The sequence below is a fragment of the Xenorhabdus sp. XBWT genome (assembly GCF_059072735.1).
Window position 1 is genome coordinate 2,595,218 of record NZ_CM180990.1, and the last position, 115,343, is coordinate 2,710,560.

The 115,343-nt window shown below is 41.5% G+C and carries 107 protein-coding genes, 5 pseudogenes and 1 riboswitch (2 of these 113 running past the window's edge); of the genes and pseudogenes, 67 read left to right on the forward strand and 45 right to left on the reverse strand.

Annotated elements, in window-relative coordinates; translation table 11 throughout:
• Both bepA and arsC read left to right on the forward strand, forming a co-directional pair.
• Window positions 1-152: the final stretch of a beta-barrel assembly-enhancing protease gene (bepA, locus tag AC5JQI_RS11280; protein WP_493912227.1), read on the forward strand. Its footprint begins 1,315 nt before the window's first position; only the last 152 of its 1,467 coding nucleotides appear in the window; the start codon falls outside the window, past its left edge; its stop codon occupies window positions 150-152.
• A 10-nt stretch (window positions 153-162) separates the two neighbouring features.
• Window positions 163-519, forward strand: a complete 357-nt coding sequence (gene arsC, locus AC5JQI_RS11285; RefSeq protein ID WP_493912228.1) for an arsenate reductase (glutaredoxin) — start codon at window positions 163-165, stop codon at window positions 517-519.
• A 110-nt stretch (window positions 520-629) separates the two neighbouring features.
• Here arsC and hda read toward each other — a convergent pair whose 3' ends face one another.
• Window positions 630-1,337 carry a DnaA inactivator Hda gene (gene hda / locus AC5JQI_RS11290; RefSeq protein WP_237385124.1) on the reverse strand — a complete coding sequence of 236 codons (708 nt, stop codon included), beginning with the start codon at window positions 1,335-1,337 and terminating at the stop codon, window positions 630-632.
• Window positions 1,338-2,002: 665 nt separating this feature from the next.
• Between hda and AC5JQI_RS11295 the strand changes: the two genes are divergently transcribed.
• A complete protein-coding gene (locus AC5JQI_RS11295; protein ID WP_493912229.1) occupies window positions 2,003-2,479 on the forward strand; it encodes a hypothetical protein in 477 nt (158 codons plus the stop codon).
• Between the two features lie 221 nt (window positions 2,480-2,700).
• Window positions 2,701-3,555 (forward strand): hypothetical protein, encoded by an 855-nt coding sequence (locus AC5JQI_RS11300; protein ID WP_493912230.1) that lies wholly within the window; start codon window positions 2,701-2,703, stop codon window positions 3,553-3,555.
• Between the two features lie 181 nt (window positions 3,556-3,736).
• On the opposite strand, the gene uraA is transcribed toward AC5JQI_RS11300, so the two are convergent.
• Together uraA and upp are read right to left on the reverse strand one after the other, a co-directional pair.
• Complete coding sequence (uraA, locus tag AC5JQI_RS11305) at window positions 3,737-5,050, reverse strand: uracil permease (RefSeq protein WP_493912231.1); 1,314 nt, start codon at window positions 5,048-5,050, stop codon at window positions 3,737-3,739.
• Window positions 5,051-5,179: 129 nt separating this feature from the next.
• Window positions 5,180-5,806 (reverse strand): uracil phosphoribosyltransferase, encoded by a 627-nt coding sequence (gene upp, locus AC5JQI_RS11310; protein WP_493912232.1) that lies wholly within the window; start codon window positions 5,804-5,806, stop codon window positions 5,180-5,182.
• A 226-nt stretch (window positions 5,807-6,032) separates the two neighbouring features.
• Between upp and purM the strand changes: the two genes are divergently transcribed.
• From purM to baeR, 12 genes are all read left to right on the forward strand, one after another.
• Window positions 6,033-7,076: a phosphoribosylformylglycinamidine cyclo-ligase gene (purM, locus tag AC5JQI_RS11315; protein ID WP_493912233.1), complete on the forward strand. Its 1,044-nt coding sequence runs from the start codon at window positions 6,033-6,035 to the stop codon at window positions 7,074-7,076.
• A 97-nt stretch (window positions 7,077-7,173) separates the two neighbouring features.
• Window positions 7,174-7,812: a phosphoribosylglycinamide formyltransferase gene (purN, locus tag AC5JQI_RS11320; RefSeq protein WP_493912234.1), complete on the forward strand. Its 639-nt coding sequence runs from the start codon at window positions 7,174-7,176 to the stop codon at window positions 7,810-7,812.
• Window positions 7,813-8,238: 426 nt separating this feature from the next.
• Complete coding sequence (gene speG, locus AC5JQI_RS11325) at window positions 8,239-8,781, forward strand: spermidine N1-acetyltransferase (protein WP_323855067.1); 543 nt, start codon at window positions 8,239-8,241, stop codon at window positions 8,779-8,781.
• Window positions 8,782-8,830: 49 nt separating this feature from the next.
• Window positions 8,831-10,900 (forward strand): polyphosphate kinase 1, encoded by a 2,070-nt coding sequence (gene ppk1, locus AC5JQI_RS11330; RefSeq protein ID WP_493912235.1) that lies wholly within the window; start codon window positions 8,831-8,833, stop codon window positions 10,898-10,900.
• A 3-nt stretch (window positions 10,901-10,903) separates the two neighbouring features.
• Window positions 10,904-12,436: an exopolyphosphatase gene (gene ppx / locus AC5JQI_RS11335; protein WP_493912236.1), complete on the forward strand. Its 1,533-nt coding sequence runs from the start codon at window positions 10,904-10,906 to the stop codon at window positions 12,434-12,436.
• Between the two features lie 12 nt (window positions 12,437-12,448).
• Window positions 12,449-12,613 carry a YfgG family protein gene (locus AC5JQI_RS11340; RefSeq protein ID WP_237385133.1) on the forward strand — a complete coding sequence of 55 codons (165 nt, stop codon included), beginning with the start codon at window positions 12,449-12,451 and terminating at the stop codon, window positions 12,611-12,613.
• Window positions 12,614-12,702: 89 nt separating this feature from the next.
• The gene (gene mgtE, locus AC5JQI_RS11345; protein ID WP_493912237.1) at window positions 12,703-14,169 is read left to right on the forward strand and encodes a magnesium transporter; all 1,467 of its coding nucleotides are present in this window, start codon (window positions 12,703-12,705) and stop codon (window positions 14,167-14,169) included.
• A gap of 865 nt (window positions 14,170-15,034) precedes the next feature.
• On the forward strand, window positions 15,035-16,285 hold the full coding sequence (locus AC5JQI_RS11350; RefSeq protein ID WP_493912238.1) for an MdtA/MuxA family multidrug efflux RND transporter periplasmic adaptor subunit: 1,251 nt from the start codon (window positions 15,035-15,037) through the stop codon (window positions 16,283-16,285).
• On the forward strand, window positions 16,285-19,458 hold the full coding sequence (locus AC5JQI_RS11355; RefSeq protein WP_493912239.1) for an MdtB/MuxB family multidrug efflux RND transporter permease subunit: 3,174 nt from the start codon (window positions 16,285-16,287) through the stop codon (window positions 19,456-19,458). The genes AC5JQI_RS11350 and AC5JQI_RS11355 overlap by 1 nt, the downstream gene beginning before the upstream one ends.
• On the forward strand, window positions 19,455-22,550 hold the full coding sequence (gene mdtC, locus AC5JQI_RS11360; protein ID WP_493912240.1) for a multidrug efflux RND transporter permease subunit MdtC: 3,096 nt from the start codon (window positions 19,455-19,457) through the stop codon (window positions 22,548-22,550). The genes AC5JQI_RS11355 and mdtC overlap by 4 nt, the downstream gene beginning before the upstream one ends.
• 8 nt (window positions 22,551-22,558) lie before the next feature.
• The gene (gene baeS, locus AC5JQI_RS11365) at window positions 22,559-23,947 is read left to right on the forward strand and encodes an envelope stress sensor histidine kinase BaeS (RefSeq protein ID WP_493914666.1); all 1,389 of its coding nucleotides are present in this window, start codon (window positions 22,559-22,561) and stop codon (window positions 23,945-23,947) included.
• On the forward strand, window positions 23,944-24,651 hold the full coding sequence (gene baeR / locus AC5JQI_RS11370; protein ID WP_323855058.1) for an envelope stress response regulator BaeR: 708 nt from the start codon (window positions 23,944-23,946) through the stop codon (window positions 24,649-24,651). The genes baeS and baeR overlap by 4 nt, the downstream gene beginning before the upstream one ends.
• Before the next feature lie 36 nt (window positions 24,652-24,687).
• Here the strand turns inward: baeR and AC5JQI_RS11375 are convergent, their stop codons facing one another.
• On the reverse strand, window positions 24,688-25,836 hold the full coding sequence (locus AC5JQI_RS11375; RefSeq protein WP_493912241.1) for an MFS transporter: 1,149 nt from the start codon (window positions 25,834-25,836) through the stop codon (window positions 24,688-24,690).
• Between the two features lie 400 nt (window positions 25,837-26,236).
• Between AC5JQI_RS11375 and trhP the strand changes: the two genes are divergently transcribed.
• Window positions 26,237-27,595 (forward strand): prephenate-dependent tRNA uridine(34) hydroxylase TrhP, encoded by a 1,359-nt coding sequence (trhP, locus tag AC5JQI_RS11380; protein WP_493912242.1) that lies wholly within the window; start codon window positions 26,237-26,239, stop codon window positions 27,593-27,595.
• 616 nt (window positions 27,596-28,211) lie between these two features.
• Window positions 28,212-29,261, forward strand: a complete 1,050-nt coding sequence (fbaB, locus tag AC5JQI_RS11385) for a class I fructose-bisphosphate aldolase (protein ID WP_493912243.1) — start codon at window positions 28,212-28,214, stop codon at window positions 29,259-29,261.
• A gap of 98 nt (window positions 29,262-29,359) precedes the next feature.
• On the opposite strand, the gene thiD is transcribed toward fbaB, so the two are convergent.
• From thiD to mgrB, 4 genes are all read right to left on the reverse strand, one after another.
• Window positions 29,360-30,160, reverse strand: coding sequence for a bifunctional hydroxymethylpyrimidine kinase/phosphomethylpyrimidine kinase (gene thiD / locus AC5JQI_RS11390; RefSeq protein WP_493914667.1), 801 nt, complete (start codon window positions 30,158-30,160; stop codon window positions 29,360-29,362).
• Window positions 30,161-30,202: 42 nt separating this feature from the next.
• Window positions 30,203-30,295: riboswitch (TPP riboswitch) on the reverse strand.
• 131 nt (window positions 30,296-30,426) lie between these two features.
• Window positions 30,427-30,636, reverse strand: coding sequence for a transcription antiterminator/RNA stability regulator CspE (gene cspE, locus AC5JQI_RS11395; RefSeq protein WP_038269841.1), 210 nt, complete (start codon window positions 30,634-30,636; stop codon window positions 30,427-30,429).
• Between the two features lie 777 nt (window positions 30,637-31,413).
• Window positions 31,414-32,775, reverse strand: a complete 1,362-nt coding sequence (locus AC5JQI_RS11400) for an amino acid permease (protein WP_493912244.1) — start codon at window positions 32,773-32,775, stop codon at window positions 31,414-31,416.
• A 300-nt stretch (window positions 32,776-33,075) separates the two neighbouring features.
• On the reverse strand, window positions 33,076-33,231 hold the full coding sequence (gene mgrB / locus AC5JQI_RS11405) for a PhoP/PhoQ regulatory lipoprotein MgrB (protein ID WP_493912245.1): 156 nt from the start codon (window positions 33,229-33,231) through the stop codon (window positions 33,076-33,078).
• A 167-nt stretch (window positions 33,232-33,398) separates the two neighbouring features.
• Between mgrB and AC5JQI_RS11410 the strand changes: the two genes are divergently transcribed.
• The gene (locus tag AC5JQI_RS11410) at window positions 33,399-33,785 is read left to right on the forward strand and encodes a helix-turn-helix domain-containing protein (protein WP_237385146.1); all 387 of its coding nucleotides are present in this window, start codon (window positions 33,399-33,401) and stop codon (window positions 33,783-33,785) included.
• Window positions 33,786-34,033: 248 nt separating this feature from the next.
• Here AC5JQI_RS11410 and AC5JQI_RS11415 read toward each other — a convergent pair whose 3' ends face one another.
• Complete coding sequence (locus tag AC5JQI_RS11415; RefSeq protein ID WP_493914668.1) at window positions 34,034-34,867, reverse strand: N-acetylmuramoyl-L-alanine amidase; 834 nt, start codon at window positions 34,865-34,867, stop codon at window positions 34,034-34,036.
• Between the two features lie 295 nt (window positions 34,868-35,162).
• Window positions 35,163-36,611: an alanine/glycine:cation symporter family protein gene (locus AC5JQI_RS11420; RefSeq protein WP_237385147.1), complete on the reverse strand. Its 1,449-nt coding sequence runs from the start codon at window positions 36,609-36,611 to the stop codon at window positions 35,163-35,165.
• Window positions 36,612-37,387: 776 nt separating this feature from the next.
• Here AC5JQI_RS11420 and AC5JQI_RS11425 point away from each other — a divergent pair.
• The 3 genes from AC5JQI_RS11425 to AC5JQI_RS11435 all read left to right on the forward strand — a co-directional run bounded on the left by AC5JQI_RS11425 (window position 37,388) and on the right by AC5JQI_RS11435 (window position 38,884).
• Window positions 37,388-37,579: a hypothetical protein gene (locus tag AC5JQI_RS11425; RefSeq protein ID WP_167366747.1), complete on the forward strand. Its 192-nt coding sequence runs from the start codon at window positions 37,388-37,390 to the stop codon at window positions 37,577-37,579.
• 338 nt (window positions 37,580-37,917) lie between these two features.
• Complete coding sequence (locus tag AC5JQI_RS11430; protein ID WP_493912246.1) at window positions 37,918-38,397, forward strand: PliI family lysozyme inhibitor of I-type lysozyme; 480 nt, start codon at window positions 37,918-37,920, stop codon at window positions 38,395-38,397.
• Between the two features lie 115 nt (window positions 38,398-38,512).
• Window positions 38,513-38,884, forward strand: a complete 372-nt coding sequence (locus AC5JQI_RS11435; protein WP_493912247.1) for a hypothetical protein — start codon at window positions 38,513-38,515, stop codon at window positions 38,882-38,884.
• A gap of 340 nt (window positions 38,885-39,224) precedes the next feature.
• Here the strand turns inward: AC5JQI_RS11435 and AC5JQI_RS11440 are convergent, their stop codons facing one another.
• Window positions 39,225-39,626 carry a putative signal transducing protein gene (locus AC5JQI_RS11440; protein ID WP_493912248.1) on the reverse strand — a complete coding sequence of 134 codons (402 nt, stop codon included), beginning with the start codon at window positions 39,624-39,626 and terminating at the stop codon, window positions 39,225-39,227.
• 644 nt (window positions 39,627-40,270) lie between these two features.
• Between AC5JQI_RS11440 and AC5JQI_RS11445 the strand changes: the two genes are divergently transcribed.
• From AC5JQI_RS11445 to AC5JQI_RS11455, 3 genes are all read left to right on the forward strand, one after another.
• Window positions 40,271-41,881 carry a cyclic peptide export ABC transporter gene (locus tag AC5JQI_RS11445; protein WP_493912249.1) on the forward strand — a complete coding sequence of 537 codons (1,611 nt, stop codon included), beginning with the start codon at window positions 40,271-40,273 and terminating at the stop codon, window positions 41,879-41,881.
• Between the two features lie 345 nt (window positions 41,882-42,226).
• Complete coding sequence (gene ghoS, locus AC5JQI_RS11450) at window positions 42,227-42,541, forward strand: type V toxin-antitoxin system endoribonuclease antitoxin GhoS (protein ID WP_237385152.1); 315 nt, start codon at window positions 42,227-42,229, stop codon at window positions 42,539-42,541.
• Between the two features lie 316 nt (window positions 42,542-42,857).
• Window positions 42,858-43,337, forward strand: coding sequence for a hypothetical protein (locus AC5JQI_RS11455; RefSeq protein ID WP_493912250.1), 480 nt, complete (start codon window positions 42,858-42,860; stop codon window positions 43,335-43,337).
• Between the two features lie 47 nt (window positions 43,338-43,384).
• On the opposite strand, the pseudogene AC5JQI_RS11460 reads toward AC5JQI_RS11455, so the two are convergent.
• A pseudogene (locus AC5JQI_RS11460) lies at window positions 43,385-43,827 on the reverse strand (lysis protein).
• 184 nt (window positions 43,828-44,011) lie between these two features.
• Between AC5JQI_RS11460 and AC5JQI_RS11465 the strand changes: the two are divergent.
• The 6 genes and pseudogenes from AC5JQI_RS11465 to AC5JQI_RS11490 all read left to right on the forward strand — a co-directional run bounded on the left by AC5JQI_RS11465 (window position 44,012) and on the right by AC5JQI_RS11490 (window position 49,643).
• Window positions 44,012-44,335, forward strand: coding sequence for an IS630 transposase-related protein (locus AC5JQI_RS11465; RefSeq protein WP_493912251.1), 324 nt, complete (start codon window positions 44,012-44,014; stop codon window positions 44,333-44,335).
• A gap of 28 nt (window positions 44,336-44,363) precedes the next feature.
• A pseudogene (locus AC5JQI_RS11470) lies at window positions 44,364-44,843 on the forward strand (IS630 family transposase); the annotation flags it as partial.
• A gap of 68 nt (window positions 44,844-44,911) precedes the next feature.
• Entirely contained in the window at window positions 44,912-47,416 is a 2,505-nt protein-coding gene (locus AC5JQI_RS11475) for a phage tail tip fiber protein (protein ID WP_493912252.1), read from the forward strand.
• Between the two features lie 5 nt (window positions 47,417-47,421).
• On the forward strand, window positions 47,422-47,778 hold the full coding sequence (locus AC5JQI_RS11480; protein WP_493912253.1) for a hypothetical protein: 357 nt from the start codon (window positions 47,422-47,424) through the stop codon (window positions 47,776-47,778).
• A gap of 1 nt (window position 47,779) precedes the next feature.
• Complete coding sequence (locus AC5JQI_RS11485) at window positions 47,780-48,394, forward strand: hypothetical protein (RefSeq protein WP_493912254.1); 615 nt, start codon at window positions 47,780-47,782, stop codon at window positions 48,392-48,394.
• Between the two features lie 34 nt (window positions 48,395-48,428).
• Window positions 48,429-49,643: a phage tail fiber protein gene (locus AC5JQI_RS11490; RefSeq protein ID WP_493912255.1), complete on the forward strand. Its 1,215-nt coding sequence runs from the start codon at window positions 48,429-48,431 to the stop codon at window positions 49,641-49,643.
• A 393-nt stretch (window positions 49,644-50,036) separates the two neighbouring features.
• Here AC5JQI_RS11490 and AC5JQI_RS11495 read toward each other — a convergent pair whose 3' ends face one another.
• Window positions 50,037-50,765: a tail fiber protein gene (locus AC5JQI_RS11495; protein ID WP_493912256.1), complete on the reverse strand. Its 729-nt coding sequence runs from the start codon at window positions 50,763-50,765 to the stop codon at window positions 50,037-50,039.
• Between the two features lie 573 nt (window positions 50,766-51,338).
• Between AC5JQI_RS11495 and AC5JQI_RS11500 the strand changes: the two genes are divergently transcribed.
• Together AC5JQI_RS11500 and AC5JQI_RS11505 are read left to right on the forward strand one after the other, a co-directional pair.
• A complete protein-coding gene (locus AC5JQI_RS11500) occupies window positions 51,339-51,638 on the forward strand; it encodes a DUF1902 domain-containing protein (RefSeq protein ID WP_233437472.1) in 300 nt (99 codons plus the stop codon).
• Between the two features lie 15 nt (window positions 51,639-51,653).
• Window positions 51,654-51,944 (forward strand): type II toxin-antitoxin system HicA family toxin, encoded by a 291-nt coding sequence (locus tag AC5JQI_RS11505; RefSeq protein ID WP_493912257.1) that lies wholly within the window; start codon window positions 51,654-51,656, stop codon window positions 51,942-51,944.
• A 446-nt stretch (window positions 51,945-52,390) separates the two neighbouring features.
• On the opposite strand, the pseudogene AC5JQI_RS11510 reads toward AC5JQI_RS11505, so the two are convergent.
• Window positions 52,391-52,663 (reverse strand): annotated as a pseudogene (locus AC5JQI_RS11510) (TIM barrel protein); the annotation flags it as partial.
• A 92-nt stretch (window positions 52,664-52,755) separates the two neighbouring features.
• Complete coding sequence (locus AC5JQI_RS11515) at window positions 52,756-53,838, reverse strand: YeiH family protein (protein ID WP_493912258.1); 1,083 nt, start codon at window positions 53,836-53,838, stop codon at window positions 52,756-52,758.
• A gap of 187 nt (window positions 53,839-54,025) precedes the next feature.
• Between AC5JQI_RS11515 and yieE the strand changes: the two genes are divergently transcribed.
• From yieE to dld, 8 genes are all read left to right on the forward strand, one after another.
• The gene (gene yieE, locus AC5JQI_RS11520; protein WP_493912259.1) at window positions 54,026-54,889 is read left to right on the forward strand and encodes a DNA-binding transcriptional regulator YeiE; all 864 of its coding nucleotides are present in this window, start codon (window positions 54,026-54,028) and stop codon (window positions 54,887-54,889) included.
• A gap of 153 nt (window positions 54,890-55,042) precedes the next feature.
• Complete coding sequence (locus tag AC5JQI_RS11525; protein ID WP_237385195.1) at window positions 55,043-56,530, forward strand: amino acid permease; 1,488 nt, start codon at window positions 55,043-55,045, stop codon at window positions 56,528-56,530.
• 263 nt (window positions 56,531-56,793) lie between these two features.
• Window positions 56,794-57,894, forward strand: coding sequence for an ABC transporter substrate-binding protein (locus tag AC5JQI_RS11530; RefSeq protein WP_493912260.1), 1,101 nt, complete (start codon window positions 56,794-56,796; stop codon window positions 57,892-57,894).
• 19 nt (window positions 57,895-57,913) lie between these two features.
• Window positions 57,914-58,999: a FecCD family ABC transporter permease gene (locus AC5JQI_RS11535; protein WP_493912261.1), complete on the forward strand. Its 1,086-nt coding sequence runs from the start codon at window positions 57,914-57,916 to the stop codon at window positions 58,997-58,999.
• Window positions 58,996-59,784, forward strand: a complete 789-nt coding sequence (locus AC5JQI_RS11540; RefSeq protein ID WP_493912262.1) for an ABC transporter ATP-binding protein — start codon at window positions 58,996-58,998, stop codon at window positions 59,782-59,784. The genes AC5JQI_RS11535 and AC5JQI_RS11540 overlap by 4 nt, the downstream gene beginning before the upstream one ends.
• Before the next feature lie 127 nt (window positions 59,785-59,911).
• Complete coding sequence (locus AC5JQI_RS11545; protein WP_493912263.1) at window positions 59,912-61,879, forward strand: ligand-gated channel protein; 1,968 nt, start codon at window positions 59,912-59,914, stop codon at window positions 61,877-61,879.
• Between the two features lie 666 nt (window positions 61,880-62,545).
• Window positions 62,546-63,931, forward strand: a complete 1,386-nt coding sequence (locus AC5JQI_RS11550; RefSeq protein WP_493912264.1) for an APC family permease — start codon at window positions 62,546-62,548, stop codon at window positions 63,929-63,931.
• A 259-nt stretch (window positions 63,932-64,190) separates the two neighbouring features.
• Window positions 64,191-65,927 carry a D-lactate dehydrogenase gene (dld, locus tag AC5JQI_RS11555; protein WP_493912265.1) on the forward strand — a complete coding sequence of 579 codons (1,737 nt, stop codon included), beginning with the start codon at window positions 64,191-64,193 and terminating at the stop codon, window positions 65,925-65,927.
• Between the two features lie 98 nt (window positions 65,928-66,025).
• Here dld and sbcB read toward each other — a convergent pair whose 3' ends face one another.
• Window positions 66,026-67,456: an exodeoxyribonuclease I gene (gene sbcB / locus AC5JQI_RS11560; RefSeq protein ID WP_493912266.1), complete on the reverse strand. Its 1,431-nt coding sequence runs from the start codon at window positions 67,454-67,456 to the stop codon at window positions 66,026-66,028.
• 456 nt (window positions 67,457-67,912) lie between these two features.
• Between sbcB and tmaR the strand changes: the two genes are divergently transcribed.
• On the forward strand, window positions 67,913-68,233 hold the full coding sequence (tmaR, locus tag AC5JQI_RS11565) for a PTS system regulator TmaR (protein ID WP_323854102.1): 321 nt from the start codon (window positions 67,913-67,915) through the stop codon (window positions 68,231-68,233).
• Between the two features lie 75 nt (window positions 68,234-68,308).
• Here the strand turns inward: tmaR and AC5JQI_RS11570 are convergent, their stop codons facing one another.
• On the reverse strand, window positions 68,309-68,557 hold the full coding sequence (locus AC5JQI_RS11570) for a hypothetical protein (RefSeq protein ID WP_493912267.1): 249 nt from the start codon (window positions 68,555-68,557) through the stop codon (window positions 68,309-68,311).
• Window positions 68,558-68,892: 335 nt separating this feature from the next.
• The gene (rne, locus tag AC5JQI_RS11575; protein WP_493912268.1) at window positions 68,893-72,150 is read right to left on the reverse strand and encodes a ribonuclease E; all 3,258 of its coding nucleotides are present in this window, start codon (window positions 72,148-72,150) and stop codon (window positions 68,893-68,895) included.
• A 559-nt stretch (window positions 72,151-72,709) separates the two neighbouring features.
• Between rne and rluC the strand changes: the two genes are divergently transcribed.
• Window positions 72,710-73,666, forward strand: a complete 957-nt coding sequence (gene rluC / locus AC5JQI_RS11580) for a 23S rRNA pseudouridine(955/2504/2580) synthase RluC (protein ID WP_493912269.1) — start codon at window positions 72,710-72,712, stop codon at window positions 73,664-73,666.
• Here the strand turns inward: rluC and AC5JQI_RS11585 are convergent.
• The gene (locus tag AC5JQI_RS11585; protein WP_323854141.1) at window positions 73,663-74,253 is read right to left on the reverse strand and encodes a Maf family protein; all 591 of its coding nucleotides are present in this window, start codon (window positions 74,251-74,253) and stop codon (window positions 73,663-73,665) included. The genes rluC and AC5JQI_RS11585 overlap by 4 nt on opposite strands.
• 145 nt (window positions 74,254-74,398) lie before the next feature.
• Here AC5JQI_RS11585 and yceD point away from each other — a divergent pair, with 145 nt between their 5' ends.
• From yceD to umoD, 19 genes are all read left to right on the forward strand, one after another.
• Window positions 74,399-74,923, forward strand: coding sequence for a 23S rRNA accumulation protein YceD (yceD, locus tag AC5JQI_RS11590; protein ID WP_237385183.1), 525 nt, complete (start codon window positions 74,399-74,401; stop codon window positions 74,921-74,923).
• A gap of 12 nt (window positions 74,924-74,935) precedes the next feature.
• Window positions 74,936-75,106 (forward strand): 50S ribosomal protein L32, encoded by a 171-nt coding sequence (gene rpmF, locus AC5JQI_RS11595; RefSeq protein WP_493912270.1) that lies wholly within the window; start codon window positions 74,936-74,938, stop codon window positions 75,104-75,106.
• Between the two features lie 29 nt (window positions 75,107-75,135).
• A complete protein-coding gene (gene plsX, locus AC5JQI_RS11600) occupies window positions 75,136-76,194 on the forward strand; it encodes a phosphate acyltransferase PlsX (protein ID WP_237385182.1) in 1,059 nt (352 codons plus the stop codon).
• The gene (locus tag AC5JQI_RS11605) at window positions 76,195-77,148 is read left to right on the forward strand and encodes a beta-ketoacyl-ACP synthase III (RefSeq protein ID WP_323854098.1); all 954 of its coding nucleotides are present in this window, start codon (window positions 76,195-76,197) and stop codon (window positions 77,146-77,148) included.
• A gap of 18 nt (window positions 77,149-77,166) precedes the next feature.
• Window positions 77,167-78,096, forward strand: a complete 930-nt coding sequence (gene fabD / locus AC5JQI_RS11610) for an ACP S-malonyltransferase (RefSeq protein WP_493912271.1) — start codon at window positions 77,167-77,169, stop codon at window positions 78,094-78,096.
• 11 nt (window positions 78,097-78,107) lie between these two features.
• Complete coding sequence (gene fabG, locus AC5JQI_RS11615; protein WP_493912272.1) at window positions 78,108-78,842, forward strand: 3-oxoacyl-ACP reductase FabG; 735 nt, start codon at window positions 78,108-78,110, stop codon at window positions 78,840-78,842.
• Window positions 78,843-78,992: 150 nt separating this feature from the next.
• Window positions 78,993-79,229: an acyl carrier protein gene (gene acpP / locus AC5JQI_RS11620; protein ID WP_004247087.1), complete on the forward strand. Its 237-nt coding sequence runs from the start codon at window positions 78,993-78,995 to the stop codon at window positions 79,227-79,229.
• A gap of 74 nt (window positions 79,230-79,303) precedes the next feature.
• Window positions 79,304-80,545 (forward strand): beta-ketoacyl-ACP synthase II, encoded by a 1,242-nt coding sequence (gene fabF, locus AC5JQI_RS11625; protein ID WP_493912273.1) that lies wholly within the window; start codon window positions 79,304-79,306, stop codon window positions 80,543-80,545.
• A 66-nt stretch (window positions 80,546-80,611) separates the two neighbouring features.
• On the forward strand, window positions 80,612-81,439 hold the full coding sequence (gene pabC / locus AC5JQI_RS11630) for an aminodeoxychorismate lyase (protein WP_493912274.1): 828 nt from the start codon (window positions 80,612-80,614) through the stop codon (window positions 81,437-81,439).
• Between the two features lie 68 nt (window positions 81,440-81,507).
• Complete coding sequence (gene mltG, locus AC5JQI_RS11635; protein ID WP_493912275.1) at window positions 81,508-82,533, forward strand: endolytic transglycosylase MltG; 1,026 nt, start codon at window positions 81,508-81,510, stop codon at window positions 82,531-82,533.
• Window positions 82,530-83,159, forward strand: coding sequence for a dTMP kinase (gene tmk, locus AC5JQI_RS11640; RefSeq protein WP_493912276.1), 630 nt, complete (start codon window positions 82,530-82,532; stop codon window positions 83,157-83,159). The genes mltG and tmk overlap by 4 nt, the downstream gene beginning before the upstream one ends.
• 11 nt (window positions 83,160-83,170) lie before the next feature.
• The gene (gene holB, locus AC5JQI_RS11645; RefSeq protein ID WP_493912277.1) at window positions 83,171-84,160 is read left to right on the forward strand and encodes a DNA polymerase III subunit delta'; all 990 of its coding nucleotides are present in this window, start codon (window positions 83,171-83,173) and stop codon (window positions 84,158-84,160) included.
• Between the two features lie 22 nt (window positions 84,161-84,182).
• The gene (locus AC5JQI_RS11650; protein ID WP_237385173.1) at window positions 84,183-84,959 is read left to right on the forward strand and encodes a metal-dependent hydrolase; all 777 of its coding nucleotides are present in this window, start codon (window positions 84,183-84,185) and stop codon (window positions 84,957-84,959) included.
• A 22-nt stretch (window positions 84,960-84,981) separates the two neighbouring features.
• A complete protein-coding gene (hinT, locus tag AC5JQI_RS11655; protein WP_493912278.1) occupies window positions 84,982-85,332 on the forward strand; it encodes a purine nucleoside phosphoramidase in 351 nt (116 codons plus the stop codon).
• Window positions 85,333-85,370: 38 nt separating this feature from the next.
• Window positions 85,371-85,949 (forward strand): penicillin-binding protein activator LpoB, encoded by a 579-nt coding sequence (gene lpoB, locus AC5JQI_RS11660; RefSeq protein WP_493912279.1) that lies wholly within the window; start codon window positions 85,371-85,373, stop codon window positions 85,947-85,949.
• A complete protein-coding gene (locus tag AC5JQI_RS11665) occupies window positions 85,927-86,790 on the forward strand; it encodes a phosphotransferase (protein WP_493912280.1) in 864 nt (287 codons plus the stop codon). Before lpoB ends, AC5JQI_RS11665 begins: the two co-directional genes overlap by 23 nt.
• Window positions 86,791-86,992: 202 nt before the next feature.
• Window positions 86,993-88,012, forward strand: coding sequence for a beta-N-acetylhexosaminidase (gene nagZ, locus AC5JQI_RS11670; RefSeq protein ID WP_493912281.1), 1,020 nt, complete (start codon window positions 86,993-86,995; stop codon window positions 88,010-88,012).
• A gap of 413 nt (window positions 88,013-88,425) precedes the next feature.
• Window positions 88,426-89,730 (forward strand): NAD(P)/FAD-dependent oxidoreductase, encoded by a 1,305-nt coding sequence (locus AC5JQI_RS11675; protein WP_493912282.1) that lies wholly within the window; start codon window positions 88,426-88,428, stop codon window positions 89,728-89,730.
• Window positions 89,731-90,371: 641 nt separating this feature from the next.
• Window positions 90,372-90,854, forward strand: a complete 483-nt coding sequence (gene umoD, locus AC5JQI_RS11680; RefSeq protein WP_493912283.1) for a UmoD family flagellar biogenesis regulator — start codon at window positions 90,372-90,374, stop codon at window positions 90,852-90,854.
• Between the two features lie 140 nt (window positions 90,855-90,994).
• Here the strand turns inward: umoD and mfd are convergent, their stop codons facing one another.
• Window positions 90,995-94,441 carry a transcription-repair coupling factor gene (mfd, locus tag AC5JQI_RS11685; protein WP_493912284.1) on the reverse strand — a complete coding sequence of 1,149 codons (3,447 nt, stop codon included), beginning with the start codon at window positions 94,439-94,441 and terminating at the stop codon, window positions 90,995-90,997.
• A 197-nt stretch (window positions 94,442-94,638) separates the two neighbouring features.
• Here mfd and lolC point away from each other — a divergent pair, with 197 nt between their 5' ends.
• The 4 genes from lolC to cobB all read left to right on the forward strand — a co-directional run bounded on the left by lolC (window position 94,639) and on the right by cobB (window position 98,789).
• Complete coding sequence (lolC, locus tag AC5JQI_RS11690) at window positions 94,639-95,841, forward strand: lipoprotein-releasing ABC transporter permease subunit LolC (protein ID WP_493912285.1); 1,203 nt, start codon at window positions 94,639-94,641, stop codon at window positions 95,839-95,841.
• The gene (gene lolD, locus AC5JQI_RS11695; protein ID WP_493912286.1) at window positions 95,834-96,538 is read left to right on the forward strand and encodes a lipoprotein-releasing ABC transporter ATP-binding protein LolD; all 705 of its coding nucleotides are present in this window, start codon (window positions 95,834-95,836) and stop codon (window positions 96,536-96,538) included. The genes lolC and lolD overlap by 8 nt, the downstream gene beginning before the upstream one ends.
• Window positions 96,538-97,785: a lipoprotein-releasing ABC transporter permease subunit LolE gene (gene lolE, locus AC5JQI_RS11700; RefSeq protein ID WP_493912287.1), complete on the forward strand. Its 1,248-nt coding sequence runs from the start codon at window positions 96,538-96,540 to the stop codon at window positions 97,783-97,785. The genes lolD and lolE overlap by 1 nt, the downstream gene beginning before the upstream one ends.
• A gap of 173 nt (window positions 97,786-97,958) precedes the next feature.
• The gene (cobB, locus tag AC5JQI_RS11705; protein WP_493912288.1) at window positions 97,959-98,789 is read left to right on the forward strand and encodes a Sir2 family NAD+-dependent deacetylase; all 831 of its coding nucleotides are present in this window, start codon (window positions 97,959-97,961) and stop codon (window positions 98,787-98,789) included.
• 126 nt (window positions 98,790-98,915) lie between these two features.
• Here the strand turns inward: cobB and AC5JQI_RS11710 are convergent, their stop codons facing one another.
• From AC5JQI_RS11710 to rluE, 8 genes are all read right to left on the reverse strand, one after another.
• Window positions 98,916-100,037, reverse strand: a complete 1,122-nt coding sequence (locus tag AC5JQI_RS11710) for a ribosomal protein uL16 3-hydroxylase (RefSeq protein WP_493912289.1) — start codon at window positions 100,035-100,037, stop codon at window positions 98,916-98,918.
• A gap of 123 nt (window positions 100,038-100,160) precedes the next feature.
• A complete protein-coding gene (phoQ, locus tag AC5JQI_RS11715; protein WP_493912290.1) occupies window positions 100,161-101,597 on the reverse strand; it encodes a two-component system sensor histidine kinase PhoQ in 1,437 nt (478 codons plus the stop codon).
• Window positions 101,590-102,273, reverse strand: a complete 684-nt coding sequence (gene phoP / locus AC5JQI_RS11720) for a two-component system response regulator PhoP (RefSeq protein ID WP_237385159.1) — start codon at window positions 102,271-102,273, stop codon at window positions 101,590-101,592. The genes phoQ and phoP overlap by 8 nt, the downstream gene beginning before the upstream one ends.
• A 626-nt stretch (window positions 102,274-102,899) precedes the next feature.
• Window positions 102,900-104,270, reverse strand: coding sequence for an adenylosuccinate lyase (purB, locus tag AC5JQI_RS11725; RefSeq protein ID WP_493912291.1), 1,371 nt, complete (start codon window positions 104,268-104,270; stop codon window positions 102,900-102,902).
• A gap of 51 nt (window positions 104,271-104,321) precedes the next feature.
• The gene (gene hflD, locus AC5JQI_RS11730) at window positions 104,322-104,948 is read right to left on the reverse strand and encodes a high frequency lysogenization protein HflD (RefSeq protein WP_237385157.1); all 627 of its coding nucleotides are present in this window, start codon (window positions 104,946-104,948) and stop codon (window positions 104,322-104,324) included.
• Between the two features lie 2 nt (window positions 104,949-104,950).
• Window positions 104,951-106,054 (reverse strand): tRNA 2-thiouridine(34) synthase MnmA, encoded by a 1,104-nt coding sequence (mnmA, locus tag AC5JQI_RS11735; protein ID WP_493912292.1) that lies wholly within the window; start codon window positions 106,052-106,054, stop codon window positions 104,951-104,953.
• Window positions 106,055-106,162: 108 nt separating this feature from the next.
• On the reverse strand, window positions 106,163-106,615 hold the full coding sequence (locus AC5JQI_RS11740; RefSeq protein ID WP_493912293.1) for an NUDIX domain-containing protein: 453 nt from the start codon (window positions 106,613-106,615) through the stop codon (window positions 106,163-106,165).
• Window positions 106,608-107,237: a 23S rRNA pseudouridine(2457) synthase RluE gene (gene rluE, locus AC5JQI_RS11745; protein WP_493912294.1), complete on the reverse strand. Its 630-nt coding sequence runs from the start codon at window positions 107,235-107,237 to the stop codon at window positions 106,608-106,610. The genes AC5JQI_RS11740 and rluE overlap by 8 nt, the downstream gene beginning before the upstream one ends.
• A gap of 140 nt (window positions 107,238-107,377) precedes the next feature.
• On the opposite strand from rluE, the gene icd reads away from it, so the two are divergent.
• A complete protein-coding gene (gene icd / locus AC5JQI_RS11750) occupies window positions 107,378-108,631 on the forward strand; it encodes an NADP-dependent isocitrate dehydrogenase (RefSeq protein WP_493912295.1) in 1,254 nt (417 codons plus the stop codon).
• A 107-nt stretch (window positions 108,632-108,738) separates the two neighbouring features.
• On the opposite strand, the gene AC5JQI_RS11755 is transcribed toward icd, so the two are convergent.
• The 17 genes and pseudogenes from AC5JQI_RS11755 to AC5JQI_RS11835 all read right to left on the reverse strand — a co-directional run.
• Complete coding sequence (locus AC5JQI_RS11755; protein WP_493912296.1) at window positions 108,739-109,866, reverse strand: phage integrase Arm DNA-binding domain-containing protein; 1,128 nt, start codon at window positions 109,864-109,866, stop codon at window positions 108,739-108,741.
• Window positions 109,844-110,092: an excisionase gene (locus AC5JQI_RS11760; protein WP_493912297.1), complete on the reverse strand. Its 249-nt coding sequence runs from the start codon at window positions 110,090-110,092 to the stop codon at window positions 109,844-109,846. Before AC5JQI_RS11760 ends, AC5JQI_RS11755 begins: the two co-directional genes overlap by 23 nt.
• An 85-nt stretch (window positions 110,093-110,177) precedes the next feature.
• Window positions 110,178-110,492, reverse strand: a complete 315-nt coding sequence (locus tag AC5JQI_RS11765) for a hypothetical protein (protein WP_493912298.1) — start codon at window positions 110,490-110,492, stop codon at window positions 110,178-110,180.
• On the reverse strand, window positions 110,489-110,779 hold the full coding sequence (locus AC5JQI_RS11770; RefSeq protein ID WP_493912299.1) for a hypothetical protein: 291 nt from the start codon (window positions 110,777-110,779) through the stop codon (window positions 110,489-110,491). Before AC5JQI_RS11770 ends, AC5JQI_RS11765 begins: the two co-directional genes overlap by 4 nt.
• Window positions 110,779-110,976, reverse strand: coding sequence for a hypothetical protein (locus tag AC5JQI_RS11775; RefSeq protein ID WP_493912300.1), 198 nt, complete (start codon window positions 110,974-110,976; stop codon window positions 110,779-110,781). Before AC5JQI_RS11775 ends, AC5JQI_RS11770 begins: the two co-directional genes overlap by 1 nt.
• Window positions 110,977-110,989: 13 nt before the next feature.
• Window positions 110,990-111,214, reverse strand: a complete 225-nt coding sequence (locus AC5JQI_RS11780; RefSeq protein WP_493912301.1) for a hypothetical protein — start codon at window positions 111,212-111,214, stop codon at window positions 110,990-110,992.
• Window positions 111,214-111,585, reverse strand: coding sequence for an ORF6N domain-containing protein (locus tag AC5JQI_RS11785; protein ID WP_493912302.1), 372 nt, complete (start codon window positions 111,583-111,585; stop codon window positions 111,214-111,216). Before AC5JQI_RS11785 ends, AC5JQI_RS11780 begins: the two co-directional genes overlap by 1 nt.
• Window positions 111,578-111,802 (reverse strand): hypothetical protein, encoded by a 225-nt coding sequence (locus AC5JQI_RS11790; RefSeq protein WP_493912303.1) that lies wholly within the window; start codon window positions 111,800-111,802, stop codon window positions 111,578-111,580. The genes AC5JQI_RS11785 and AC5JQI_RS11790 overlap by 8 nt, the downstream gene beginning before the upstream one ends.
• Window positions 111,802-111,990 (reverse strand): PerC family transcriptional regulator, encoded by a 189-nt coding sequence (locus AC5JQI_RS11795; protein WP_493912304.1) that lies wholly within the window; start codon window positions 111,988-111,990, stop codon window positions 111,802-111,804. The genes AC5JQI_RS11790 and AC5JQI_RS11795 overlap by 1 nt, the downstream gene beginning before the upstream one ends.
• A 2-nt stretch (window positions 111,991-111,992) precedes the next feature.
• On the reverse strand, window positions 111,993-112,316 hold the full coding sequence (locus AC5JQI_RS11800) for an ANR family transcriptional regulator (RefSeq protein ID WP_493912305.1): 324 nt from the start codon (window positions 112,314-112,316) through the stop codon (window positions 111,993-111,995).
• Window positions 112,313-112,660: a hypothetical protein gene (locus AC5JQI_RS11805; protein ID WP_493912306.1), complete on the reverse strand. Its 348-nt coding sequence runs from the start codon at window positions 112,658-112,660 to the stop codon at window positions 112,313-112,315. The genes AC5JQI_RS11800 and AC5JQI_RS11805 overlap by 4 nt, the downstream gene beginning before the upstream one ends.
• A 179-nt stretch (window positions 112,661-112,839) precedes the next feature.
• Window positions 112,840-113,148: a hypothetical protein gene (locus AC5JQI_RS11810; protein ID WP_493912307.1), complete on the reverse strand. Its 309-nt coding sequence runs from the start codon at window positions 113,146-113,148 to the stop codon at window positions 112,840-112,842.
• A 21-nt stretch (window positions 113,149-113,169) separates the two neighbouring features.
• Window positions 113,170-113,487: a hypothetical protein gene (locus AC5JQI_RS11815; protein ID WP_493912308.1), complete on the reverse strand. Its 318-nt coding sequence runs from the start codon at window positions 113,485-113,487 to the stop codon at window positions 113,170-113,172.
• Window positions 113,484-113,855: a hypothetical protein gene (locus tag AC5JQI_RS11820; RefSeq protein WP_493912309.1), complete on the reverse strand. Its 372-nt coding sequence runs from the start codon at window positions 113,853-113,855 to the stop codon at window positions 113,484-113,486. The genes AC5JQI_RS11815 and AC5JQI_RS11820 overlap by 4 nt, the downstream gene beginning before the upstream one ends.
• 81 nt (window positions 113,856-113,936) lie before the next feature.
• Window positions 113,937-114,092: pseudogene (locus tag AC5JQI_RS11825) on the reverse strand (IS5/IS1182 family transposase); the annotation flags it as partial.
• Window positions 114,093-114,284: 192 nt separating this feature from the next.
• Window positions 114,285-114,446, reverse strand: a pseudogene (locus AC5JQI_RS11830) (KilA-N domain-containing protein); the annotation flags it as partial.
• Window positions 114,447-115,071: 625 nt separating this feature from the next.
• Window positions 115,072-115,343 carry the 3' portion of a lysis protein gene (locus tag AC5JQI_RS11835; RefSeq protein ID WP_493912310.1) on the reverse strand. 175 nt of this gene lie beyond the right edge of the window, so 272 of the gene's 447 nt are visible here — the last part of the coding sequence; its start codon lies beyond the right edge, outside the window; its stop codon occupies window positions 115,072-115,074.

A 115,343-nucleotide genomic window follows, 5' to 3' on the forward strand; every position in this document is an offset into this window, starting at 1 on the left:
TGGCATTGCAAGGTAAATTTGACATGGCCATTGAATACCTCGGTAAGGCAAGCGCGTTAGCAAAATTGGGGAGTTATGATCAAGAACGGTATGATGCCCGTATTGATCAATTACGCCAACTACAAGAAAGTTATAGCCAATATAAGAAATGAGGTTTTTTACATGCAACAAGTTATTTTTTACCACAATCCCCGCTGCTCAAAGAGCCGTGAGACACTCAAACTAGTTGAAGATCTCGGCATTGTACCTGAAATCATTCACTATCTTGATACTCCACCAACAGTAGAACAGCTTGCTTTACTTTTGAAACAACTCGGTTTCAAAGATGTCCGGCAATTGATGAGAACCAAAGAAGATCTCTACAAGGAATTAAACCTTGGCGATAAAACGCTATCTCAAGAAGAGTTACTCAAGGCAATGGCTGAGAATCCAAAACTAATAGAACGTCCGATTGTTGTTGCAGGTGATAAAGCGCGTTTAGGCCGCCCGCCAGAGCAAGTTAAAGAAATTTTGGGTTGATCTTTTTTGATAAAAATTCATTTTTCTATAAAAACTAAACAAAAAAGTGATAGGGTATATCCTCTATCACTTTTTTATCCGACTCCGTTTTTATGTTTAACTTATTTAAGTCAAAGCTCAAGGATATCTTTCACAAACGGGATAGTCAGTTTGCGTTGCGCTACGATAGATGCACGATCAAGCTCATCCAACGTTTTAAACAGCGTTTGCATTTCCCTATCAAGCCGTTTCAACACAAAACGCCCGACATCTTCAGGTAATTCAAAACCCCGTAATTTTGCCCGCAACTGCAATGCCTGCATTTTTTCATCATCAGACAAAGGCTGTAATTTATAAATCTGTCCCCAATCCAGACGGGATGCCAGATCTGGTAACGTTAGGTTAATCTGCCGTGGAGGGCGATCACCAGTAATCAACAGACAAGTTTGCCCAATTTCGACGATGCGGTTATACAGATTGAAAATAGCCATCTCCCATTCCTGATCACCAGCAATACATTCAATATTATCAATGCATACCAATGATAAATGTTCCATACCATCAAGGACTTCGGGAACAAAATAGGCACGTTTATCCAGCGGTACATATCCCACAGCTTCTTCCTGCTGGGACAATTCAGTACAGGCTGCGTGAAGCAAATGACTCTTGCCCCCGCCATCACGGGACCAAAAATAGATATAACTGCCATGTGACTGACTAATGGCCAATTTTATTGCAGCTAATAAGGAAATATTCTCACCTGCAAAGAAACTGGCAAAAGTTTCATCATCGGGCAAATATAATGGTAACGAAAGCTGCGACGGTGTATTCAGAAGCACCTCAAACAGAATGGATAACGAACAGAGCTAAGTCTACCACAAAAAGTCTCTATAAATGAAACGAATGCTTTACTTAAAATGAGAGGTTATTGCCGATGCCCATCCTCCCATCAAGTGGATAAATTACGACCATTCAAATAAAACAAATTTACTTTTAAATTAGTCATTCTTTATGCGTATCTTATTCTCTGTCTGGGATCTATTTTTTACTAAAAAATGAACTCAAGTCACAGTATTTTACCAAACGATAGGATAGCTTCAATTACAGAATTAAAAATCACAAAAAACCCGAATATCACATTTTAATTCCAGAAATAAAAATCCTTATTGACTCATAAAAATAAAAAAAATTAATATATTTAATGAAATTAACTCCGAAAAAGTCTTCATATAAAATATCAAATTAAGAAATTAATGTTAAATTAGAATATTATTTAATTAGAAGTAAAATATGTTACTTGAATATATTTTATATAAGAATTTAAAAACATATTTTTATCAGCAGGATAAGCTAATAAGCGTTTTTTATTTCGGATAGTTATTAGTCTGGAAAAACCATGATGATATGTGGTAGAGAAAATAACATAATCACTATATCTTCTGTATTTTCAACTAGTTAATTGGAGACCATGATGATAACAATGCAAAACATACTAGAAGAAGTAATGAAAAAGACACAATATGCTTTTATGCATAGCGCAACAAAAGATCTTGACAGAATAAATGGAGATGAACCGAACATAACGCCTCAACTCTGGAATCATATGAATAAAAAATCAATAACACTTGGCAAAATACGTACTAATGATTATCCTCATGTATGGAAAACCAGAATGAGGGAATGGTATGATAATAATATTTTCGTAGTATCTGATGAGATTAGAAATTATAGCGAAATTACAATAGATAGATACAATAAAATTTTTTCCCCCTTGAGAGATAAAATATATAACATAATTAACCCAGACGTAAGATTTAATATATCATCAGCTGTTTTTATCAATCACAAAGGAAACATTGAAACAATATCAGATAATGAGCTAGTTACTTATAACATCGGTGAGATTAGCAAAGAAGATCTGATTGCTACAGGTTTTCATAATATAACAAAAATAAATATTGACGATATAAAAAAACAATAAATATTATTATCCTGCTGTACATAATAATCTTTCAGATATAACCCTCGAAAAATTAATAGAAAAAGCACGCATACGTAGAGGGTTAGTTAAAATTAATATAACCTGTAATAGAATAAAAGACCAATTAAAAACATTTAATTTAAAAATAAAACTTAAACTTGAAATATAAAGAATATATATTATCTATTACTATGACTACCGTTATAATTCTGGAGTACACTATGACAATTGAAGATATTCTTAAACATGTAATCAAACGAGCAAAAAATGCATTCTTAGCCGGTTCATCAACCCATTTTCCTTTCCACACAAAAGATATTGATATGATTGGAAGAAGTAACAAACAGAACCCTAATATGATAAAATTAAAACATGATTATGATATAATTGATGATAGTATTGAAGATATGCGTTATAGACTTGGTAATAAAGGAATCAGCTATTGTCACTCCTATTACACCGTTAATAAATTCAAAAAAAATCTTGCCGGAAATTGTCAAGAGCTTAGTTATCATGCTTTCCATGAATTAATAAAATTTCATTCACTTGAAATTTTTCATTTTTACAGAAAAATAGATAAACATCCAATTTATATTGCCCTATGTGGGCCTCCTGAACCCTATGATCATGGTTTTATTGTTCTATATCATCCTCTAAATCAGATGCCTTATCCTATTCGTGAATTACGAAAACTTCAACCAGATTCTTGGATATGTGATCCTTGGGCTGATATTGTCTGCAAAGGCTCACAATATCCTGAAGAATGGAATAAAAAAATGAGAATTTGGGATGATAATAATCACTGTGTGATTTCAAGAGACAGTCAAGGTTATGTAAATAGCAAGAAAAATATATACAAAAATTTTTTCTCTCCTTTAAGAGAACAAATAAATAATGCTATCCCCATACTTCTTAAGTCTGATTCAATAATACAAATTTATCAAGTAGCATTTATTGATAGTACAGGTAACCTTCTTCAGATAACACATGAAAACCAAGCGATTGATTACAATATATCTGAGATGAATAATATGAATTATATGGAACTCTCTGACTATTACAATGAAAAAAAGTAGCTTTCCAATTCCATTAACATATCTGATGTAATTACCGAAAAACCAATAGAAAAAGCACGTATAAATTTAGAAAATAAACCTAAGTAGCCTCAGGGGGAAATATTAATTAACTTATTATTATATAAAAAATATGAGAAAGAGTTCTGCAATGAATTCTTTCTCATAAAGAAGATAATGTAAATTATTTTACACTTTCATTCGCTTTTTTATCAATACTGAACGATTCTATGGACGAAGTGACATAAGATTCATCCGGACGAATAATGTGAATTAACTTGAAAATCAAACTCAGACCGATACCTACGACAGTTGCCAGCGCCATACCCTTCAATTCCGCTGCACCAATCTGGATTTTCGCACCACTGACACCAATAATCAAAATAACAGAAGTCAGGATCAAGTTTTGAGCTTTGCTGTAATCTACTTTTGAATCAATCAAAACTCGAATGCCTGATGCACCGATTACACCATACAGTAACAGAGAAACGCCTCCCATGACTGGGACTGGAATTAACTGAATCGCTGCTGCCAATTTTCCGACACAAGAAAGCAATATCGCAATGATCGCTGCGCCTCCAATTACCCATGTGCTATACACACGGGTAAGAGCCATAACACCGATATTCTCACCGTAAGTTGTGTTAGGTGTTGAACCAAAGAATCCCGAAAACATTGTTGAGAAGCCATTTGCAAACATTGAACGATGTAGACCGGGATTTTTCAGCAAATCCTTCTGCACAATATTGGCGGTAACCACCAAGTGACCCACATGTTCCGCAATCACCACCAGCGCCGCAGGTAAGATAGTCATGATGGCAAACCATTCAAAACGTGGTGTATAGAAAGTTGGCAGAGTAAACCACGGGGCTTCTTGTACTGGTGTAAAATCAACAATGCCCATAAAAAATGACAATGCATAACCGACCAGCACACCAATCAGAATCGGGATAATCGCCATAAAACCACGGAATACCACCGAACCCAAAATCGTCACAGCTAATGTCACCATGGAGATCGTCAGATTGGTCATATTAACAGCTGTATTTGCTGCGGGGCGTAAACCTGCCATATCGGCAGCAACGCCAGCCAACTCAAGACCAATTACTGCAACAATGGCACCCATCGCCGCAGGTGGGAATATCACGTTAATCCATCCCCTTCCTGCGACTTTGATAATCAGGGCAACCAGACAAAACAGAAAACCGCAGACAATAAATCCACCCAATGCTAATTCATATCCCAAAGGCAATAACAACAACACCGGAGAAATAAATGCAAAACTAGAACCCAAATAAGCGGGAATTTTCCCTTTGCAAATCACCAGATACAATAAGGTTCCAATACCATTGAATAATAAAACCGTGGCGGGATTAACGTTAAATAAAATGGGAACCAAAACAGTTGCACCAAACATGGCGAATAGATGTTGTAAACTTAATGGAATAGTCTGCACCAAAGATGGCCTTTCATCTACTCCAATGGTCCGGCGGGTCATTATTAAAATCCTCTTAATTCCCTTTTATATTTCAGACTTCATCTTTGTTGGCTGCTATCTGAAATTTATTGGGTATATATCATTTTACTGGAAACAAAAAAAAGCCGACTTTTCAGTCGGCTCAGAATATTATTTAGTGCCAAATAGTTTGTCGCCTGCATCTCCCAAACCAGGGACAATATATCCATGCTCATTAAGTCGTTCATCAATCGAAGCAGTATACAATTCGACATCTGGATGTGCTTTTTCCAGTGCAGCGATACCTTCTGGAGCCGCAACCAAAACCAACACCTTAATCATAGGACACTCTGCTTTCTTCAGAAGATCAATGGTGGCAATCATGGAACCACCTGTCGCCAACATTGGATCGACAATCAATGCCATACGTTCACTAATATCAGAAACCAATTTTTGGAAGTAAGGTACAGGTTCCAGTGTCTCTTCATCACGATATACACCAACGACACTAATCCGCGCACTTGGAATATTTTCCAGTACACCGTCCATCATGCCCAATCCGGCACGCAGGATAGGTACTACCGTAATTTTCTTCCCTTTAATCTGGTCTATTTCCACCGGACCACACCATCCTTCAATGGTCACTTTTTCAATTTCTAAATCAGCAGTTGCTTCATATGTCAGAAGACTTCCCACTTCTGAGGCCAGTTCACGAAAGCGTTTGGTGCTTATATCATGATCTCGCATCAGACCAAGTTTATGTTTAACCAGTGGATGTCTAACCTCAACGATCTTCATGAGTTTCTCCTAATATAAGCCGGCAGACAAAAAATCGCGGGATTATACCTCCTTTTTAGTATCTAGCCACTACCAATCTATTAATTTTTATCAATCATAAATATTTTTCTGCAATTTTTATCTTACAGAAAACCCATATAAAGCTATCGCAAACGTTTGCTTAGGCTGTTAGAATTATTTCCGTTCTGTTTTATTCATTAAAGTGCAACCGCCTGGGAGCTATGCAGTGACCAACAAAACCTCTCTTAGCTATAAAGATGCTGGTGTCGATATTGATGCTGGTAATACCTTAGTCAATCGTATCAAAAGTGTCGTAAAGCAGACCCGCCGCCCTGAAGTGATGGGGGGATTGGGTGGTTTCGGCGCGTTATGTGCCCTGCCTCAAAAATATCGTGAACCTGTGTTGGTTTCCGGTACAGATGGTGTTGGCACTAAGCTGCGTCTGGCCATGGATCTGAAACGCCATGACACCATCGGGATTGATTTGGTTGCCATGTGTGTCAATGACCTGATTGTCCAAGGAGCTGAACCACTTTTCTTCCTTGATTACTATGCCACGGGCAAACTGGATGTTGATACTGCCGCCAGTGTCATCACGGGAATAGCGGAAGGCTGCAAACAAGCAGGTTGTGCGCTGGTCGGAGGTGAAACGGCGGAAATGCCGGGTATGTATCATGGTGAAGATTATGACGTTGCTGGCTTTTGTGTCGGTGTCGTTGAAAAATCAGAAATTATTGATGGCAGTCAGGTTCAATCTGGTGATGCACTGATTGCTCTGGCATCCAGTGGGCCACACTCCAATGGTTATTCCCTGATCCGCAAAATTCTCGAAGTAAACCAGACAACCCCTGAAACGACCGAACTTGAAGGAAAATCTCTCGCTGATCATCTGCTTGTTCCTACTCAAATTTATGTCAAATCCATTCTGGAATTAATTGAAAAAGTTGAAGTGCATGCCATTGTACATCTCACAGGTGGTGGTTTCTGGGAAAATATTCCTCGCGTTTTGCCAGAAAATACGCAGGCAAGGATCAATTCTGCGAGCTGGGAGTGGCCAGCAGTCTTTACATGGTTGCAACAAGCTGGCAATGTTAGCACCCACGAAATGTATCGCACATTTAACTGTGGGGTAGGTATGATAATCGCTCTGCCTCAATCACAAGCGGAATCGGCCATTTCATATTTGAAAGCAGCGGGAGAAAATGCATGGCAGATTGGTACAATTGCCGAACTCAACGCTGATGAGCAACCTGTCGTTATCAACGAATAAGTTTTATGCCCGATAAATTCAAGTTGCAGTTTTACCAACTGCAACTTGAAACATGAAGGGTATGTCGGTAAATGAATTCCTTCAACGAAGATAATCCATGAAAAAAATTGTCGTTCTAATATCTGGCAATGGTAGCAATCTGCAATCTATCATTGATGCTTGTCAGCAAAACCGGATTAATGGGCATATTGCAGCAGTTTTCAGTAATAATGCGGATGCTTATGGGCTGCAACGTGCTGAACAGGCAAATATTCCCACCAACTTTCTCAATCCTAAAGCATACATAGATCGTACAAGCCATGATCTCGCCTTACTCAAGGCTATTGATCAATATCAACCAGATTTAGTGGTTCTGGCGGGTTATATGAGAATTCTATCCCTTGATTTCGTACAGCACTATCATGGTCGCTTGCTTAATATCCATCCATCCCTGTTACCAAAGTATCCCGGACTGCACACCCATCAAAAAGCCATCGAAAATGGTGATAGGGAACATGGTACTTCCATTCATTTTGTTACTGAAGAGTTAGATGGTGGCCCTATTATTTTACAAGCCAAAGTGCCTATTTTTGAGGATGACAAAGAGGAAGATATTGTCGAGCGAGTCCAAATCCAAGAACATAATTTCTATCCTTTGGTTATTCGCTGGTTTCTGGATGAGCGTTTGACGATGAAAGGAAATACAGTCGTAATGGATGGATATGTTCTGCCGCCACAAGGTTACGCATCAGAATAATCCAGAGCTAACTCCTTTCCTCTTTCAAGTTGCGGTTTTACTGGCTGCAACTTGAAATCTGTCAGGCATAAAAACCGGATTAACCTCCTGTGTTAACGTATCTTGATAAGAAATTTAATTAATATATTGTGTTAAGGTAACATTGTATTAGGATTATACCTTGCTGTAAGTTGTCATCTCGGATTACTTTATTTTCTGCGATCAAATAATCTGATTAGCTATCTAAAAATATAAATCTAGCAATAATTATTTATACCCTATGGATTTCGAGATGCAGTTCTTATGTTTTGGGAACACATCCCCAGAAGCATAGCTAACTAGACCAGGCTGGCTGGAATGAGTAAACGTAGCCAACAAAACAGTCGTTGCAAGACCAAGGGTATATATTGATACCATCACTTAAAAATATTGAAGCTGAGGTACCCAATGTCCAATGGTTCAGAAAGTCCATCTGTTAACTTACGTCCTCTTGAACGGGAAGACCTCCCTTTTGTTCACCAAATTGATAATAATGCCAGTGTCATGCGTTATTGGTTTGAAGAGCCTTATGAGGCTTTTGTTGAATTATGCGATCTCTATGACAAGCATATCCATGATCAAAGTGAACGTCGCTTTATCATCGAAAGCGTAAATTCAAAAGTTGGGTTAGTAGAGATAGTCGAAATTGATTATGTCCATCGCCGGGCAGAGTTTCAAATTATCATAGCTCCGGCCTATCAAGGACAAGGCTATGCTACAGTAGCCGTTAAACTTGCGATGGAATATGCCTTTGCTGTCCTGAATCTCTACAAACTGTATCTGATTGTTGATAAAGAAAATTTAAAAGCAATCCACATATACAGTAAATTGGGGTTCTATACCGAAGGTGAATTAATCGATGAATTTTTTGTGCACGGCTCCTATCATACGGCCATTCGGATGTGTACTTTCCAACACCATTATTTTGCCAATAAGACCCGTGAATTCTAGACCAGCGTGCTGGCCCATCAAATTGAATGGAAAACCAAACGGAGTAGTAATGTCCCACGATCGTCTCTATACCGAAAAAGAACTCAGCTGGCTCTCTTTCAACGAACGTGTACTTCAGGAAGCGGCTGATAAAAGTAACCCGCTGATTGAAAGAATGAGGTTTTTAGGGATCTACTCCAATAACCTTGATGAGTTTTACAAGGTTCGCTTTGTCGATGTAAAACGGCGCATTCTTATCAGTGAAGAACAGGGTTCAGCGACCAGCGCCCGCCAGCTATTGAGAAAAATTCAGTCCAAAGTCGCCAAAACTGATCAGGAATTTGATGATCTCTATAACGATCTGCTGCTGGAAATGGCCCGTAATCAAATTTTTCTGATTAATGAACGGCAAATATCCCCGAATCAACAAATCTGGTTACGGCAATATTTTCGCCAACATTTGCGACCGCATATTACGCCAATTGTCATTAATTCAGAAACCAACCTGGTTGAGTTTTTGAAGGACGATTATACCTATTTGGCTGTTGAAATTATCCGTGGGCAAGAAACACAATATGCTTTACTGGAGATCCCATCGGATAAAGTCCCTCGTTTCGTCAACCTGCCACCAGAAATGCCCCGCAGACGCAAATCAATGATATTACTTGATAATATTCTGCGTTATACACTGGATGAAATTTTCAAAGGATTCTTCGATTACGATGCTTTAAACGTTTACTCCATGAAAATGACCCGTGATGCCGAATACGATCTGGCAACAGAAATGGAGTCCAGTCTGATGGAACTGATGTCTTCCACACTGAAACAAAGACTGACGGCAGAGCCGGTGCGGTTTGTCTATCAGCGTGATATGCCTGACGAAATGGTAGAGCTTCTGCGCAGTAAACTGGGACTGTCCAATGATGACTCGGTAATTGCAGGTGGCCGCTATCATAATTTTAAAGACTTCATTAAATTCCCCAATGAAGGAAACCGGAATCTCCTGAACAAACCCATGCCACGATTGCGCCATACTTGGTTTGATCATTTCCGTAACGGTTTTGATGCCATACGGGAGAAGGATGTCCTGCTTTATTACCCTTACCACACTTTCGAACATGTGCTGGAATTGCTACGTCAGACCTCTTTCGACCCTAGTGTAATCTCTATCAAGATTAATATTTATCGCGTTGCAAAAGATTCACGCATTATTGACTCCATGATCCATGCAGCGCATAACGGTAAGAAAGTCACTGTTGTGGTGGAATTACAGGCACGTTTTGATGAAGAAGCCAATATCCATTGGGCAAAGCGATTAACCCAAGCGGGCGTGCATGTTATTTTTTCTGCTCCCGGCCTGAAAATTCACGCTAAGCTATTCATTATTTCCCGTCTTGAAGGGGACAAAATTATCCGTTACGCCCATATCGGCACGGGAAATTTCAATGAAAAAACTGCGCGTTTATATACCGATTATTCTCTGTTGACCGCAAAGCCCGAAATCACCAATGAAGTGCGCCGGGTATTTAACTTTATTGAAAATCCTTATCGCCCGGTCACATTTGAAAATTTAATGGTATCACCCCAAAATTCACGGGCCATGCTCAATCGATTGATTACTCAGGAAATCGAAAATGCACAGGCAGGAGAAGTGGCCGGTATTACTTTAAAAATCAACAACCTTGTTGACAAAGAGTTGGTAGATCGACTTTATGACGCCTCAGAAGCTGGCGTCAAAGTTCGTATTCTGGTGCGGGGCATGTGCTCTCTGATTCCGAATCAATCAGGTTTTAGTGAAAACATCCACGTCACCAGCATTGTGGATCGGTTTCTGGAACACGATCGAGTTTACGTTTTCACCAATAAAGGCGATGAAAACATCTTCCTTTCATCGGCTGACTGGATGACCCGTAATATCGATTACCGTATTGAAGTTGCGGTTTGCCTGCTTGATCCTATGTTAAAACAACAAGTTATGGACATCCTTGAATTGCAGTTCAATGATACCGTCAAAGCACGCTATATCGATAAAGAATTAAGCAATCGCTATGTTCCACGGGGAAATAAGCGTAAAATCCGCGCTCAAATTGCGATTTATGATTATCTGAAAAATCGTGAACAACCGGAACCAAGAGCCTGATTTATGCCGTTGAAACACGACACCCCTATGCCCAAACCTCAAGAAATTGCCACTATTGATCTGGGTTCTAATAGTTTTCATATGGTAATCGCCCGTATCGTTAACGGTGCACTACAGGTTATTGGACGTTTAAAAAAACGGGTTTTCCTTGCGGATGGTTTAAACAGTAAAAACGAATTAAGCGAAAAAGCCATAAACCGTGGCTTGGCTTGTCTTTCCCTATTTGCGGAACGATTACAGGGGTTTTCTGCTGATAATGTTTGTCTGGTCGGAACCCATAGCTTACGTGAAGCCACCAATGCGCAAGAATTTTTAAAACGTGCAAAAGAAGTTATCCCCTACCCGATTGAAATCATCTCAGGCCATGAAGAAGCCCGCCTGATTTTTATGGGTGTTGAACATACCCAACCGGAAAAAGGCCGGAAATTAGTGATTGATATTGGTGGTGGCTCTACGGAACTGGTTATCGGTGAAGATTTCGAACCACTCTTAATCGAGAGTCGCCGCATGGGTTGTGTCAGTTTTGCCCGCCAATTCTTTCCTGATAATGTGATCAATGAACATAATTTCCGTAAAGCACGCCTTCAGGCAGCCCAAAAGCTAGAAAATCTTGTCTGGCAATTTCGCACGAAAGGCTGGGATTTTGCTTTAGGCGCATCGGGAACAATTAAAGCTATCCATGAGCTATTAGTGGAATTGGGCGAGAAAGATGGCCTGATCACGCCAGAACGACTCAATATGCTGGTGAAACGAGTCCTGAAATATAAAAATTTCAAGGCGCTGGATCTGCCGGGAATTTCTGATGACCGCAAGCAGACTTTTGTTCCCGGCCTTTCAATCTTGTGTGGTATTTTCGATGCCCTGCATATTGAGGAATTACACCTGTCTCAAGGTGCTTTAAGGGAAGGTGTACTTTACGAGATGGAAGATCGATTCCGTCATCAGGATATTCGCCAAAGAACCGCCAAAAGTCTTGCTGAACACTATAATATCGATCGTGAACAAGCCGACCGAGTTTGGAGTACCGCCAAAAATCTTTATGGGCAATGGGCAGGACAAAACCCCAAACGGGTGCAACCACAACTGGAATCTATTCTATTGTGGGCAGCCATGCTACACGAAGTCGGTTTAAGCATTAATCTCAGCGGGTTACAACGCCATTCCGCTTATATACTGCAACATACTGATCTGCCGGGATTTAACCAAGAACAACAATCATTGCTGGCAACACTGGTACGCTATCACCGCAAGGCAGTGAAAGTGCATGAGCATCCCCGTTTCTATCTGTTCAAGAAAAAGCAGTATCTTCCTATACTTAAGATATTACGGCTGGCAACATTATTGAATAACCAACGCCAATCTACCACAACGCCAGATACACTAAGGTTAGGAACTGATCATAGTCATTGGACACTCTACCTGCCCAAAAATTACTTAACGCAAAATGCTCTGGTGCAACTTGATCTGGAGAAAGAACAGGATTACTGGAGTGACGTAACTGGCTGGAACTTACACATTAAAGAGGAATCGACTTAACGATCTCACGTTATGAAGAAGAAAAAGAAATCTGTTCAAATTACAAAATTGATCTTGCTTATCAGCTTTCTGATTTTATTTGGGCGTCTTATCTATTCATTCATGGCAGCTTTAGAGCATCACCAGCAAACCCAACAGCAATCGGTGGAATTACTCAGTAGCCCGAAAACAGAATAGTTGTTACAGGGGCTTTCAAGAGCAATATACCAGATTATGTTATTGTGAACGCCCTTGTTTTAGCCTATTTTCTGCTTTAAAGGTACACTATGTTACAACCGACCTTTACACCTAATAATAATGCGACTGTTGCCAATCAACATTCGCAAAAATTGGCACATGCTCGCCAACACCTGTTCTCGCTGTTCATTAATGATGAGCTATTTGTTGACACGTTATTAGGCCAAGCTGATGAATCTTCCGCCATCAGCGATGAACAGTTATTAGAGAAAATAGAGGAAGTCAGTACATTACTGCTCGACCTGCATACTGCTGATATTGCGGATATTCTGGAAGCCTTGCCCTATGACGAACGTCTCGCTTTATGGAAGCTTATCGATAATAATCAGCGCGGTGAAGTTTTGGTGGAAGCCTCCATTCCTATCTGGGACAACCTGATCAAAGACATGTCTGATGTTGAACTATTGCGCGCCATCGGCACTTTGCATGTGGATGAACAAGCGTACATAGCGGAACATCTTCCCAGAGAGACTTCACGCCGCTTACTGACCTATCTGGAGCCGAGCCAGCGCAACCGCATCCGCGAAGTATTGCAATACCACAAAGACAGTATCGGGCAGATGATGGATTTTGAGTTCGTGACAGTACGGGGAAACGTTACACTCAGTACAGTTCAACGTTTTTTACGCTCACGTGGCTCCATCCCCGAAACAACAGATAAGATCTTTGTTATTGATCGTAAAAATCGTCTTCAGGGAGAACTCCCCCTCACCACATTGCTGATCAACGTGCCGGATAAATTAGTTGCCGAAGTCATGCATACGGATACCGTGACTTTTTCGCCGGAGCAAAAAGGCGAAGATGCCGCCAGTGCATTCGAACGTTACGACTTAATCTCTGCCGCTGTGGTGGATAACAACGGGCGTTTGATGGGACGTCTGACAGTTGAAGACATTGTTGATACCTTAAATGAAGAAACCGACAACAATATACGCCGGATGGGGGGATTAAGCCGCGAAGAAGATGTTTTCGCTCCCGTTGGGCAAGCAGTCAAAACCCGCTGGACATGGCTCGCAATAAACTTGTGTACCGCTTTTGTGGCTTCCAGAGTCATCGGCCTGTTTGAACATACCATTTCTCAGCTTGTCGCCCTTGCAACTTTGATGCCTATCGTAGCAGGCATCGGTGGTAATACTGGCAACCAGACCATCACTATGATCGTTCGTGCACTGGCGCTTCACCAGATTCAAACAGGCAGCTTTTCTTATCTGATATTGAGAGAGTTTGGGGTCGCCCTGATTAACGGCATCATTTGGGGTGGAATAATGGGTGTTGTCACTTATCTGCTTTATAGTGATCTTGCTATGGGGTGTGTTATGACAATGGCGATGATACTGAACCTGCTGATGGCAGCGCTGATGGGGGTGTTTATCCCGTTTATTATGATGAAACTGGGGAGAGATCCTGCGATTGGTTCTAGCGTGATGATTACTGCCATTACGGATACTGGCGGATTCTTTATCTTTTTGGGACTGGCAACACTGTTTTTGGTCTAACTGTTTTTTGGTCTAACTACTTTTAACCTAACTAGCTTATCTGATGGTTTATTACAGATAGAGAGTGGATAGATACCGTAATGTGGTATGAAGCAATCAATGGAAGAAAATGCCGATTCAATCATCTGCCATAATAACTTCCTGTTGTGGTTAAGGTTTATAACGTACGATAAAACGATTCTAATATATCTCTAAATACAGCTACATTGGTAGAAAAGATGTACTTACACTCAATAAATTTCAAAATTCAACACTTACATCTTAAAAGTGTGAGGACAAATCTCCGAGATAAATAGGGACAACTCATCAATCAGCAATTTTAAAGATGATAAATACAGAAAGATATTAACTAATTAATATATAATAATTATTGGTTATTTCTATTTTTTATTGTTATTTTTATATTTTACTTTAAGATTTTTCTGCAATTACCTTACCTTTATACAATATTTCCTATAGCATCTTCTATTTCCTGTTTTTGATTATCAATCAAGTCACTATCCCATTCACCTGTAAAATACAGACAATCTTCCACATTATTTACATCAGTATATCTGATTGATATATCCAGGTTCAAAACCTCAAACAGGATTATAAACATAGTACATTTTACGCTCAGTTAAAACACAACACCATAACCCCCTATATTCCCTATAACACACTTTTTCATAACTCATCGCACTCCCTATCACAAAATTCATGAAAAACTCCTACCAGAAACATAACCTTTTTGACATAACCTCCATATTTTCTTCATTATTGACTAAATCTCTCTAGTTACACTAATAATATATTCTTGCATCTATTTTGGCATAAGATGCGGCATGACCGATTACCGCCACAACATTGAGAGAATGTCGAGCAAATGAATAACAAAAGCCGTTCCTATTTTTTCCGACTCGCTGCGGCGTTAGCCGTGATCGTCGTGGCAGTTTTCTTTGCGTGGAAACATTTCAACACGCCTACAACATCAGATAAAAACGAGGATTCAGAATCACAACAGAGTGCACACAATCCAGCACTGCCCCCCGTACAAGTAGCAACAACTGAAATAAAATCTGTGCCCCATTACTTGGGAGGATTGGGAACAGTTCAAGCGACAAATACAGTGACTGTAACCAGTCTTGTAGAAGGCCAGTTAATAGGCCTGCATTTTAATGAAGGGCAATATGTCAAAAAAGGAAATTTGCTGGCGGAGATCGATCCTCGCCCTTTTCAAGTTAAGTTGACGAGGGCACAGGGGCAATATGCTAAAGATCAGGCAACATTGACCAATGCTAAACAGGATTTAATTCGCTATCAGCAATTAGCAAAAAGTAAGCTGATATCTCAGCAAGATCTAGATAAACAAATTTCGTTGGTTCGTCAGAGCGAAGCCAGCCTGAAAGCTAGCCAGTCTGATCTGGACGAAGCAGAATTGCAATTGGCTTACAGCCGCATCACTGCGCCTATTTCTGGTCGTGTCGGATTAAAACGCATTGATATCGGTAATTATGTATCTGCTGCTGGAGGAACTCCGATTGTAGTCATTACGCAAGTCGATCCCATTGATGTGATATTTTCCCTGCCTGAAAATGATATCAGCGCAGTCCTGAAAGCTCAGAAAGACCGTGAAAATGTCAATGTCATCGCGTGGGATCGCAATAATCAACTACAATTGGCACAAGGTAAGTTGCTCAGTATTGATAACCAAATTGATGTCACCACTGGCACAATCAAGATGAAAGCGCAGTTCAATAATCAAGACAACGTGCTATTTCCTAATCAATTCGTCAATATTCAGATGAAAATTAACACACTTGAAAATGCTGTTGTGATCCCCAGTGCTGGGTTGCAAATCGGGAGTATTGGTCATTTTGTCTGGAAAGTCGATAAAGAAAATAAAGTCAGCAAACATAAGGTCGTTCCCGGGTTGCAAAATAGTCAATTTGTAGTTATCAGCGGCGGTTTGTCGGCGGGTGACCGTGTTGTCACCGACGGGATTGACCAATTGACCGAAGGTGCAAAGGTCGAGATTGTAAAACCGCTGGCAGCTAACTCACTTGAGGCCACAAACGATAAGACCAATTCAGCAAAATCAAATAATCAACAAAACGACGAAGTGGAGAATCCGTAATGCAACCTGATTCTCCGATAACAGGCGGGGGGCCATCCCGCCTGTTTATACTGCGGCCCGTCGCCACGACACTATTTATGATTGCGATATTATTGGCAGGGTTCATCGGGTATCGGATGCTGCCCGTTTCTGCTTTGCCACAGGTGGATTATCCGACTATTCAGGTGGTAACCCTCTATCCCGGCGCTAATCCAGATGTAATGACGTCTATCGTTACAGCTCCGCTGGAGCGCCAGTTCGGGCAAATGTCCGGCTTAAAACAAATGTCATCCCGAAGTTCTGGTGGTGCTTCGGTTATTACACTGGTATTCCAGCTTTCATTGCCATTGGATGTCGCAGAGCAGGATGTACAGGCGGCGATTAACTCCGCCAGTAATCTATTGCCTGACGATTTACCCTATCCGCCAATCTACAGCAAGGTTAACCCGGCTGATCCCCCTATCTTGACGCTGGCCGTAACCTCTGATGCCCTGTCCATGACGCAGGTGCAAGATATGGTGGAAACCCGCGTAGCCCAGCGTATTTCTCAGGTCAGTGGTGTTGGTTTGGTGACACTGGCTGGAGGGCAACGCCCCGCTGTGCGCGTGAAATTGAATGCTCAGGCCATCGCTTCTCAAGGCTTAGACAGTGATATGATTCGCTCCGCCATCATGAAGGCCAATGTGAATTCAGCAAAAGGTAGTTTTGATGGGCCGACACGCTCAATTACCATTTCATCCAACGATCAGATGAAATCTATTGATGATTACCGAAATTTAATTGTGGCATATAAGAATGATGCCCCGATTCGTTTGCGTGATGTTGCCACTATCGAGCTGGGTGCTGAAAATAACAAATTGGGCGCATGGGCCAATGAAAAACCCGCCATTGTCATCAACGTTCAACGCCAGCCCGGCGCAAATGTTATTGAGACAACAGATAATATCCGTAACATGCTGCCAGAATTGATCAGCAGCCTGCCCAAATCAGTCAATGTTGAAGTACTGACCGACCGCACTGTCACAATCCGTAATTCGGTCAAGGATGTTCAATTTGAACTGTTGCTGGCCATCGCGCTGGTTATCATGGTGATTTACCTGTTTTTGCGCAATACTACTGCAACTTTAATCCCGAGTGTTGCTGTACCCCTTTCTTTGATGGGTACTTTCGCTGTTATGTATTTTTTCGGTTTTTCCGTCAATAACCTCACACTAATGGCATTGACTATCGCAACAGGCTTTGTGGTGGATGATGCCATCGTCGTTATAGAAAATATTTCCCGCTATATTGAACGGGGAGAAAAACCTCTCGCGGCTGCGCTAAAAGGGGCGGGAGAAATTGGCTTTACGATTATCTCTCTGACTTTTTCATTGATCTCTGTACTGATTCCATTACTGTTTATGGGGGATATTGTCGGTCGTCTATTCCGGGAATTCGCTATCACTCTGGCTGTGGCAATTTTAATTTCTGCCGTTGTGTCACTAACGTTAACACCTATGATGTGCGCAAGAATGTTAAAAGCCGAAGCTGAAATTAAACATAATCGCTTCGAACAAGCCTGTGAACGTTTCTTTGAACGTATGATCGAGATATATGCTGTTTTTCTGAAACGTGTGCTGAATCATCCTTGGATGACGCTCGGTGTCGCATTCGGGACGATGGTTTTGACCGCTCTGCTCTATGTCATGATCCCCAAAGGATTTTTTCCCTTGCAAGACAATGGGCTGATTCAGGGGACACTGGAAGCACCGCAGTCCATTTCATTCAACGCAATAACGGATAAACAGAGGCAGGTTACAAGCCTGTTATTGCAAGATCCTGCCGTGGATAATATTACAACATTTATCGGTGTTGACGGTAACAACCCAACCCTGAATAACACCCGTATCCAAATTACGCTGAAGCCTCTCAGTCAACGTGATGAGCGCATTGATGCAGTTATTCCACGTTTACAGGCCCGTGTTACCAGCGTACCTAACGTTACATTGTATTTGCAACCGACACAGGATTTAACTATTGATACACAAGTATCCCGCACGCAATACCAATTTACATTGCAGGCTACCTCCCTTGATGAACTCAGTGTCTGGGTACCTAGATTGCAAAACGCCCTGAAACAGCGATCTGAACTGGCAGATATCGGCAATAACTGGCAGGATCAGGGGTTAGTGGCTTATCTTAATGTGAATCGTGATTTGGCCAGTCGGTTTGGGATCTCCATGGCAACAGTGGATAGTGCGTTGTATAACGCATTCGGTCAGCGTTTGATTTCAACCATTTATACTCAATCAAATCAGTATCGAATCATTCTTGAGCAGGATACGAAAAAAAATTCAGGGCTGGACGCACTCAATAACCTCTATCTGACGGGAAGTGATGGCAAAATGGTACCATTTAATACCATTGCCACCATCGAACAGCGACTGGGACATTTGTCTATCAACCATCTGCAACAGTTCCCTTCTGCCACTTTTTCGTTCAATGTTGCGAAGAATTCGTCCCTTGAACAAGCGGTTAATGCAGTTCAGGAAACAGAACGGGCGATTAAGATGCCAAAAAACATAATCACACAATTCCAAGGGGCAACACTGGCATTCCAAGATGCGCTCAGTAATACTCTTTGGCTGATTTTGGCTGCTGTCGTTGCGATGTATATCGTCCTTGGCATATTGTATGAAAGCTTTATTCATCCCGTCACAATATTGTCTACTTTACCTACAGCGGGTGTTGGCGCCTTACTGACCTTAATGATTGGCGGATATGAATTAGACATTATCGCCATCATAGGGATTATTCTTCTGATCGGTATTGTGAAGAAAAATGCCATCATGATGATAGATTTCGCATTGGCAGCAGAACGTGAGCAAGGTATGCCTCCTTATGAGGCCATTTATCAAGCTTGCTTGTTACGTTTCAGACCCATATTGATGACAACCATGGCTGCACTATTGGGTGCTTTGCCGCTGATGCTCAGCACCGGTATTGGCGCAGAATTGCGCCGTCCATTAGGGGCCAGTATGGTGGGAGGTCTGATCATGAGCCAGATCTTAACGTTATTCACAACTCCCGTTATTTATCTACTGTTTGATCAGTTAGCGAACCATTTCCGAAAAAATAAGCAAAATGATCAGGAAACTCCGTCCAATCCAATAAGTCTGGATAAATCCTCTGCCAATCATCGGGAGTCGCTGTGAAATTTTTTGCACTATTTATCCAGCGGCCGGTTGCTACAACATTGCTGAGTTTAGCCATCACCCTGTGTGGTGCACTCAGCTTTATCTTGTTGCCCGTATCACCATTGCCGAAAGTCGATTTTCCTGTAATTACAGTTAACGCCTCTCTGCCCGGTGCATCACCCGAAACTATGGCATCTTCTGTAACAATGCCGTTAGAACAAGCATTAGGTAGAATTGCAGGGGTAAAAGAGATGTCGTCCACCAGTTCGCTGGGAACCTCTTTCATTTATCTGGAATTTGAACTGAACCGGGATATTAATGGTGCTGCTCGGGATGTTCAGGCAGCCATTAATGCGGCGCAAAGTTTGTTACCTTCTGGTATGCGAGACAAGCCGAGATATTATAAAGCTAACCTGTCAGATGCTCCGATCATGCTCCTGACCCTCACTTCAGACAGCTATAGCGAAGGGCAGTTATATGATCTTGCTACCACCAGACTGGCACAGAAGCTTTCCCAAGTAGAAGGCGTCAGTAAAGTCAGAGTCAATGGAAGTTCATTACCGGCAATACGTGTTGAATTGAACCCCAATGCCCTCTTCAATCAAGGCGTTTCTCTTAACGATGTCAGCAACGCTATCAGCAATGCCAATGTCAGGAGTCCGACGGGTTATATTGATTCAGATAAACAAAGCTGGCAATTGCACACCAATGACGAGCTGAAAACAGCAGACAGCTATCGCTCCATTATTGTGCATTATAATAATGGCGCTCCTGTTCGTTTGCAGGATGTCGCAAATGTTAAGAACTCCGTTGAGGATATTCGGGCAGCCGGTATGTCCGGCAATAAATCTGCGATTGCCATTGTTATCCGCCGTGAAGCAGGTGCGAACATCATCGCAACTATTCAGCGTATCCGAGAGCAACTTCCCATCCTGCAAGAATCTCTGCCTGCCAGTATTCAGTTGAACATTGCGCAAGATCGCTCGCCAACTATTCGTGCTTCCCTGCAAGAAGTCGAGCGCGCTCTTGCCATTGCCGTTGCTTTGGTCATTCTGGTGGTATTCCTGTTCTTACGTTCAGGCCGCGCTACCCTGATCCCCGCGATTGCGGTTCCGGTATCACTTATTGGCACCTTTACCGCCATGTATTTGTGCGGTTTTAGCCTGAATAATCTTTCATTGATGGCATTGACCATCGCCACAGGATTTGTCGTTGATGACGCCATTATTGTACTGGAGAATATATCCCGTCATCTCAATGCCGGACTAAAACCAATGCAAGCCGCCCTCAAAGGGGTCAGAGAAGTCGGATTTACAGTACTTGCCATGAGTCTGTCTCTCATTGCCGTGTTCATACCTCTTGTATTGATCGATGAACTGCTTGGTCGATTGTTTCGGGATTTCGCGGTTACACTCGCCACCGCGATTGGCATTTCATTGTTGGTTTCTCTGACGTTAACCCCAATGATGTGTGCTCATTTACTCAAACCATCACCAATAAAATCGCAGAAACAGAAGCGGGGAGTCGGTAAGGTATTGTTGAAACTTCAACAAGCTTATGGACGCTCACTGAAATGGATACTCAATCATACGCGTTGGGTACTACTGACACTGGTCGGCATTATCGCCCTGAATATCTGGCTTTATATCAGTATTCCCAAAACCTTTTTTCCTCAACAGGATACCGGGAAGATGCTGGGTTTTATCGTTGCTGATCAAAGCATTTCATTCCAATCTATGCGCGAAAAAGTAAAAAGCTTTATGCAGATAGTCGATGCCGATCCGACCGTGGACAATGTCGTGGGATTTACGGGGGGTGACAGTATCAACACAGGTTTTATGTTTATTGCTCTGAAACCGCTTGAAGAGCGCACTGAAAGTATCCAACAAGTCATCACTCGTTTAAGAGGCAAACTCACCAATGAGGCTGGAGTCCGTTTATATTTAGTTCCTGTTCAAGATCTCAGATCCGGGGGACGCGGGGCTAAATCTACTTATCAATTTAGTTTGTTGTCCGATGATTTTGGTGAATTACGTAAATGGAGTCCTATAATCAAGAGAGCGTTGGAAAAACTGCCTCAGTTGGTGGACGTTAACTCAGATGAAGACGAAGATGATAAAGGTGCTGAGATAGCGATTACTTATGATCGTGATGTCATGGCGCGTTTGGGGATCAATGTCTCTGATGCCAATAAGTTACTCAGTAATGCTTTTGGGCAGCAACCTATCTCCACAATTTATCAACCATTAAATCAGTACAAGGTGGTAATGGAGGTTGCTCCGCAATATACCCAAGATCCCAGCACACTGGAAAAAATGTTTATTATCAATGCCAAAGGAGAACGTATTCCGCTTTCCTACTTTGCTCGCTGGCGTCCTGACAATGCACCGCTGGATGTATACCACCAAGGGCTTTCAGCTTCCTCTACCATTGCTTTTGATGTTGCACCAGGGTACACGCTGTCCGATGCAATCAGTGCGATAGAAAGAACAATGACAGAATTGAGTGTACCTTCAGCAGTGCGCAGCTCTTTTGCAGGTACTGCACAAGATTTTCAGGATAGTGAACGTTCCCAATTGCTGGTGATTCTCGCAACTATCGTGACGGTTTATCTGGTTTTGGGAGTACTGTATGAGAGTTATATTCATCCGCTGACAATCCTTTCCACCTTACCTTCTGCCGGGGTGGGAGCTTTACTGGCACTGGAGTTGTTCAATACACCATTTAGCCTAATTGCGATGATTGGAATTATGCTGCTGATAGGTATTGTCAAGAAAAACGCCATTATTATGGTAGATTTTGCCCTTCAAGCACAGAGAAACGGTAAACTCAGTGCTCAAGAGGCAATATTTCAGGCCTGTTTATTGCGTTTCCGGCCGATAATGATGACGACTCTTTCTGCTTTGTTTGGTGCCTTGCCTTTGGTATTGAGTAATGGGGATGGCGCTGAGTTACGCTTCCCATTGGGTATTACTATTGTCGGAGGATTGGTAATGAGTCAACTTCTCACGCTATATACCACTCCTGTTGTGTATTTATTCTTTGATAGGTTACGTGAAAAAAAGCGCAATCATCGGGCAGCAAAAACTCAACTCACTAAGACATCATGAAATTTATGATGAAAATAGGTATTAGCAGTAAGTTATTTCTGGCAATTTTTGCCACCTGTATGCTGGTATTAGTGACAATGCACTGGGGCATTCGCCTCAGTTTCCAGCACGGTTTTATCGGCTATATAAAACAAAATAGTCAAATGCGGGCAGGAACGCTGGCAGAAGCGCTAACAGAACAATATCAGCAATACGGTACTTGGGATTTTCTGACTCAAAACAATCGAGTCATTTTTCAAATTATTCGTACCATTGAGCAAAATAGCGACAGCCATCAGGGGCCTCAGCCCCGGGGCTGGCGTACCCAATTCTGGGTTGTAGATGCTCAGATGAATCGTCTGGTGGGTCACTCTGGAAATATCCCCGCAGAAAGTTATCGCAAGCCCGTCACTTATCAGGATAAGGTTGTCGGTTGGGTGATTGTCAGCAAATCTGACAAAATTACCAGTCAGGCTGATATCAGTTTTGCCCACCAGCAGCAATTTACAAGTTGGGTTATCGTCTGTTTTTCAACTTTACTGGCACTGATTGCTACTTTTATCCTTTCCCGGAGTCTATTGCGCCCTGTTAAACGGCTGGTAGAAGGAACACATAAACTCGCAGCGGGTGACTTTAGTGTTCGGGTCATTCCATCCAGCAAAGATGAGATCGGTAAATTAGCGTCAGACTTTAATCAGCTTGCAAGTACACTGGAGAAAAATGAACAAATGCGCCGTGACTACATGGCGGATATCTCCCATGAACTACGCACCCCACTTTCTGTTCTGCGTGGTGAGTTAGAAGCCTTGCAGGATGGTGTACGCCATCCGACACAGGAAACCATCTATTCTTTACTCGCGGAAGTCACCATCCTGACAAAATTGGTAAACGATCTACATTTACTGTCCCTTTCCGATAGAGGTTCTCTGTCTTATCGGAAAGAGCCGATAAACATCAATCAATTATTGCAAATCTCCATCGCAAATTATCAGAGCCGTTTTGCTGATAAGCAAATCACATTGTCATTGAGCTTCAAAGAAAATGTGACACTGTTTGCAGATCCCGATCGATTAATACAACTATTCCAAAATTTATTGGAAAATAGCCTATGCTATACCGCTGAGCAGGGAAAAGTGATGATTCAAAGTTATTCAGATCAACAAAAATGGATACTCGATTTGCAGGATAGCGCTCCCGGGCTGACTATTGAGCAATGCCACCATGTTTTTGAGCGTTTTTACCGCTGCGAATCCTCCCGTAATCGTTCAAGCGGCGGTTCGGGACTCGGGTTGGCGATCTGTTACAATATCGTTGAAGCGCATGATGGTACTATCCGCGCGGCCAGAGCGCCTTTAGGTGGTATTCAAATCCACGTAGAATTACCACTGATTAAATCCTCTAAAATTGAAACACCATGAGCACGTATTTCACGCAATATACCGTTCTAATAGTTGAAGATGAACCAAAGTTAGGGCGACTACTGGTCGATTATCTGCAATCAGCTGATTATCAAACCCAATGGCTTAAACGTGGTGATGAAGTTATTGACCATGTTCAAAAAAACCAGCCCGATATTATCTTACTTGACCTAATGCTACCCGGTCTTGATGGATTATCGGTCTGTCGGGAAATTCGTAAATTTTCTGATGTTCCGATTGTGATAATGACTGCCAAAACAGAAGAAATTGATCGGCTGCTCGGTTTGGAAATTGGTGCGGATGATTATATTTGTAAGCCTTATAGCCCACGGGAAATGGTAGCCAGAGTAAAGGCCATTTTGCGGCGTTGCTACCGCCCACAGGATATTATTAGCGAACAAGGGGCTTTGACTATTGATGAAAGCCACTTTCAGGCACGCTATCTTGAACGGGTTCTTGAACTGACACCCGTCGAATTTCGTTTGCTCAAGATAATGTCCAGCCAACCAGGGCGTGTTTTTTCCCGCGATCAGTTGCTGAATAATCTTTATAATGATCACCGTATCGTGAATGACCGAACTATTGATAGCCATATTAAGAACTTACGACGAAAACTAGAACAATTGGATGAGGATAAATCTTTTATCCGATCAATTTATGGACTGGGTTATCGTTGGGAAGCCGAAATATGCCGTTTGATGTGACAATATTCACGCCTTCTTTAGCACGCGGGTTCAGTTTCACCTACGCTCAAGGAAGCCTGAAATAACAGCCAGTACCAGCGCCATAGAAGCTAACAGCCCACCCGCCAAATTAAGGGTGGTATAACCATAATTGGATGCAATAATGACACCTCCCAACCATGCGCCGACGGCATTCCCCAAATTAAAAAAGCCAATATTAACTGAAGAAACAAGATTAGCAGCGCTGACTTCCTGTGCTTTTTCCATCACCAAACGCTGAATGGGAGATACTGTGGCAAAGCCAAATGCAGCCATGAGAAACAGACTCAAACAAGCAATGAACTGACTATCACCATACAACCAAAAAATAAACAAGACGAGGGCTTGTAATCCCAAAGTCCAATACAACAAAGGCATCATTGCCTTATCAGCAAGTCTGCCACCAACAATGTTGCCAACGAAGAACCCTGACCCTAATACCACAAGAAGCCATGTAATTGCACCTTCAGAGAATCCAGCAATATTGACCATCAAAGGGGCGATATAAGTCACCGTGGTAAAAAATGCAGCTGGGCCCAGAATAGTGATTCCCATGGCGAGCAAGACCCGGATATGAGTAAAAGCCAGTAATTCCTTTTTGATACTGGCGGGTTTTTCCTGATTAAACTTAGGTAATAACGTTAAAATACCCAGTAATGAGATAACACCAATAGCCGTAATGATTGCAAAAGTCACACGCCAAGAAACCACCTTCCCTATCCATGTTCCAAGAGGTACTCCGACTAAATTGGCCAGAGTCATGCCACTGAACATAAATGCGATTGCCATTGTTTTTTTATTTTTTGCTACCAGTTCCGAAGCAATAATAGCGCCTATCCCCATAAAAGCCCCATGGGTAAGAGAAGCAACTATACGACCAACAATTGCCAGATAAAATGTCGGGGATAACGTGGTCAGTGCATTTCCGATAATGAACAATACCATTAGCAGAGAAAGCATCTTTTTTCTTTCTATATGCCCTCCCAAGATAATCAAAACAGGCGCGCCAACAAATACTCCAAGCGCATAACTGGTCACCATATATCCTGCGGTTGGTATGGTAATACTAAATTCAGTTGCAATTTCAGGCAGTAAGCCAGCAACAATAAATTCCGTTGTTGCAATTCCAAAAGTTGCTATGGCTAAAACCCAAATGGCTGCTGGCATGATGGAACTCCTAATGAAAAAAATATGGGTCAGATTATTATGAGATTGAAACAACGTGCATTTATTTCTGAATAATACGTCATTGCAATAACACCGTATAGAATCCAATTCCGGCGATTGCAATTAGAACGGATTCAAAAAATAGCAAGCGCATTTTGCAAAATATAAGCACATAATCATCAGGTTATTGGTGTCAGTGCATCTTATGCCAATGAAACCAGTCTGAAAAAGGACATTCAATACAAAAAGAAAACACCTTTCCTCTCCCATCAGGTGACAAGAATATATTTGTGCTAATGCAGGAATAGGCGCTAAAATCCCTGTCCCTTTAACCTTATCCTTAGTAATGATAATAATAGGGTAAGGACTGACTTGAACTCAGACCGAGAACGTTAATATTATGTTTACTCCAGAATTACTTTCTCCTGCCGGCTCCTTGAAAAACATGCGTTACGCGTTCGCCTACGGCGCAGATGCTATTTATGCCGGGCAGCCCCGCTATAGTCTGCGTGTCCGTAACAATGAATTTAACCATGAAACGCTGGCTCAAGGCATTAAAGAAGCACATTCATTGGGCAAACGTTTTTATGTGGTTGTTAATATTGCACCACACAACGCAAAATTAAAAACATTTATCCGTGATTTGAAGCCGGTCGTAGAAATGGAACCAGATGCCCTAATTATGTCCGATCCCGGTCTGATTATGATGGTGCGCGAAGCGTTTCCTGAAATAGATATTCATCTTTCCGTTCAAGCCAATGCGGTTAACTGGGCCACCGTCAAATTCTGGAAGCAAATGGGACTGACTCGCGTCATTCTCTCCCGCGAGCTTTCTCTGGAAGAAATTACAGAAATTCGCCAACAAGTGCCTGATATGGAACTTGAGGTTTTTGTCCACGGCGCACTTTGTATGGCTTATTCTGGTCGCTGTTTGTTATCAGGTTACATCAACAAACGCGATCCCAATCAGGGAACATGCACTAATGCCTGCCGCTGGGAATACAATGTGCAGGAAGGTAAGGAAGATACTGTCGGTAACATTGTACATGTGCACGACCCTATTCCTGTCAAAAATATCGGGCCAACATTAGGTCAGGGTGCACCAACTGACAAAGTATTCATGATCGAAGAAGCCAAACGCCCTGGTGAATATATGTCTGCCTTTGAAGATGAACATGGTACTTACATCATGAACTCCAAGGATTTACGCGCTATTGAGCATGTAGAAAGATTGACAGAAATGGGTGTCCATTCACTGAAAATCGAAGGTCGCACAAAATCTTTCTATTATTGTGCCCGAACTGCTCAGGTATATCGTCGGGCCATTGATGATGCCGTTGCCGGAAAACCTTTCGATCCAACGTTGATGACCACATTAGAAGGTCTGGCACACCGTGGCTATACAGAAGGTTTTCTACGCCGCCATACTCACGATGCGTACCAAACTTATGAATACGGTTATTCTGTGTCAGACACCCAGCAATTTGTCGGGGAATTTACTGGCAACCGCGTCAATGGATTAGCTGAAGTTATCGTGAAAAATAAGTTTCTGGTTGGCGATTCTCTGGAGCTTATGACACCATCGGGCAATATTAACTTTACGTTAAAATCCATGATAAATAAGAAAGGTCAGGTAATAGACATTGCTCCAGGTGACGGACATATCGTTTATCTCCCTTTTCCTGAAAAAATCGAACTGAAATATGCCTTACTTATTCGAAAATTGATAAGTGGCAATACCAGAACACCTCATTCATAAGAATTACAAGTGAAATAATTCGAAATAAGATTTTAAAGAAATTGTTCTGCTTTTTTAGAAACAGATCACATCAATGTTATTTTATTTCTCGTATTATCAGCCCTGAAAAATGAAGAACTAAAAAAGTGTTACTGTAAGACTAGGAACCACCTCCTTGGCTAGCTCAATCTCCCTTGGGCTGGCCTTTTCTTTTATTCGATAAAAAATAAAATATTTAACTTTCAAAAAGTTAAAATCCAACACTGTCCCATAAAAATAAATTAATTTAATGATTACCCTCTCTGCCATTGGCTATTTTTTGATTATTTTTTAGTAACGTTGTTTATTATAATCAAGGGAATCATATCGCAATAAATATCATTAATATTTATTCAGTTTAATGAAGGAAATTTTAAGAAAGCACCTCTCAAATTATTCAGTTATAGAATAGGTTAAGGTTTATTTTTCATTCTATCAGATAAAAATTATTTCACTTTCCCTTGATGCAAAATGGTCAGATTTTAGCAATTATTATATTAACTGAAGCGATCCACTGCTGTTTCCCTTTCTACTTGCCTTGTTATTAATCTGAATATCAACAACAATCAGTAGCGCCTTTTGCAAACTGGAGTTAATCATGACTGATATCGCTAAGTTATTAGGAAAAGACGCAGAGAGTTTATTGCAACACAAATGCAATACCATTCCACAAGAAAATCTCTATCTCCCGGGCACAGATTTCGTCGATCGAGTAATGATTGAAAATAATCGACCTAATACTGTCCTGCGTTCCATGCAAACCTTGCTAAATCATGGTCGTCTGGCCGGAACAGGCTATCTCTCAATTTTGCCGGTAGATCAGGGAGTCGAGCATTCTGCCAGTGCATCTTTTGCCGCCAATCCACTTTATTTTGATCCTAAAAATATTGTTAAATTGGCGATTGAGGCCGGTTGTAACTGTGTTGCTTCAACTTATGGTGTCCTCGCATCTGTTTCTCGCCGTTATGCCCATAAAATCCCGTTTCTGGTAAAGCTTAATCATAACGAGGCATTGACCTATCCAACCCAATATGACCAAACTTTATATGCCAGCGTCGAGCAAGCATTTAACATGGGTGCAGTCGCAGTCGGGGCAACTATTTATTATGGCTCTCCCGAATCACGTCGCCAAATAGAAGAAATTTCAGCTGCTTTCGAACGTGCTCACGAGTTAGGCATGGTTACCGTGTTATGGGCCTATCTACGTAATTCAGCGTTCAAGAAGGATGGCGTTGATTATCATACCAGTGCCGATTTAACGGGTCAGGCGAATCATCTGGCAGCAACAATAGGTGCCGATATCGTTAAACAAAAAATGGCAGAAACCAACGGTGGTTATACAGCCATTGGATTTGGGCATACTGATAAACGTGTCTATAGCAATTTGACTACTGAGCATCCGATTGATCTGGTTCGCTATCAACTGGCTAACTGTTACATGGGGCGTGCTGGATTAATCAACTCTGGTGGTGCTTCCGGAGATAACGATCTGAGTGATTCAGTTCGCACAGCTGTTATCAATAAACGGGCTGGAGGGATGGGATTGATCCTTGGCCGCAAAGCGTTCAAGAAATCAATGAAAGAAGGTGTTGAGTTAATTCACTCCGTTCAAGATGTCTATCTCGATACGAATATTACTATCGCCTAATCAAACTTTTGGTACCCAATGGATTTCAGGAAATAGGTATATTTCACAATGGGGATACTGGTATCCCCATTATTCAATGACAATCCTATCTCTCTAATTCACCACCATTGATGAAAATGATGCACAGGACCAATCCCCTGACCAACGTCAAGAGTATCTGCTTGTGCCAGCGCATTTTGCAAGTATGCTTTTGCAGAAGGTAAAGTTCTTTGCCAATCGGAATAACGTGGGCGTAATGCAGTAAGTGCCGCAGAAAGTGTACAACCGGTACCATGAGTATGTCGGGTATTCACCCTGGGCGCGGTAAAACGCCACTCTCCTTCACGGGTAAAAAGCCAATCCGGGCTTTCTTCATTGTTCAAATGACCGCCTTTCAGTAAAACCGCTTGACATCCCATTGAAAGTAATTCTCTTCCCTGCTGTAGCATCTCCTTTTCTGCCTCCGCAGGATTGCATTTCAGTATGGCTGCTGCTTCGGGCAAATTAGGAGTGATCAAAGAAACGATTGGTAGTAGTTGCTCTATCATTGCCGCAATGGCTTCTGGTAATAGCAAAGGATCACCACTCTTTGCCACCATGACAGTATCCAATACAATATGGGAAACTGGGTAACGGCGTAATGATTCTGCAACTACAGCGATATTGGCCGCATTGGATAACATGCCAATTTTAGCACTGTCTATTTTAACATCTGAAAATACGGATTCTAGCTGGGCAGAAACAAAGAGAGGATCAATATCATAAACCGATTGGACTCCTCTTGTATTTTGGGCAACCAATGCGGTTATGACCGTTGTACCGTAAGCGCCAAGTGCGGAGAAGGTTTTTAAATCAGCTTGAATGCCGGCACCACCGCTAGGATCAGTCCCTGCGATAGTTAGTGAGTTAATTCTCATGATGGTGACTCCTATTCACCAGCAAAAGAAAAGTGGGTATCAAAATAAAAGATACCATGACTTCCCTACGCTGGCATTATCCAGATCAGGTAATACGGGTACTTCTCAGTTCAATCAAGAACGCCCCGAGCCAAAATAAAAATCACTCTATTAGTATCCCAATAGAGTGATATTTGCAATAGATTATCGTCAGATAATGAAACTAAAATAACGATAAATATAAAATATATTTGGTCAGAAGTTAAACGCCAACCAAAATAAATTTATTACTATAAAGTTGTGACGTTTGCGGCAGCAGGGCCTTTAGGACCATCCTGTATTTCAAACTCAACTTGCTGGCCTTCAGATAATGTTTTAAATCCATCTTTCATAATTGCAGAAAAATGTACAAATACATCTTTGCTACCATCAGCTGGAGTAATAAAACCAAAACCTTTGGACTCGTTGAACCACTTCACAGTACCAGTGATTTTTGCCATTTCAAAAATTTCCTTTGAATCACTTAATTCGCCGATTGACATGAAAATAAACAAACTAGTATTCGTTGCTGTTATTTATTAACAGAACTGTACTCCGTTTACCCATGTGTTTTATCACATACTCTTTATATAATCGCAAGCCATTTTTTTCAGGTGCTGGAGCCAACGCACATATTTGAAAATCTTAACATCTATTCTTATTTGAAATTATCCAACAATTTTTAATCAACCTAACCATATGAATATATACAAAAATAAAATTTTAACCCAAAGAAACAACTTTAATTAACCTAATATATAATGCTGTTTTTTGCGCCTATTGCAGAGTAGAACAGAGAGTTATCACGGTCCAGAATCCATTTTTGATAACTATAAAGTTATCACTAATTCTATTCAACTCTTGATTAACATAAAATATAATCATCTTGCATATAACCAGACTACTTTTTTGTTTATCATTTATTAAATATTATTCAATAATAATGTTTTTGTCTTTACGCTATATATGGATAAACGACTTTATAAGATTTATAAAGTCTGAAGTTTGTCATTTGGCCACTCCATATGTTCTACTAATGACACTATTTCTATGAAATAATTCATATCAAGTGGTTTTAATTTATCCTTAATCATATGACAAATCTCTTACTTATGAGTCACTAAGCTATGATAAAACGCATAATACCTTTAGGATTAGGTTAAAAATGGAGGAATACTGATAAGAATAATCAGCCGGGCATAATACCCGGCTGAAAATACGCTGAAATAGATTAAGAATTAAGCAGCCTTTTTCTTTGCTTTGGCTACTAAGTAACCCAGCCATAATACACCAATCCAGAATGGCATTAAAATAACTGAAATACTAATTGATGGCATCATCAGAATAATAACAAGAATGAACGCCAGAAACGCTAAACACAGGTAGTTTCCAAACGGGTACCACAATGCCCGGAATTTTGTCTTAGTGCCTTCCTTATTCTTAGCTGCGCGGAATTTCAGGTGGGCAAGACAAATCATAATCCAGTTAATAACCAGCGTTGTTACCACCAATGCCATCAACAACTCAAACGCTTTACCCGGTATAACATAGTTAATCAGTACACCCATTGATGTTGCCAACGCTGATAACCCAATAGATAAAACAGGTACACTACGTTTATTCACTTTTGTCAGAATGCGAGGCGCGTTGCCTTGTTTAGCCAAACCATAAAGCATCCGACTATTACAATATACGCCGCTGTTATAAACAGATAATGCTGCCGTTAATACAACTATATTCAGGACATTCGCCACCCAAAAGCTATCCAGATCATGGAAAATCAAAACAAATGGGCTACCACCTTCGACTACATTCCCCCAAGGATAAAGTGAAAGCAGAATAGCCAGTGAGCCGATGTAAAACAGTAGGATTCGATAAACGACTTGATTGGTTGCTTTTGGAATATTTTCCTCAGGATTTTCCGCCTCTGCCGCAGTGATCCCTACCGTTTCTAATCCACCAAACGAAAACATGATTACCGCCATCGCCATGATCAAGCCGGAAACCCCATTAGGCATAAAACCGCCCTGCAGCCATAAATTGGTGACACTTGCCTGTGGGCCGCCACTACCGCTGATCAGCAAATAGCTTCCAAAGAAAATCATGCCAATAATCGCAGTAACTTTAATGATAGAGAACCAGAATTCAGTTTCACCGTATAATCGAACATTAATCAAATTAATAAGATTTATCAGCACAAAAAATATTGCTGCGGAAACCCATGTCGGAATTTCCGGCCACCAATATTGGATATAAATGCCTACGGCCGTCAGTTCTGCCATTCCGACCAGAATGAACATTGCCCAATAATTCCAACCTGATAAAAACCCCGCAAAATCGCCCCAGTATTTATAAGCAAAGTGGCTAAATGACCCTGCGACTGGCTCCTCTACGACCATCTCGCCCAATTGGCGCATAATCAAGAATGCAATAAATCCGCCAATTGCATACCCAAGTAGTACTGAAGGCCCTGCCATTTTGATGGTTTGAGCTATACCTAAAAATAACCCTGTACCTACTGCACCACCGAGAGCAATAAGTTGAATATGCCTGTTCTTTAAACCACGCTTAAGCGTGGATTGTTCTTGTTGTCCTGCCATTTAGTCCTCTTTTTGCGGTGCTTAGAATCCGTCTCATTAAAAGCTATTCTATTTGTTTTTTTGAACCTGAGTATTTTTTGAGTCTGAAAAGAGAAAGGAATCACCTCACTCTCCCAATTTTCATAAAATTTGTCGAGCTTAAATTGTCTCAACTATCATGAATTTTAGTTATGTGCTGATTTAACTCGATATTTAGTCTATAATTAGAATCAGATGGATATTAAAACACCATTTACAAAGAATGAATACCATGTATGTATGTTAACACACATACATTCAGGATAATGATTGAGATAGAGATCAAAAAGGTATGTAGCGGGTAATAGAACAAACACCTAATTCAAATTCTCCGTTGCCTCGTTCACAAGGTACATCCAATGCCAACAAATACAAAAACAGACACACTACTATTAGGCACAATGTTAAAACCACTTTTTTATTTTTCAATTCAACCACCTTGGATTAATTTCATTGTAGTTAACATCCTAGTGAAATAGGATAAAAAGTTTTTACGCGCGGAAGCACTTGGTTTTATTATTGCCACTGCCCACAATGATGGGTTTTGTCATCTTGAAAAGAAGTTGTGTATACTTCTCCCCACCTTTAACCAATTTAAAATTGTAATGACACAAGATAATCACTTAGCACTTGTATACGCACTGAGTAAATGGATAGAAAACCATCTTGGCCGTGTCATTCATCTTGAAGAGCTTGCTGCTTACTCTGGCTATTCCCTTTGGCACATGCAGAAAATATTCAAAGAAGTCACAGGGATATCGCTTGGAAAGTACATAAGACAACGGCGCTTGGCTGGCGCAGTTTCTCTGCTGAGAAACAGTTCTTTACCTATTTTTGATATAGCCTTGGATTTCGGCTTCGGATCTCAATCTCATTTCACATATATGTTCCGTAAAGAATATGGCATTACACCTTATGATTTTCGTCAGAGCATAGATATGGAACTTGAAGTGAAGCTCCCATTGCATCTGACCTGTGACTGTGAATCATGAGGTAAGTATCATCAGCGGCCACTTATCTCGGCCGCCCTACTTACTTTCCACTTTTAATATCTCTTCTACCCCAACAAATGGTTGCGCTCTATACCTATCATTTTTCAAGTTGCAGCTTTGTTGGCTATCTAACTCATCCCTCCATTTTTTATAAACATACGGTTACCTATGTTCCTCAGAGGCCTTCTCAAGAGATAAGTACTGCATTTTGAAATTCATGCATCTATTTCAATAGAATTAAGCATAAATTATTCTTGATATTTTTCGACCAAAGCCAAAGCAATCGCTTCGGTTTCAGCATCAGGTGTACCATTAATATCGGATGGACGAAAATGCATCTGAAATGCCTGAATCGTTTTATGCGTTTCATCATCCAATACCCCTGTTTGAGGAATTTTATAACCATACCGAAACAGTGCCTTCTGTATTGAAATCACTGATGCAAGCATATCAGGACTTCTTCCAGCCAAATATTTATTAACAGTCCCGTGATCAGGCCAAGCACCAACCCCTTGCTCATAAAGTAACTGCCATGGGAAAACCGGACCGGGATCTTTTTTTCTAAGTGGAGCTATATCACTGTGGCCAACAACATTGACCGCCTTAATTTGATATCGCTGAATAATATCTTTGGCCAATCTAATCACTGCATCGATTTGTGATAAATGATATAAACACCACTCCTTTTTAATAAACTGTTGCTTAAAACCACAATTAACAATTTCAATACCAATAGAGTAACGGTTTAGACTTTGATATCCATTCCATTCACTTTTTCCTGCATGCCATGCTCTTTGCTTTTCTGGGACTAATTGAAAAATAATCGGCTCTTTATTTTCATACGTTGTCTGAGATGGAATGAGGTAATGCGCACTAACATTACCTCCCGTTAATGCCTGTAAAGATTTTCTATCATTCAAAGCAGTATAATGCAAAACAAGGAATCTAATCGAATCAATATCCTGATTGGTCGAATAAGGATAAGAATAGTCGACAATATAACCATTTCTCTCTTCTCGCTCAGGAGAATAAGAACAACCAACTAACAGAGTAATAAATGCACATGCCATTAATTTTTTTATCATGTTCTAGCTGCTATTTAAAAAGAAAAGATAACGTTAAAATAACTATGTTCGGATATCTATATAATAGATAAAACTAAAGCAAATGTGATGTTTTTTAGTTTCAGACAGGATCTAACGTACAAATAAAAACCGGACATTCAAGGAATAGTCGAATGTCCGGCTTTTATGGTCATCTTATATGAATCACATTCTGTAATTCATATTCCGATTGCCTTTCAAATTATTGCTTTATTAGTTACGCGATAATCTGAAATCTGTTGGATATAAACCTCTAACTTCCAATATCCAGCAATTACGTCTTCTGATTATTATTTAACATATCATTATCCCAAATACCCTTTTCAACTTGCTGCTGAATTTCTGGATAATCCTTGATATTGAATGTTGGTAACTGTCCCGATTTTCTCTGCTGGTTATAATCTTTGACAAGCTTCATTGCGATACCTGACAACAAGAGTATGGCAATCAAGTTAACAATAGCCATACATGCCATCGATACATTAGCCATATTCCAAACCAAAGGAACATCCGCTAATGTGCCGAACATAACCATTCCCAGTGATGCCAAGCGCAGGATAAATAAGCCTGCAGTGTGGTTACGCTCAAGGAATATCATATTACTTTCAGCATAAGCGTAATTAGCAATGATAGATGTAAAGGCGAAGAAGAAAATAGCAATAGCAATGAATGTCGTTCCCCAATGTCCAACTGCCGATGACAGTGCCCGCTGAGTCAATTCAATTCCGCTGATGGCAGTAACATTTTCGTTAAGAACACCAGAAGAGAGGATGATGACTGCGGTGGCGCTACAGATAACGATGGTATCCATAAACACCCCTAACATCTGCACATAGCCCTGCGAAGCCGGATGCGGTGGGTATGGAGAAGCCGATGCCGCAGCGTTTGGAGCAGAACCCATTCCCGCTTCATTCGAAAACAATCCACGTTGAACACCTTGCAACATTGCCTGAGAAATGCCATAACCTAATGTTCCGGCTATTGCTTCCTGAAGACCAAAAGCACTCTTAATAATTAATGCAAATACTTCTGGAATACGTTCAATATTGTGGCCAACAACCCAAAGTGCCAGTATGAAATAGGCAATCGCCATAAACGGTACAACAAATTCCGCAACTCTTGCGATGGAACGCAACCCGCCGAATATAATTACACCGCTAGAAATGACTAATACAATACCAACATAAAATGGTTTGATATTAAAAGCAAAAGAAGCCGCTTCCGCAATTGAACTTGCCTGAACAGCATTAAATACAAGACCAAACGCGATAATAAGAAAGAATGAAAACAGAATCCCCATCCATCGCTTCTTCAACCCTTTTTCCATATAGTAAGCAGGGCCACCGCGATAATTTCCTTGATCGTCTTTCGTCTTGTACAACTGAGCAAGCGTGCTTTCAACAAAGGCAGTCGCCATACCAATAAATGCCACTACCCACATCCAAAAAATAGCCCCTGGCCCACCAGCAGTAATTGCAATAGCGACTCCTGCTAAGTTACCGGTTCCTACACGAGCAGCAAGGCTGGTACATAAAGCCTGAAAAGATGAAATACCAGAGCTATCTGATTTATTACTATTTTTCAGAACTGAAAACATGTGACCAAAATGACGAAGCTGTATAAAACCAGAACGCAATGTGAAGTAAAGGCCAACCCCGAGGAGCAAGTATATTAGTACGTAGTCCCAAAGAACGTTGTTAATGAAGTTAATCAGATCCGTCAAGATATTTTCCCCTTACTAATTAGCAAACATTAGCTGACCATAATGCAGTATCCGCCGAAATTTTATTGTGTGTAATTTCCTTTATAATTAACAAGTAACATAAGGCTGTATACAAGAAACACAGAGATACTAAGTCAGTAAAACAGAAAGAATGTAACACAATATCTATTTCAATGGGTAACTTTTAATGAAATTTTTACATTTAGTTTAGCGTTCGTGAACATTTACATTAATACTCATAAACGCATCATTCCCTATTTCAAGCCTATTAATCGTATATTATAAGTAATTAGCACGAACCAATTCCTCTGCTAAATATAAGAAAACAATATGAATCAATTAACAACCAAACTTAAAATGGAAACTAACTGATAACCTAAATACAACCAATGAAAAACAATTCCAATACAATAACCATATAAAAAATAGGTGTTAATCTAAAGTTATTAGCGCTATATCATATGAGTGCATTAAACAAATTTAGATAGTTATGCACTATTAAATAACCTGAGTTGTAATAACCTCATCAATTAAAAACATAAAAATAATTACAAAATTTAATGTTGAACTCTCTAATATTTCTGAAAACATATAGCAATATTTTTCTCAAAATGAGATTATTAAATTTTAATACTGTGATAATTGGAAAAAGCCACCATACCGTATTAAAATTTTTGATTGTTATTTTTGCAGCAGGAAACAACAATAACAAGTTAATAGTATGTTAATATTCCACTATCTGGCTATCAGATAATCTGCAAGCGAGGTTATAGTTGATGTTAGAGCGAAAAAGAAAAAATCCCGCAGACAACATACTGCCAAAAAGAGTTTATAGAGGAAAATCAAAGTATGAGTACCATCCTGCCACAGGTGGTTCAATCTCTATCTGTTGTTTAAGCTCACCAGTATCGGTTGTTTGGAAAGAGTACAATAAAATTGTCGAAAAAATAGAAAAAAACAGCACATAGAGCTTAATATATGTTGAAGTTAACAAAAGGAGCGGGAGTCACCACTCCCGCTGATTCTACTGATATCTTCTCAATGAAATAAAATTCAATCATCACACCTAAAACCTCCTCCATCACAAAATATTTCTCTATTATTTATCTCGTTATCGTCAAGAACACTATTATAAAACACACATAAAACATAAAATTAATTAATAATTACTTCGTGATTGAACAAAATACCACCGATATCAAATAGAGTTTGAGTGACATTTTTCATGAGGAATATAGTTTTCCAAAATTCGTGCTACGATATAAATCTTAGCCCATGAATATGGGTAGACAATGGAGTATTGCTTATGCGTATAAGTAACATTATGAAAAACATTGCCATTTTCTCTCTAATCACCCTATCGTTATCAACACCCGTAATCGCAAAAAATGGAACATTGATTCACTTGCCTGATACACGATTTGCAGTCCTGTCAGTGGGTGATCTGGAAAATGCCTCAGTTGGTAGCTATTCCATCGCCGTTTTCAGAGATAAAGAACTTATAGATTTTGAAACCGGAGGGATCTTTTCCCGGGATGGTTCAGTGTTCGATGACAGCAATAAGCCGAGAATTACCTTTGCTGATATTGACAGAGATGGTTCCAAAGAATTGGTTGTATCCAAACTCTCAGCGGGTTCTGGAAATTATCTTGAAGTTGATGCTCTCAAAATTACTGACAAAAATGTCAAACTTCTCGTCCGCATTAACATCAATGGTAAAAATGATCCTATAAAATCACTCCGTGCCCTATGTAAAAGAGGCGAATGTGTGGAAAAGGAAAACTAATAAACGTATTCTCAATAAGTTCAATTTTTCACTGAGATCCAGCACAAACAGTTAATAATGTACTATTGTTTATATTGTCAACACTATCATGGTCATAGTCGATCAAGAGGAAATTATGAAACGTCTTTTACTGCCACTTTTCCTTATCCCATTTTTCTCTTATGCCGCTCATGCGAATATCAATAAAACAGCAGAAACTTACTGTGATTTATTTGGAAAAGCCTCCGTAGATGCATTCAAAACTAACGATTCACCAGATGTAATAGCCCAGAGAGTTTTCAGTAATTTGAATCATAAGGGATTTGATCTTAAAGAAATCCATAGCAACAAGGATGAGTTTATTGCTTCTATCAAACAAACTGTCACAGAAGTCAGAAAAAATAAGCGGGCATTTCCAAACAACCAGAATTTTGATGAATCACTGAATAAATCCGTCAAAGCATGTAAAGAACAAACAAGACATGCTTTATCCCAAAATATCAAATAAATGTTTATAGAGCGACTGACTCACATCGTCGCTCTATTTTGTTGAGCTATTTCTTCCGTCTTGCAAACTGCAACTTTGTTGACTGCATCTCGAAATCCATTGAATATAATTAACTCTAATGTGATTTAGTAATTAGCTATAAGCTGGCCTGAAAAGAATAATATTTATTACCGTCATCATGAATTCTTCCTTTTCAGTCATTAGTGCGGTTTTATGAATAACTGCACTTTGCAGTGCGGGGCTTCATACTTCAAGTTTTATGACCATTGCCAGTATTTTATTTGAAATTTTTAATTACATTTGGTTATTAATTGAAATGTTACCTTATTTTTTCATGGCATTAAGGAGAAGAATGAAAGTTAGTTTTTAACGGCAATGCTATTCCTATTGTTAAAAACAATAAAATAACTAAAAAAGTATTCATCAACGAATTAGACCAACATTGAAATGTTGATGATTTAGCATTCTCTAAATTAGGCTCAGAGTTATCCAACATAAACTTGTTATCTTCAATTTGGCAAAGTATCGATTTCGCACGTTCTATATCGGCTTGATGAACAAGAAGCTTAACTCCGCCAAACGCCTGAGAACACATATAGTTATTCCATATAATGTCTTCATCTATCACGACCGCATAGATACCTTCTGATAACATTCTACCTAGGATAATGTGAGCATCGATCGGTGACAGAAAATTTTCCAGTAACTGCATATTTCCTCTTTGAGGATAGCTATTCCACATAAGCACACCATAATTAGATGAGTTATTAACAAATAGTATAACCTATAATTACATATTAACTTCAAATTGACTCAGCTAGATAACTTTTCAAAATAGTAGATTATTTAGAGGGAACTCAGTCCGATTTTTGCGATCTGATCAATCGTCAAAAATCCCAATACTGGCTGAGTGATGTCTATTATGTGCTCTATATAATTACCTTTCTCAGGTAGGTATTGTCTGGAGCATAGCGGCCCAACGGTAAAACAAACTGACCCTAAATATGATGAAAAAATGACTAAAATCACGGTAGCGAAAGCGGGTTGTCATGCCGAAACCTTCACATTGATCTTAGATAACGACTTAATGGAGAAAGAACCAGTCCAGCAGTTGTTCTTTTTTTGAAATTATATTTTGAATTTTTTTATTTTCCCTTAAGTTAAATGAGTGACTATTTTTCATGAATTAGTTTTATATGCAACATAATTTCATTGATGAATTTTTCCTAATAATTATTGTCAGTTATTTTGTTAAATGTTATTTTCATTGAAATATTAGACTGTCTATTTAAAATAGTCATATCGCATCATGATTACTTGTGGCTCTTATTAGTTCGAATCCAAATGTAATTATTGATAACGTGCTAAAAATAAAAATGGATTATTATGAATTTAATTAGATATCTTTATGCTCACTCTTGGAAGTTGCTGTGTTTTTCTATGATAAGCGCATTAGTATCTGGAGGTTCTGCTGCCTCACTAGTTGGTATAGTGAGCAAAGCAATAGAGTCTCCTGGTTACTCTATTTCATATATTTTCTTTATATTATGTTTAGTCTATTTTTTTAGTAAAGCAGCCGCAGAGATTGCGTTGCTACATTTAACTCAATCTGCAATATTGTCACTACGTATCAATCTTAGTAATAAACTACTGCGAACACCATTTAAAAAGCAGCAAGAGCTTGGACGTCATAGACTGTTAGCTGTTTTAACCAAAGATGTTGATGTATTTTCAAATTCATGTACGTTAGCGCCAATGGTATTTGGTAATACCATTCTTATTGTGGCTTGTCTTAGTTATTTGGCTTGGGTATCTTGGGTGCTATTTTTAATCCTGACTGTTTGTTTTGGCACACTGATGTATGGATTTCACATCTTAGAGAAAAAACCCTCCCAAATGCTGGACAAGATTAGAGATCAGGTTGATAGTATTTATCTTAATTTTCAAAATCTTATAAATGGTAGCAAGGAACTGCAGTTAAATTCTAATCGTGGGGAATTATTTATTAATCAAGTTATTATGCATGGTGCCGAACATTTGAGAAAAATATTTATCAAGGGCCATGTAAGATTCGCATGGGTAGTAAATTCAGCAGATACTATGTTTTACATAATAATTGGTTTTATGGTTTTTGTGGTACCAAACTGGTGGCAACCTGAACCAGGTGTTCTTGTTACAGTAGTCTTGATTATGCTCTTTTTAGTTGGCCCTATTGGTGAAGTTATGGGAGCTATACCCGAATTGCGTACGGCGGGTGTATCCTTGAAAAAAATGCGGCAACTGGATAAGGAATTGCAGGAATCTCAGCTTGTATACTCTGATAAGCCTAATCCTTTCTTAGAAGAGAAGAAAAAAAAGGTATTACTTGAGTTACAAGATGTTGTCCATCATTACTCAAGCGATAAGGAAGATAGCCAATTCGTTCTTGGGCCATTAAATCTTAAAATACACCATGAAGAGATTGTTTTTATTATAGGAGGTAATGGCAGTGGTAAAACCACTTTGGCAATGTTATTGGTTGGTTTGTTTCAATGTGATTCTGGCTCTATTGTGCTGAATGGGATAGAAATGAACGCTTCTAACAATGAGTATTATCGGCAGTTTTTCTCCGCTGTTTTTTCTGATTTTCACTTGTTTGAAGAACTGCTCACTGTAGATTCAAATATTACTGATAAAGCTACTCACTACATTCAGAAATTAGACATGGATAATAAAGTAAAAATAGTAGATGGAAAATTCTCTACCATAAATATATCTACTGGCCAACGTAAAAGACTAGCTTTGGTCTCTGCTTATCTGGAGGATCGTCCTATTTATATTTTTGATGAATGGGCGGCAGATCAAGATCCAGTTTTTAAAAGAGTGTTTTATACGGAATTATTACCTGAATTAAAGGCGTGTGGTAAAACCGTTATTGTTATTACTCATGATGACTCTTACTTTGGAATGGCAGACAGGGTAGTTAAGCTAGAAGATGGGCATATAAAGAATATCTAAATGTCTTATATGGATACCAACTGTAATTTAGTCGGCGTCCATATATCTATTTAGGTTTTTTAAAAAATAATGAATTTTAAATCAAAATATTTTATGAATACAAAACCTTGAAATTATATTTATTTACTCTTAATCTGTCGTCTGATTTATATTATCAGTTACTATTAATTCTCATTTTAATTCCTGTTTCCTCAAATTACTGTGGTTTATTGATATGGCATGATAAAATTAACATCTGCTATATTCATTACGCACTCCAAAAAATAGATGGAAATGTGCTTCTAATTTCTGTAGTCGACAAAATACATAATCTAATTTTTTCTTAAATAAAAGAGAGGGCTATATATGTTTAATTACATGGTTCGTGTTGAAATCTTTGGTGCAACTTTAAAAGAATACAGTTACCTGAATGAATCAATGGGAATAATTGATTTTAGGAACACAATTAGATACAACACCGGAGAATTAATGGCCTTACCTACCGGATCTTACGTTGGACTCTCGTCAAATTCTGCGGCAGAGATCAGGGACAAAGTTAAAAAGTTAGCAAGCCCATTATCCTCAAAACCTGTTTCTATATTTGTTTGTCGGTATAGTGATTGGGCTGCTTTTCTCTATTCTGCATCTGTATCCTCATTAACTGCCGAATCCGAATCCTAATTTAGTTTCTCATTTGGATAAGCTGGATCTCCCATAAAAAATTTGGGAGACCAGCTTTGTGGTATTTCTACAATAATATATATTTCAAGAAAAAGTATTTTTATTAAATAAAAATGCCACCCGCCCGTATGCGTTGGGTACGCGATAGGTACGGGAGGATGGCAGGGATTATTGCTTTAACCACTCAAGGGAATGGGTAAAGAAATATTGTGTTTAGTTTCAGAGAGTAACTTATAGTTAAGGATTATTCGCTTGTTTTGTGGTGGAGATGGGGGTAGGGATCGTTATAAATATGTTTCTTTTGTTGGAGGTAGTTATGAGTGATACTCATCGCGATATTTACCGAGTACTACGTCAAAATGAGAATATACAAGTGTATCGCTCAAGTAATGGGGTGAACTCATTAGCAATAACAGGTTATGGCAGGAATTTTGGTGCTTACGTTGCGCAACTCTTAGATCAACATCAACTCCGCTTTATCACCAATAGCACAGCTAATCGCAATATCAATGAATTAGGCTTCTATTCTGCCATACTAGGTTCGAGGAGTTCGAGGAGGTCCCTTGTTCTTAGTAGGCATAATTTTGATATAGACTTAGCTTATTATGAACAAAATATACTTCCACGGATAGTACATGGTTCTCAGACCTTTCAAAATGTCGTGCAAATGATAGAAAGAAGAAACCAACAGCGCCCAGCTTCACCATTCTCACATCTTTACCCAAGTTACTCAGATGAGAGTGGTAATATTTTATATGAATATGATCCTACAACAGGACGTCATGTTAGGCGTTAATACCTTCTTCTTACCATTACAACACCTGCAGCCCCTGAGCTTAGGAGTTACTGACACTGCGTCCTAACATACTCCTGCAACCCAAGATCATTTGTTCAAAGGTGGCAATTCGTTCTCTGAGTAGCCAATAATTTCGGATAGCGGCGTCTGTAGGTCGGGCGGTGACTGCATCATCCATGCCGGAACTAGGAGTGGTTTTAGGCACTGGACACTTGGCTTGGATATACACCCGCTCAGGATGAGCATGAGCAGCATCCCGCAGCTTACTGATTTCAGTCTTGGCATTAGCGAGTTCCTGAGTGTGAACCTTGTCTAATTTACTTAGTGAATTAATTCTGTGAATGTAATCATTGTTGATTAACACTTGTTTATCAAAGGCATCCTGAAGAGATGAATATTTGTCTTTTAATTTATTGTAATTACCAAAAACAAAAAAAAGACACGCAAGAATGACTAGGAAAGCAGCAAAAAGAAGCTTAGTGACATTCAATTTATCATCCTCTTTATTGATGTCTGGCGAATAAGCCGTGCACCGTCTCTCTTGCTTCTTGCGCCACCAAATCAGCCAATTCAATATCTTGGTAATAACCAAAATTTATATATAGCAGAATCATAATACTGTGTCATAATACTGTGTCATAATACCTAAATCCCAATGACAAGGTAGAATTGAGATGGGTTACAGTCTAGATTTTCGAAGAAGAGTACTGGCATACAAAGACAAGCATGCATTGACATTCGAGCAAACCCGCGACCACTTTGAGGTCTCTATCCGCACTCTGTTCCGGTGGTGCAATAAAATAGAACCCTGTATGACACGTGATAAGCCGCCCACGAAAATCAGTGATGAGACACTTATCGCCGATGTCAAAAATTATCCCGATGATTATCAATGGGAAAGAGCAAAACGTCTGGGTGTCTCACAATCGGCTATCCATTACGCCCTGAAACGACTCAAAATAACCGTCAAAAAAAACGCACAAACACCCCGCCGCTGACGAACACGCGCGTCAGGTATTTGGCGAGCGTATCCGCCATCATGAGCAGGCGGGCAAACAGATTGTTTATCTGGATGAAAGCGGCGTTGAGCAGTCCATGCGACGTACGCATGGCTATTCGTTAAAAGGGTCCCGCTGTTTTGGTTTACATGACTGGCAGCACAAAGGCCGCCTTAATGCCATTGGTGCTATCATTAAAAATACCTTTGTGACCTTAAGTTTGTTTGCCGGAACCCTTAATGCGAATGTGTTTCATGCCTGGATGACACAAGATTTGTTGCCGAAGCTCCCTAAGGGGACAGTGATTGTGATGGATAATGCCCCTTTCCATAAACGCGGTGACACGCGACAAGCGATAACCGATCACGGATGCCAGTTAGAATGGATTCCGCCTTACAGCCCAGATTTAAATCCTATCGAAAACAAATGGGCTGAAACAAAAGCAACAAGAAGACGAGAAAGATACTCTATTGATGAGCTGTTTACAGAGCATGTGACTTATGTCTGATTATATTGATTCTGCTATATAAACCCAAAATGCCGGGCATGGGCCGTGATCAGACCGAAAGGAAGCAAATGCTGCGTTCGTCAACGGCGGCGGAAACCGTGATTGTGGGGCGCACGGTTGTCTCCGGGTTGCTGTTTTTTGCCGAGGAAGAGCCGGGCGAGCAGGATGAGCATGAAAAAATTACGCTGGCTATTGCTTTAGCGGGACACCCGATTGAAAAGATTGGACGAATCTGGCTGGGGGATGACCAGATTGAATCGTTTGGTGAACATGCAGAATGGGCGTTGCACAACGGCAGGACGGACGCCGATCCTTTTATGCTGGAGAACTGTCCGTCATGGAAACCGGATATGATAGGGCGGGGAATGGCCTGGCTGCGTGTGACACTTAAATTTGATGCAGAAAAGTTTCCCTATGGTCTGCCGAATATCAAGTGTGAGGTCTGGGGCAAGAAACTGTACGATCCCCGAACCCAAAAGACGGCGTGGAGCAATAACGGGGCGCTGGTCATTCTGGATTACTACCGCAGTTACCTGCAAGTGCCGGATACGGACATTGACTGGGGGGCATTCCAGCGGGCTGCTGATATCTGCGATGAAAGTATTGATACACCAGACGGGGGACGTGAATCCCGATACACACTGAATGGTGCCTATGAACTGGAAGAAAACCCCGCCAGCATTTTAGATGCTATGCACCGTTGTGTAGCGGCTGACCCTACGTATATGGCAGGTAAACACGGAATGTTAGCGGGGGCATACTATGGTCCTGCGGTGCTGGAAATTCATGAAAACCAGATCACCGACACCGTGACCCTGACACCCGAAGTGGGGCTGAAAGAGGCGACAAACGCCATTTATGGCACGTTTGTGGATGCCGAACAAATCCATACCAAAACTGATTTTACTCCGGTTATCCGGCATGAATGGATCGCCGAGGATGGCTTGGAGATTAAGGAAAATCTGGATTTTCGGTTTGTTACCACCCCTTATCAGGCTCAGCGACTGGCTCTTCAATATTTGCGCCGCAAGCGAGCCGGACGGCGGGTGCAGTTGAACATGAATCTGGATGGCTACGCCTACCGCCCCGGTCAGGTGGTCAGGCTAAACTTGCCGACGCTGGGGATCGGTAAACTGGAATTCCGGGTGATTGACTGGCGGTTCAGCGCGCTGGACGGGGCAGAACTGACACTGGAGGAAGACGGGGCCTATGTGTACGAAGACGCCATCAGTAAACCGTTTGAGCGGCCGCCCTTTACACGGCTACCCGCAGGGAGTGTCGGCTCACCGACTACGCTGACATTTATTCCGCAAACACTGGGCGATGTGATACAGGGCGTGCTGTCATGGCGCAATGTGAATGAAGTGGCCTTTAACCGCGTCACCATCTATCAGGATACCCGCATTGTTCAGACTATTCAGGTGCCCGGTGAGTCGGTCAATCTGGCCGGATTGGTTCGGGGGAATTACCGGGCGGAGGTGCGCGCGGTCAGTGCGGCCGGTGCAATGTCCGCCCCCGCGGTGTTTGAATTCTCTATTCAGGCTCCGCCGCCCCCGGTTAATGTCGAAATCACCCCCGGCTTTTTCTCCCTGACGGTTGTCCCCCGACAAGGGGATGTGGCCTCGTTCGGTCATACCTTTGAGTTTTGGTTCAGCGAAAAGCAACTGGATCACACACAGGAACCGGCGGTGATAAATCATGCTGACCGGCTGGGACAGGGTAATTTCTGGCTTAAGGATCATCTCAGAGCCGGAACGATTTACTGGTTTTACATTAGAACACTTAACACATACGGCAAGTCGCCGTTTGTGGAAGCCAGCGGCATACCGGACAGCAACACCAAAGCCATCATGGATGAATTAGAGCATGATTTTATGACCACCGAGGCCGGAAAGCGGCTGGAAGGGCAGATTGATTTTACCAACGAGTCCATATTAGAAAATGCCGCCCTGATTGGTTCTGTCGTTCAGCATCAATTGAAAGAAAACGGCGAGATGCGGTCGGAGATACTGGAAGTCAGGACGACTCAGCTAACTGACCAGAAGGCCTTTACGGAGAAAATGGAAAAGGTACAGGCCGATGTGGGGGAAAATACCGCCGCTGTGCAGACCAAGGCGACCGCTGTTTTTGATATCGAGGGTAACGGTTATGCCATTAAGGATATCGGGGCGGGCGTGAAATACAAAGGCCAGTTCTATAAGGCCGGGATGGTTATCGGTGCTGAGGTGAGAAATGGTCAGGTAGAGACACATTTCGGTGTCATGGCCAACCAGTTCACGGTAGTGAACCCTAATAACGGGAAGTCAGAGCCGGTCTTTGTGATTAAAAATGGTCAGGTCTTTATCAACAGCCTGTTTGTCGGTGATGCCACCATCACCAGTGCAAAGATTGCCGACACCCTCCAGTCAACTAACTTCGACCCCAGCCGCCGAACCGGGTTCAGGCTGAATATGCGCACCGGGGAAATGGTGAGTTACGGTCAGGGGAATTCGGGCTATTGGGTAGAAACTAATAATCTGAAACAGTTGTTTGATAATAACGGCAGATTACGTATTCGCATGGGGTTCTGGTAATGGGCATGGGACTGGAGATTTACGACGAAAAGGGGCGGTTGATTATCACCACTAATAACATTATTCCGCGCTTTCTGGGGACCCATATTATCCCGTTGAATAAATCCGGCAGCCTGTATCTGTCAGGTTTAAGTGAAGGTGGCAATCTGACCGCCCGTTTCTTTTTATATATGAAGAATAAACAGGGGCTTATAACAACCCGCATCAGCAATGAATTCACCCGCTTCACTGTCTCCGGCAGTGCGTTTAACTATCATGTGGATTATGACGTGTACCGCTGGGAGAACAAGGGGAAGGGGGGCGGACAGAGCGGCGCGGGCTGGGATGAGATGATAAATCGGGTTACTATTTGGGCAATATAACATGTTTGGCATTGAATTTTACACCGATAATGGCGTTGTCCAGATATCGGATAAATCCCCGGCACTGGGGTTTCTGAGAAAAGCGGCACCGGGCGAGAACAACCAGCAGCAGGGATACTATAACTTTGCAGAGGTGTACGGCGCGGGCGGGACCTATTTCTTTGCCCCGGTGTCTGAACTGAGTGTTTACGGGAGGAGCGGGCTGGAGGTATACAGCGAGAACGGGGCACTGATGTTTTCGTCTGCCATGAAACTGCTGTCCTTCGTGAAACCGTTTTATGTTGATGTCCCCGGTAACAAAAATACGCCCTTTGTCCATACCGGCGGGGCAGGGCGCCGTTTTGGGTACATGATAATCAAGTCCCAGTCCCGGCATTATTACAGAAACAAGCAATTTATCAGTGGCGCGAACAACCCGCCTTACTTCGATGACGAGTGGGTCTATGACGTCTACGCCGAATCTTTCAAACCCGGATACAGCAATGGCAGAATTGAAATGAGGTATTCATTTGAATTTGCGTACCGGGGAGGCGGAGGGGCAGATCCGGGTACATGGAGTGGCCCGCCCCCGCTGATGGAAGGTTTTATTGTTGACCTGACCGCCATTGAAGGCTAATCCCTTTCCGATCTTTTCTTCACAGGAATTTATTATGTACTCACAAGGCGCAATCTCTACTGTGTCCGGCTCGGCTATTGTCCGCGGCACGGGCACCCGGTTTAAATCCAATATTAGCGGCGTTGCCCCGGCACAGCTTATTTTAATTCAGTCCGGCAACGGTAACCTGTTACACATGATTCAGGCGGTGAACTCCGATACGGAGCTGGTACTGGCGGATAAGGCCCGCGAGACCCTCCGCAACGTCACCTACCAAATCCAGACCACAGCGCCCGATTCTGTCTCCGATGGCGTCAGGCATATAGTGACCAATGTCAGCTATATTGTTAATTTCCTCCAGAACATGGACAGGTGGATGAGTGAAAGCGGCAAGGTTGAAGTGGAGATGCCGAACGGACAGAAAGTCACGCTGGACTCCATCCGGGCATTGCAGGCGGCGGTAGAGGGGAAACTGAATGAAAGTCAGGTCGTACAGGTTTCCGGGGGTTCGACTAAGCAGGTGATGAGTCAGTATATAACAACTCAATTAATCGTTGAGCGGGCAGTAAAATCAGATGCAGTCATGAGAGATTTCTCCAATGGTGGCATTCAGTCAATGCAATCTGAGCTACTGTGTGAGCGGGACGTTTCATCGCAAGTGGGGCTTTGGGTGAAACCAGAAAAACCGCAGGCGTGGGGAATGACAATAAAGAATGGTAAGGGGGTGCTGTCATATAAGAAAGATGACATATGGAAAGGGGAGTTATATCACCCCGAAGTTAGTGGGATTTTGCTGTGTACAGGAAATACGTGGAAAGACGCCAACGGTTTTCTCAGAAAATCTTCCCCCATCATCGAAATCCACCCCGATGGCACATTCACTACCAATGATGAATCTGAAGGGGCAACCGTCACCAAACTAGGCGTTGGCCACTATCGCATTTCTGGTGTTCTCGGCTACAACGCTGATGGAGCGTGGGGTGTACATGGAGGTCTCAGCGCTCCCCGTGATGTTAACGGTAATGAGTTAGTGTATGTTGAGGATAAAGTGTTGCCGGACGGGGCTATCGATATCAAAATCACCCACCGACAGAACGCCCATATGCCCGCTCGGTTGCAGAACAGACGCATCAAATCCGTGGACGAACACACCTATTACACCGATGATGAACCGTGTGATTTACCCGCAGGCACGCGTCTGGACGTCCGTGTCCAGATGCCGGAAGATTCGGTGTGGAATGTGAGGGGGAGGGAAGGTGCAGGTTTGTGATAAGCAGGAAGCCCTCGCGGGGAGGGCGGCTCTACGCTGTACGGCACACCCATTTCAATGCCATCTATTTCAATCTGCTTTTCGACATGAAAAAGCGAATGCTGAATTGGCGTGGTTCCTAAAATTGATGATAATTGACTCAACCCATTGTTTTTTAGGTCTTTAGGCAGGGTTCCCAACCTTGTTATTTTTATACGGAATCTTAATCAGCTACACTACATCACCCCCTTAATCATTTGAGCAAAAATTCCCTAATCTGTGAGATAACAAACATAACGAATTCACACAGGATGCAATAAAAAATATTGTTTCAATTGAATACGGTTTTAATTGGTTATATTAATGGAAATAATTAACCCGCAGAAAGTTGCGGGTTAAATTGTTAGCTCAGAACTAAGCCGCTCTTACTATGTAATTGAATGCAATGTTGCGGGGACGAGTTTCCGTTGCTGTACGCACCGCACGGGATGCATCAAATGTCCAATTTGCTGAGCCATAACCTGCATTAGAAGATGGCCAAAGCCCTGTTGAAAGTACAGGACTTGATATTTCGAATGGGCCAGAGGCTACTTTCACCGGAAACAGTTGTGTTTTTCCAAATGTCCCTACAATATTCTGAATAGCATCAGTCTGGGATGATAATAATGCGCGCCCGCTATCCGTTCCACGCCTCTCATCCCAACCACGAATAAACTCCCCTCTCAAATCAGGTAGTCTGCCAGATGGATAGGCAAGAGCCAGTTTTGGGTATTTTGCCTTATCAAACGAATCACCGTTGCAGATAAGCCAACCGTCCGGTGGGGCTTCTGTCGGCCAAGGAACAGGAACACCAACAGGCAAACTGGAACCGTCCATATGTGTATTAGTGGCGTTTTGATTGGCGGTATTGGCTAGGTCATATGCTGCTTTCACTGCCTTTGGCGTTGCTGCCATAGTTTCGCTATTACTACCGACATCATTGCTCAAGACAACAAATCCCTTATCTTGCAGTGTTGCATTTGGATGGTTGCGGCTTAGGGCGTGCTCTTCAATAGTTTTTTTGACATATTTAGGGGTTGAAACGACAACAAGATCACCATCTTCTGAGACTGGAACATCAGATTTATTACATTCATTGCTCATACTTAATCCCTCATTTAATCAACAATAAGCATTGCTAAATAACATGAAGGCGGGCTACTTCTCCGCCAGTGAACATCAATAAAATAGGTTCATCAATACTGGAGAGAACTTCTGATTAGGATGGCACGAAATGACTGTTTGGAAATTAATAAAATCCATATTCCACTGATAAAACTTAGAGATAGATAAAGGCGGGATTTCTCACCTTTTAACCGTTCAGCCTTTTGCATGGTGTAAGGGCTCCTTAATCTCAAGGGGTCATATTACCGAGGTCCTCACTTTGGCCTGTCACTCTTTAACTAAGGGGTATGAGAAATATTTCTTACACCCTTCGGACAAATTTTTGTCCGGTGAACCCAGTGGGGTTAGAAAAGGTTGTTGGGGCGGGTTGGTATAAAGAGGGTTAAATTGAAACAGTCTGTGCATTTCAACCTCCAACAAAACAAAAATAAACACAGCCTACGCGGTTGACACCAAGCTCAAACAAACTATCATCGCCTTAGACATATTTATCAATCTGATAACTATGTTGTTGATACCCCTACAGGAGATGACTAAATGAGATTACGTTGCATGGCTTATCAACAGGGTGATATGTATATTGCTGCCTGCTTAGATCTGTCACTGGCAGCGCAAGCTAATTCGATTGATGAAGCAATTAGCAAACTTGAGGCTCAGGTAAGTGATTATCTTGAAGAAGCAACTTCTGAACCTGAATACGCAAAACAGCTTATCAATCGAAAAGCCCCCTTATCTATGTGGCTTAAGTATTGGCTTATCGCGTTTAAGTTAAAAGTAAGAAGGGCTTTTTATCTAAATAAAGAAGCTGTTTCAGTTAAGTTGTTTGACGAACAATGTGAGCTAGCCCGATAAGAGGTGCGGCGCAACATGATTCTTTATAGACTAACACCCCTCAAATATAAAGAAGTTGTAGCAGCTCTGGCGGATTTAGGTTTTGAAATGAAACCAAAAAAAGGAACCTCCCATGAACAATGGATCAAAAAAGAAGATGTGTATAAATGGGTGGTTACCGTCGATAAGCACCACGCACCGTTTTCAAAAGATCTGATTAAATCAATGGCTAAACAGGCTGGGATGAATCATAAAAAATTCCACTCTCTGTGCAAGGGCACCATTAGTTGTAAAGAGATTCTTTCTGCCGGCTTATCAAGAGACTGATAAATTAACCATAAACCCGCCCGCGCGTCACCTTCCCGCCCCTTGATACCCTTTATTTCCTGCATGGTACAGATCATGCTTCCGTTTCAAACGGAGTGATTAAATACCGAGCAACTGAGTGAGGCCAATCTGACGGCCTCGGCAAAATCAATGAGTTAATCAACTATAGGGGAAATCACCACAGAAGAGAGCTTGAGTTTAAGCCGTCCGGTACATACGGGACTATCCTGCATGTTAAAGGGGCTGCCCTGTGGTGTTCCCATTCCCGCCTTGAAACCTACCTCAACCTTTCCTATCTAAGCAGTATAAAATCAATTGTTATGCGCCGTACTGAGTGCTTTTTTTAGTTTGTACATGCGTGTGTACATGCATATCTTTAAGAAGATAACAATGTTATATAATTATTTGTTTTTATTTATTTATTTTTAATTAACTGCATTTAATCAAAACGCAGCACGAGATTTTTCCAGGGCTTCTGTTTCAGGGTGGCCAAGATTAATCAGATAGCTGTCATGGGGAAGAATTTGTCGACTGCCATAGCCGTAACGCTCACAATTCGCCTTGAATTTATCGATGACTTCTGTCGATAATGGTGGGGCATGCCACTGGCGTTGATTTTTTGTGAACAGGGCAAATGCCGTTGCATTTAATTCATGGGCGCGGATCACTGCCTGATCTACACCACCTGAAGCGCTTACATGTGCTCCTACAAGTTTCATATTTTTTCTCCTGTTTTTTATTATTATGGCATTGTTCGCCTTGCCAATAAAATTCAGCTAAAAACAGTCAATTCAATTCAGTGTTAAATTTTCTAGCCTAATAAATGTTGAATAACTTGATTGACGATTAATCCTCCTGCCATCAACCAGATAAACACAATAAGTGCCAATAGTATCGGTTTAACACCAGCTTGGCGAATGGCGCTAACGTGGGTGTTTAAACCTAAAGCAACCATTGCCATTGCTAGCATGACAGTATCAGTGGTAATGATAAAGTGAACAAAGGATTCCGGTAATAGATGAAAGGAGTTGAAGCCTGCCGTGATAATGAAAAATACGGCAAACCAGGGAATAGTTATCTGGGATTTTGCTTGGTTGTTACTGCTATTTTTTGCTTCCATGCGGTTAATATAACCTGAAAGCAAGAGCAAAAATGGTGCCAGCATCATAACACGGAGCATCTTGCTGATAACGGCTGCATTTTCCGCTTCACTGCCTAATGTATGTCCAATGGCGACGACTTGAGCAACTTCATGAACGGTTGAACCAGAGAAAATACCAAATGTTTCTTGGGAGAAATTTAGCCATTGGTAATGGGTATTGAGTTGATAAAACCAAGGATAGATAAAGATTGAGATCGTGCCAAAAATCACCACCGTGGAAATAGCAATAGCAACTTTATTGGCTGGTGCTTTAACCACGGGTTCTGTTGCCATAACCGCAGCAGCTCCACAAATGCTGCTTCCTGCTCCGATTAAGATGACAGTTTGGCTATCTAGCTTAAAAAAAGTGCGCCCTACCCATAATGTAATAAAAAAAGTTGAAGAAAGCATAATGGCATCAATCAACATCCCAGTAGCGCCAATATCTGTAATTTGCTGAAATGTTAGCCGAAATCCATAAAAAATGATACCAGCTCTCAGTAAGTAGTGTTTGGAAAAATGGATACCCTTATCACAAATGGATTTTAAAAAGGGATACAGCGTGTTACCTACAATGAACCCTAATAAAATGGCCAATGTCAGAACACCCAATCCCATATCAATAAACCACTGAATACTGCTGATATAAATAGCTAGTGTTGTCAGGAGAACGACTAAAATAAAACCAGGCACTAATTTTAAAGCGCTATTTGTGGTGGTTTTTGTCAATTCTTCCAGTTGATTTTCAGACATTACGGCGACTCTATACTTATACACTTTAGGAATAAGCATATAGAAGATTTTAAAATCAATAAAATTGATAAAATAAATATATATAACCAGAAAAACAAATCAAAAAAGTGTGACTTTTGTTAAGTTGCATAATACTGTCTAAAATCAAGACTACCTTTCTCTTTTATTTTGCTTCCCGTGAGGCCATATGCGTATCACTCTGAGACAACTGGAGATTTTTGCAGAAGTTCTGAAAAGTGGTTCAACGACACAGGCTTCCCTACAGCTGGCGTTATCACAGTCCGCAGTAAGTGCTTCTCTGACAGACCTTGAAGGGCAATTAGGTGTACAGCTGTTCGATAGGGTCGGAAAACGACTCGTGACCAACGAACATGGGCGTTTGCTTTATCCCAAGGCATTGGCATTGCTTGAGCAGGCTGGTGAAGTCGAGCAACTTTTCAAACTTGAGTTGGGGGCATTGCGATTGGCAGCCAGCAGTACGATTGGCAATTATATGTTGCCTGAAATGTTGTCTAAATATCGTCAGGATTATCCTGACACACCTTTAGAATTAAATATCAGTAACACTGAAGATGTAATAAAGGCAGTTGTGGAATTTCGCGTCGATTTGGGGTTGATTGAAGGCTTGTGTCATAACCCTGAATTGATCACGCAACCATGGATGAAAGATGAATTGATTGTTTTTTCCTCTCCAGAAAGCACGCTATTGCAGCGCAAGCTTACTGTAGAAGATTTGATTAATGGACCTTGGATATTAAGAGAAAAAGGTTCAGGAACAAGGGAAGTACTGGATCATCTACTGTTTTCGCAAATGCCACGATTCAATATTGCTATGGAATTAGGCAATTCGGAGGCTATCAAACATGCCGTTCAATATGGAATGGGAATCAGTTGCCTTTCACGGCGGGTTGTCCAAGAACAGTTGAATAATGGGACATTAACTGAACTGGTGCTCCCCGGATTGCATCTCAACCGAACTTTGTACCTGATTTATCATCGTCAGAAACATATGTCCAATGCATTAAAAAAATTACTTAGTTATTGTAACTAGTATCTAAGTATCTAGTATTAAAGAGCTAATCGTATAGCTAATAATTGGCCGTAGATTATGAAGGTATCTTATAACCACGAATTCGCCGCTATTCTAGGGACGAGGATTTGTTACAATTCCGCATTAAGGTTATTTTCATAATATAGGAATAGAATGTCTCAAGAACAATGTACGTCACGGGATCAGGCTCCTAAAACTCTACGCCGGGAATTAAAAGCACGGCATATGGCAATGATTGCTATTGGTGGATCGATTGGTACGGGGTTATTTGTTGCTTCTGGTGCAACGATTTCCCAAGCGGGTCCCGGTGGAGCCTTACTTTCCTATGCACTAATTGGCTTAATGGTGTATTTCTTGATGACCAGTTTAGGCGAATTGGCGGCGTACATGCCGGTTTCGGGATCATTTTCAACCTATGGTTCTAAATATGTTGATGATGGCTTCGGTTTCGCATTGGGATGGAACTACTGGTATAACTGGGCTGTGACCATTGCCGTTGATCTCGTGGCTGCACAGTTAGTCATGGGGTATTGGTTTAATGATGTTCCAGGTTGGGTATGGAGTGCATTGTTTCTTGGTCTGATCTTTTTGCTGAATTTTATCTCAGTTAAAGGCTTTGGCGAAGCAGAATATTGGTTTTCCTTGATCAAGGTTTCTACGGTAATCGTCTTCATTATTATCGGTATTCTAATGATCGCCGGTATTATGAAAGGTGCTGAAGGCGCAGGCTGGCATAACTGGGAAATTGGTGATGCGCCATTTGCCGGAGGCTTCGCTGCAATGATTGGGGTGGCAATGATTGTTGGTTTCTCTTTCCAGGGAACAGAACTGATCGGTATTACTGCTGGGGAATCTAAAGATCCGGCAAAAAATATCCCTCGCGCCGTGCGTAAGGTGTTTTGGCGGATTCTGTTGTTCTATGTGTTTGCAATTTTGATTATCAGCCTGATTATTCCGTATACTGATCCTAGCTTGTTGCGTAATGATGTGAAGGATATCAGTGTTAGCCCATTTACTCTGGTATTTGAAAATGCAGGGCTGTTATCCGCGGCTGCGATAATGAATGCAGTGATATTGACCGCTGTGCTATCAGCCGGAAATTCGGGAATGTATGCTTCTACTCGTATGCTATTCACCTTGGCAAGGGAAGGTAAAGCCCCGAAAATTTTTGGTCACTTGTCGAAAGGCGGCGTTCCACGCAATGCACTTTATGTGACAACTGTGGTAGCGGGATTGTGTTTCCTCAGTTCCATGTTTGGAAATCAAACAGTATATCTGTGGTTATTGAACACGTCTGGTATGACTGGTTTTATCGCATGGCTGGGGATTGCAATTAGCCACTATCGCTTCCGTAAGGGTTATATTGCGCAAGGCTTGGATCTGAATAATCTTCCATATCGTTCAGGCTTCTTCCCAATCGGGCCTATTTTTGCCTTTATTTTGTGTCTGGTGATCACATTGGGGCAAAATTATCAGGCCTTTTTACAAGATACAATCGACTGGTACGGCGTTATCGCAACTTATATTGGTATTCCGTTATTCCTAATTATCTGGTTTGGTTACAAACTGAAAAAGAAAACCCACTTTGTGAGATACCATGAGATGGAATTTCCAGCATTTAAATATACTGATAAAGAATAACTTGTTAATAAATGCCCAATGAAATGATGCCTATTGAGTAACGTATTACTACTTTTATATAACAAGAAACTGCCCGTTTTGTGATGGAATTGGCAGTTTTTATTTTTTATAAAGATTAAAGAAAAAATATAGGTCGTAAATTTCGGATATACTCAACTAATCGCATTGATAATTATTCTTATTTGCTTTATTGTTATCGCCACAATTGTTGCATTAAGAGGCTAACTAAAGTGAAGTTTGTATTTCGAGCAGTCGTGAAAAGTATGAGTATCGGTCTAATGGCAGGCTCCGCCCTGATGGTGAGTTTTGCTTCCTGGGCTGAAACAGTCACTGATGTTGCTGGACGTACTGTTGAGGTGCCTGAGAAAGTCAATCGTATTTTGTTAGGTGAAGGTCGTCTGTTCCACTCTATAGCATTATTAGAAGGGGACAAACCTCTGGCTCGTATCGCCGGCTGGCAGGGTGACTTCCGTAAACTGGACCCACAAACTTACTCTATCTATAAAGCTAAATTTCCTGAAATTGATGATATTCCCCTGATTGGTAATACGAGTGCTGATAGTGTCAGTTCTGAAAAAGTGCTTACGCTAAATCCTGATATTGCTATTTTTGGCCTATCTGGGCACGGCCCAGGAAAAAATAGTGAGCTGGTGAAGCAGTTGGAAAAAGCTGGTATTCCTGTTGTTTTTGTCGATTTCCGCAACGACCCTTTGAAAAACACATTACCTAGCATTCGTATGCTGGGTAAAGTCCTGCACCGCGAAGAGCAGGCTAATGCTTATGCTGATTTTTATGAAAAAAATCAGAAAGTAGTGACTGACATTACTGACCGTATACCAGATGCACAGAAACCTTCCGTGTTTATTGAGCTAAAAGCCGGCTCCATCGAAGATTGCTGTGGTACTGCGGGTAACGGCAACATGGGGAATTTTATTGACTTGGCTGGAGGCAAAAACATCGCCAAAGATGTGCTTCCTTCTCCGTTGGGAACAATGAATCTGGAAAAAGTCATTGCTGAAGATCCTTATATCTACATTGCAAGTGGTGCACAAGATCCGGGTGATAAAGGTATGGGGGTTCAGATGGGAGCCAAAACTTCAGCTGATATTGCCCGCACTGGTTTGAAAGCTATCACTGAGCGTAAAGGTATCAATAACTTAACTGCTGTGAAGGAAGGGCGCAGCCACGCTATTTGGCATCACTACTACAATTCGCCTTACAACGTTGTCGTTACGCAAGTTTTCGCAAAATGGTTCTACCCTGAAAAATTTGCTGATTTAGATCCGCAACAAACATTGAAAGAGCTTCACAATAAATTCTTGGCTGTTGGAACAGCAGGTACGTATTGGGTCAGTGAGAAATAAGCAGTAACGGGTAATAAGAATGAGTGTCACTACCGAGCCTATGCCAATGGCGAAACAACAATTGAATGAGTGTGATATAAAAGCACATTATCGTCAGATCCTGCGCCGACGTATTGCATGGATATTGTTCATCGTTTTGGTGATTGGCACCTCTGTTGTACTGGATTTTACAATGGGACCATCAGGGTTATCGCTACAAACCCTCTGGCAAACACTGGTTTCACCAGAAAGCGTTAATGTAGCAACAAGGGTGATTGTTTGGGATATTCGATTGCCCTATGCCTTGATGGCGGTAGTGATCGGCCTGTCACTTGGGCTGGCCGGCGCTGAAATGCAGACAATCCTGAATAACCCGTTAGCCAGCCCATTTACTTTGGGTGTATCTAATGCCGCTTCTTTTGGTGCAGCATTGGCGATTGTGCTGGGAATCGGTATTCCAGGAATCCCAGAACAATGGTTTATTTCGGCAAACGCTTTTCTTTTTGCATTTCTAACCGCTTTGATGCTTGATGGCATCACCCGTTGGACAAGAGTGGCAACCACTGGTGTTGTGTTGTTCGGTATTGCGATGGTGTTTACCTTCGATGCTCTGGTTTCTATGATGCAATTTATCGCCACGGAAGACACCTTACAGGGGCTAGTTTTCTGGACGATGGGTAGCCTCTCCAGAGCGACATGGGAAAAACTGGGCATTATGATGTCAGTTTTTTCCATTATTATGCCTATCTCAATGAGCAACTCCTGGAAACTGACCGCATTGCGTCTGGGGGAAGATCGTGCAACTAGTTTTGGAATTAATATCGGTCGTCTTCGTTTGGGGACATTGCTGCGTATTAGTATCCTGACAGCATTAGCGGTTGCATTTGTTGGCCCAATTGCCTTTATTGGATTGATGGCTCCTCATATCGCCAGAATGATTTTTGGTGAAGATCACCGTTTCTATTTGCCAGCGAGTGCGTTGATTGGCGCATTGGTTTTATCAATGGCTTCCATTGCTTCCAAAAATTTAATTCCAGGTGTCATCATACCGGTGGGGATTGTGACATCCTTGGTCGGTGTGCCTTTCTTCCTTAGCATAGTTTTACGCCATAGGGGGAACATATGAGTCAGGGATTAAAAATAAATCGTTTAACGACGGGGTATCCGAAGTGTCCTGTGATTCAAAATTTGGATGTAAAGGCATTGCCGCGTGGTCAAATCACCGTATTGCTTGGGCCGAATGGTTGCGGAAAATCCACACTTCTGCGTTCGCTGGCGGGTTTGAATAAAGCCAGTGGTGAAGTCCTGTTGGATGGACTGGATTTGATGCAAATGAATTTTGCCCAGCGCGCTCAGAACGTGGTTTATTTACCTCAATCATTACCGGCAGGTGTTCATCTTCATGTACTGGAGTCTGTGATTGTTGCTCAGCGAGCATCAGGCAACGTGAATAGTAGCCAGTGTGAGCAAGAAGTCATGGAGCTGTTGCGCCAGCTTGGTATTGATCATTTGGCTCTCAGCTATCTGGATCAATTATCAGGTGGACAAAAACAGTTGGTCGGATTGGCTCAATCATTAATCAGGCATCCAACTTTATTATTATTAGATGAACCATTAAGTGCATTGGATTTAAATTACCAGTACCACGTCATGGATTTGGTTGCACGTGAAACGCGCCATCGTAATATTATTACGATTGTTGTTGTTCACGATATAAATATTGCATTACGTCATGGCAACCATGTATTAATGCTCAAAAAAGGTAAGTTAATCTCCGAAGGTACACCAGAACAGGTGATTACGTCGGACAGTTTGGCTAAAGTTTATGGTATTAAAGGCCGAATTGAGCGTTGTTCTCAGGGTATACCGCAATTATTGATCGATGGTTTAGTGACGGAATTAGCGAGTTAGAATAATAAAATTAAAGTGTAATTTAATAAAAATAATATTGGCAGGGATAAATCATTATCCCTGCATTATGAGCATATGTCGATTATCCATATTAATTTAAGTGATTTTATTTTTTGGAGAATCGGGAATGGTTGTTTTTGCAAAGAAAAAAATTGTATTAGGTATTATTGCTGCTGTTTCAGCCAGTGCTGTTTTGTCTGCTAACGCTGCCAATAATGGCGAAGATAAAATTATCGTGACTACCGCCGCGGGCTTTCAGCAAAAGATTGAAGACGCGCCTGCGTCTATTTCGGTTATCAGCCGTGAACAGTTAGAAACTAAAGCTTACCGTGATGTCACTGATGCCTTGAAAGATGTGCCGGGCGTGGTCGTTACGGGTGGTGGTAGTAGCAGCGATATCAGTATTCGTGGGATGTCTTCAAAATATACCATGATTCTAGTTGATGGCAGACGTATTGATACGCGTAACACTCGCCCGAATAGTGATGGTTCAGGAATTGAGCAAGGGTGGTTACCGCCGTTGGCTGCAATTGAGCGTATTGAAGTAGTAAGGGGGCCAATGTCTTCTCTATATGGCTCCGATGCTATGGGCGGCGTGATTAATGTCATTACCCGTAAGGCTCAGAAAAACTGGCATGTAAGCGTGAGTGCAGATGCTACTCTGATTGAAAGTAAAAAGTCTGGTAATAGCCACCAGAACAGTATTTATGCGGCAGGGCCGATAATTGATGGATTATTGGGATTGAGGGTAAATGGCCTATATTCGCATCGTAATGAGGATAAATTCTTTGGTGGATTTAGAAAACAGGAAATGCGCAATGGTGCGATGGCTCTTTCTTTAACTCCAGATGAGAAAAATGCTTTTATTTTCGAAGCCGGTCGCTATGAGCAAGATCGTGACTCAACTATCGGTAAGAGTCGAGATTGTCAGCCAAAATCTTGTAAAGATGATATAAGTCGTTATAAACGTAATAATTATGCTATTACGCATCAAGGTGTCTATGATTTTGGCACGATGACTTCATATATTCAAAGAGATGAAGCTCGTAACCCAGAACGTGAAATGACAAACAATGATACGGTATTTAATAATCATACAACGCTTGTATTTGATGACCATACCGTAAGTTTCGGTGGTCAATATCGTTATGAAGATTTACGAGATAATGGCAATAAACTACCTTCAGCTAAAGATGTTAATAAATTAACTCGCTGGAGTTGGGCATTGGTTATGGAAGATGAATGGCAACTGACTAATGATTTTGCCCTGACCAGTGGAGTTCGGTTAGATAAAGATCAAAATTTTGGAATACATTGGACACCTCGTTTATATGGGGTTTGGCATGCGGATGAACAATGGACTGTTAAGGGTGGTGTTTCTACTGGTTATCGTTCTCCTGATATAAGACAAGCGTCTCCTAATTGGGGACAAGCAACAGGTGGACGGTTCAGTAGTGGTATGATTTTAGGAAGTCCAGATCTTAAGCCAGAGAAAAGTATTAACGAAGAAATTAGTATTATCTGGAATAATCAAGAGAACTTGAATATCGGTGTAACTATTTTTAATACTAATTTTAAAGATAAAATCACAGAATTTAGAGATTGTGACAAAAATTGCTCACTCGGTGGTAAAACTTATGACTTTATCAGCAAGCGAATGAATGTTGATAAAGCTAATATTCGAGGTATCGAAACCACCATGAATTGGAATGTTGTTGAAAGTTTATCATTGGCAGCAAACTATACTTATACCGATTCTGAACAAAAAAGTGGTAAATTTAAAGGCCAACCATTGAATAAAATGCCAACACATATGGTAAATGCGACTTTAAACTGGCAGGCGTTATCTGAGTTGGATACATGGGCTCGTATCAACTTCCGTGGTAAAACAAAAAATTATCAGTATCGCACCAGTATGAGAGACGGAACGCCTTCTTATACTTTTGTCGATCTAGGAATGAGTTATAATTTGACTAAAGATTTACGTCTATTAGGTGGTATTTATAACATTTTTGACAAACGAGTAACTGAGGAGTCTCATGACGCAGTTCTCGATGGTCGCCGTTACAATATCGGCCTTAATTATGATTTTTAATTAATATTTCGCTTTCTTATTAATATTAACGATTATCTTTAACATTTAAATATAATATAAAACCATCTCTCTACCCATTTTATGATGAAGAGATGGTTTTTTTGATACTAAAGTGATCATAATTAAATGGCAAATAGTTTCCCTCTCTGCTAAAAATTTATACAGGCCAATCAATGGATATGAGGGCGTCAGGTTTCAGTACTGACTCAGTAAGAAAGCCCATTTTATAAGGCTTTATAGTGCCGTAAAAAATAATAAATTTTTTGATGTTATAGCACTTGCTATTTCAAAACTTGAAAGGCAAAATGCGTGCACTAAAAATAACTGGTGCGTAAATATGCACCAGTTATTTTTTTGCGTTGAGTTATTTTTTACAACACCAAGAGGCCGGATTTTGTTCCGGATCGATACTGACCATAAGCAACCATAATTGAGACGGGGTTGCTGTACTGAGGAATGCAAATATGGAGCAATTATTCTCTTTTGCACTTGTGCCAATTGGCGCTCGTTGCTGCAATGATGACTATGGGGCATGGTCCTCTGTCAATTCACTATCCTCTAAGTTTTCTTTCTTTTCTGTCTATAGACAGATGCGAAGTCTGCCCAGTAACTATCGATTAAGTAGTTGTATCAGTACTCAGATCGAAGTTACGGGAGATTTTGCTCATGTCGCATAATACTACTACTACAACCACACTTGGTATTAATCAAGCCACTGCTGACAAGCGTGTTCAACTGAGAAGAACACTGACTCTATTTCAAGTAGTCATGATGGGGCTTGCCTACATGCAGCCAATGACTATTTTTGATACGTTTGGTATTGTCTCTGGTTTGACCGGTGGACATGTTGCGACCTCTTATGCTATTGCACTGACCGCAATTTTATTTACGGCTTTGAGCTACGGAAAACTGATAAAACGATTTCCATCGGCGGGTTCTGCCTATACCTACGTACAAAAATCAATGAATCCCCACCTTGGATTTATGGTCGGCTGGTCGTCTCTACTGGACTATATGTTGATGCCGATGATCAATGTTTTATTGGCAAAGATTTATCTACAGGCCCTGTTCCCTGATATTGATCCCTGGATCTTTGTGGCCATGTTGGCTGTAATTACGACAGTCATCAATTTGTGTGGCATCAATGTTGTTGCAAATATCAATAGCATTGTTGTGATTGTTCAGATTGCTGTGATGGTGATACTCGTTGGACTGATGATCCATGGTGTCTATAATGGAGAAGGTGCAGGAACATTACTGAGTATTCAGCCATTTACCTCGGAAGAAGCGCAATTAATTCCTATGATTACTGGCGCTACGATACTTTGCTTCTCATTTCTTGGGTTTGATGGCATTAGCTCTCTGGCTGAAGAAACACCAAATGCAGGTAAGGTTGTCCCTAAAGCGATTTTTCTGACTGCATTAATTGGTGGTGTTATCTTCATTGCAGTATCTTATTTTTTACAACTCTATTTCCCAGATATTTCTCGGTTTAAAAACCCGGATGCTTCTCAGCCAGAAATTATGTTGTATGTTGCTGGCGCGTTATTCCAGTATGTTATTCTCATATTTTCTAGTGTCACGGTAATGGCTTCCGGTATGGCAGCACATGCAGGGGTATCCCGTCTGCTTTATGTGATGGGGCGCGATGGCGTACTACCTGAGAAAGTATTTGCTTATGTTCACCCAAAATGGCGTACTCCGGCAATCAACGTCATATTAGTTGGGATTATTGTTCTTTTGGCGGGTTGGTTGAACCTGGTGACAGCAACCGCATTGATCAATTTTGGTGCGTTAGTTGCGTTTACTTTCGTTAACTTGTCGGTAATCTCGCAATTCTATATTCGTGAACGTCGCAACACTACACTGAAAGACACTTTGAATTTCTTGCTCCTGCCACTTCTTGGAGCGGCGACAGTAGGTGTATTGTGGATTAATTTGGAAGCAGAATCCATGGAATTAGGTCTATTTTGGGGAGGAATTGGTCTTATTTACATGTTTTTCCTGACTCGTAGCTTCCGTCAACCAATGCCACAGTTCAGTGAGTCATAATAAAAGATAAATTTCACGTTGTGGCTAATAAATCCGCCATGTGAAAATAAAAAATGCACTGATACTTTTTTCGAAACAGCACCTTCGGGTGCTGTTTTTATGTATATCCCTTTGATGGAAAGGTTTTTACTTGAAGTGAAAAAAGTGTAGAAATCATACAAAAATCATTAAAAAGCATCATATAATAAACAGTCATTTTGCTATACCTGATTTCATTAAGAGCACGTTTGCTTGGCTCTCATAAGGTAAGAAAATTATTATGAATGATGCTAAAAACCCTCAAAATCAGCAATTCATTGCTATTCTCACGAATATCGTTGGGTCTTCTCATATTCTCACCGAACCCAAAAAAACAGAACGTCATCGCAAAGGTTTTCGTTCTGGGCAAGGAGATGCCCTTGCTGTTGTATTTCCGGGTTCATTACTGGAACAGTGGAAAGTGTTCAAGGCCTGTGTTGATGCCGGCAAAATTATTTTGATGCAGGCCGCCAATACTGGACTAACGGAAGGTTCTACCCCGAATGGGAATGACTATGACCGTGATATTGTCATTATCAGTACCTTACGAATGGATAAAATTCAATTTCTTCAATCAACCAATCAGGTTATTGCATTTCCCGGCAGTACATTATGGAAATTGGAAAAAACCTTGAAGCCACTGGGACGTGAACCTCATTCAGTCATTGGTTCATCCTGTATTGGTGCATCTGTTATTGGCGGGATCTGCAATAATTCCGGTGGTTCTTTAGTTCAGCGGGGGCCGGCTTATAGTGAAATGGCACTATATGGCCGAGTTAATGAAAAAGGTGAAGCTGAACTTATTAACCATTTGGGGATCTTGTTGGGTGAAACCCCCGAAGATATTCTGGTCTGTTTGGAAGAACAGCGTTATCGTGCTGAAGATATTCAACATGGAGAGAGAGTTGCTTCTGATCATGAGTATTCACAGCGCATCCGGGATGTTGATGCAGGTACTCCATCACGGTTTAATGCTGATGAACGCAGGTTGTTTGAAGCCTCTGGCTGTGCAGGAAAATTGGTCGTTTTTGCAGTCCGCCTTGATACTTTTCCGGCAGAACTTTCTTCGCAGGTTTTTTATATTGGCACTAACCAACCCCACGTACTGACAAATTTACGTCGCCACATTCTGTCTACTTTCCAGCAATTGCCTGTTGCGGGTGAATATATGCATCGGGATATTTTTGATATCGCTGAAATATATGGAAAAGATACTTTTGTTATGATTGATAAACTGGGTACGGATAAAATGCCGATGTTTTTCAATCTGAAAGGGCGGATGGATGCCATTTTTAGCAAAGTGCCATTTTTGCCATCGCATCTGACAGACTGTGTTATGCAAGGTTTAAGTCGTCTATTACCCTCCCATTTACCTCCTCATATGAAAGAGTATCGAAATCGTTTCGAACATCACTTAATGTTGAAAATGTCCGGTGAAGGCATAAATGAGGCGAGTAAGTGGCTGGCTAGTTATTTTAAACAAGCAGATGGAGAATATTTTGTTTGTACGCCAGAAGAGGGGGCAAAGGCATTCTTGCACCGTTTTGCAGCAGCAGGGGCAGCGATTCGTTATCAGGCGGTTCATAGTAATGAAGTAGAAGATATTCTGGCACTGGATATTGCTTTACGACGCAATGACCGTGAATGGTTTGAATCCTTGCCTACGGAAATTAATGAAACACTGGTACACCGTTTATATTACGGGCATTTTATGTGTCATGTATTCCATCAGGACTATATTGTCAAAAAAGGCACAGACATTCATTTACTGAAAGCAAAAATGCTGGAAATTTTGAACCAGCGAGGGGCGGAATATCCGGCAGAACATAACGTTGGTCATTTATATCAAGCTAAACCACAGCTTAAGCAATTTTACCAAATGACAGATCCTACTAATACCTTAAATCCGGGAATAGGTAAAACTTCCAAACTGAAAAACTGGGGCAGGAAATGTGGTTGTCAAGATACAGGCCATTAGTATGATGAGTCTGTTTTCATGGCAAGATAAAAAAGGAAAAGACAAAACATGGGTGTTTGTCCTTTCTTTTTTAACATGGCGGATATTATACGTAAAGTTTATCCGGCTAGTTGAATTGCATATTCAATTAATGCTTTTAATTGGCGACACTTTTCTTCATCAGACTGATATTCAACAAAAAGATTTTCAATAGTCGCAAGATATTGACTGATACGCTCCTGAGTTAAAATATCCTGACGATGGCGCAACCAACGTTGTTGTTCGTCATAATTCAGTGTTCCAGCATAGTTTCTGGCACGATAGCGGAATAGTAGAGCTTTAATGCGTGCATCCTGAAATGTTAAATCCAAGGCAGGCAAGTTCTGGGGTGCTGTTTCTCGAATAATCTCCATGGCGGTTTTATCGGCGTCGCTGAAAAAGCCGCTATACAGTTTGGCATCAACGTTATCAGATTCTGGAAACTCTTCGGAATTAGAAAATAACTCAACGATTTTTTCCCTGATTTGCGGATTATTGCGCAAAATAGCCAGATTATGTTCACATTGTTTGAGATCCAATCCGACTCTCTCTGCATCTTCTGGCCGTAATGTATTTTCTGGTGCAATGATTGGACATTTATTGATATGTACTAATTTAATCGGCACCGGACTTTGATCTGGCTGCAATTTATCTCGTCGGGTATACAGGCGTTCACGTAATTCATCCACAGTAAGTTCCAGCAGTGGAGAGATATCTCCTGCCAAATCACACATGATGACAGCATTTCGGTTTGTCGAATGCCATGCCAAGGGTGCAATAAGGCTGATATTACTGCGCAGAGTTCCGAACATACCAGATACGTGAACCAGCGGTTTCATTTGTGGGATGTCTATCTGATGACTGATTTTCTGCTTATTTCTTAATTGGAAAAAGTAATCAAACAAGCGGGGTTGGGCTTTTTTCACCAATTTTGCCATTGCTATAGTGGCATAAACATCAGACATAGCATCATGGGCATGGGTGTGTTCAATACCATTGGCCTTAGTCAGATGTTCTAGTTTGAAGCTAGGTAATCCATCATCATTTTCTGGCCAAATAATGCCTTCTGGGCGTAAGGCATAGCAGGCACGTAATACATCAAGCAAATCCCAGCGGGAATTACCTTTTTGCCAACTGTAGGCGTAAGGATCGTAAAAATTACGATAAAAAATGTTACGGCTGACTTCGTCATCGAAACGAATATTATTATATCCAAGAATACATGTGTTGGGTTTACTGAATGCTTTATGGATTTGGCGAGCAAATTCAGCTTCATTGACCCCTTTTTTTAAGGCCAATTGTGGTGTGATTCCCGTGATCATAACAGCTTCAGGTTCTGGAAGGTAATCGTCAGCAGGAGTGCAATACACCACTAAAGGTTCTTCAATGATATTGAAATCGCTATCGGTGCGAACTCCTGCAAACTGGGCAGGGCGATCTAAAGCTGGGTGCTTACCAAAAGTTTCATAATCATGAAAGTAGAAGGATGATTGTTTGTTATCGGTAGACAAAGTTTTTTTCCGTAAGTTATTAGTGATTATATTTATGATTTTGTTCCATTTAAAGGCTGAGTTTGGCTGATTTTTGCTTTAAATGTTTATTTGTGTTCTTTACTGTCCAGTTTTGTCCATGAGGTATTAAGTACAGAATGAGTACAAATTAATATTTATTGTGAGTACAAAACAATATAGCTCTCAGTGACACAAAATTACGCTATTACGCTTCATACATGGTAAACCATATCAGGAAAAATCTGAAATAACAGACATTGATGTTCTTAGCGCCGAGAGTTCCCCCAAGGGAGTTATTACATCGTTATAGACAGGATGGTAAACAGTGCAGGATTAGTATAGACGATCCCAGCTATTTATTAAAAATTATCGAAACTAACTTGTCTATGTGTTGCTTGAAATTGTATTGTGTAGTTAGCATAAGAAATTATCAGTCTGATTAAAAAGGTGTAAAAAATGGACAACACAAATAAACCAACATTCCACAATGTACTGGAGTTTGTGCGTATATTTCGTCGTAAAAACAAATTACAGCGTGAAATCGTAGACAACGAGAAAAAGATCCGGGATAACCAAAAACGTGTATTACTGCTCGACAATTTGAGTGATTACATTAAGCCGGGAATGTCGGTTGATGATATTCAAGGAATTATTGCTCATATGCGCAGTGATTATGAAGAACGTGTTGATGAATATATCATCAAAAATGCTGAGCTATCTAAAGAACGTCGTGAATTATCTAAAAAACTGAAAGCGATGGATGGTGGAATTAAATAATTTTTTGAGGGTTCAGGTTTGAACTGACAGTTAACCATACCATTGTGTGTGGTTAACTTTTTGTTTACCGCAGAATCAGTTCCAATGAGCTGGTTTGTAGGTAACTTTCTGCCAGTGATTTGTGTCTGACTGTCCAAAAAATGATTTAGCTTGCGGTGACAGTGTTTTCCAACTTTCTCCACACACGATGGATGTCACCAATAACATCTGTGAAATTTGAGCTTTTTCTAATGCTTCTATGATGGCAAAGTTTCTGTAGTGATCAGCCTCTCCTCCGCCAATGGTTGAGAAAAAGACCGGATTTTTTCCCGTCTTTGCAATCACTGTTTCTATACTTTTTTATCACAAGCATCGCCAAGTATTACGTTAACGCCCAGCATACTCAACTCTTCAGCCTGTTTTCATTACGAATTAATGTTGTGATAGAACGGTTTTGATTCAATCCAATAGTGACTAAATGACATCCAAAGCTTTTTCCAGCACCAGAAATTAGCCAAGGTTTCATAGGCAGGATATTCTCCATTAAATGATAACTATCCAGGTTTATTGAAATAACTGAGTGAAAAAATGAAATTGATTTGTTTTTATGGTATGCCGGATAAAAAAAGGCTCCTAATGAGAAGGAGCCTTCGGGTTTTGCAAGAAATCACAGCATTTGATTATTCAAATAATTGTGGTTTAGACATAGCTGAGGTTGCGATACTCGTTGCAGAGTGTCCACCTGCACCACCTTTTCCTTTGAATGGGGGAGTAGGACGCTGCCATTCAGTGATAACGACAGATTTTGTTACCATATCTGGTGCTGGTGCTTTTGTCATTGGGGAATAAGCGTGGTGATTTTTTTCCACAACAATCGAAGACTCAGTAACTTTTGTCTCTTCCGTTTTAACTTCCTCTGCCTTAGTGCATGTTTCCGCTGCGACAGTTGGTTGTTCTTCATGATGTTCCTGTTCAACGATAGGTGCCACAATGATAGGTTCTGCCGCGTGACGTGTTTCTTCAGAATCATGTGATACTGCTTCATGTAGTACTTTATCATCCAAATTGTCATTTAAAACTTCTGACTGATGTTTTTCATCATGATTGATAGCAGATTCCACTTCTACATTTTCTCGCTCTATAGGTGCCGTAATGGAAGAGTCATCGGTAGCAGATATAGCATTATCAGCGGATTTAGTATCGTTATGGATGGTAATATTTTGTTGTTCTGCAATTTCAATCTCTTTCACCGATAAGGTAGGTGCAGATTCAGTCGTTGTTGGTATCAAAATCACATCTTTTTTCAGTGTTGGGGCTGTCTCTTCAACGGTATCAACAACAGCCGGAATTTCAAGTTCAATTGTTGTCGGTGGTGTAACAGGATAACTAACCCAGACTTTTCCTGATGCCAACTCCGGCGAGACTACTGCCATTGTCAGCGGTACTGGTGATTGAGTGAGATTACGCTCATCACGATAACGACGACGACGCTGACCACTGACACGTAAATGACGTGGTGAACGACGAGAGCGGCGTGGCATTGTACCATCTTGCTGCTCAGTGTTTTGTATGTTCTGTGAAACAGCACTTTGTACAGCAACACTTTGTGCAACAACACATTGTGCAACAGCATGCTGCGGCATTTCTTGTTGGCTGGCTGTTTCAACATTTGTGTCAATAATGGCAGGTACGGAGATTTTTTTCTCTTCTTCTACATTGGTTGGCACAGTATCAGGCACCACCACTGGCAAGGCTGTAATACTAGCTTCTTTTTTCACTTCATCAGTTATGCGAACTTTTTGCCCAAGCTGGCGACGTTGACGACGAGGCATGACAGGTTGACGCTCTTCAGCTTCTTCCTCGATAAGATCTGGTTTATTCGCAGTCTGCTGAGCTTTAACTTCCAGTTGTTGCTGGCGCTTTTCTTCCTGACGGCGACGCTGGCGCTCGGCCCTTTGTTCGCGACGTTGCTGTTGCTGCGCTTCACGAGCTTCATTATCTATCGCAATATTGTCTTGGACATTAGTATTACTTTTCTGCTGAGCGTTACGCCCCTTACGTTGTTCATCACGTTCACGGTTATTGCGAATTTCATTTTCGCTGCGTTCACGGCGCTGATTTTGGCGACGTGGGTTGCGGCGTTCTGATGAACGGCGATTATCATTGCCAGACGATTTTTTGTTCTTTTCTTGTGTTTGTTTTTCTTCTTCGCCACTGAACATTTTTTTCAGGGCACTGAAGAAACGGCTGAACATCCCAGGTTTTACAGTTTGTTTTTGATTATTGACTACTACTTTTTTCTCTTTCTCTTTTGCTGACACAGAAGATTCAGCAGGGAGATCAAAAGTGGAAATAGCTGGTTGTTCTGGACGTTTGCGCTCATGCTGGCTGTCATCCTGAACATTTGCCATTTCTGCTTCATGTAATTGTGGAAGCAGATAACTCAAAGCAGAAATTTCTTCACCTTTACGTACGCGTAAAACAGAGAAATGAGGGGTCTGCATTTGATCATTTGGAACGATAACAACACCCACACCGCCTTGGCGGTGTTCAATGGCACTAACGGCCTTACGTTTTTCGTTCAGGAGATAAGAAGCAATCTGTACAGGTACAATGGCATGAACTTGATATGTGTTTTCTTTCAGTGCTTCTTCTTCGATAAGGCGCAGAATTGATAAAGAAAGTGATTCATTATCACGGATAGTCCCTGTACCACTGCAACGAGGACAGACATGATGACTGGATTCACCCAGAGACGGACTTAAACGCTGACGTGACATCTCCAGCAAACCAAAACGAGAGATACGACCGATTTGAATACGGGCACGATCTTGGCGCACGGAATCACGCAAGCGGTTTTCAACTTCGCGCTGATGGCGTACCGGTGTCATATCAATAAAATCGATGACAATAAGACCACCAAGGTCACGCAGACGCAATTGGCGCGCAATTTCATCAGCAGCTTCTAAATTTGTATTAAAGGCTGTTTCCTCAATATCACCACCACGGGTTGAACGGGATGAGTTGATATCGATCGCAGTTAAGGCTTCAGTGGTATCAATAACCACTGAACCACCAGAAGGTAATCTAACTTCACGTTGGAAAGCTGATTCAATCTGTGATTCTATTTGATAATGGCTGAATAGGGGGACTTCGCCGCTGTACAGTTTGATTTTACTGGCAAAATCAGGGCGCCCCAGCGCAGTAATGTGCTGGCGTGCTAAATCAAGAATTTTCGGGTTGTCAATCAAGATTTCCCCAATGTCAGGGCGCAGGTAATCACGGAAAGCGCGCACGATAACATTACTTTCCTGATGAATCAGGAATGGTGCTGGGTGACTGTCTGCAGCTTTCTTGATTGCTTCCCAATGCCTCAGACGGAAATTTAAATCCCCCTGCAAAGCTTCTGCCGACTTGCCTACACCTGCCGTACGAACGATAAGTCCCATGCCTTCAGGGACTTCAAGAGAGGAGAGCGCTTCTTTTAATTCGATGCGCTCATCACCTTCAATGCGACGAGAAATACCACCTGCTCTTGGGTTATTTGGCATCAGAACCAGATAGCTGCCAGCCAGACTAATAAAGGTTGTTAAAGCCGCACCTTTATTGCCTCGTTCTTCTTTATCAACCTGAACGATGACTTCTTGGCCTTCTTTAAGGATATCCTTGATGTTAGGGCGGCCATGAGGATGATAATTACTTGGGAAGTATTCGCGAGCAATTTCTTTAATGGGCAGGAAACCATGCCGTTCTGCACCATAATCAACAAAAGCAGCTTCCAGGCTAGGTTCAACCCGTGTAATTTTACCTTTATATATATTTGCCTTTTTCTGCTCGTGTCCTGGGCTTTCAATATCCAAATCATAAAGACGTTGCCCATCAACAAGGGCGACACGCAACTCTTCCTGTTGAGTTGCGTTGATTAGCATTCTTTTCATTCTAACTTACTCATTATTTTTTACATTGGTATAGAGCTACGAGTAAAAAAGAGATGAGCTACTGGTTACCGATGGCCTCGTGTCTTTTACAAAGCCGTCAGCCTCACGGCTATCGTTTGTATAGAGGCGCCTATTTTGTCGGCGAGTCTGAATTTCATTTAAATACAGCACTCTTTATTGGGGAATTCTGTAATAAATCGGTACAGATTTTACCCAATCCAGTAAGCTGCAACTCGCAGCCCATAAATTGTTTGATTAAACATTGCGTCTTACGCCATTGCTGCACTTTTGTTTGATCAAACAGATAACAAACAATTTCAATCTTGCCATTCATAGTTTAGTGAACTGTGGCGAGAAAGCATTATTCCATTGCTATTGGGGTGATAGCAAGGTGACTTTATCGCTTTAGGGGTTTTTTATCAGGAAATAGTGATAACTTGTTAATCTTGGGTCTTTATCCTAGGGCATTTATAATAATAAAGCAGGAAAGCATGGATGTTATTTAGACATATTTAAAAATGTGTGGCGCTCTGTTTGTTGGATAATTAGAATCTCGTCCATGAAAACAAATAATCAAATTGTACAATTTGTCACGATTGATGACGATGAGGCTGGTCAGCGAATTGATAATTTTTTGTTGGCTCGTTTAAAAGGTGTACCTAAAAGCATGATCTACCGGATCTTGCGCAAAGGTGAAGTTCGCGTTAATAAGGGAAGAGTCAAGCCCGAATATAAATTGGCAGCAGGTGATACAGTCAGAATTCCACCGGTTAGAGTGTCAGAAAAACAGGAAACTCCTGTATCTGCAAAATTGGATAAGGTCGCAGCTCTGGCTGAATGTATTTTATATGAAGATGACCATATTCTGGTCATTAATAAACCATCAGGAACGGCAGTACACGGTGGAAGCGGACTGAGTTTTGGTGTTATTGAAGGATTACGTGCATTACGTCCTGAAGCACGTTTTCTTGAATTGGTTCATCGTCTCGACCGTGATACATCGGGTATTCTGTTAATTGCGAAAAAGCGTTCTGCGTTACGGGCATTGCATGAACAGTTACGCCTGAAGCAAATGCAAAAAGACTATCTGGCGTTAGTGCGCGGACAATGGCAATCGCATTGTAAAGTAGTAGAAGCTCCCCTATTGAAAAATATCCAGCAAAGCGGGGAAAGGATGGTAAAAGTCAGCAGTGATGGCAAACCATCAGAAACGCGTTTTAAAGTTGAAGAACGATATGCGTTTGCCACGTTGGTACGGGCAAGCCCAGTTACAGGGCGAACCCATCAGATCCGTGTGCACACCTTACATGCAGGTCATCCTATTGCTTTTGATGATCGCTATGGTGATCGGGCATTTGATGCACAGCTTGCAGAAACGAATCTTAACCGATTGTTCCTGCATGCCAGTTCATTAAAGTTCACCCATCCATCGACGGGAGAAACTCTGCGTTTCGAAGCCCCAATCGATGATAGGTTACGAAGTTGTTTAAAAATGCTCCGGCAAAATAAACATTAAGAACATACCGTCAGAGGGTTTATCCCCTGACGGATCAACATTTCTGTCAGAGTAATTAATGGTAAGCCTATTAGTGTGTTTGGGTCTCTGCCATTAAGCTTTTTGAATAACGTAATTCCCAATCCTTCACTTTTAAAACTACCCGCACAATTAAAAGGTTTTTCTTTGTTTAAGTAGCTGATGATTTCTGTTTCAGAGAGATCTCTAAAATAGACATCAAATAGCTCACAACGGGTATCTATGTTTCCAGTTTTGCTATTGAATAATGTAATTCCAGTATAAAAAGTGACACATTTTCCACTCGCTTTTTTAAGTTGTGAAAAAGCATTCTCAAAACTATGTGGTTTACCGGTAATTTTGCTATCTAAAACACAAACTTGATCTGAACCTATAATTAGGTGATTGGAGTAATCCCTATGCAATGCGGTAGCTTTGGCATGTGATAACCGCATTACCAATTTTTCTGGATTCTCATTCTCTTGTGGTCTTTCATCAATATCGGGGGAAGCACAAGTAAAAGGTAATCCTATTTTTTCCAATAATTGGCGTCGATATACAGAAGTTGACGATAAAACAATCGGAAGCATCATTTTTTCCATAAAATACGTAGAGAAATATTTGCAGGCATTTTAAACTAGGCAGCGCTTAATAAGCGAATATTTGGCGGAAAGGTGCAGATGTGTGGCCTTTTTCTTTGACTATATCTCATTACAAAGATAATATGCGCGCCTTATGCAGAAGGTAAAATTACCCCTGACCATTGATGCGCTGCGAGCGGCTCAGAAAAGATTGGACTACTATGGTAGCTATTCTGCTGAGCAAGTTTCTCGTATTGCAGAATCCGTGGTCAGTGTGGATGGTGATGTAGATAGCTCACTATCATTTGAAATTGATAATCAGCGTCTGACAGTTGTAAAGGGACATTCTGATGTGGATGTCACGCTTGCCTGTCAGCGTTGTGGCAGTAATTTCAGTCATCATGTTCACACAACGTATTGTTTTAGTCCAGTCATCAATGATGAACGGGCTGAGGCATTACCGGAAGAGTATGAGCCAATTTACGTTAATGAATTTGGCGAAATAGATTTGCTGGCAATGATTGAAGATGAAATAATTCTGTCTCTGCCAGTGGTTCCGGTACATGATTCTGAACACTGTGAAGTGTCCGACGCGGACATGGTATTTGGTGTACTGCCTCCTGAAGCAGAAAAACCAAACCCATTTGCCGTATTAGCCAGTTTAAAGAAAAGTACTTAAGGAGTAAGGTCAATGGCCGTACAACAGAATAAACCAACTCGTTCTAAACGTGGTATGCGTCGTTCCCATGACGCACTGACTGCAACCCATGTCTGTGTAGACAAAACTTCTGGTGAAACTCACCTGCGTCACCATGTGACTGCTGATGGCTACTACCGTGGCCGCAAGGTAATCAACAAGTAATTTAAGCTAATTATTAGCAAGTTGATATCTTGACTAATCTAACCTTAGCGTTAGATGCTATGGGCGGGGACTTTGGTCCTCGCGTCACGGTGCCTGCTGCATTGCAGGCACTGGCATCTAATCCGCAATTAAAGCTATTGTTGGTCGGCAATCCCGAAACCATCTCTCCATTGCTTGCAAATAAAAATGCTGAGCTGCTCAGCCGTCTGCAAATTATCACTGCGGAACATGTTGTTTCCAACGACGTAAGGCCTTCTCAGGCTATTCGTTCCAGTCATGGTACCTCAATGCGTGTTGCTCTAAACCTGGTTAAATCAGGTGAAGCACAGGCGTGTGTCAGTGCGGGAAATACTGGAGCTTTGATGGGGCTAGCCAAAGTGATGTTAAAATCCATAAAAGGAATTGAGCGGCCTGCGCTGATGACAGTGATACCCAATCTAAAGCAACAGAAGACCGTTGTATTAGATTTAGGCGCTAATATTAATTGTAATAGCGATATGTTAGTTCAGTTTGCGATTATGGGTGCCGTAATGGCGGAGCATGTTGTAGGTGTGGATAACCCACGTGTCGCATTACTCAATATTGGGGAAGAGGAATCCAAAGGGCTGGATAATATCCGCGAAGCTGCTATGACCCTACGAAATACTGGATTAATCAATTACATAGGGTATTTGGAAGGAAATGAGTTACTGACGGGAAAAACAGATGTACTCGTATGTGACGGCTTCGCAGGTAATGTTACGCTGAAGACGATGGAAGGTGCGATCAGAGTCATTCTATCTCTGGTAAAATCGCCGGATGGTCAGCAGAAAAAATCATCTTGGTTAATGAAAATATTCAAGATGAAGATATTCAAGAAATGGTTGCTAAAACAGGTAACGAAGCGGTTTGGTCATCTAAACCCTGACCAGTATAACGGAGCAACGTTATTAGGGCTGCGCGGTATCGTCATTAAAAGCCATGGTGCCGCTAATGAACATGCGTTCAAGGCTGCTATTGATCAAGCTGTTCAGGCTGTAGAGAAGCAGGTTCCTGACAGAATTGCTGCCCGGCTGGATGCAGTATTACCCAAGAGTGAACAAGCATAAATGTATACAAAAATCTTAGGTACGGGCAGTTACTTGCCTGCACAGGTGCGTACTAACGCAGATTTGGAAAAATTGGTGGATACGTCTGACGAGTGGATTGTGACTCGCACAGGCATTCGCGAACGCCGCATTGCTGCTGAAGATGAAAATGTTGCAGTTTTGGGTTTCAAGGCGGCTGAAAAAGCCATTGAGATGGCTGGCATCGATAAAACTCAAATTGATTTAATTGTTGTTGCAACAACAAGTTCAACTCACGCTTTTCCAAGCGCAGCTTGTCAGATTCAGCAATTATTAGGAATTCCGGGGGTTGCAGCTTTTGATGTGGCTGCAGCATGTGCTGGTTTTACTTACGCGTTAAGTGTTGTAGATAAATTTATTAAAACTGGTGCGGCTAAACATGCATTGGTGATTGGTTCTGACATTATTTCAAGAGTTGTGGATCCTGAAGATCGCGGTACAATTATTCTCTTTGGTGATGCTGCGGGAGCAATGATAGTCGGAGCTTCTGAGGAACCAGGCATCCTGTCTACCCATCTGCATGCCGATGGCCGTTATGGTGATCTGTTATCCCTGCCTCATCAAAGCCGAGTAAAGCTTGATACACCAGAATATGTCACGATGGCTGGCAATGAAGTCTTTAAGGTTGCCGTGCGTGAATTAGCCAATATCGTTGATGAAACTTTGGAAGCTAATAATTTGGCTCATTCCCAGCTAGATTGGCTGGTACCTCATCAGGCGAATTTGCGTATTATTGCGGCGACAGCCAAGAAATTGGATATGACAATGGATAAAGTTGTCGTGACGCTGGATCGTCATGGCAACACCTCGGCAGCATCTGTTCCGACAGCGTTTGATGAAGCGGTTCGTGATGGAAGAATCCAACGCGGTCAACTTGTCTTACTTGAAGCATTCGGCGGTGGCTTTACCTGGGGCTCAGCGCTAGTACGTTTTTAATTTAACAGGAAAATAGACATGTCTGATTTTGCAATGGTGTTTCCCGGTCAGGGTTCTCAATCTCTGGGAATGTTGGCCGATTTAGCCACAGAATTTCCTCTGGTTGAACAGACTTTCGCAGAGGCTTCTGCGGTTTTGGGATATGATTTATGGACATTAGTTCAGCAGGGGCCTCTAGAAGAACTGAACAAAACGTGGAAAACCCAACCTGCTTTACTGGCAGCTTCAGTCGCTATTTGGCGTGTATGGCAAGAAAAAGGTGGTAAAGCACCTTCCATGATGGCTGGTCATAGTCTTGGTGAATACTCGGCACTGGTTTGTGCTGGAGTGATTGAATACCAAGAGGCCATCAAGCTTGTTGAGTTGCGTGGTAAGTTGATGCAGGATGCTGTACCAGACGGGCAAGGAGCGATGTATGCCATTATCGGCTTAGATAATGAATCCATTGCAAAGGCATGTGAAGAATCCGCACAGGGTCAGGTTGTTTCACCAGTTAATTTTAACTCACCTGGACAAGTTGTCATCGCAGGTGAAAAAGATGCTGTAGAACGTGCAGGGGCAGCATGTAAGGCTGCTGGAGCAAAGCGTGCATTACCTTTGGCTGTCAGTGTACCATCGCACTGTGCACTTATGAAATCTGCTGCTGAGCAACTGGCGGCAGCGTTGCAAGAAGTTGCCTTTAATCAGCCGCAGTTCCCTGTCATCAATAATGCTGATGTCAAAGTAGAAATATCTGCTGATGCTATTCGCGATGCTTTGGTTCGTCAGTTGTATAATCCTGTGCGCTGGGCAGAATCAGTTGAGTTTATTGCTGGGCAGGGTATAGAACAGCTGTTAGAAATTGGGCCAGGTAAGGTATTAACTGGGTTAACTAAGCGAATTGTTGATACTTTAAGTGCTACAGCAGTAAATGATGTATCATCACTCACAGTTGCTCTGAACAAATGACTGAGGAAAACATGAGTTTTGATGGAAAAATTGCACTAGTCACAGGCGCTAGCCGTGGCATAGGTCGCGCGATTGCAGAATTATTGGCTGAACGTGGTGCATGTGTTGTTGGTACTGCAACCAGCGAAAAAGGAGCCGAAGCAATCAGTGCCTATCTTGGTGATAAAGGCAAAGGTTTTGTACTTAATGTCACAGATTCAGAATCCATTGAAAATGTACTATCGAATATTCGGGCTGAATTTGGTGAAATAGACATTCTGGTTAATAATGCAGGCATCACTCGTGATAACTTGTTGATGCGCATGAAAGATGATGAGTGGCAAGACATTGTTGACACTAATCTTTCTTCGATTTTTCGTCTGTCAAAAGCAGTTATACGCTCTATGATGAAAAAACGTTATGGACGTATTATTTCCATTGGTTCTGTTGTTGGAACGATGGGAAATGCAGGGCAGGCGAATTATACGGCTGCGAAAGCAGGAGTTATTGGTTTTAGTAAATCACTGGCTCGTGAAGTCGCTTCTCGTGGCATCACCGTCAACGTTGTTGCACCTGGTTTTATCGAAACAGATATGACCAAAGCGTTGACTGACGAACAACGTGCAAGTATTTCCGCTGGAATTCCTGCCAATCGTCTTGGTGATGTAAAAGAAATTGCCAGTGCTGTAGCGTTTCTTGCTTCTGACGAGGCCGCTTACATTACGGGTGAAACATTGCATGTCAATGGTGGCATGTACATGATCTAAAAATGAGCGAACCCTCTGTTTTTGATGTATTTTTTGTACAAAAGAAGCAGATTGTGGTTCGACCAGCCGGGATTTGGTTGCATCTTTTCCTGTATTTTATAAACTACGAAAACCATCGCAAAAGCGAGTTTTGATAGGAAATTTAATAGTATGAGCACTATCGACGAACGCGTTAAGAAAATCATCGTTGAACAACTGGGTGTTAAAGAGGAAGAAGTTGTAAATTCAGCTTCATTTGTTGATGACTTGGGCGCTGATTCTCTTGACACAGTTGAACTGGTAATGGCTCTGGAAGAAGAGTTCGATATCGAGATCCCAGACGAAGAAGCTGAGAAAATCACTACAGTTCAGGCTGCTATTGACTACGTTGAAAACGCAGGTAAATAAGCACACATACCTAGGCGGTCATTCGACCGCCTATGTTTCTAGTCCTAAATTTTTTCCCTCCCTGGAGGATAACCGTGTCTAAGCGTCGAGTAGTCGTGACCGGACTAGGCATGTTATCTCCTGTCGGCAATACAGTAGAATCATCTTGGAATGCTGTTTGTGCCGGACAGAGTGGTATCGGCCTTATCGAACATTTTGACACCGCTAACCATGCAACTAAGTTTGCTGGTGTGGTGAAAAATTTTAATCATGAAGATGTCAATATTTCGCGCAAAGAAGCACGGAAAATGGATCTCTTCATTCAGTATGGAATTGCTGCAGGCATACAAGCCTTTAAAGATGCAGGAATCGAAGTAACAGAAGCCAATGCTAGCCGCTTTGGTGCTGCTATTGGTTCTGGTATTGGTGGTTTGGGCCTGATTGAAGAAAACCACAGTACATTGCTTTCGGCAGGCCCTCGCAAGGTCAGCCCATTCTTTGTACCTTCAACCATCATCAATATGGCGGCAGGCCATTTAAGTATCCTGTATGGTCTTCGTGGACCCAGTATTTCGATTGCAACTGCTTGTACTTCTGGCGTACATAATATAGGTCATGCAGCGCGCATTATTGCTTATAATGATGCTGATATTATGCTGGCTGGTGGTGCAGAGAAAGCTAGCACAGAATTTGGTGTTGCCGGATTTGGTGCTGCACGTGCATTGTCAACCCGTAACGATGATCCTAAGAAGGCAAGCCGCCCTTGGGATAAAGATCGTGATGGTTTTGTTCTGGGTGATGGGGCGGGTGTTGTCGTTCTTGAAGAATATGAACATGCCAAAAAGCGTGGTGCAAAAATCTATGCTGAAATTGTTGGTTTTGGCATGAGCAGCGATGCTTATCACATGACATCTCCTCCTGAAGATGGAACGGGTGCTGCTTTGGCAATGGAAAATGCCCTGAAAGATGCAGGTATTTCACCAGAGCAAGTGGGCTACATTAATGCTCATGGCACCTCAACATCAGTGGGTGATCTTGCAGAAGCTCGTGCAGTTGAGTCTGTTTTTGGTAAAGGCACTAAGGTATTAGTGAGTTCAACTAAATCAATGACAGGCCACTTGTTGGGTGCAGCAGGGGCAGTTGAATCTATTTTCACTATCCTTTCTCTGCGTGATCAGCTGGTTCCTCCAACTATTAACCTGGAAAACCAGGATGAAAACTGTCACTTGGATTTTGTTCCAGGTGAAGCACGTAAAGTTGAAGGAATGGAGTACGCATTGTGTAACTCTTTCGGTTTTGGTGGCACAAACGGGTCACTGATTTTCCGTAAGATCTAAAACGCTCTGTGTTTATAAAGAGCCTCAACATTTGTTGGGGCTTTTTATCGAAGTGAAGAAATTAAAATGACGTATTGGATTAATGGTAAGCAGTGTAACCAATTACCTGTGGGCGATCGTGCGGTGCAATTTGGAGATGGTTGTTTTACCACAATCAGAATCGAACAAGGGCAACCAGCCTTATTGTCTTTACACATAAAACGGCTGCAAAAAGGTGTTGAAAAACTGTTTATGCCAGCACTGGATTGGGCGCAACTTGAGAACCATATTAAGCAGGCAGTGCAAGGATGCAAGTCAGGTGTTTTGAAAGTTATTCTCTCCAGAGGGATGGGAGGCCGAGGTTATAGCTTTGATGACGCTATTGAACCCACTAAGATCCTCTCTTTGAATCCATATCCTGAACACTATATCACTCAGCGCCTGAAAGGAGTCTCATTGACCCTTAGTCCTATTTCTATGGGAATTAATCCTTACTTGGCCGGTATCAAACACTTGAACCGCTTGGAACAAGTTTTGATTAAGCAATTTATTGATAAATCCACATCGGATGAGGCATTGGTGCTTGATAGTGATGGTTTGTTGGTCGAATGTTGTGCCGCCAATATATTTTGGCGAAAAGGAAAAAATGTTTATACACCTGATCTCAACCAGTGTGGTGTGGAAGGGATAATGAGGCAAAAAATAATCGAATTGTTGACGGAAAGTGATTATACCCTGTCATGTGTTATCCGCTATCCTGAAGCATTAGCCTATGCTGATGAAGTGATTATCTGCAATTCCCTGATGCCAGTTATTCCGGTAACGCAAATACAAGCACACAAAAATCAGCCATCGTGGAAGTATCAATCAAGAGAATTGCATGAGTATTTATTACCCGAATGCTTAGTGCTTTAATACTTTATTATTTAAGGCATTAGCCGTTTAGTGTTCATCATTGAAGCACAAATAAAAGTGATTACAGAATGAAACTAAAAAAGTGCATTCTTGTTCTGCCCGGATTGATTATTGTGGTTGCAGCGATCATCTTTTTTTTCTTTGTAAAGAAAATAGAAAACTTTGCTGATCAGGATATTAATCTCAATCAAGAACTCATATTTACTGTACCGGCAGGGACTGGGCGTGTCGGATTGGAAACCTTACTGATTCGGCATAAATTAATTGAAGATAATCAACTATTGCAGTGGTTATTCCGATTAAAACCCGAACTGGCCAAGTTTAAGGCCGGAACTTATCGCTTGCAAACAGGAATGTCTTTGAAAGCTGTTTTGCAATTGTTCGCCAGTGGTAAAGAAACTCAATTTGCCATCCGCTTTGTGGAAGGAAGCCGCCTCTCTGATTGGTCAAAAACATTACAGAATGCGCCATACTTAAAGCACGAATCGGAGAATAAAACACCGCAAGAGCTGACTGACATCTTGGATATGAAAACGGGAGAATCCTTGGAGGGCTGGTTTTATCCTGATACCTATCTCTATACTGCTGGCACGAGTGATGTGGAATTACTCAAGCGTGCCCATAATAAAATGAAAATGGTTCTTGAGCAGGAATGGAAAACGCGCAAAAAAAACCTTCCGTATAAGGATGTGTATGAGATGTTGATCATGGCATCTATCATTGAGAAAGAGACCGCGATTGAATCTGAACGTACCAAAGTTGCCTCTGTATTCGTAAATCGTCTGCGGTTAAAGATGCGGTTGCAAACAGATCCGACGATCATTTACGGATTGGGAGATAAATACACGGGGACAATTTTTCGCAGTAATCTCACCACATTTACACCCTATAATACTTATATGATTGATGGGTTACCGCCAACCCCCATTGCCATGCCAGGTCAGGCTTCGATTAAGGCAGCAGCACATCCAGCCGCCACAGAATACTTATATTTTGTAGCGAATGGCGATGGCGGTCATACATTCACCACTAATTTAGTCGCACATAATAAAGCAGTAAGTCTTTATCGTCAGAGGTTGAAGCAGTATAAATGAACAGCAAATTTATTGTTATTGAAGGTCTTGAGGGCGCAGGAAAAACGACAGCAATCCAAACAGTGTCTGAAACATTGAAACAGTATGGTATTTCTGATCTGATTTTTACCCGTGAACCGGGTGGAACACCATTGGCAGAAAAGTTACGCGAGCTGATTAAACAGGGTGTTAAAGGAGAAGTACTGACAGATAAAGCAGAAGTATTGATGATATATGCTGCCAGAGTTCAATTGGTGGAAAATGTTATAAAACCTGCTTTATCAAAAGGGATATGGGTGGTCGGAGATCGTCATGACCTCTCTTCTCAGGCATATCAGGGCGGGGGCCGTGGTATTGACCAAAATCTGATGGAGTCACTACGTAATGCAGCATTGGGTGAGTTCTGCCCAGATTTGACCATCTATCTTGATTTACCTCCCGACGTGGGCTTAGAACGTGCTCGTGAGCGTGGTGAATTGGATCGCATTGAAAAAGAATCTTTGGATTTCTTTCATCGTACTCGCGCAAGATATCTTGAATTGGTGGCGGAAAATGACAACATCAGAAAGATTGACGCGACACAATCACTAGAAAAAGTTCAGGCGGCTATTCGTCATACTTTGCTACAGTGGCTGCAAGAACAATAGGAAACACAAGTATGAATTGGTATCCGTGGCTCAATCATGCGTATCGCCAGTTAGTTGAAACCCATCAACAAGGGCGCGGGCATCACGCTGTTTTATTTCATGCCCATGAAGGGACTGGTGCCGGAGCCTTACTATACGGATTGAGTCGCTGGTTGATGTGTCAGGATAAACAGGGTATAAAAAGCTGTGGTAAATGCCATGGTTGCCACTTGATGCTGGCAGAAACCCACTCTGATTGGCATGTCCTTGCCCCTGAAAAAGGAAAAAATACCATTGGCGTGGATGCTGTTCGCCAGCTCAGCGAAAAACTCTATGAATACTCTCAGCAAGGAGGGGCTAAAATTGTCTGGCTGCCATCAACTGAGTTGCTGACTGATGCCGCTTCCAATGCCTTGTTGAAAACATTAGAAGAACCGCCTAAAAACACTTATTTTTTGCTGCAATGCCAACAAACTGCAAATTTGCTGGCAACATTACGTAGCCGTTGTTTCTACTATTTTCTCCCTGTACCTGAAAATGCCATCGGGCTGTATTGGTTGCAAAGCCAGCTTCCGGCCATATCATCATTGGATGCACAGACTGCATTAAAACTTTCTCAGGGAGCGCCATTGGCAGCGGAGCGGTTGCTTCAGACTGAGAAATGGCAGCAAAGAAACCTGCTTTGTCAGGCGATCGCACAGGTATTGGATAAATGTGATACCCTGTCGCTTTTACCATTGTTAAACCGTGATGATGTACAACAGTCTTTGCATTGGTTGATAAGTTTATTATCCGATGCGGTGAAATGGCAACAACAGGCACAAAATTACTGTGTTAACCAAGATCAGAAGGCTTTGATTCATCGCCTTGCCTCCGCACAAAATGTGGAGAACTTATTAAGTACAGTTGATGATTGGGTACACTGTCGTCATCAATTATTATCTGTGGTGGCTATCAATCGAGAATTGTTGCTGACAGCGCAATTACTCAATTGGGAAAAACAACTTTGTTCCACACAGTAACTTATTCAGATATGAGAATATTATGTTTTTAGTTGATTCGCATTGTCATCTTGATTGCCTGGATTATGAAGCACTGCACAAAAGTGTAGATGATGTTGTAGCAAAAGCGGCAGAACGAGATGTGAAGTATATGTTGGCTGTTGCTACAACATTGCCTGGCTTCCAACAAATGAAAAACCTGATTGGTAAACGGGAAAATGTAGCATATTCTTGTGGGATTCATCCGTTGAATCTTGATGAAGGTTACAATTTTGAAGAATTAGCCCGGTTGGCTGCTGATGAGGATGTAGTCGCAATGGGTGAAACAGGACTGGATTATTATTATCAGAAAGAAAATGCTGAACTCCAGCGAACTTCATTTCGTGAACATATCCGAATTGGTCGTGAATTAAATAAACCAGTGATCGTACATACCCGCGATGCAAGGGATGACACGCTGTTGGTTTTGCGGGAAGAAAAAGTGCAAGAGTGTGGTGGAGTTTTGCACTGTTTCACAGAAGATAAAGAAACAGCAAGAGCTTTGTTAGATTTGGGTTTTTATATTTCTTTTTCTGGTATCGTCACCTTCCGCAATGCGGAGCAAATTCGTGAAGCGGCCAGATTTGTACCACTCGATCGAATTTTAGTAGAAACTGATTCACCGTATTTGGCACCTGTGCCTCATCGTGGCAAACAGAATCAGCCTGCTTATGTTCGTGATGTTGCTGAATATATGGCAGTCTTGAAAGGTGTTAGTATTGAAGAATTAGCAGCAGTGACCACAAAAAACTTTTGTGAACTGTTTCATATCAATATTTAATAACATTAAAAGGAAAATTGAGATGGCAGAAGAAACTATTTTTAGCAAAATCGTTCGTCGGGAAATCCCTACTGATATTATTTATCAGGATGATTTGGTAACGGCATTCCGTGATATTTCTCCTCAAGCACCGACCCATATTCTGATTATACCTAATGTACTGATTCCAACTGTTAACGATGTCACTACTGAGCATGAGCTTGCATTGGGTCGTTTGTTCACTGTTGCCGCAAAAATTGCAAAAGAAGAAGGTATTGCAGAAGATGGCTACCGTTTAATTGTGAACTGTAATCGTAATTCAGGGCAAGTCGTGTTCCATATCCATATGCATTTGGTGGGTGGACGTCCATTGGGCCCCTTGCTGGTAAAGTAAAAATTGATAAAAGGTAACGATGTAACTGGAGTAGATTAATGAAAAGAATTCTCTTTGTTATATTATCAACGATGCTGCTGGCAAGTTGTGTATTACCAGAAGCAACGCAACAGCCTGCTCCTGTTACGCCAGTAGAACCAAAGAAAAAAGAGGAAACGCCGGTAGAACCATCGGAAAAAGTTCCTCAGCCTCCCAGGATACAATCTATTAGTTGGAATAGTATCGTCCAGCCATTGGTTGAAGAAATGGTTAAGGTTCATGGAGTGGAAGCGGGAAAAGTATTACTTGTTGACTCTGTAAAAAATAACACTAACGGTTCATTGCGAACCTTGAAAGCAACAGATGCGATTATTGATGCAGTCAGTAATAAGCAGGTTTTTCAGGTGGTACCCAAATCCCAAGTACATATTGCTCAGCAAGCTCTGGGATTGTCATCAGAAGATAGTTTAGGCTTGCGCAGTAAATCCATTGGATTGGCACGTTATTTGAATGCTGACTATGTTCTCTATTCCTCGGTCTCTGGCAATAATGGTCAGCGCGATTTAGAGATGCAGCTGATGCTGGTTAAAACGGGTGAGATACTCTGGTCGGATCGTGGCGACATTAACGAAAGATAACTCTTTATTGGGTATGCTGTGTCAGCAATGGCCTGACATTCCAAAGAAGTCTTGGGAAATTAGTTCATTAACAGGGCTGACTCAGGGAAGTTACTATGTTACGGACGGTGTGCGCCAGATGGTTGGGCGCGCACAAACATCACACAAAGAAATACTGGGAGTAGATCGCCAGCGAGAAAATCATATTTTACGCAGGTTATCTTCTACAAATATTGCGCCTAAAGTGATCGCGATGAATGAAGATTGGCTACTGTTGGAGTGGCTGGCGGGTACAAACATAGCATCCGATGCATTTAACCGACCATCATTACAGCGTTCATTGGCTAAGACACTTGCTATTCTTCACCAACATCCTCCATTGGGATATCCTCTAAAACTCAAACAACAAATTGCGTCTCAGTGGCAGCAGATTGACCGAAAACGCCTCTCTCCCCGTTGGTTACGGTTACATAAATTTTTTATGGCGACCAGAATGCCGACAGCTTTGAAAATTGCCCCTGCCCACATGGATATTCATCCTGATAATCTACTGATGACCGAAGAGGGGTTAAAATTGATTGATTGGGAATATGCTGCTGATGTTGATATTGGTTTTTCATTGGCTGTACTGCTTAAGGGGAATCAATGGAATGAGATACAGCAGCAAACTTTTTTGGATTATTATTGTATGCAGGCACCGGGGTACTCAAATATCTCATTGTTACGGCAACAGATTAAGCGCTGGGAGCTGTGTGTCAGCTATATGATGTTAATGTGGTATGAAGTACGCTGGCAGCAGACAAAAGAGCAACAATTTTTATCACTGGCGTATCCTCTGCGTCGGGCTTTTGCACTGACGTAATGTGCTGATGATAACGAATTTCAATTAATGATAATTAAATTATATACCCAATGGATTTCAAGATGCAGTGCGACGGCAAGGGAATGAACCCCCAGGAGCATAGCTAACTATGTGACTGGGGTGAGTGAGCGCAGCCAACAAAGCTGCAACTTGAAAGACGACGGATATAGATGACAACCAATAAAAAGAAGTAAGGAATGCTATGGGTCCAGTAATGTTAGATGTTGTTGGCTATGAATTGGATAGTGAAGAACGAGAGATTCTGCAACATCCATTAGTGGGCGGTTTAATTCTGTTTACCCGCAATTTCAACGATACAAAACAATTACGTGAATTAGTTCGCCAAATTCGTGAAGCTTCCCGCCATCGTCTTGTTATTGCTGTTGATCAGGAAGGAGGACGTGTTCAGCGCTTTCACGAAGGTTTTACTCGTTTACCTGCTGCACAATCTTTTGCTTGCGTGAATGACCAGCTTTTGGGAGCATATCTGGCAGAAGAATCGGGTTGGTTGATGGCATCAGAAATGATTGCAATGGACATTGATATCAGTTTTGCACCAGTGCTGGATTTGGGACATAAATGTACGGCTATTGGTGAACGCTCATTTCATGAAGAGCCTGAGCCAGCGATGATCATGGCTGAAAAGTTTATCAATGGCATGCATTCTGCGGGAATGAGATCAACAGGTAAACATTTTCCGGGTCATGGTGCAGTGACGGCCGATTCCCATAAAGAAACACCGCAGGATGACCGCCCAATGGATGCTATCAATTGCCATGATATGGTTATTTTCCGTGATTTTATCCAGCGTAATTTATTGGATGCGATTATGCCTGCCCATGTTATTTATCCTCAGATAGATCATCGTCCTGCCAGTGGCTCACCATATTGGCTGAAATCTATATTGCGTGAACAATTGGGTTTTGAAGGCGTCATTTTTTCTGATGATTTATCAATGGAAGGGGCTGCTGTAATGGGAAGTTATGCCGAACGTGCAAAATCTTCACTGGACGCTGGTTGTGACATGATTTTGGTGTGCAATAATCGAGAAGGGGCTATCAGTGTGCTGGATAAGCTTCCAATGATCAATTCTGGCAAAGTTTCTCGCTTATATCATCAGGGTAAACAATTCAGTCTGGAAGAATTGCATAAATCTGAACGTTGGCAGCAGGCTAATAAGGCTTTGCATGGTTTGTGTGAAAAATGGTTAAGGTGTGAATAACTATTCGGTAATGTAAATTTTTTTCGATAAAAGTAAGGAATAAGTTCGTGATGATCGATCCTATTCCTTTTTTATTTCAACATATTTCCTTGCCGTATTTATCCTGATTGTGTGATCTATCAATTCTCCAAAACTCCATATTCACATTATAATAACACTGTAAACAGTAATTATTCATAAACCTGATTAAACTCCAATTAATTGAAAATAGGCATGCAAATTCTGTGATTGATGTCTAAATAATCAAAAGAATTTGAATGTGATTATTTTTGGTATGACCAACTGACCTACCATGATATTCTGAATATATTTTCAGTATGAAATTTATCTAGCCTGATGTTATTTAAGGTTTTCATTCAAAAAATCAGTCTGGCGCTTTACATAACATTAGTTGTATTTTCAGTGGGGTAGTCATGACAACGCCAAAGACAAGAATTGTCATCATTGGTGGGGGCGCTGGTGGTTTAGAGCTGGCAACGCGTTTGGGACATAAATTAGGGCGTAAGCAAAAAGCCGAAATTACTTTGGTGGATCGCAATAATAGCCATTTATGGAAGCCATTATTACATGAAGTAGCAACGGGTTCTCTTGATGATGGTGTTGATGCGCTGAGTTACTTGGCGCATGCCAGCAACCATTGTTTTAATTTTCAGCTGGGTTCACTCACGAATATTAATCGTGAGGATAAGAAAATTACTTTGGCTGAGATCCGTGATGAAGGCAGTGATTTGTTAGTACCAGAACGTGAGCTGGCTTACGATATTCTTGTCATGGCATTGGGTAGCCAATCCAATGATTTTGGTACGCCTGGCGTGAAGGAAAACTGCATTTTCCTTGATAATCCACATCAGGCACATCGTTTTCATAATGAAATGCTGAATCTGTTCCTGAAATATTCTGCAAATCAGTGTATAGAAGAAAAGGTGAATATTGCGATTGTTGGCGGTGGAGCGACGGGTGTAGAGCTTTCAGCAGAGCTGTATAACGCAGTTAAGCAGTTTAACAGCTATGGCTTTGAAAGTTTGAATTCAGACGTTTTGAATGTGACTTTGGTTGAAGCGGGTGAGCGTATCCTGCCTGCATTGCCAACGCGTATTTCCAGCGCGGCTCATCAAGAATTAACTAAACTTGGTGTTAAGGTATTAACTAAGACCATGGTAACCAGCGCCGATGAGCATGGCTTGAATACCAAAGATGGAGAGCAGATTAAAGCTTCTCTGATGGTTTGGGCAGCAGGGATTAAAGCTCCTGACTTTATGAAAGACATCGGTGGGCTGGAAACAAATCGTATTAACCAGTTAGTTGTGAAGCCAACGTTGCAGACCACATTGGATGATCAGATATTTGCTATTGGTGATTGTGCATCATGCCCGAAAAAAGAGGGTGGTTTTGTTCCTCCTCGAGCTCAGTCTGCTCACCAAATGGCAAGTCGCTGTTATGACAATATTCTGGCATTGCTGAATGAAAAACCATTGAAAGAATATGTCTATAAAGATCATGGTTCATTGGTATCATTATCTAAATTCAGTACAGTTGGTAGCCTGATGGGGAACTTGATGCGTGGTTCAATGATGGTAGAAGGCCGTATTGCACGTATAGTTTATATTTCCTTGTATCGTATGCATCAGGTAGCCCTGCATGGATATATTAAGACAGGTTTGATGATGTTAGTTGGTGGAATTAACCGTGTGATTCGACCACGTTTGAAATTACATTAATTAGCTGAGAAACCTAGTTTTAAAATGGCCTATCTTGAATAGAAACTGACTCAGATAGGCCATGGATTCCTTCCATTATATTAATTGTTATGCATGTCATAATTATTCTTATCTAAATTTATCGAGCTTATTTATTATAATTAATAAGCTGTATTTGGATTAAATTCAACTATCCAATTGAATTAACTCATTATTGTTATTTGTGAGGTTTGTTAAATAATGGAGGGGTATTATATTTATATGATGGAAAAGATAAACTTGAATGCCTCTATCGTGTATAAATACCTTATAGGCAAACGACATGATTTATTAATACATTTAATTAATCGTTGTAATAAAGACTGTTTTAGTTAGGTTACTGTAGTATTACAAACTTGATCTAATTGTTAGGATTAGAGATTATCTTACGATGCTTTTTTATTTTCCATTTTGAATCAGGTACGTATTCAGATAAAAGTAATAGATATTGAACGTACTAAACCTCTACTAGGATGATTAATCAATGGTTTTATTATATTAGGTTAATGGAATAGGACTTTTCTTAAATAATGAATTGAGCGCATTTTTGGCCCCCATCTAATATAGGGGAAATATTTTCTAATTAAAATGTGTAGAAAGTTATTAATATATCAAGGTGCTATGTGGTTAAACTAAAGATAAGACAGTATGTAATTGGTTTTATAATTACTATTATTGCCACCATTGGTGCAGCAACGTTTTTTCTGAAATCTCCATATCCTAACGTCGCACAAGTATTATCTTCAAACCCTATCAGATCAAAGATTTCTGTTCATCAATCTTATTGCCATATCACGGTATTCCCTATTCCTATTATGGTTAAAGACATTGCAGCTAATCATTTTCTTGAGTATGAATATCGTGTATTAACTCTTCTTGATCATCTTAAAGTAAAGAAAGAATACCCTGCTTTGAACCATTCAACATTAGAAAACTGCATATCAATTGTTTTTAATCAGGTACGTATTGTTGGATATGATGTAAGGTATTTGATTGGTGAAAAGCCCGGATTACCGGGAAAAATTAGAATGCCATATGATCCGGAGAAAACGATTCCTTTAAATGAAAAAGGTCAATTAATCATTGAACCACTCTTAGACCAGTAATTTTTCGTCGTTCAAAGGTAAAAATTTGGGTACTGATTTCCTTGGTTTTTTGCATGCAGTTCGCATAAGGCAACAGTTACGAACTGCATTAGCACAAGAGTAAATTAACCTTTCATTTTTTTATCATAGCTTTAAGTCTATTAGCTATCATTTTGATTTTGTTCAAAAGTTTCCAATAGTTGCTGGATAAAAGATAATCGAGCAGCCCGTTCAGTTAATTCAGTAATGAATTTCAGTTTAGAAGCTCCATCCAGTCGGTAAACATTGGGCTGTGTCTGTAATAATCCAATCAGATAATGAGTATCGATTTTATTATTATTACCAAATTCGATGAAACCACCTTTTTCATGAGCTTCAATACGCTTGATACCCAATTCCTGAGCTAACAGGCGAATGGAAGCTGATTGTAACAAGTGACGCCCGGGATCGGGTAGTAGACCAAATCGGTCAATGAGTTCTATCTTTAGTTCATCTAGTTGATTATTATCCCGCGCACTGGCAATACGCTTATAGAAAGACAGTCGCATGTTCACATCGGGGATATAGTCATCAGGTAGCAGAACCGGCATGCGCAGCTCTATATCAGTCTGATTGTTGTTTAAATCTTCAAGTGAAGGCTCACGGCCATTCTTGAGCGCGTCTACAGCACTTTCCAGTAATTCCATGTAGAGGGTGAAGCCGATACTGGCCATTTGTCCACTTTGGTCTTCACCCAATAATTCACCTGCTCCCCTGATTTCCAGATCGTGAGTAGCCAGTGCAAAACCGGCACCTAAATCTTCAAGGGATGCAATAGCTTCCAGCCGTTTTTGGGCATCTTTGGTCATCGCTTTTGGATGAGGGGTCAGTAAATAAGCATAGGCTTGATGGTGTGAACGCCCGACCCGCCCTCGTAGCTGATGCAACTGAGCCAGTCCAAAATGGTCAGCTCGTTCAATAATAATAGTGTTGGCGCTGGGAATATCGATCCCTGTTTCAATAATGGTAGTACACACCAGCACATTAAAACGTTGGTGATGGAAATCCGTCATAACGCGTTCCAAGTCACGTTCACGCATCTGTCCATGACCTACAACGATTCTGGCTTCAGGAACTAACTCTTCCAGCCGGGATTTGGCTTTCTCAATATTTTCGACATCGTTATACAGATAATAAACCTGCCCACCCCGCAAGATTTCCCGCAGAATAGATTCACGTACGACGAGGCTGTCATATTCACGCACAAAAGTTTTTACTGCCAGCCGACGTGCCGGGGGAGTGGCAATAATCGACAAGTCACGCATACCACTCATTGCCATATTGAGAGTACGAGGGATCGGGGTTGCGGTCAGGGTCAGGACATCAACATCCGCACGGATGGCTTTAATACGTTCTTTATGGCGAACCCCGAAGCGATGTTCCTCATCAACGATTAACAAACCAAGATCTTTCCAATGCAGGTCGCTTTGCAGAAGTTTATGGGTGCCGATAACGATATCTACTTTTCCTTCAGCAGCCATATCAATGACCTGTTGCTGCTCTTTTGCACTGCGGAAACGCGACATCACTTCAATATGTACTGGCCAATTAGCAAAGCGATCCCGGAAATTATCGTAATGCTGCTGTGCCAATAGCGTTGTCGGCACAAGTACCGCAACTTGTTTGTTATTGGTAATAGATAAAAATGCAGCACGCATTGCGACTTCTGTTTTGCCAAACCCGACATCTCCACATACCAGTCTATCCATAGCGATAGGTTGGCACATATCATCAAGTACAGCTTCAATGGTTTGTTCTTGATCGGGGGTCGTTTCGAATGGGAAACTTTGGCAGAACTGTTGATATTGTTCACGATCGTTCGTAAAAGCAAAACCCGGCCTGACAGCACGCTGTGCGTAAACATCCAGTAATTCCGCCGCAACATCCCGTACTTTCTCAGCCGCTTTTTGGCGAGCTTTACTCCATGCTTCTCCACCCAGTTTATGCAGTGGCGCACTTTCTTCCGACCCACCAGCGTAACGACTGATGAGATGAAGGGAGGAGACTGGTACATAAAGTTTATCTTCTCCGGCATAAGTCAGGATAAGATATTCCGCTTTAATACCACCTGCTTCCAGCGTTGTTAATCCTTGATAGCGACCAACACCATGATCAAGATGAACAACAGGTTGACCGTGCCGTAGTTCAGCAAGATTACGAATGAGCGTATCGGTATTGATGGTACGTCGATTATCCTGACGGCGACGACTGATACGTTCTCCAAGCATGTCACTTTCACAGATAAGGGCGAGTTTGTTGTCTTCATCAACGAAACCGTGTTCTGCGGCCCCAATCATTAAGAAATAGCCAGGTTTATCGGCATTTATCAACTGACTTATCTTTACCGGACTGATTTTAATGCGTGACAGTAACTCTTGCACGGATTCTCGGCGTCCTTCACTTTCCACCGAGAACACAATTTTGCCGCTAAATTGCTCCATGAAATGGCGTAGTTTATCCAATGACGCTTTTTGCTGCGCCGAAATAGATAAATCAGGCAGAACCTGATAAGCAAGATTGGTTGTTCCTGCTTTTTGGGAAAATGTTTCGCTGCTGACTAGAATACGAGGCCAGTTTTTCAACTCTGAAAATAGCTTATTGACAGGTAACCAGATTTGTTCGGGAGCCAACAATGGGCGCATAGGATCAACTTTGCGATTGTCAAAGCGTTGTTCCGTATCCTGCCAGAAGCGTTCTGCGGCGCTGAGTAAATCCTGCGTAATAAACAGGGTATTTTCAGGGATATAATTAAAGATCGAAGGCAAGGGTTGTTCAAAGAATAACGGTTGCCAATATTCGATTCCCGCCGGAAGTATTTTTTTGCTGACTTGTTGATAAATATGCTCAGCATCGCGACGCACTTCAAACTGCTCGCGCCATTGGCTGCGAAATAGCTCAATGGCATCTTGGTCGGTTGGAAATTCATGAGCTGGCAATAAGCTGATTTTTTCCACTTCTGCCAATGTTCGTTGTGTATCTACATCAAAGGTACGCAGACTATCTATCTCGTCGTCAAAAAAATCAATGCGATAAGGATGTTCGCTACCCATTGGAAATAAATCAAACAAGGCCCCCCGTGTTGCAAATTCGCCATGTTCAAGTACCTGTTCAACGCTACGGTAACCGGCCTGCTCCAGTTCTGCCCGCAGTTTATCGCGGGAAAGACGTTGTCCTTTGTGCATGACCAAAGCATGGCTTTTAAGATACTCATGCGGACAGACACGCTGCATCAACGTATTGACGGGCAGGATTAACGCTCCTTTTACCATTGATGGTAAGTGATAGAGGGTGGATAAACGGTTGGAAATAATTTCTTGATGCGGTGAAAAACTATCGTAAGGCAATGTCTCCCAGTCTGACATCATATTTATTGGGGCGTGGGTGAATTGTTGAATTTCATCGCGTAATCGCAGGGCATTCTGCATATCTTTTGTCACCAGCACTATTGGCCCTGAGTGACGTTCAATGATTTCGGCGCATTCAACAGCACAAGCGGCACCCGTTAAGTGACCTAATTGGCGGATATCACCGCGACGTTCAGGAAGTTGATAACGATATTTTGCTGACATAAGCGTTTGATGTGTTCTCTAAGATTCAGTCCATTCCCAACACATTTTTTACCCAGTAGCCTTACAATAAATACGCTGGCAGGTTGAGAGAAAGTAAAAAAAACCGCAGAACCGGGATTCGGGTGGTTCCATAAAGTATTGCTACCCTTTATTATCCTCGAACACTTTGCTTTGGCAACAGGGGCGTAACAGATTTCATGTTCCAATCTGTCTCATTATTTATAGGATTGCGCTATATGCGCGGGCGGGCGGTCGATAAATTTGGCCGTTTTGTTTCATGGCTGTCGGCTATTGGCATCACGCTGGGCGTGGCGGCATTGATTACTGTATTGTCAGTGATGAATGGCTTTGAACGCACACTGGAAGGTAGCATTTTAGGTTTTATGCCTCAGGCTATCATCACATCAGAAAAAGGCTCTATCAACCCGATTGAACATCCGGACGGACAACTTTCGGGATTAAAAGGTGTTAACCGCATAACTCCGCTTGTGCAAGGAGATGTGGTGTTACAGAGTCCCAGCAATGTTGGCGTTGGTGTCATGTTGGGTATTACGGCTAATGAATATGCGCCACTGGCGGAATATATTGTCGATGTTGATCGCAGCCAGCTACAATCCGGACGCTATTTTGTCATCTTGGGAGAAAAGCTGGCCGCAAAATTGGGTGTTAAACGTGGTGATCAAATTCGCGTTATCGTGCCGAGTGCAAGCCAATTGACACCGATGGGGAGAATTCCCAGCCAGCGATTATTCACCGTAGCGGGCACATTTTTCGCCAATAGTGAGGTTGATGACACAGAGATGTTGGTTAATCAGCAGGATGCAGCACGATTGTTACGTTATCCCCTCGGTAACATTACGGGATGGCGCTTGTATCTCAATAAACCACTGTCGGTTGATGTACTGAGTCAGCAAAAATTACCGGAAGGGCTGGTTTGGAAAGACTGGCGCGAGCGCAAGGGGGAATTTTTTCAGGCGGTTCGCATGGAGAAAAATATGATGGGATTGTTGCTTAGCCTGATTATTGCTGTAGCTGCCTTTAACATTATTACCTCTCTTTCTCTGTTGGTAATGGAAAAACAGGGTGAAATTGCCATCTTGCAAACGCAGGGGCTAACTCGTCGCCAAATACTGGCAATTTTCATGATCCAAGGTGCAGGAGCGGGTATCATTGGTGCGTTACTGGGAACGGGATTAGGTCTGCTCCTTTCCAGTCAATTAAATAGTTTAATGCCATTGATCGGTTTGCTGACTGAGGGTATTCAATTACCTGTTGCGATTGATATTCCGCAAGTGGTGGTGATTGCCATCAGCACTATGCTAATTTCCCTGTTATCAACTTTATATCCTTCTTGGCGCGCGGCTGCCACCCAACCTGCTGAGGCTTTACGTTATGAGTAATCAACCCTTATTGCTGTGCCATCACTTGTGTAAAAAATACCAGGAAGGAAAAATTTCCACAGAAGTGTTGAAAAATGTCACTTTTTCCATGCAACAAAGAGAAATGATGGCGATTGTCGGCAGCTCGGGGGCGGGTAAAAGTACGCTTTTGCACTTGCTTGGTGGTTTGGATTCACCCAGCGTAGGTGAAGTAATTTTTAAAGGGCAGTCCCTTAATCAGATGTCTTCTTCTGCCCGGGCAAAATTACGTAATAATGAAATTGGTTTTATTTATCAGTTTCACCATCTATTGCCTGATTTTAATGCTTTGGAAAATGTTGCCATGCCGCTACTGATTGGAGGTAAAACGCGTCAACAGGCTCAGGAAAAGGCACGGCAGATGCTGGCCGCCGTTGGCTTGGAAAATCGGGCACAACATAGGCCCTCTGAGCTGTCAGGAGGAGAGCGTCAGCGTGTTGCAATTGCCCGGGCACTAGTAAATGAACCTTCATTGGTATTGGCGGATGAACCGACAGGTAATCTTGACCAGCGTAATGCAGACAGTGTATTTCTGCTTTTGCAAGAATTGAATCAACAGCATGGCACGGCATTTCTGGTTGTGACACATGATTTAAAATTAGCCAGCCGACTGGCTCGTCAGGTAGAAATGCGAGATGGGTACCTACAGGAAGAATTAGCCCTGACGGGGGAGATGTGATGGCGAATCTGCCTCTTGCATTATTTACTGCATTGCGATTCAGCAGAGGTCGCCGCCGTTCTGGCATGGTTTCTTTGATTTCTGTTATTTCAACACTGGGAATTATGCTGGGTGTTGCGGTATTGATTATCGGCCTGAGTGCCATGAACGGGTTTGAACGGGAACTGAATAACCGGATACTTTCTGTTGTGCCACATGGACAAATTTATGCGGTGAATCAGCCTTTTCAGGATTGGGAACAAGCAATTGAACGGGTAAGGAAGACTCCGGGTATTGTGGGAGCTTCTCCTTATATTGAGTTTACGGGCTTGATGGAACGGGGCGAGAAACTTCATGCTGTACAGGTGCGTGGTGTGGATCTCAACTCAGAATCCACTGTTAGTGCTCTGCCTCAGTTTGTGCGTGACGGGGCATGGAAAAGATTCAGTGCAGGAAAAAATGGGGTAATTTTAGGGCAGGGTGTGGCCCATTCGCTGCATGTAAAACAAGGTGATTGGCTGACTGTCATGATCCCGAACAGTGATCCGAACTTGAAGTTGTTGCAGCCAAAACGCATTCGTTTACAAGTAGCAGGTATTTTCCAGTTGAGTGGTATGTTGGATCACAGTTTAGCTCTGGTTCCTCTACCTGATGCTCAAAAATATATGGAGTATGGAAATGCCATTACCGGTATTGCCATCAAAACGGATGATGTTTTTGCAGCAGAACAGCGTGTTTGGGATGCAGGTAATGCCACAGGGAAATATGTGTACATCAGCACATGGATAAAAGATTACGGCTATATGTACAATGATATTCAAATGGTGCGCAGTATCATGTACTTGGCTATGATTCTGGTGATTGGTGTTGCCTGCTTTAATATTATTTCAACGTTGATTATGGCGGTGAAAGATAAAAGCAGTGATATCGCGATCTTACGTACCTTAGGTGCCAAAGATGGCCATATCAGAGCGATTTTTTTATGGTATGGATCTTTGACAGGGATGACTGGTAGCATCATTGGTGTTGTTGTCGGAATTTTCATATCATTAAATTTGACAACTATCATTAAAGGGGTGGAAAGGATGATTGGGCATCAATTTCTTTCTGGGGATATCTATTTTATTGATTTCCTGCCATCAGAATTACATGCCATGGATGTTTTTTATGTTCTGCTAACAGCATTGATATTAAGTTTGTTAGCCAGTTGGTATCCTGCTCGTCGGGCCAGTAAACTTGATCCAGCACGTATTTTGAGTGGTCAATAGTATGCCAGAATATCAACATCTCTTTAAGCGGGCTATCGTATCACCTTGAATTGGCGAAAGTGAATCGATAAAAATGAATCAGCAGAAACAGTGCTCTTAGGTAGTGTCCTGAGTGGAGCAGATATCCGACGAAGGGTATTTAAAGGAAACCTTCTTTTTAAGGAAACAACCATATGCGGGTTCGTTATCGGCACATCAAATTCTGCCGGATTAAACGGCTACGGCGTCAACGATTACATAGACTAAATTTTTACAGGGATATTCGATTGGCAAATAAAATAGAAAAACCTCATGTGGTGGTGCTGACAGGTGCGGGGATCTCTGCTGAGTCAGGTATTCGAACATTTCGCTCTTCCGATGGTCTCTGGGAAGAACATCGAGTCGAAGATGTCGCTACACCGGAAGGTTTCCAGCGTGATCCTGATATGGTTCAGGCATTTTACAATGCGCGTCGAAAACAGCTCCAGCAACCAGAAATCAAACCTAATGCCGCGCATTATGCTCTGGCAGAACTCGAACAGATACTTGGTGACAATGTTCTGTTAGTGACACAGAATATTGATAATTTGCATGAACGAGCAGGGAGTCAACGTATTTTGCATATGCACGGTGAGCTGTTGAAAGTTCGTTGTTGCCAGTCTGATCAAGTGATTGAATGGGGAATAGAATTAACAACGGAAGATCGTTGCCATTGTTGCCAGTTTCCGTCCCAATTGCGCCCTCATGTCGTATGGTTTGGAGAAATGCCATTGGGTATGGAGCAGATTTATTCTGCTTTGAGTGAGGCTGATATATTTATTGCTATCGGAACTTCTGGTCATGTGTATCCCGCAGCTGGTTTCGTGCATGAAGCCAAATTATCAGGGGCGCATACGGTTGAGCTGAATTTAGAACCTAGCCAAGTCGAAAGCTTATTTGATGAGAAACACTATGGTCACGCCAGTAAAATTGTGACTGAATATGTTCAGTCCTTAATTCATCAATTCAAGGCAGATAAAAGCTGATTTGACGCAATATTTACTCTATTTATCTTCTCCATAAAAAGCACCCCTTAAGTTGAAGTATAGCGTCCAACTTTTGGGGTGCAGATCAGTGTTGCCCCTTTCCCTTTACGCGTGAATCCTCACGAATCAATCATTAAAATACCAATAGCCGCTATTGACTAAGGCTGTAAGCAGACTGATAAAACGAACATCGTCAATGGCATCACCCAGAAGTTGGGCATCGACCTTATTGTGCTGACAAAGTGCATCAGTGGCGTGGATATGAGAAGTATCCATCAACTCGCCGTTGACGAAACATTGGTCACCGATGCGCAGGACGCGCAATCCATTCAATCGATTGAGTTCTTCACCTTGTTTCAGTAACTCATAAATTTCGTCGCTTTCATAAGGTGGTTCAGGTGGAGCAAGATCCAGCTCATGGCGAGATTGAGAAATGAATTCACCAAACCAATCCTGAAAAGTTTCTGGTTGCTCCAGTAATTCACGCATCATTGAACGCAATGTGATTAATTCATTTGCCTGAATCAAAGCCGGGTTATCACGAAAAGTCAGTTCGGGATCGCTGTAGCGATAACTTCCTAACTCATTTGCCAGAATGTAATCAGCAAACCCGCTGAATAATTCACGGGCATTGGGAGCCCGAAATCCGACAGAGTAGTTCAGTGAATCTTCAAGAGCGTAGCCTTCATGTGGAAAACCCGGTGGAATATAAAGGATATCGCCCGGCATCATTTCCTCATCAATGATTGCCTCGAAAGGATCAACCTGTAATAGATCAGGATGTGGGCAATGTTGTTTCATCGGAATTTTTTCGCCTACACGCCAGTGCCGACGACCTTTCCCTTGAATGATAAAGACATCGTATTGATCAAGATGAGGGCCGACACCACCGCCGGGTACAGAAAACGAGATCATCAAGTCATCCATGCGCCAATCAGACAGCACACGAAATGGTTTCATTAGTGCGGAGGAGGGAAGGTGCCAATGGTCAACGGCCTGTACGAGTAATGACCAATCTTTCGCACCTAAATGGTCGTAGGTTTCAAATGGCCCATGAGAAACTTCCCAGCGCCCATTTTTCTGACTGACCAAACGACTATCAATTTCATTTTCCATTGCCAGTCCCGCCAGCTCATCAGGAGATAGGGGGTCAATAAACTGACGAAAACCTTGTTTAATCAGCAATGGTCGTTTTTGCCAGTGGTTTTGCAAAAACGCCTGCCAGTCCAGATTTAGCTGATAATCCATGGTGACATCCTGAAGTGAGAAGTGAATTTCGCGCTATTATAACGAATAGTCAATGACGATATCAGATTTGGTTGAAATATTTCGCGATTGAGCTAGCAATCATCTAATTATCATGTTGTTGAATTATTGTTCTCGAAATACCACTTTCACTTGCGCTCCTCCCAATGGGCTATCCCCAATACTGATATTGCCATTGTATTGCTCGACAATTTCAGCCGCTATCGACAGACCCAGCCCTTGTCCTGACCGCAATGTATCAGCCCGTAAACCGCGTTGAAAAATTATTTCGCGTTTATCTGGAGGCACGCTCGGCCCATCATCATCGACAATGATAGTGACAGAATTTTCTCCCATTGTGGCGGTGACTTCAACAAACTCCAGACAATATTTACAAGCGTTATCCAGAACGTTTCCCATGACTTCCAAGAAATCATTTTTTTCACCCAACCACGTAACTTCGGGAGATACATCCAACATCACATTAATGCCCTTATGTTGATATACCTTTATCAGGGCACTGATTAGGCTATCAAGTAAGGTTGGAACAGAAGAAATTTGCCTTAACAGCAGATTATGATCGCTGCGCATATTGGCCCGATGCAGGTAGTAACCAATTTGCTGGGAAATGCGATCAATTTGCTCAAGCATGATAGGTTCAGCTTGTTCAATGGTTGTTTTTTGAGGAGGCCGCAATGAGCGTAGGGTTGATTGTAACACGGCTAAAGGTGTTTTTAGGCTATGTGTTAAATCAGAAAGTGTCGTATGATATTTTGCATAACGTTCGCGCTCATTGTTTAATAAGGCATTTAAGTTTCTGACCAGCGCTTTTAATTCTGAAGGAGGATTTTCATCAAGTTTTTTCCTCTCTCCTTTTTCCAAAGAACTTATTTGGGTAATTAACGATTTAATCGGCCTGAGACTCCAATCAGCAGCCAGCCAAATTAATGGGATAACCAGAAGTAAATTGGCTATCAATAAATATCCAAACCACTTCCAAACCTTTGCTGATTCCTGCACGTCCTGTGGAATAATATCAATAATAACGATTGTCATTGCAGGAAGAGTTTCAGTTGCAGAATAAATATTTACGGCGACAGAATATGTTAACAGTATATTATCATCATCGCCTGTCTTTTTCGTATCATTTTGATTTGATGTTTGATTATAAATAATCCCCTTTCTCTCTGTGATATAGGTTTCTAATTCATATAAGCCATTTCTTTTCAGCCAGTTAGGATTAAGTTTTTTTTCCAATTCAGGAATATTATTTTGGCGCCAAAGAATATTTCCTTGATGATCATAAATTAGTACTAAGGAGCGGGACTTCATGAGAATTTTTTTTGGAATAATCACTTCCAGTTTATTATTGTCCCACTTAGAAAGCATAAAAAATAAATCACTTTGGCTACGGAGTATAGAATAGTTAGTTTTATCAAAACTGACTAAATACCCTGCAATCGCGACAATTCCATATGATAGGGTCAAGGCAAGGATAATAGCCGCCGTTGCCATAAGGAACCGAGTTCTCAGAGAAAAATGGTTTTTTAAAAATTTAAACATTATTCTCTTTCACATCAAAGCGATATCCTTGACCACGGACAGTGACAATGACCTCTTCAGGCCATTCATGTAATATTTTTTTTCTCAATCGTCCCATCAACACATCAATTGTATGACTTTCGCGTAATTCAGCATCTGGGTATAACTGGCGCATTAGTGATTCTTTACTGACAACTTTACCGTTATTGCGCATCAAGGTTTCGATAATGGTATATTCAAAAGCAGTCAATTTGATATTGGTGTTATTGATTGAAAACTCTTTCCGAGAAAGATCAATGAGAAAAGGAGAAAGGGCAACAACTTGTGAAGCCAATCCACTATTACGCCGCATTAATGCTTGTATACGAGCGTTAATCTCTTCTAAATGAAAAGGTTTGGTTACATAGTCATCTGCTCCTGCATTTAGCACAGTGACTTTCTCTTGCCAGCTTTCACGTGCAGTAAGTACAAGGATAGGTAAATTAATCTGTTCATTACGCCAGCGACGTAACATACTAAGGCCATCTTCTCCCGGCAACCCTAAATCGACGATAGCAATATCAGGATGACTTTCTTTAAGATAATAATCAGCCTCTTTGGCATTCTCCGCAGCATCAACTTGATGCCCTATATCCCGTAATTGTACGGTTAAGTGATGGCGAAGTAATGCGTTATCTTCAACGATCAATATCCGCATAGTGATTCCTTATGCTAATCAATAATGTTTACTAAATAAATTTAAAATAGCTAATTAGTCAGTTTCGTCAATAAAGATTAAATGAGATCATAAATATATTATTGGCTAGACTAAGTATAGTCACAATTTGCCCTTTATTGGTATGTTAATGAACGGAGCATTTAAAAACAAACATTTAGATTAAAATAGCCAATGCATTTACAATTTATTTATATTTTATATAGAATTGCATTCTTGCCAGGTTAGAGCTTTACTATCTTTCAGACCTCAGTTTTATTGGCTTTGTAGACAAGTTTTCACTATATATATCCAATAGAATTTCGAATTTTATTACGACGATAAGGGAGTGAGTACAACACAGTTAAAACTTGAAAAACGACGGGTATAGTTATCAATGTCTTAACTAACATTGCGAGTTATTTGTTTGAATAAATGATTGAGTGATATTAAAAACAGTAAGCTGAAGAAGTTATTGACTTACCGTTGAACGGTAAATTGAAGTGTGCCTGTAAATGAAAATTCTTGTGTTGGGTATGAACAAAACAGATTTCGCACATACCCAGGAGAATATTTTCTAGCTTCAAGTTACAGCTTGATTGCAACTTGAAATCTATTGAATAGCAACATTATTTTAATTTGTCGACCAATAAGGCCGCATAACCAATGTAGTTTGCTGGCGTCATAGCTTTAAGGCGTTCTTTTTCCTCTTCAGGAAGTTCAAGACCTTCAATGAAGGTTTTCATGCCTTCTGAGTCAACACGCTTACCACGAGTCAGTTCTTTCAATTTTTCATATGGCTTTTCAATACCATAACGACGCATGACGGTTTGAATGGGTTCTGCCAATACTTCCCAGTTGTTATCGAGCTCGTCTAGCAAACGCTGTTCATTCACTTCTAATTTATTCAATCCCTTCATGGTGGATTGATAAGCAATCAACGCATAGCCCAGACCTACACCCAGATTACGTAGCACAGTAGAATCCGTCAGATCACGCTGCCAGCGTGAAACAGGGAGTTTGCTGGCAAGATGTCCCAGAACAGCATTTGCTAACCCTAGATTTCCTTCAGAGTTTTCGAAATCGATTGGATTAACTTTATGTGGCATGGTGGAAGAACCAATTTCACCCGCAACGGTTTTCTGTTTGAAGTGATTCAGTGCAATATAACCCCATATATCGCGATTAAAATCGAGCAGAATGGTATTGAAACGAGCTAAGCAATCAAACAGCTCTGCAATGTAATCATGGGGTTCAATCTGAGTAGTATATGGGTTCCATTGGATGCCCAGAGATGTTACAAATGACTCGCTGAACTGATGCCACTCAACCTGTGGATAGGCAGAAAGATGAGCATTGTAGTTACCGACTGCACCATTGATTTTACCCAGAATTTCTACCTGCCCAAGCTGGCGGAATTGGCGTTCCATACGATAAACTACATTAGCCAGCTCCTTCCCAACGGTGGAAGGTGTGGCGGGCTGCCCGTGTGTACGTGACAACAGAGGCAGATCACGGTAGTCATGTGCCATGCGCGTGATAGTGTCGATTATTTGTCGCCATTGAGGCAGCAAAATTTCTTCACGGGCAGTTTTGAGCATCAGAGCATATGACAGGTTATTGATATCTTCTGATGTGCAGGCGAAGTGAATAAATTCAGTAACTTGATGAAGAGCAGGAACATGCTCGACTTTTTCTTTCAGAAAATATTCAACTGCCTTAACATCATGATTAGTTGTACGCTCAATTTCTTTGATGCGTAATGCGTCTTGTTCATTGAAATTTGTAATAATTTCATCAAGGTAAGCGTTTGCGTCTGCACCAAAAGCAGGAACTTCTTTGATCTCTGCTGTAGCGGCCAGTTTTTGCAGCCAACGTACTTCAACCTGCACACGAAATTTCAGTAAGCCAAACTCACTAAAAATAGCGCGTAGTGCGCTGACTTTATCGCCGTAACGGCCATCAATCGGAGAAACAGCGGTCAGTGAGGATAATTCCATTGGTAGCAACTCCCAGATTTTAATTAACAGTTTTTGTTTAACAATATTTACTTAACAATGAGCAAGAATATCTTTTGCCTGTCGGCTCAGGCGTTGACGAGAAAACATAATTTGTAAGCGGCTGCCGCCGACTTGTTTCCATAAAACAACACAGCGAATACCCGCCAATAAAGCGGTTCTGACTTTTGCCTGAATTAATGGATTACGCAATACGTCAGGTGAGCCTGTAACCTGGATGCGAGGTCCTAATGGGCTGATAACATCAACATAAATTCCAGCAAGGGCGTTGAATATTCCCTCTGACATAGGTTCGAAGTAGGTTTGCTGACGTTCTAACTGGCTGATGCGATTTGCCAGTTCATTGGCTGCAGACTGATTTTTGCTTAGATAGCGTTCCAGCGCCATCAAGCTCAGTACATAACGAGTCAGATCAGCTGAAACACCACTGTGCGATGTGTTGAACATGCCCAGCATGGCATCAAGACCAATTCGCAGATTACAGGCACTGTTGCCAAAAACATCCTGAGTAGATGTAGGGTTCATATTCAAGATACTGTTGACCATCATTTCAAAAGAATCAGTATCACACTGACCTTCATGGGCAAGTGTTTGTACCAGACGGCCTGATTGGCAGATCCCTGCCAATGCCAGTGTAATATCATAATAATTTTTAGCCACAATTACTCCTGTATACGTTGTTCGATCACACCACCGCCAAGACAGGTTTCACCTTGATAAAATACGGCTGATTGGCCGGGGGTGACAGCGGCAACAGGGCTATCAAAACGAACTTCAATTTTATCTTCGCTCAGGGGAACGACAGTGCAGGGGATATCATGCTGACGATAACGTGTTTTCACTGCACAACGAATCTCTGTTTTTAGTGGTTGGCGATCAATCCAATGAAGTTGTTGAGCAATCAGACCGATAGACATCAGGCGAGGATGTTCATGGCCTTGGGCGACAATTAGCGTATTGTTTTCGACATTCTTATCAACAACATACCATGGTTCTTCACCACCATCTTTGGTTCCTCCGATCCCCAGCCCTTTACGTTGACCAAGTGTATGATACATCAAGCCAGAATGCTGACCGATAGTCTCTCCATCCACTGTAACAATTGAACCAGGCTGGGCGGGGAGATAGCGCCCAAGAAAATCACGGAATTTACGCTCACCGATAAAGCAGATACCGGTTGAATCTTTTTTCTTTGCTGTGATCAGACCGATTTCTTCGGCAATGCGGCGTACTTCGGGTTTTTCCAATTCTCCAATTGGAAATAGACTCTTGGCAACTTGCTGATGACTTAAAGTATATAGAAAATAACTTTGATCTTTATTGCCATCCAGGCCACGGAGCAATTGACTAATGCCCTTTGCATCCCGACGGCGGACATAATGACCTGTTGCGATGTAGTCAGCCCCCAAATCTTCAGCCGCGAATTCTAGAAATGCTTTGAATTTAATTTCTTTATTGCAAAGAATGTCTGGGTTTGGCGTTCTGCCTGCTTTATATTCAGCAAGAAAATGTTCGAATACATTGTCCCAATATTCGGCTGCAAAATTGATGGTATGCAGTTCAATGCCCAATTTGTCACAAACTGCTTGGGCATCAGCAAAATCGACAGCAGCCGAGCAATACTCTTCACCATCGTCTTCTTCCCAGTTTTTCATGAACAGCCCAGCTACCTGATAGCCCTGCTGTTGCAGAAGGTAGGCGGAAACTGATGAATCAACACCGCCGGACATTCCGACAATGACTTTTTTCTGGCTGTTATCTGACATGGATATATCTCACTGCGGAAAAAAACAAACGCAATACTCTAACACGTTGGCAGTTTAGGTGCATCAAACGTCTTCATGCTCTTTTCAATCGATTCTTATTCATACCAATTATCTGGCAAAAGGTGAGCCATAACTGTCCAGTATTGATAGCGGGTAAATACAGTGTTCTGAGTGGCAGCGGATACTTTCTGCAACCAGTGGTGAGCGTAACTTCGGACTATGAAGAATTTCTTCTGCACTTAACCAGTGGCAGCAATGGATATCCTTATCTTGTGGATTTGTTTCCACGATAGTTTCCATTTCAATCAAGAACAGGAAACGGATAAAGGGTGTCCCATCAGGCGCGATCCATTGGTGTAGTTTCAAAAATGCCTGAGGTTTGGCACGAATGCCGGTTTCTTCCCACAATTCCCGCTCAGCGGCTTCCAGCAGCGTTTCATTAGCCTCAAGATGACCAGCAGGCTGATTCCATAGCGGCTTATTATTAATTATTTCTTCTACAATCAAGAATTTGTTTTCTGCATATACAATACAGGCAACGATAACGTGTGGACTAAACAAAATTAATTTCTCTCCATTCTCCTGGGGATAATGTTCCCAATTGTATTGAATCCATACTGAAACGAATTAAGCGCAATGTAGGAAAGCCGACATGGGCTGTCATTCTGCGCACTTGACGGTTACGTCCTTCATGCAGGGTAATTTTGAGCCAGCTTACAGGGATGCTTTTCCGTTCCCTGATGGGAGGTGTTCGCTCCCAGAGCCATTCTGGTTCTTCCACCAACTCAGCACCGGCAGGCAGAGTCGGGCCATCTTTTAACATGATGCCACAGCGTAGTTTATTCAGGGCAGATTCATCAGGAATACCTTCAACCTGAACATAATAAATTTTAGCTGTTTTTTTAAGTGGTTGCGTCAATTTAGCCTGTAATTTGCCATCATTGGTCAATACTAGCAGCCCTTCACTATCACGATCCAGACGACCTGCGGCATAAACATCAGTAAACGGAATAAAATCTTTTAATGTTGTTCTTCCCATTTCATCGGTGAATTGGGGTAAAACATCATAAGGTTTGTTAAATACTAACACCCGTCTGGGGACTATTAATTTTTTTGCAGTATTGTTATTTTTTCTTTGGCTGAATCGGTTAAGTTGTCGTTTTTTAAAAGAGATATTTGTCATGATAAGCCATCGCGAAAAATTAGGGTGCGTATTATACCTTAAAACTGTGACCATTGGCGTTTGCAGAATATTCAAGTAGTATTGACACGTCCCTTACAAAAATTTAACAAGGCATTGCGCTTATTTGAAAGGAGAGGTTAATGGAAAGCAAAGTAGTTGTTCCGGCGGAAGGTAAAAAAATTACTATTGATGCCAAAGGTAAATTAAATGTTCCGAATAACCCTGTAATCCCTTATATCGAAGGGGATGGCATTGGTGTTGATGTTACGCCGGTCATGCTTAAAGTTGTTGATGCTGCAGTTCAGAAAGCTTATAGCGATGAGCGCAAAATTTCTTGGATGGAAATCTACACGGGTGAAAAATCCACCCATGTATATGGCAAAGATGTCTGGTTACCGGATGAAACTTTGGATCTGATCCGTGAATATCGCGTTGCCATCAAAGGTCCGCTGACAACGCCAGTTGGTGGCGGTATCCGCTCACTGAACGTTGCACTGCGTCAGCAATTGGATCTATATGTCTGCCTGCGCCCAGTCCGTTACTATCAAGGCACGCCAAGCCCTGTTAAGCAGCCTGAATTGACTGATATGGTCATTTTCCGCGAAAATGCGGAAGATATTTATGCGGGTATTGAGTGGAAAGCAGGTTCAGCAGAAGCGGATAAAGTTATTAAATTCTTACAGGATGAAATGGGTGTTAATAAGATCCGTTTCCCTCAACAATGCGGTATTGGCGTGAAACCTTGTTCAGAAGAAGGTACTAAGCGTTTGGTACGTGCAGCGATTGAATACGCCATTGATAATGATCGTGAGTCGGTGACTTTGGTTCACAAAGGCAATATCATGAAATTTACTGAAGGTGCCTTTAAAGACTGGGGTTATGAACTGGCTCGCACTGATTTCGGTGGAGAGCTGCTGGATGGTGGTCCATGGGTTAAAATCAAGAATCCTAAGAACGGTAAAGACATTATCATTAAAGATGTCATTGCAGATGCTTTCTTGCAGCAAATTCTCCTGCGTCCAGCAGAATATGATGTTATCGCATGTATGAACCTGAACGGTGATTACATTTCTGACGCATTAGCAGCTCAAGTTGGTGGTATCGGTATTGCTCCAGGCGCAAACATTGGTGATGAGTGTGCATTGTTCGAAGCAACACATGGTACTGCGCCTAAGTATGCTGGTCAGGATAAAGTAAACCCTGGCTCAGTTATCCTTTCCGCAGAAATGATGCTGCGCCATATGGGGTGGTTCGAAGCGGCTGACCTAATCGTTAAGGGAATGGAAGGATCAATTGCTGCCAAGACCGTGACTTACGATTTTGAACGCCTGATGAATGATGCTAATCTACTGAAATGTAGTGAATTTGGTGATGCAATCATTTCTCATATGTAATTGATTGCTTAACTGAATTGATAACGGGGGCTTAATGGTTCCCGTTGTTTTTAACAATGTAAAAATTCTTCTGCAAAACTCCTGCAAAACTGGTCATAATTCGACCGTCACTTCACCGCCAAAACAGTCCAATCTTTACCTCTATCATCATGGTATTTATCTGTCATTGACTGGCTCTTATGGCCTAGCAATGTTTTTGTATCGACTCCCTGTTCGCGATACAGACGTTCCGATAGTGACCTTTGTTCATGGAAGCTGGTGGGTGTACCCTTCTCCCACTTGAGATCTGTCTCATCACGGATCTTTTGAAAGCCGGCAGTGATGGCATTAGTAGACACCTGACCACCCCGTTTGGCTTGTGAGGTCGTATGGTGATAGTGGAGTACGTGAGAGCTTAATATCCTATCTCTACAACGTGCTATTACATCTCGTAATGTAAAGCCTATTTTTTCACACTTGAGATTTAGGGGGATCGCCAATTTAGCCCCTGTCTTTTCCTGAATAATATGTAAGTGATCATCCCATACGTCGTCGAACCGTAATTTGGCGATATCTCCTAAGCGTTGTCCGGTGACTAGGGCTAACAACATCGCATTCTGTAAATAGTGTTGTGTTTTTCCGGCATGGTCGAATATTACTTTCCATTCTTCCAAACTCAGTCTTTGTCGTTTAATTTTATTAATAGGCATTTTGGTCGCTTTAGCAGGATTATATCCCGGAGGCACTTCACCTGCGTGTTGGGCTTCTTTGAAAACATCAATTAAAACCATGCGAACAATTTGGGCCATCCTTGTTTGCCCGCGTTCTTTATACTCATCAACTAAAGTTGCAATATCTTTAGTTTGGATATTATCAATAATTTCGTTACCACAATGCTTTCTGAATGCTTCGACAGGTGCAATTTTCTGCTTTACTGTGTTTATTTTTATCTCGCCAGCAGCTAATCGTTCATTCTGTATTTTTAAATATTCATCTAGCCAACTTGTTACTGATATTCCTTTTTTTATCTTTCTGCTAATTTCATCTTTTACTTTTATTAGCTGAGTCATTTTGACCTCAGCTAAACGGGAATTAGCTTCTACAGCAATGGCTCTCGCGGCTTCTTCGTCATCCCCTAAGCCATGAAATTTTCCTGTAATAGGGTGCTTATAGCGCCAGTAGACCTTCTTTGTTCTGGCATCTGTGTAACAGGATAGGCCGGGGACGTTGACATTATATTTGCGTGGACGAGCCATCTTTTAAGATCCTCATTAGTCTGGGGTCATCATTTTTCTTGATAATAGGTTTTTCTATAAATCCAATAAATCTGGCGTTTAATTCAACTCTCCAACACCTTCCGGCTTTGTATGGTTTAGGGGAGATCATGCCGTTTTTTGCGTAACGTATTAGAGTCTGGTAGCTTGGAACTGGTTCGGAAAATTCTTGTTCTGCCCATTCCCTAAGCGTTTGAGTTCGTGCCATAGCTTTTCCCATGCATTATATTAAGGATAACTTAACAATATTGGGCTGCTACTTTTTGCAACCCTTAGTTAATAATTGCGATTCTTTATTGTTCTTTCTGATACCCGTTCTCCAAAATTATCATTGCTAAGGCTGCTGGCCTGACAAGATCACTCCACGTAGCATCAACTATGATGTTGTTCAGCTCCTCACTGAGAATGTCATCCAAATTCTTTGGTCTTGCTGAGCAGGGCACCTCATCGGGCACCCCTTCCATAATGTCGATAGTCAGCGCAGTGATTTCCTTTTCTCCCCGTTCTGGCTTGCGGTATCCGGCTTGCCAGATTGCATCAGTGATATCAGACGGATCACCCCATGCCGAAGCAATGATTTGTGTGAGGTGGAATGAGTTATTAATCATGACCGTTTCTCCGTGAGTAAATAGGTTTCCAGTTCGTAGACGAGTTCCATTAAATTAAATTTTTTATGCCATTCCGCCTTAAGGTCATTCTGGCGCTGTTCGATTTGCTCCCGCTCTTTTTTCAGTACGGCGCTTCTGGGGACGGTCAGGTATTCGCTGGATTTGGTTACTGACTTTTCTAATATTGATTCACTCACCTTCTTCAATAACCAGTCTGCCCACTCGCGCCCGTCGTCAATGAGTTCGGATAAACCAATTTCATTCTGTGCGTTATCGATGCTTATCATTATTTCTTTCCTCGCTTGCCTTTCTTAATCGGTGTTATCTTCACGGCTGCCACTTTGGGAGCGGGTGGCAGGGGAGGGCAAACGCCCTCGTGAATGTAAAGGTTGTGCTTCATGTGGTGGATAATTTGCTGCGTGTAGTCCCTGCCGTCGTCGATGTGGACTATAGTTCTGACCAGCTCGTCTTCAATGTCCACCATCTGGCGATGTTCCTTAATCACGGCCCGCCTCCACTTCTTTCAACTTCCGCTCGGCAAACTTGAAAGCGTCTTTATAAAGGGGTAAGGCAATAAAAATGGGGTTGCCATAAAGCCTGTTTGTGAAAGAGCTAAACCGGAATCGGCAAGGAGCCTCCATGCCAGAGGGTTCCATAAGCACCGCGCCTTCGCGAAACATCAAATAGGGGTAAGCCAGATAATCAAGGCGAAAGTACGGCATCACATTTTGTTTCTCTGTCGGAATAACCTTGTCCAGATTAGGGAACCCCATGCCTGATCGGTCTCCAACATTTTGGAGTGATTCGCTGCACCACGTTCTGTCCAGAGAATGAGGCGGCTTGTATATTTATTAGCCACCCCGAAATTATCGGGGAGCCTCTTAAAAACCTGTAATTCCTCACCTTCAAGCCAAAAGTAATGTTTGCCCTCAATAAAGCGTTGGCGATTTTTTTGGAAATTATCCTGAATATTTTTTGCATCTGCCCCATACCCCGCAGCTAACTGCTCAGTGGTCACAACGCGCTGGCCGCGATATTCAACGATCTGCAATTCTTTGGCGGATACTGGTACTAATTCGTTTTTCTTAGTCATTATTTACTTCCTTAATTTCAATTTTCATTTTCTTGGCATAACGGCGCATAGAGCGATTAAGTGGCATTAATACGTTTCCATCATTTGTCGAATAAGGTTCAATGAATTTTTTGGTATTAACATGCTCATTCATGGAGTCTTCTTTTATTTGAAATAATTGAGGCACTACCATTCCGCCAAACCCCTGTTGTGTTTTACTTCTTTTCCCCTTTGCCATTACGACCCCTCCCGAATAATAATTTTTGCTTGCCGAATACAATGGGAACCGTTTTTAATACATTCCTGTTCTTGTTTTTTATATTGAGATAATGAAAGTGCTTCACCCCATTTATCAGCAGCACGGCGAAATAAACCTCTCAGCTCTAAAAACTGTGCTAATGTTTTTGCCTGTTCATATGCTGTCATGATTAATTCCCCATTTGCCGGAGCTTTTGTTTGAATTTATTTGTCTCAGTGTGGTTGAGATGTTTTTCTAATACTTTCACTGTTCGTTTATTTACCTCCTCAATTTGACTATTTTCTTTCTGGGTTCTTAATGCCTTGCTATAGCTGTGATGCAATGAATGTCTTTTTTCGTTATGCTCTTGGCGATATTCAGCCCATAATTGAGCATTAAGACTGGTGGCTACAGTTTTAGCTTCTCCCCACTCTATAGCAGCAAGATCGTATTTTTCTTCTTTCTCTTTCTGGATGGCTGAATTAGCAAGGTCTGAATAAGTTTTATTTTTCATTTTTTATTTCCGTTTATAGGTTCTGTTTTACGGGCAACAAGTTTTAATATTTCATTTATAAACTCATTTCCTTCTATGGTTAAATTTACAAACTTGGTATAAAATCTGTTATATGCATCCACGATAAGTTGTTCTGCTTCTGATTTTTTCTTTACTGCCAATACATCGAGTTCAAAGAAGCGAATTAACGCAATAGTTAATATCTCCTCGTCTAAGTCCAGCCTGTAATTAAAATCAGCTACTTTTATAATTACAGAATGACAGCCGTGTTTATTTTTCAATGTATCTAATTTTACTTGAATAAGCGCCTTTCGCTTTCTTTCAAGCAAAGTTGATTGTGCCATTTTATATTCTCCGTTTTTGGAGTGTGATAATCCCCAGTGATGACACTGTAATTAAATTTGGTTTGTTGTTTTTATTTTGATTGTAGCTGGTCGAGTTTATTATCTATCTCCATCAACTCATTATGTACTTTTCTATGTTCTTCTGCTTTCTTGTCGCGTTTATTTTTAAGCCGAAGGAATTATTTTTCTTTTTTTATATCGTCTTGCAACCAGTTTAATATCCGAAAGTGTCTTAGTATACACTCTGGTCGCATTTTCCCACGACGTATTGAAGGAGTACCATCTTCTAGCGTGACTTCTTCGTATGGGTAGTTGCTTGGCCTTTTTTCTTCGTCGAACTGCTTCTGTGCCCGAACGTAAGCCAGTTTATTCAGTGCGCCTTGTTCGCTAAAGTAAGCCTTGTTAGCACCGCGAACGACATAGACTTCACGCGGTTCAATTTTGATATCGTAGTTAGTTGCGTTTTCGATGGGTTTAAATGCTTTCATGGTGATTCCTTATTGATTCAATTAATTTCTCTGTTTTTTTATTTGCTTTCTTTCTCTTATTTCACAAAAGGCGCTAAAGTAATTATCATGCTCAGCTTCAATCACAAGCGGTAAGACAGTTAACAGATGCGCTATTTTTTCAAGATCATTCATAGCATCATCTTGGGAATACTCTTCACTATTTACGGCTGCATGGGCTAAGTTTCCAATAGATGCAATTCCTTTTGTTATTGCACGCATTGCATCATCACTTGATGCTATTAAATAATGTAAATCTTTATCGCTCATTTCAGATATTCGAGTGTTACTAACGTGAGTGTGTTTGTAGATATTATTCATGAGTATTCTACTCCTCGGATGCGTGCTATTTCTTTACCAATATTAACTACTGCGACCAGTGCAATACTAAGCAATTGTAGGCCATCAAGACTTTTATCCGTATCCATTAATAAAGAAACATATGTTCTTAGACTTTCTATTTCACTTGCAACGCCTTCCAATTCACCGAATGCCTGATTATCTGACATGATATAATCTTTATTTATTTCCCTTAATTGCTGAGCTAGATTACATGCCTGACGATGCACACCACGACACATTAAATGAGTATCCGGTTCTGCTTTATTTTGGGTTGCTGTTATTACAGGAAATATTGATGCTTCAATTTCTTCTGCAATTTCGACGGCGGTTTGTAGTTTATTGTTCATTATTGTCCTCAGTTAATTTATTCAATTATTTTATAATGTTATTTTTTGCATTTATTTATATTTACTTTAATACCTTAGAGCCTATCCCAAAAGGATTGTATTCCACACGAGCAATCCACAACAAAAATACAGCATGCCTTCATAATTGCTTATTTTCTTTTCCCAACGGATTAATATCCGCCGATAACGATTCATCCAACTATGCGTTCTTTCTACAACCCAACGGCTCGTTTTAAAATAAACGTCCTTTATCTGGACTTCACTTATAGTAACCTCACCTATCGGCGACATACCCTGTGGGCCTGTTTTTGTATTCACTAAGCCTGTATTTTTAACAAACTTAAGAACCTTTGTTCTTGATGCTGCGGAAGATGTGTCTAACCGTTTGATTTTACTAATTTCTGTCAGAAAACCAGAATTACCAAACAGCTTCTTACTTAAAGCCGCCATATATTCAAGAACATCAACTTGACGAAGCCATGCTGTCGGCTCTTTACCAAACTTAGCCGCTACGTCTGTAGCATTGATCCACCCCTCTTCATTAAAGCGAATAGGGTGACCGTCATACTCAAATGGAATGATGTTACTCATCGGGTACTTTCCTTATAGAAAATCGAACCTGTTCACACAGAAAAACCGCCCGCAGAAATACCCTATTAACGGATTTCTCAGGTTCGATTTTCTGTAAGGTTCTGCGTTTTTTATTGATGTGCGTGTGAATGCGCAGTGAAAATAAAAATGCCACCAGACCGTATGCGTTGGGTACGCGGTAGGAACGGGGTGATGGCATGGGTTATTGCTTTAACCACTCAAGGGAATGGGTAAAGAAATATTGGGTTTAGTTTCATAGGGTAACTAATAGTTAAGGATTATTCGCTTTTAATTGAGTTGAAATGGAGTTATCAGGTTTTGTGGTACTGTAAGTAACATATGGTGAATAAAATGAAAAAATACATTCTTCTTTTCCTGCTGGCTGGTTCTACTCTTTTAGCTTCAATGCAGACTTATGCTGTGGCCTGCTCGATAGAATATCCTCCTGATAGCCCAGAGTGGAGGCATTGTACGATCGATTGCGCACTAACTTTTGGTCCAATTGGTATTCCATCTTGTTTATAGGCACGACTGTCCCATTAACCCCAATACAAACTTAATAATAACTCTATCTGGCTCTCAAACTTTCATCTTTTCAGATTGATTGTCAGATAGAGTTCATAGCTCACTGACACTGCCCCCTAACATACTCCTGCAAATATTTCAGTTTTGCCCGGTCGTTAATGATGCCTTCTCGGATATCGAGAACAGTTGATCCAGTTTCTCCAGTGAGTTCGACGGTGGTTGCATCGCCCACGCTGCCGGATGAAGGGGTTTCACGCACGGGACAGATGGCTTGGATGCGCAGCTTGCGACGGCCAGCGGCAACATCAGCCCGAAGAGTGTCAATTTCAGTCTTGGCATGGGCGAGTTCCTGTGTGTGACGGGTGTCCAGTT

Bases quoted from the DNA above. Each gene is read 5' to 3' on its own strand.
- AC5JQI_RS11440 (WP_493912248.1), bottom strand. From the start codon at position 39,626: ATGTGGAATAGCTATCCTCAAAGAGGAAATATGCAGTTACTGGAAAAT.
- AC5JQI_RS11505 (WP_493912257.1), top strand. From the start codon at position 51,654: ATGATTCTTTATAGACTAACACCCCTCAAATATAAAGAAGTTGTAGCA.
- AC5JQI_RS11820 (WP_493912309.1), bottom strand. From the start codon at position 113,855: ATGAACAATAAACTACAAACCGCCGTCGAAATTGCAGAAGAAATTGAA.
- AC5JQI_RS11650 (WP_237385173.1), top strand. From the start codon at position 84,183: ATGTTTTTAGTTGATTCGCATTGTCATCTTGATTGCCTGGATTATGAA.
- AC5JQI_RS11755 (WP_493912296.1), bottom strand. From the start codon at position 109,866: ATGGCTCGTCCACGCAAATATAATGTCAACGTCCCCGGCCTATCCTGT.
- AC5JQI_RS11300 (WP_493912230.1), top strand. From the start codon at position 2,701: ATGACAATTGAAGATATTCTTAAACATGTAATCAAACGAGCAAAAAAT.
- AC5JQI_RS11430 (WP_493912246.1), top strand. From the start codon at position 37,918: ATGCGTATAAGTAACATTATGAAAAACATTGCCATTTTCTCTCTAATC.
- AC5JQI_RS11350 (WP_493912238.1), top strand. From the start codon at position 15,035: ATGAATAACAAAAGCCGTTCCTATTTTTTCCGACTCGCTGCGGCGTTA.
- trhP (WP_493912242.1), top strand. From the start codon at position 26,237: ATGTTTACTCCAGAATTACTTTCTCCTGCCGGCTCCTTGAAAAACATG.
- nagZ (WP_493912281.1), top strand. From the start codon at position 86,993: ATGGGTCCAGTAATGTTAGATGTTGTTGGCTATGAATTGGATAGTGAA.
- AC5JQI_RS11480 (WP_493912253.1), top strand. From the start codon at position 47,422: ATGGGACTGGAGATTTACGACGAAAAGGGGCGGTTGATTATCACCACT.
- tmk (WP_493912276.1), top strand. From the start codon at position 82,530: ATGAACAGCAAATTTATTGTTATTGAAGGTCTTGAGGGCGCAGGAAAA.
- AC5JQI_RS11465 (WP_493912251.1), top strand. From the start codon at position 44,012: ATGGGTTACAGTCTAGATTTTCGAAGAAGAGTACTGGCATACAAAGAC.
- AC5JQI_RS11780 (WP_493912301.1), bottom strand. From the start codon at position 111,214: ATGCCGTACTTTCGCCTTGATTATCTGGCTTACCCCTATTTGATGTTT.
- lpoB (WP_493912279.1), top strand. From the start codon at position 85,371: ATGAAAAGAATTCTCTTTGTTATATTATCAACGATGCTGCTGGCAAGT.
- AC5JQI_RS11475 (WP_493912252.1), top strand. From the start codon at position 44,912: ATGCTGCGTTCGTCAACGGCGGCGGAAACCGTGATTGTGGGGCGCACG.
- AC5JQI_RS11375 (WP_493912241.1), bottom strand. From the start codon at position 25,836: ATGCCAGCAGCCATTTGGGTTTTAGCCATAGCAACTTTTGGAATTGCA.
- rluE (WP_493912294.1), bottom strand. From the start codon at position 107,237: ATGACAAATATCTCTTTTAAAAAACGACAACTTAACCGATTCAGCCAA.
- cobB (WP_493912288.1), top strand. From the start codon at position 97,959: ATGCGGGTTCGTTATCGGCACATCAAATTCTGCCGGATTAAACGGCTA.
- AC5JQI_RS11435 (WP_493912247.1), top strand. From the start codon at position 38,513: ATGAAACGTCTTTTACTGCCACTTTTCCTTATCCCATTTTTCTCTTAT.
- AC5JQI_RS11545 (WP_493912263.1), top strand. From the start codon at position 59,912: ATGGTTGTTTTTGCAAAGAAAAAAATTGTATTAGGTATTATTGCTGCT.
- baeS (WP_493914666.1), top strand. From the start codon at position 22,559: ATGAAAATAGGTATTAGCAGTAAGTTATTTCTGGCAATTTTTGCCACC.
- AC5JQI_RS11295 (WP_493912229.1), top strand. From the start codon at position 2,003: ATGAAAAAGACACAATATGCTTTTATGCATAGCGCAACAAAAGATCTT.
- purN (WP_493912234.1), top strand. From the start codon at position 7,174: ATGAAAAAAATTGTCGTTCTAATATCTGGCAATGGTAGCAATCTGCAA.
- AC5JQI_RS11445 (WP_493912249.1), top strand. From the start codon at position 40,271: ATGAATTTAATTAGATATCTTTATGCTCACTCTTGGAAGTTGCTGTGT.
- AC5JQI_RS11775 (WP_493912300.1), bottom strand. From the start codon at position 110,976: ATGGTGGACATTGAAGACGAGCTGGTCAGAACTATAGTCCACATCGAC.
- lolD (WP_493912286.1), top strand. From the start codon at position 95,834: ATGAGTAATCAACCCTTATTGCTGTGCCATCACTTGTGTAAAAAATAC.
- fabG (WP_493912272.1), top strand. From the start codon at position 78,108: ATGAGTTTTGATGGAAAAATTGCACTAGTCACAGGCGCTAGCCGTGGC.
- dld (WP_493912265.1), top strand. From the start codon at position 64,191: ATGAATGATGCTAAAAACCCTCAAAATCAGCAATTCATTGCTATTCTC.
- baeR (WP_323855058.1), top strand. From the start codon at position 23,944: ATGAGCACGTATTTCACGCAATATACCGTTCTAATAGTTGAAGATGAA.
- AC5JQI_RS11710 (WP_493912289.1), bottom strand. From the start codon at position 100,037: ATGGATTATCAGCTAAATCTGGACTGGCAGGCGTTTTTGCAAAACCAC.
- AC5JQI_RS11400 (WP_493912244.1), bottom strand. From the start codon at position 32,775: ATGGCAGGACAACAAGAACAATCCACGCTTAAGCGTGGTTTAAAGAAC.
- rpmF (WP_493912270.1), top strand. From the start codon at position 74,936: ATGGCCGTACAACAGAATAAACCAACTCGTTCTAAACGTGGTATGCGT.
- lolC (WP_493912285.1), top strand. From the start codon at position 94,639: ATGTTCCAATCTGTCTCATTATTTATAGGATTGCGCTATATGCGCGGG.
- AC5JQI_RS11785 (WP_493912302.1), bottom strand. From the start codon at position 111,585: ATGACTAAGAAAAACGAATTAGTACCAGTATCCGCCAAAGAATTGCAG.
- rne (WP_493912268.1), bottom strand. From the start codon at position 72,150: ATGAAAAGAATGCTAATCAACGCAACTCAACAGGAAGAGTTGCGTGTC.
- AC5JQI_RS11800 (WP_493912305.1), bottom strand. From the start codon at position 112,316: ATGAAAAATAAAACTTATTCAGACCTTGCTAATTCAGCCATCCAGAAA.
- AC5JQI_RS11790 (WP_493912303.1), bottom strand. From the start codon at position 111,802: ATGGCAAAGGGGAAAAGAAGTAAAACACAACAGGGGTTTGGCGGAATG.
- acpP (WP_004247087.1), top strand. From the start codon at position 78,993: ATGAGCACTATCGACGAACGCGTTAAGAAAATCATCGTTGAACAACTG.
- AC5JQI_RS11340 (WP_237385133.1), top strand. From the start codon at position 12,449: ATGAAGAAGAAAAAGAAATCTGTTCAAATTACAAAATTGATCTTGCTT.
- AC5JQI_RS11770 (WP_493912299.1), bottom strand. From the start codon at position 110,779: ATGATAAGCATCGATAACGCACAGAATGAAATTGGTTTATCCGAACTC.
- AC5JQI_RS11540 (WP_493912262.1), top strand. From the start codon at position 58,996: ATGAGTCAGGGATTAAAAATAAATCGTTTAACGACGGGGTATCCGAAG.
- lolE (WP_493912287.1), top strand. From the start codon at position 96,538: ATGGCGAATCTGCCTCTTGCATTATTTACTGCATTGCGATTCAGCAGA.
- AC5JQI_RS11515 (WP_493912258.1), bottom strand. From the start codon at position 53,838: ATGTCTGAAAATCAACTGGAAGAATTGACAAAAACCACCACAAATAGC.
- AC5JQI_RS11425 (WP_167366747.1), top strand. From the start codon at position 37,388: ATGTTAGAGCGAAAAAGAAAAAATCCCGCAGACAACATACTGCCAAAA.
- AC5JQI_RS11530 (WP_493912260.1), top strand. From the start codon at position 56,794: ATGAGTATCGGTCTAATGGCAGGCTCCGCCCTGATGGTGAGTTTTGCT.
- AC5JQI_RS11585 (WP_323854141.1), bottom strand. From the start codon at position 74,253: ATGCTTCCGATTGTTTTATCGTCAACTTCTGTATATCGACGCCAATTA.
- AC5JQI_RS11760 (WP_493912297.1), bottom strand. From the start codon at position 110,092: ATGGCACGAACTCAAACGCTTAGGGAATGGGCAGAACAAGAATTTTCC.
- AC5JQI_RS11355 (WP_493912239.1), top strand. From the start codon at position 16,285: ATGCAACCTGATTCTCCGATAACAGGCGGGGGGCCATCCCGCCTGTTT.
- fbaB (WP_493912243.1), top strand. From the start codon at position 28,212: ATGACTGATATCGCTAAGTTATTAGGAAAAGACGCAGAGAGTTTATTG.
- AC5JQI_RS11805 (WP_493912306.1), bottom strand. From the start codon at position 112,660: ATGGCACAATCAACTTTGCTTGAAAGAAAGCGAAAGGCGCTTATTCAA.
- AC5JQI_RS11605 (WP_323854098.1), top strand. From the start codon at position 76,195: ATGTATACAAAAATCTTAGGTACGGGCAGTTACTTGCCTGCACAGGTG.
- AC5JQI_RS11490 (WP_493912255.1), top strand. From the start codon at position 48,429: ATGTACTCACAAGGCGCAATCTCTACTGTGTCCGGCTCGGCTATTGTC.
- speG (WP_323855067.1), top strand. From the start codon at position 8,239: ATGTCCAATGGTTCAGAAAGTCCATCTGTTAACTTACGTCCTCTTGAA.
- AC5JQI_RS11795 (WP_493912304.1), bottom strand. From the start codon at position 111,990: ATGACAGCATATGAACAGGCAAAAACATTAGCACAGTTTTTAGAGCTG.
- fabD (WP_493912271.1), top strand. From the start codon at position 77,167: ATGTCTGATTTTGCAATGGTGTTTCCCGGTCAGGGTTCTCAATCTCTG.
- icd (WP_493912295.1), top strand. From the start codon at position 107,378: ATGGAAAGCAAAGTAGTTGTTCCGGCGGAAGGTAAAAAAATTACTATT.
- cspE (WP_038269841.1), bottom strand. From the start codon at position 30,636: ATGGCAAAAATCACTGGTACTGTGAAGTGGTTCAACGAGTCCAAAGGT.
- AC5JQI_RS11535 (WP_493912261.1), top strand. From the start codon at position 57,914: ATGAGTGTCACTACCGAGCCTATGCCAATGGCGAAACAACAATTGAAT.
- phoP (WP_237385159.1), bottom strand. From the start codon at position 102,273: ATGCGGATATTGATCGTTGAAGATAACGCATTACTTCGCCATCACTTA.
- AC5JQI_RS11485 (WP_493912254.1), top strand. From the start codon at position 47,780: ATGTTTGGCATTGAATTTTACACCGATAATGGCGTTGTCCAGATATCG.
- AC5JQI_RS11815 (WP_493912308.1), bottom strand. From the start codon at position 113,487: ATGAATAATATCTACAAACACACTCACGTTAGTAACACTCGAATATCT.
- upp (WP_493912232.1), bottom strand. From the start codon at position 5,806: ATGAAGATCGTTGAGGTTAGACATCCACTGGTTAAACATAAACTTGGT.
- yceD (WP_237385183.1), top strand. From the start codon at position 74,399: ATGCAGAAGGTAAAATTACCCCTGACCATTGATGCGCTGCGAGCGGCT.
- AC5JQI_RS11810 (WP_493912307.1), bottom strand. From the start codon at position 113,148: ATGAAAGCATTTAAACCCATCGAAAACGCAACTAACTACGATATCAAA.
- AC5JQI_RS11765 (WP_493912298.1), bottom strand. From the start codon at position 110,492: ATGATTAATAACTCATTCCACCTCACACAAATCATTGCTTCGGCATGG.
- AC5JQI_RS11525 (WP_237385195.1), top strand. From the start codon at position 55,043: ATGTCTCAAGAACAATGTACGTCACGGGATCAGGCTCCTAAAACTCTA.
- pabC (WP_493912274.1), top strand. From the start codon at position 80,612: ATGACGTATTGGATTAATGGTAAGCAGTGTAACCAATTACCTGTGGGC.
- mnmA (WP_493912292.1), bottom strand. From the start codon at position 106,054: ATGTCAGATAACAGCCAGAAAAAAGTCATTGTCGGAATGTCCGGCGGT.
- ghoS (WP_237385152.1), top strand. From the start codon at position 42,227: ATGTTTAATTACATGGTTCGTGTTGAAATCTTTGGTGCAACTTTAAAA.
- uraA (WP_493912231.1), bottom strand. From the start codon at position 5,050: ATGACCCGCCGGACCATTGGAGTAGATGAAAGGCCATCTTTGGTGCAG.
- purB (WP_493912291.1), bottom strand. From the start codon at position 104,270: ATGGAATTATCCTCACTGACCGCTGTTTCTCCGATTGATGGCCGTTAC.
- mltG (WP_493912275.1), top strand. From the start codon at position 81,508: ATGAAACTAAAAAAGTGCATTCTTGTTCTGCCCGGATTGATTATTGTG.
- AC5JQI_RS11500 (WP_233437472.1), top strand. From the start codon at position 51,339: ATGGCTTATCAACAGGGTGATATGTATATTGCTGCCTGCTTAGATCTG.
- AC5JQI_RS11410 (WP_237385146.1), top strand. From the start codon at position 33,399: ATGACACAAGATAATCACTTAGCACTTGTATACGCACTGAGTAAATGG.
- tmaR (WP_323854102.1), top strand. From the start codon at position 67,913: ATGGACAACACAAATAAACCAACATTCCACAATGTACTGGAGTTTGTG.
- AC5JQI_RS11675 (WP_493912282.1), top strand. From the start codon at position 88,426: ATGACAACGCCAAAGACAAGAATTGTCATCATTGGTGGGGGCGCTGGT.
- phoQ (WP_493912290.1), bottom strand. From the start codon at position 101,597: ATGTTTAAATTTTTAAAAAACCATTTTTCTCTGAGAACTCGGTTCCTT.
- AC5JQI_RS11495 (WP_493912256.1), bottom strand. From the start codon at position 50,765: ATGAGCAATGAATGTAATAAATCTGATGTTCCAGTCTCAGAAGATGGT.
- ppx (WP_493912236.1), top strand. From the start codon at position 10,904: ATGCCGTTGAAACACGACACCCCTATGCCCAAACCTCAAGAAATTGCC.
- holB (WP_493912277.1), top strand. From the start codon at position 83,171: ATGAATTGGTATCCGTGGCTCAATCATGCGTATCGCCAGTTAGTTGAA.
- hinT (WP_493912278.1), top strand. From the start codon at position 84,982: ATGGCAGAAGAAACTATTTTTAGCAAAATCGTTCGTCGGGAAATCCCT.
- AC5JQI_RS11550 (WP_493912264.1), top strand. From the start codon at position 62,546: ATGTCGCATAATACTACTACTACAACCACACTTGGTATTAATCAAGCC.
- arsC (WP_493912228.1), top strand. From the start codon at position 163: ATGCAACAAGTTATTTTTTACCACAATCCCCGCTGCTCAAAGAGCCGT.
- mfd (WP_493912284.1), bottom strand. From the start codon at position 94,441: ATGTCAGCAAAATATCGTTATCAACTTCCTGAACGTCGCGGTGATATC.
- mgtE (WP_493912237.1), top strand. From the start codon at position 12,703: ATGTTACAACCGACCTTTACACCTAATAATAATGCGACTGTTGCCAAT.
- rluC (WP_493912269.1), top strand. From the start codon at position 72,710: ATGAAAACAAATAATCAAATTGTACAATTTGTCACGATTGATGACGAT.
- yieE (WP_493912259.1), top strand. From the start codon at position 54,026: ATGCGTATCACTCTGAGACAACTGGAGATTTTTGCAGAAGTTCTGAAA.
- AC5JQI_RS11455 (WP_493912250.1), top strand. From the start codon at position 42,858: ATGAGTGATACTCATCGCGATATTTACCGAGTACTACGTCAAAATGAG.
- ppk1 (WP_493912235.1), top strand. From the start codon at position 8,831: ATGTCCCACGATCGTCTCTATACCGAAAAAGAACTCAGCTGGCTCTCT.